At 47.6% G+C, this 115,343-nt stretch carries 106 protein-coding genes and 5 pseudogenes (2 of these 111 only partly in view); 24 read left to right on the top strand and 87 right to left on the bottom strand.

The features are described 5' to 3' along the window. The 3 genes in view from AN963_RS08790 to AN963_RS08780 are tightly spaced (each overlapping or abutting the next) and all read left to right on the top strand, a layout consistent with a single transcriptional unit that may run on beyond the window. Window positions 1-705, top strand: partial view of a spore germination protein gene (locus AN963_RS08790; RefSeq protein WP_083496836.1) — the 3' portion only. It extends 627 nt beyond the left edge of the window; 705 of the gene's 1,332 nt are visible here — the last part of the coding sequence; the start codon falls outside the window, past its left edge; the stop codon is at window positions 703-705. Continuing rightward, on the top strand, window positions 698-1,783 hold the full coding sequence (locus AN963_RS08785; RefSeq protein WP_055744110.1) for a GerAB/ArcD/ProY family transporter: 1,086 nt from the start codon (window positions 698-700) through the stop codon (window positions 1,781-1,783). Before AN963_RS08790 ends, AN963_RS08785 begins: the two co-directional genes overlap by 8 nt. Further along, on the top strand, window positions 1,780-2,862 hold the full coding sequence (locus tag AN963_RS08780) for a Ger(x)C family spore germination protein (protein WP_055744109.1): 1,083 nt from the start codon (window positions 1,780-1,782) through the stop codon (window positions 2,860-2,862). Before AN963_RS08785 ends, AN963_RS08780 begins: the two co-directional genes overlap by 4 nt. 137 nt (window positions 2,863-2,999) lie before the next feature. Here the strand turns inward: AN963_RS08780 and AN963_RS31690 are convergent, their stop codons facing one another. The 3 genes from AN963_RS31690 to AN963_RS08770 form a co-directional block, all read right to left on the bottom strand. After that, window positions 3,000-3,938 (bottom strand): multicopper oxidase family protein, encoded by a 939-nt coding sequence (locus AN963_RS31690; RefSeq protein ID WP_201783721.1) that lies wholly within the window; start codon window positions 3,936-3,938, stop codon window positions 3,000-3,002. A gap of 110 nt (window positions 3,939-4,048) precedes the next feature. Beyond that, window positions 4,049-4,753 (bottom strand): multicopper oxidase domain-containing protein, encoded by a 705-nt coding sequence (locus AN963_RS31685; protein WP_201783720.1) that lies wholly within the window; start codon window positions 4,751-4,753, stop codon window positions 4,049-4,051. 343 nt (window positions 4,754-5,096) lie between these two features. After that, complete coding sequence (locus AN963_RS08770; RefSeq protein ID WP_055744108.1) at window positions 5,097-5,984, bottom strand: alpha/beta fold hydrolase; 888 nt, start codon at window positions 5,982-5,984, stop codon at window positions 5,097-5,099. 66 nt (window positions 5,985-6,050) lie between these two features. Here AN963_RS08770 and AN963_RS31125 point away from each other — a divergent pair, with 66 nt between their 5' ends. Continuing rightward, entirely contained in the window at window positions 6,051-6,203 is a 153-nt protein-coding gene (locus AN963_RS31125; RefSeq protein WP_161827258.1) for a hypothetical protein, read from the top strand. A gap of 682 nt (window positions 6,204-6,885) precedes the next feature. On the opposite strand, the gene AN963_RS08765 is transcribed toward AN963_RS31125, so the two are convergent. The 5 genes from AN963_RS08765 to AN963_RS08750 form a co-directional block, all read right to left on the bottom strand. Further along, a complete protein-coding gene (locus tag AN963_RS08765) occupies window positions 6,886-7,248 on the bottom strand; it encodes a hypothetical protein (RefSeq protein WP_055744107.1) in 363 nt (120 codons plus the stop codon). A 495-nt stretch (window positions 7,249-7,743) separates the two neighbouring features. Then, window positions 7,744-8,046 (bottom strand): hypothetical protein, encoded by a 303-nt coding sequence (locus AN963_RS08760; protein ID WP_152985618.1) that lies wholly within the window; start codon window positions 8,044-8,046, stop codon window positions 7,744-7,746. Between the two features lie 336 nt (window positions 8,047-8,382). Beyond that, on the bottom strand, window positions 8,383-8,634 hold the full coding sequence (locus AN963_RS08755) for a spore coat protein (protein ID WP_055744105.1): 252 nt from the start codon (window positions 8,632-8,634) through the stop codon (window positions 8,383-8,385). A 251-nt stretch (window positions 8,635-8,885) separates the two neighbouring features. Then, window positions 8,886-9,053, bottom strand: coding sequence for a hypothetical protein (locus tag AN963_RS31455; RefSeq protein ID WP_169791911.1), 168 nt, complete (start codon window positions 9,051-9,053; stop codon window positions 8,886-8,888). Next, window positions 9,046-9,237: a hypothetical protein gene (locus AN963_RS08750; protein ID WP_055744104.1), complete on the bottom strand. Its 192-nt coding sequence runs from the start codon at window positions 9,235-9,237 to the stop codon at window positions 9,046-9,048. Before AN963_RS08750 ends, AN963_RS31455 begins: the two co-directional genes overlap by 8 nt. Window positions 9,238-9,526: 289 nt before the next feature. Between AN963_RS08750 and AN963_RS08745 the strand changes: the two genes are divergently transcribed. Then, a complete protein-coding gene (locus AN963_RS08745; protein ID WP_083496835.1) occupies window positions 9,527-10,084 on the top strand; it encodes a C40 family peptidase in 558 nt (185 codons plus the stop codon). A gap of 227 nt (window positions 10,085-10,311) precedes the next feature. On the opposite strand, the gene AN963_RS31680 is transcribed toward AN963_RS08745, so the two are convergent. Beyond that, window positions 10,312-10,470, bottom strand: a complete 159-nt coding sequence (locus AN963_RS31680; protein WP_201783719.1) for a hypothetical protein — start codon at window positions 10,468-10,470, stop codon at window positions 10,312-10,314. 95 nt (window positions 10,471-10,565) lie between these two features. On the opposite strand from AN963_RS31680, the gene yjcZ (AN963_RS32350) reads away from it, so the two are divergent. Continuing rightward, complete coding sequence (gene yjcZ / locus AN963_RS32350) at window positions 10,566-10,646, top strand: sporulation protein YjcZ (RefSeq protein ID WP_083496834.1); 81 nt, start codon at window positions 10,566-10,568, stop codon at window positions 10,644-10,646. Between the two features lie 946 nt (window positions 10,647-11,592). Here the strand turns inward: yjcZ (AN963_RS32350) and AN963_RS30185 are convergent. Continuing rightward, window positions 11,593-11,775, bottom strand: a pseudogene (locus AN963_RS30185) (arsenic resistance protein); the annotation flags it as partial. A gap of 482 nt (window positions 11,776-12,257) precedes the next feature. On the opposite strand from AN963_RS30185, the gene yjcZ (AN963_RS32245) reads away from it, so the two are divergent. Beyond that, window positions 12,258-12,356, top strand: a complete 99-nt coding sequence (gene yjcZ / locus AN963_RS32245) for a sporulation protein YjcZ (protein ID WP_083496833.1) — start codon at window positions 12,258-12,260, stop codon at window positions 12,354-12,356. Between the two features lie 203 nt (window positions 12,357-12,559). On the opposite strand, the gene AN963_RS08740 is transcribed toward yjcZ (AN963_RS32245), so the two are convergent. The 3 genes from AN963_RS08740 to AN963_RS08730 form a co-directional block, all read right to left on the bottom strand. Then, window positions 12,560-12,844 (bottom strand): LicD family protein, encoded by a 285-nt coding sequence (locus AN963_RS08740; RefSeq protein WP_055744103.1) that lies wholly within the window; start codon window positions 12,842-12,844, stop codon window positions 12,560-12,562. Window positions 12,845-13,010: 166 nt separating this feature from the next. Beyond that, entirely contained in the window at window positions 13,011-13,634 is a 624-nt protein-coding gene (gene plsY / locus AN963_RS08735; RefSeq protein ID WP_055744102.1) for a glycerol-3-phosphate 1-O-acyltransferase PlsY, read from the bottom strand. A gap of 647 nt (window positions 13,635-14,281) precedes the next feature. Continuing rightward, complete coding sequence (locus AN963_RS08730) at window positions 14,282-15,742, bottom strand: amidase (protein WP_055744101.1); 1,461 nt, start codon at window positions 15,740-15,742, stop codon at window positions 14,282-14,284. Between the two features lie 189 nt (window positions 15,743-15,931). Between AN963_RS08730 and AN963_RS08725 the strand changes: the two genes are divergently transcribed. From AN963_RS08725 to yjcZ (AN963_RS30175), 4 genes are all read left to right on the top strand, one after another. Continuing rightward, the gene (locus AN963_RS08725; RefSeq protein ID WP_055744100.1) at window positions 15,932-17,035 is read left to right on the top strand and encodes a LuxR C-terminal-related transcriptional regulator; all 1,104 of its coding nucleotides are present in this window, start codon (window positions 15,932-15,934) and stop codon (window positions 17,033-17,035) included. Window positions 17,036-17,604: 569 nt separating this feature from the next. Beyond that, window positions 17,605-18,249, top strand: coding sequence for a L,D-transpeptidase family protein (locus AN963_RS08720; protein WP_236707937.1), 645 nt, complete (start codon window positions 17,605-17,607; stop codon window positions 18,247-18,249). A gap of 244 nt (window positions 18,250-18,493) precedes the next feature. Beyond that, a complete protein-coding gene (locus AN963_RS08715; RefSeq protein WP_055744098.1) occupies window positions 18,494-18,697 on the top strand; it encodes a hypothetical protein in 204 nt (67 codons plus the stop codon). 974 nt (window positions 18,698-19,671) lie between these two features. Continuing rightward, window positions 19,672-19,752, top strand: a complete 81-nt coding sequence (gene yjcZ / locus AN963_RS30175) for a sporulation protein YjcZ (protein ID WP_083496831.1) — start codon at window positions 19,672-19,674, stop codon at window positions 19,750-19,752. A gap of 255 nt (window positions 19,753-20,007) precedes the next feature. On the opposite strand, the gene sigJ is transcribed toward yjcZ (AN963_RS30175), so the two are convergent. The 3 genes from sigJ to AN963_RS08695 form a co-directional block, all read right to left on the bottom strand. After that, window positions 20,008-20,871, bottom strand: a complete 864-nt coding sequence (gene sigJ / locus AN963_RS08705) for an RNA polymerase sigma factor SigJ (protein WP_055744096.1) — start codon at window positions 20,869-20,871, stop codon at window positions 20,008-20,010. Window positions 20,872-20,928: 57 nt separating this feature from the next. Continuing rightward, window positions 20,929-22,116 carry an NAD(P)/FAD-dependent oxidoreductase gene (locus AN963_RS08700; protein WP_055744095.1) on the bottom strand — a complete coding sequence of 396 codons (1,188 nt, stop codon included), beginning with the start codon at window positions 22,114-22,116 and terminating at the stop codon, window positions 20,929-20,931. 574 nt (window positions 22,117-22,690) lie between these two features. Continuing rightward, window positions 22,691-23,560, bottom strand: coding sequence for a LysR family transcriptional regulator (locus tag AN963_RS08695; RefSeq protein WP_055744510.1), 870 nt, complete (start codon window positions 23,558-23,560; stop codon window positions 22,691-22,693). Window positions 23,561-23,726: 166 nt separating this feature from the next. Between AN963_RS08695 and AN963_RS08690 the strand changes: the two genes are divergently transcribed. Then, on the top strand, window positions 23,727-24,698 hold the full coding sequence (locus tag AN963_RS08690) for a DMT family transporter (protein ID WP_055744094.1): 972 nt from the start codon (window positions 23,727-23,729) through the stop codon (window positions 24,696-24,698). 261 nt (window positions 24,699-24,959) lie between these two features. Here AN963_RS08690 and katG read toward each other — a convergent pair whose 3' ends face one another. Together katG and AN963_RS08680 are read right to left on the bottom strand one after the other, a co-directional pair. Next, the gene (gene katG / locus AN963_RS08685; protein ID WP_055744093.1) at window positions 24,960-27,143 is read right to left on the bottom strand and encodes a catalase/peroxidase HPI; all 2,184 of its coding nucleotides are present in this window, start codon (window positions 27,141-27,143) and stop codon (window positions 24,960-24,962) included. 480 nt (window positions 27,144-27,623) lie between these two features. Continuing rightward, the gene (locus tag AN963_RS08680) at window positions 27,624-27,908 is read right to left on the bottom strand and encodes an IS21 family transposase (RefSeq protein ID WP_055744092.1); all 285 of its coding nucleotides are present in this window, start codon (window positions 27,906-27,908) and stop codon (window positions 27,624-27,626) included. A gap of 219 nt (window positions 27,909-28,127) precedes the next feature. Here AN963_RS08680 and AN963_RS30775 point away from each other — a divergent pair, with 219 nt between their 5' ends. Next, entirely contained in the window at window positions 28,128-28,424 is a 297-nt protein-coding gene (locus AN963_RS30775) for a hypothetical protein (protein ID WP_201783718.1), read from the top strand. 181 nt (window positions 28,425-28,605) lie between these two features. On the opposite strand, the pseudogene AN963_RS08670 reads toward AN963_RS30775, so the two are convergent. From AN963_RS08670 to AN963_RS08530, 29 genes and pseudogenes are all read right to left on the bottom strand, one after another. Continuing rightward, a pseudogene (locus tag AN963_RS08670) lies at window positions 28,606-29,909 on the bottom strand (molybdopterin molybdotransferase MoeA). Continuing rightward, window positions 29,869-30,876 carry a GTP 3',8-cyclase MoaA gene (gene moaA / locus AN963_RS08665; RefSeq protein WP_055744090.1) on the bottom strand — a complete coding sequence of 336 codons (1,008 nt, stop codon included), beginning with the start codon at window positions 30,874-30,876 and terminating at the stop codon, window positions 29,869-29,871. The pseudogene AN963_RS08670 and the gene moaA overlap by 41 nt, the downstream one beginning before the upstream one ends. Beyond that, complete coding sequence (fdhD, locus tag AN963_RS08660) at window positions 30,863-31,684, bottom strand: formate dehydrogenase accessory sulfurtransferase FdhD (protein ID WP_201783746.1); 822 nt, start codon at window positions 31,682-31,684, stop codon at window positions 30,863-30,865. The genes moaA and fdhD overlap by 14 nt, the downstream gene beginning before the upstream one ends. 33 nt (window positions 31,685-31,717) lie before the next feature. Further along, window positions 31,718-32,068: a DUF2294 domain-containing protein gene (locus tag AN963_RS08655; RefSeq protein ID WP_055744088.1), complete on the bottom strand. Its 351-nt coding sequence runs from the start codon at window positions 32,066-32,068 to the stop codon at window positions 31,718-31,720. Next, entirely contained in the window at window positions 32,065-32,487 is a 423-nt protein-coding gene (locus tag AN963_RS08650) for a phosphate-starvation-inducible protein PsiE (protein ID WP_055744087.1), read from the bottom strand. Before AN963_RS08650 ends, AN963_RS08655 begins: the two co-directional genes overlap by 4 nt. Before the next feature lie 44 nt (window positions 32,488-32,531). Continuing rightward, a complete protein-coding gene (locus tag AN963_RS08645; RefSeq protein WP_055744086.1) occupies window positions 32,532-33,011 on the bottom strand; it encodes a DUF1641 domain-containing protein in 480 nt (159 codons plus the stop codon). Continuing rightward, window positions 33,011-35,962, bottom strand: a complete 2,952-nt coding sequence (gene fdhF / locus AN963_RS08640; RefSeq protein WP_055744085.1) for a formate dehydrogenase subunit alpha — start codon at window positions 35,960-35,962, stop codon at window positions 33,011-33,013. Before fdhF ends, AN963_RS08645 begins: the two co-directional genes overlap by 1 nt. Before the next feature lie 299 nt (window positions 35,963-36,261). Beyond that, window positions 36,262-37,224, bottom strand: coding sequence for a transketolase family protein (locus tag AN963_RS08635; RefSeq protein WP_055744084.1), 963 nt, complete (start codon window positions 37,222-37,224; stop codon window positions 36,262-36,264). Window positions 37,225-37,226: 2 nt separating this feature from the next. After that, the gene (locus AN963_RS08630; protein ID WP_055744083.1) at window positions 37,227-38,093 is read right to left on the bottom strand and encodes a transketolase; all 867 of its coding nucleotides are present in this window, start codon (window positions 38,091-38,093) and stop codon (window positions 37,227-37,229) included. A 31-nt stretch (window positions 38,094-38,124) separates the two neighbouring features. Further along, window positions 38,125-39,033, bottom strand: a complete 909-nt coding sequence (locus AN963_RS08625; RefSeq protein WP_055744082.1) for a sugar phosphate isomerase/epimerase family protein — start codon at window positions 39,031-39,033, stop codon at window positions 38,125-38,127. 31 nt (window positions 39,034-39,064) lie between these two features. Beyond that, a complete protein-coding gene (locus AN963_RS08620) occupies window positions 39,065-39,805 on the bottom strand; it encodes an SDR family oxidoreductase (RefSeq protein ID WP_055744081.1) in 741 nt (246 codons plus the stop codon). Between the two features lie 32 nt (window positions 39,806-39,837). Continuing rightward, the gene (locus AN963_RS08615; RefSeq protein WP_055744080.1) at window positions 39,838-40,539 is read right to left on the bottom strand and encodes an ABC transporter ATP-binding protein; all 702 of its coding nucleotides are present in this window, start codon (window positions 40,537-40,539) and stop codon (window positions 39,838-39,840) included. Then, window positions 40,523-41,311: an ABC transporter ATP-binding protein gene (locus AN963_RS08610; RefSeq protein ID WP_055744079.1), complete on the bottom strand. Its 789-nt coding sequence runs from the start codon at window positions 41,309-41,311 to the stop codon at window positions 40,523-40,525. The genes AN963_RS08615 and AN963_RS08610 overlap by 17 nt, the downstream gene beginning before the upstream one ends. A 4-nt stretch (window positions 41,312-41,315) precedes the next feature. After that, complete coding sequence (locus AN963_RS08605; protein WP_055744078.1) at window positions 41,316-42,287, bottom strand: branched-chain amino acid ABC transporter permease; 972 nt, start codon at window positions 42,285-42,287, stop codon at window positions 41,316-41,318. After that, window positions 42,288-43,163: a branched-chain amino acid ABC transporter permease gene (locus tag AN963_RS08600; protein WP_055744077.1), complete on the bottom strand. Its 876-nt coding sequence runs from the start codon at window positions 43,161-43,163 to the stop codon at window positions 42,288-42,290. It lies immediately after the preceding gene. A gap of 21 nt (window positions 43,164-43,184) precedes the next feature. Next, window positions 43,185-44,381 carry an ABC transporter substrate-binding protein gene (locus AN963_RS08595; protein ID WP_055744076.1) on the bottom strand — a complete coding sequence of 399 codons (1,197 nt, stop codon included), beginning with the start codon at window positions 44,379-44,381 and terminating at the stop codon, window positions 43,185-43,187. Window positions 44,382-44,508: 127 nt separating this feature from the next. Beyond that, entirely contained in the window at window positions 44,509-46,092 is a 1,584-nt protein-coding gene (locus tag AN963_RS08590; protein ID WP_055744075.1) for a N,N-dimethylformamidase beta subunit family domain-containing protein, read from the bottom strand. A 35-nt stretch (window positions 46,093-46,127) separates the two neighbouring features. Then, complete coding sequence (locus AN963_RS08585; protein WP_055744074.1) at window positions 46,128-47,516, bottom strand: aminotransferase family protein; 1,389 nt, start codon at window positions 47,514-47,516, stop codon at window positions 46,128-46,130. Window positions 47,517-47,881: 365 nt separating this feature from the next. Then, window positions 47,882-48,886: a LacI family DNA-binding transcriptional regulator gene (locus AN963_RS08580; protein WP_055744073.1), complete on the bottom strand. Its 1,005-nt coding sequence runs from the start codon at window positions 48,884-48,886 to the stop codon at window positions 47,882-47,884. Window positions 48,887-49,174: 288 nt separating this feature from the next. Further along, a complete protein-coding gene (locus AN963_RS08575; protein WP_055744072.1) occupies window positions 49,175-49,945 on the bottom strand; it encodes an SDR family NAD(P)-dependent oxidoreductase in 771 nt (256 codons plus the stop codon). Window positions 49,946-50,506: 561 nt separating this feature from the next. Beyond that, a complete protein-coding gene (locus tag AN963_RS08570) occupies window positions 50,507-50,734 on the bottom strand; it encodes a hypothetical protein (protein ID WP_152985616.1) in 228 nt (75 codons plus the stop codon). 179 nt (window positions 50,735-50,913) lie between these two features. Continuing rightward, complete coding sequence (locus tag AN963_RS08565) at window positions 50,914-52,614, bottom strand: long-chain-fatty-acid--CoA ligase (RefSeq protein WP_201783717.1); 1,701 nt, start codon at window positions 52,612-52,614, stop codon at window positions 50,914-50,916. Window positions 52,615-52,670: 56 nt separating this feature from the next. Beyond that, window positions 52,671-54,233, bottom strand: a complete 1,563-nt coding sequence (locus tag AN963_RS08560; RefSeq protein ID WP_055744070.1) for a class I adenylate-forming enzyme family protein — start codon at window positions 54,231-54,233, stop codon at window positions 52,671-52,673. Between the two features lie 3 nt (window positions 54,234-54,236). Beyond that, on the bottom strand, window positions 54,237-55,625 hold the full coding sequence (locus AN963_RS08555; protein WP_055744069.1) for an acyclic terpene utilization AtuA family protein: 1,389 nt from the start codon (window positions 55,623-55,625) through the stop codon (window positions 54,237-54,239). A 40-nt stretch (window positions 55,626-55,665) separates the two neighbouring features. Beyond that, window positions 55,666-56,454, bottom strand: a complete 789-nt coding sequence (locus AN963_RS08550) for an enoyl-CoA hydratase/isomerase family protein (protein ID WP_055744068.1) — start codon at window positions 56,452-56,454, stop codon at window positions 55,666-55,668. Window positions 56,455-56,484: 30 nt separating this feature from the next. After that, on the bottom strand, window positions 56,485-56,862 hold the full coding sequence (locus AN963_RS08545) for an AtuA-related protein (protein ID WP_055744067.1): 378 nt from the start codon (window positions 56,860-56,862) through the stop codon (window positions 56,485-56,487). 35 nt (window positions 56,863-56,897) lie between these two features. Beyond that, a complete protein-coding gene (locus AN963_RS08540; protein WP_055744066.1) occupies window positions 56,898-57,701 on the bottom strand; it encodes an SDR family oxidoreductase in 804 nt (267 codons plus the stop codon). A 16-nt stretch (window positions 57,702-57,717) separates the two neighbouring features. Next, window positions 57,718-59,253, bottom strand: coding sequence for an acyl-CoA carboxylase subunit beta (locus AN963_RS08535; RefSeq protein ID WP_055744065.1), 1,536 nt, complete (start codon window positions 59,251-59,253; stop codon window positions 57,718-57,720). A gap of 21 nt (window positions 59,254-59,274) precedes the next feature. Then, window positions 59,275-59,487 (bottom strand): acetyl-CoA carboxylase biotin carboxyl carrier protein subunit, encoded by a 213-nt coding sequence (locus AN963_RS08530; protein ID WP_055744064.1) that lies wholly within the window; start codon window positions 59,485-59,487, stop codon window positions 59,275-59,277. Between the two features lie 474 nt (window positions 59,488-59,961). On the opposite strand from AN963_RS08530, the gene AN963_RS08525 reads away from it, so the two are divergent. Further along, window positions 59,962-62,103: a sigma-54-dependent Fis family transcriptional regulator gene (locus AN963_RS08525; protein WP_055744063.1), complete on the top strand. Its 2,142-nt coding sequence runs from the start codon at window positions 59,962-59,964 to the stop codon at window positions 62,101-62,103. A 72-nt stretch (window positions 62,104-62,175) separates the two neighbouring features. Here the strand turns inward: AN963_RS08525 and AN963_RS08520 are convergent, their stop codons facing one another. Beyond that, window positions 62,176-63,321 (bottom strand): acyl-CoA dehydrogenase family protein, encoded by a 1,146-nt coding sequence (locus tag AN963_RS08520; protein WP_055744062.1) that lies wholly within the window; start codon window positions 63,319-63,321, stop codon window positions 62,176-62,178. 267 nt (window positions 63,322-63,588) lie between these two features. Next, window positions 63,589-63,750: a hypothetical protein gene (locus tag AN963_RS31120; RefSeq protein WP_161827257.1), complete on the bottom strand. Its 162-nt coding sequence runs from the start codon at window positions 63,748-63,750 to the stop codon at window positions 63,589-63,591. Between the two features lie 634 nt (window positions 63,751-64,384). Between AN963_RS31120 and AN963_RS32340 the strand changes: the two are divergent. Continuing rightward, window positions 64,385-64,923, top strand: a pseudogene (locus AN963_RS32340) (GNAT family N-acetyltransferase). A gap of 250 nt (window positions 64,924-65,173) precedes the next feature. On the opposite strand, the gene AN963_RS32240 reads toward AN963_RS32340, so the two are convergent. The 19 genes from AN963_RS32240 to AN963_RS08415 all read right to left on the bottom strand — a co-directional run bounded on the left by AN963_RS32240 (window position 65,174) and on the right by AN963_RS08415 (window position 85,182). Then, window positions 65,174-65,302, bottom strand: coding sequence for a hypothetical protein (locus tag AN963_RS32240; protein WP_269084382.1), 129 nt, complete (start codon window positions 65,300-65,302; stop codon window positions 65,174-65,176). A 486-nt stretch (window positions 65,303-65,788) separates the two neighbouring features. Further along, window positions 65,789-67,195, bottom strand: coding sequence for an MFS transporter (locus AN963_RS08500; RefSeq protein ID WP_055744060.1), 1,407 nt, complete (start codon window positions 67,193-67,195; stop codon window positions 65,789-65,791). Between the two features lie 136 nt (window positions 67,196-67,331). Continuing rightward, window positions 67,332-67,697, bottom strand: a complete 366-nt coding sequence (locus tag AN963_RS08495; protein ID WP_055744059.1) for a hypothetical protein — start codon at window positions 67,695-67,697, stop codon at window positions 67,332-67,334. 32 nt (window positions 67,698-67,729) lie between these two features. Then, window positions 67,730-68,155 carry a MarR family winged helix-turn-helix transcriptional regulator gene (locus tag AN963_RS08490; protein ID WP_055744058.1) on the bottom strand — a complete coding sequence of 142 codons (426 nt, stop codon included), beginning with the start codon at window positions 68,153-68,155 and terminating at the stop codon, window positions 67,730-67,732. Window positions 68,156-68,734: 579 nt separating this feature from the next. After that, window positions 68,735-69,457 carry an amino acid ABC transporter ATP-binding protein gene (locus tag AN963_RS08485; RefSeq protein WP_055744508.1) on the bottom strand — a complete coding sequence of 241 codons (723 nt, stop codon included), beginning with the start codon at window positions 69,455-69,457 and terminating at the stop codon, window positions 68,735-68,737. 14 nt (window positions 69,458-69,471) lie between these two features. After that, window positions 69,472-70,134 carry an amino acid ABC transporter permease gene (locus AN963_RS08480; protein ID WP_055744057.1) on the bottom strand — a complete coding sequence of 221 codons (663 nt, stop codon included), beginning with the start codon at window positions 70,132-70,134 and terminating at the stop codon, window positions 69,472-69,474. A 61-nt stretch (window positions 70,135-70,195) separates the two neighbouring features. Next, window positions 70,196-71,056 (bottom strand): transporter substrate-binding domain-containing protein, encoded by an 861-nt coding sequence (locus tag AN963_RS08475; protein ID WP_055744056.1) that lies wholly within the window; start codon window positions 71,054-71,056, stop codon window positions 70,196-70,198. A gap of 68 nt (window positions 71,057-71,124) precedes the next feature. Next, window positions 71,125-72,711 carry an N-acyl-D-amino-acid deacylase family protein gene (locus AN963_RS08470; protein WP_055744055.1) on the bottom strand — a complete coding sequence of 529 codons (1,587 nt, stop codon included), beginning with the start codon at window positions 72,709-72,711 and terminating at the stop codon, window positions 71,125-71,127. Window positions 72,712-72,760: 49 nt separating this feature from the next. Continuing rightward, window positions 72,761-74,077 (bottom strand): helix-turn-helix domain-containing protein, encoded by a 1,317-nt coding sequence (locus tag AN963_RS08465; RefSeq protein WP_055744054.1) that lies wholly within the window; start codon window positions 74,075-74,077, stop codon window positions 72,761-72,763. A gap of 290 nt (window positions 74,078-74,367) precedes the next feature. After that, window positions 74,368-75,120, bottom strand: coding sequence for an SDR family NAD(P)-dependent oxidoreductase (locus AN963_RS08460; protein ID WP_055744053.1), 753 nt, complete (start codon window positions 75,118-75,120; stop codon window positions 74,368-74,370). Between the two features lie 31 nt (window positions 75,121-75,151). Beyond that, window positions 75,152-76,801, bottom strand: a complete 1,650-nt coding sequence (locus AN963_RS08455) for a M20/M25/M40 family metallo-hydrolase (protein WP_055744052.1) — start codon at window positions 76,799-76,801, stop codon at window positions 75,152-75,154. 72 nt (window positions 76,802-76,873) lie between these two features. Continuing rightward, window positions 76,874-77,830 (bottom strand): 2-keto-3-deoxygluconate permease, encoded by a 957-nt coding sequence (locus AN963_RS08450; protein WP_055744051.1) that lies wholly within the window; start codon window positions 77,828-77,830, stop codon window positions 76,874-76,876. Continuing rightward, window positions 77,821-79,008, bottom strand: coding sequence for an aminotransferase A (locus AN963_RS08445; RefSeq protein ID WP_055744050.1), 1,188 nt, complete (start codon window positions 79,006-79,008; stop codon window positions 77,821-77,823). Before AN963_RS08445 ends, AN963_RS08450 begins: the two co-directional genes overlap by 10 nt. Before the next feature lie 21 nt (window positions 79,009-79,029). Then, window positions 79,030-79,752, bottom strand: a complete 723-nt coding sequence (locus tag AN963_RS08440; protein WP_055744049.1) for an amino acid ABC transporter ATP-binding protein — start codon at window positions 79,750-79,752, stop codon at window positions 79,030-79,032. Next, a complete protein-coding gene (locus tag AN963_RS08435; protein WP_055744048.1) occupies window positions 79,749-80,477 on the bottom strand; it encodes an amino acid ABC transporter permease in 729 nt (242 codons plus the stop codon). Before AN963_RS08435 ends, AN963_RS08440 begins: the two co-directional genes overlap by 4 nt. 51 nt (window positions 80,478-80,528) lie before the next feature. Next, window positions 80,529-81,338, bottom strand: a complete 810-nt coding sequence (locus tag AN963_RS08430) for an ABC transporter substrate-binding protein (RefSeq protein ID WP_055744047.1) — start codon at window positions 81,336-81,338, stop codon at window positions 80,529-80,531. 22 nt (window positions 81,339-81,360) lie between these two features. After that, on the bottom strand, window positions 81,361-82,932 hold the full coding sequence (gcvPB, locus tag AN963_RS08425; protein WP_055744046.1) for an aminomethyl-transferring glycine dehydrogenase subunit GcvPB: 1,572 nt from the start codon (window positions 82,930-82,932) through the stop codon (window positions 81,361-81,363). A 28-nt stretch (window positions 82,933-82,960) separates the two neighbouring features. After that, entirely contained in the window at window positions 82,961-84,349 is a 1,389-nt protein-coding gene (gcvPA, locus tag AN963_RS08420; protein ID WP_055744045.1) for an aminomethyl-transferring glycine dehydrogenase subunit GcvPA, read from the bottom strand. Window positions 84,350-84,399: 50 nt separating this feature from the next. After that, window positions 84,400-85,182, bottom strand: a complete 783-nt coding sequence (locus AN963_RS08415; protein WP_055744507.1) for an SDR family NAD(P)-dependent oxidoreductase — start codon at window positions 85,180-85,182, stop codon at window positions 84,400-84,402. 299 nt (window positions 85,183-85,481) lie between these two features. Here AN963_RS08415 and AN963_RS08410 point away from each other — a divergent pair, with 299 nt between their 5' ends. Then, on the top strand, window positions 85,482-86,900 hold the full coding sequence (locus AN963_RS08410) for a sigma-54 interaction domain-containing protein (protein ID WP_055744044.1): 1,419 nt from the start codon (window positions 85,482-85,484) through the stop codon (window positions 86,898-86,900). A 413-nt stretch (window positions 86,901-87,313) separates the two neighbouring features. Here AN963_RS08410 and AN963_RS08405 read toward each other — a convergent pair whose 3' ends face one another. The 11 genes and pseudogenes from AN963_RS08405 to AN963_RS31825 form a co-directional block, all read right to left on the bottom strand. Next, complete coding sequence (locus AN963_RS08405) at window positions 87,314-88,183, bottom strand: MurR/RpiR family transcriptional regulator (RefSeq protein ID WP_055744043.1); 870 nt, start codon at window positions 88,181-88,183, stop codon at window positions 87,314-87,316. Window positions 88,184-88,604: 421 nt separating this feature from the next. Beyond that, window positions 88,605-90,770: a CocE/NonD family hydrolase gene (locus tag AN963_RS08395; RefSeq protein WP_055744041.1), complete on the bottom strand. Its 2,166-nt coding sequence runs from the start codon at window positions 90,768-90,770 to the stop codon at window positions 88,605-88,607. A gap of 33 nt (window positions 90,771-90,803) precedes the next feature. Then, on the bottom strand, window positions 90,804-91,805 hold the full coding sequence (locus tag AN963_RS08390) for a dipeptidase (RefSeq protein ID WP_055744040.1): 1,002 nt from the start codon (window positions 91,803-91,805) through the stop codon (window positions 90,804-90,806). Between the two features lie 56 nt (window positions 91,806-91,861). Continuing rightward, window positions 91,862-93,475: an ABC transporter substrate-binding protein gene (locus tag AN963_RS08385; protein ID WP_055744039.1), complete on the bottom strand. Its 1,614-nt coding sequence runs from the start codon at window positions 93,473-93,475 to the stop codon at window positions 91,862-91,864. A 22-nt stretch (window positions 93,476-93,497) separates the two neighbouring features. Further along, window positions 93,498-95,507, bottom strand: a complete 2,010-nt coding sequence (locus AN963_RS08380) for a S9 family peptidase (RefSeq protein ID WP_236707898.1) — start codon at window positions 95,505-95,507, stop codon at window positions 93,498-93,500. A gap of 72 nt (window positions 95,508-95,579) precedes the next feature. After that, complete coding sequence (locus AN963_RS08375) at window positions 95,580-96,539, bottom strand: ABC transporter ATP-binding protein (RefSeq protein WP_055744038.1); 960 nt, start codon at window positions 96,537-96,539, stop codon at window positions 95,580-95,582. Further along, on the bottom strand, window positions 96,536-97,528 hold the full coding sequence (locus AN963_RS08370; protein WP_055744037.1) for an ABC transporter ATP-binding protein: 993 nt from the start codon (window positions 97,526-97,528) through the stop codon (window positions 96,536-96,538). The genes AN963_RS08375 and AN963_RS08370 overlap by 4 nt, the downstream gene beginning before the upstream one ends. Before the next feature lie 29 nt (window positions 97,529-97,557). After that, window positions 97,558-98,418 carry an ABC transporter permease gene (locus AN963_RS08365; RefSeq protein WP_055744505.1) on the bottom strand — a complete coding sequence of 287 codons (861 nt, stop codon included), beginning with the start codon at window positions 98,416-98,418 and terminating at the stop codon, window positions 97,558-97,560. A 37-nt stretch (window positions 98,419-98,455) separates the two neighbouring features. After that, complete coding sequence (gene nikB / locus AN963_RS08360) at window positions 98,456-99,394, bottom strand: nickel ABC transporter permease (protein WP_055744036.1); 939 nt, start codon at window positions 99,392-99,394, stop codon at window positions 98,456-98,458. Further along, complete coding sequence (locus AN963_RS08355) at window positions 99,394-101,055, bottom strand: ABC transporter substrate-binding protein (RefSeq protein ID WP_055744035.1); 1,662 nt, start codon at window positions 101,053-101,055, stop codon at window positions 99,394-99,396. Before AN963_RS08355 ends, nikB begins: the two co-directional genes overlap by 1 nt. Before the next feature lie 582 nt (window positions 101,056-101,637). Next, window positions 101,638-101,818, bottom strand: a pseudogene (locus tag AN963_RS31825) (IS256 family transposase); the annotation flags it as partial. Between the two features lie 152 nt (window positions 101,819-101,970). Between AN963_RS31825 and AN963_RS31820 the strand changes: the two are divergent. From AN963_RS31820 to AN963_RS08325, 7 genes are all read left to right on the top strand, one after another. Then, window positions 101,971-102,111 (top strand): hypothetical protein, encoded by a 141-nt coding sequence (locus tag AN963_RS31820; RefSeq protein ID WP_236707897.1) that lies wholly within the window; start codon window positions 101,971-101,973, stop codon window positions 102,109-102,111. A gap of 176 nt (window positions 102,112-102,287) precedes the next feature. After that, the gene (locus AN963_RS31815) at window positions 102,288-102,704 is read left to right on the top strand and encodes a sigma 54-interacting transcriptional regulator (RefSeq protein ID WP_236707896.1); all 417 of its coding nucleotides are present in this window, start codon (window positions 102,288-102,290) and stop codon (window positions 102,702-102,704) included. 48 nt (window positions 102,705-102,752) lie between these two features. Continuing rightward, window positions 102,753-102,887: a hypothetical protein gene (locus AN963_RS32650; protein WP_456263952.1), complete on the top strand. Its 135-nt coding sequence runs from the start codon at window positions 102,753-102,755 to the stop codon at window positions 102,885-102,887. 275 nt (window positions 102,888-103,162) lie between these two features. Continuing rightward, window positions 103,163-104,239, top strand: a complete 1,077-nt coding sequence (locus tag AN963_RS08340; protein ID WP_055744032.1) for an ABC transporter ATP-binding protein — start codon at window positions 103,163-103,165, stop codon at window positions 104,237-104,239. Between the two features lie 80 nt (window positions 104,240-104,319). Continuing rightward, window positions 104,320-105,150 carry an ABC transporter permease gene (locus tag AN963_RS08335; RefSeq protein WP_236707936.1) on the top strand — a complete coding sequence of 277 codons (831 nt, stop codon included), beginning with the start codon at window positions 104,320-104,322 and terminating at the stop codon, window positions 105,148-105,150. 67 nt (window positions 105,151-105,217) lie between these two features. Beyond that, window positions 105,218-105,931, top strand: a complete 714-nt coding sequence (locus tag AN963_RS08330; RefSeq protein ID WP_152985648.1) for an ABC transporter permease — start codon at window positions 105,218-105,220, stop codon at window positions 105,929-105,931. Between the two features lie 19 nt (window positions 105,932-105,950). Then, window positions 105,951-107,036: a polyamine ABC transporter substrate-binding protein gene (locus AN963_RS08325; RefSeq protein ID WP_055744029.1), complete on the top strand. Its 1,086-nt coding sequence runs from the start codon at window positions 105,951-105,953 to the stop codon at window positions 107,034-107,036. Window positions 107,037-107,143: 107 nt separating this feature from the next. Here the strand turns inward: AN963_RS08325 and AN963_RS30765 are convergent. Beyond that, window positions 107,144-107,266: pseudogene (locus AN963_RS30765) on the bottom strand (hypothetical protein); the annotation flags it as partial. A gap of 395 nt (window positions 107,267-107,661) precedes the next feature. Between AN963_RS30765 and AN963_RS08320 the strand changes: the two are divergent. Continuing rightward, window positions 107,662-108,033 carry a hypothetical protein gene (locus AN963_RS08320; RefSeq protein ID WP_055744028.1) on the top strand — a complete coding sequence of 124 codons (372 nt, stop codon included), beginning with the start codon at window positions 107,662-107,664 and terminating at the stop codon, window positions 108,031-108,033. Between the two features lie 234 nt (window positions 108,034-108,267). On the opposite strand, the gene AN963_RS08315 is transcribed toward AN963_RS08320, so the two are convergent. From AN963_RS08315 to AN963_RS08285, 7 genes are all read right to left on the bottom strand, one after another. Beyond that, a complete protein-coding gene (locus AN963_RS08315) occupies window positions 108,268-108,588 on the bottom strand; it encodes an ABC transporter substrate-binding protein (protein WP_269084389.1) in 321 nt (106 codons plus the stop codon). A 128-nt stretch (window positions 108,589-108,716) separates the two neighbouring features. Then, the gene (locus tag AN963_RS08310; protein ID WP_055744026.1) at window positions 108,717-109,808 is read right to left on the bottom strand and encodes a M24 family metallopeptidase; all 1,092 of its coding nucleotides are present in this window, start codon (window positions 109,806-109,808) and stop codon (window positions 108,717-108,719) included. Window positions 109,809-109,832: 24 nt separating this feature from the next. Continuing rightward, window positions 109,833-110,777 (bottom strand): ABC transporter ATP-binding protein, encoded by a 945-nt coding sequence (locus AN963_RS08305; protein ID WP_055744025.1) that lies wholly within the window; start codon window positions 110,775-110,777, stop codon window positions 109,833-109,835. Then, window positions 110,777-111,793, bottom strand: a complete 1,017-nt coding sequence (locus tag AN963_RS08300) for an ABC transporter ATP-binding protein (protein ID WP_055744024.1) — start codon at window positions 111,791-111,793, stop codon at window positions 110,777-110,779. The genes AN963_RS08305 and AN963_RS08300 overlap by 1 nt, the downstream gene beginning before the upstream one ends. Window positions 111,794-111,804: 11 nt before the next feature. Next, entirely contained in the window at window positions 111,805-112,746 is a 942-nt protein-coding gene (locus AN963_RS08295; RefSeq protein ID WP_055744023.1) for an ABC transporter permease, read from the bottom strand. Next, window positions 112,743-113,681, bottom strand: a complete 939-nt coding sequence (locus AN963_RS08290) for an ABC transporter permease (protein ID WP_055744022.1) — start codon at window positions 113,679-113,681, stop codon at window positions 112,743-112,745. Before AN963_RS08290 ends, AN963_RS08295 begins: the two co-directional genes overlap by 4 nt. A gap of 81 nt (window positions 113,682-113,762) precedes the next feature. Continuing rightward, window positions 113,763-115,343, bottom strand: the 3' portion of a protein-coding gene (locus AN963_RS08285; protein ID WP_236707894.1) for a peptide ABC transporter substrate-binding protein. The gene runs 87 nt beyond the window's last position; only the last 1,581 of its 1,668 coding nucleotides appear in the window; its start codon lies beyond the right edge, outside the window; the stop codon is at window positions 113,763-113,765.

Raw genomic sequence — 115,343 nt, 5'->3', positions numbered from 1 at the left:
TTAATTACCCGGTTCAATACGACCGAGTTACCCGAGAATGTCGCCTCGGCACTTGGGGTGGGCAAAGTGGTTCTGTTTCTTGATCGCTTTCCATTTGCCATTGTTCTACCGACTCTAATCATGGACATGTTCGCAGAGGAGAGCGATCGGAATTTTCCTCTGTTTTTCGTGATAGTCATTCGGTTATTGCGTATCGTCGGCGTATTGGCAAACATGTTGATGCCCGGATTGTATGTCGCCCTTGTTTCGGTAAATCCCGACGTACTTCGAATTGAGCTTGCTTTATCGATTGCAAGCAGCCGTGTGGGCGTCCCTTATCCTGCCTTGATCGAAACACTACTTCTCCTCATCATCCTGGAACTGATACTTGAGGCCAGTATCCGGCTTCCGAAAACCATCGGACCTACGATAACGATGGTTGGCGGCATTATCCTTGGGCAAGCAGTGGTGCAGGCAAAGCTTGTCAGCAACATCCTCATTATTATATTGGCTGCAACTACTATCGCAAGTTTTACGGTGATCGGGTTTCACAATGCTATATCCATCCGTATTTCCAAGTATCTGTTACTGATTCTATCGGCGATATTCGGCGTGCTGGGACTCTTCGTCGGGATAGTGGTAGTCTGCGCATACCTGGCAAGTGTGAGTACTTTTGGAATTCCTTACGTGTATCAGTGGAAAGCAAGGGGCAAAACAGATGGATAAAAGTTTACAAGTGATAACCATGTATCTCCTAACACATATAGGTCTGATATTTTTCATGTATCCGACAGACATCATCGAAAGCGTTCCTGTTGGTCATTGGAGCGCGATATTGCTTGGATTTGCATGTCATGTCATAGTGATCGGCGTATATACGAAAGGATTAAGCTATGCAGCGCCTAAAAACGTAATCGATATGTTTCTGGTAATGGGCAAAGTTTTTACGGTTATTTTGTTGCTTCCCGTTACTGTTTATTTCGTGATGATACTCGTCATTACGGTCCGTGCTTATTCGGAAATTATAACGCTTATTTTCCTAGCTAACATGCAGATGTGGGCGATAATGGCCCTCCTGCTGGCTGTAGCCGTACTTATTTGTGCTCTAGGCATTGAAACGCTTTTCAGAACAGGAGTGCTTGTCGCCGTTCTATTTCTTCCCATCCTTCTATTAATCTTTTGCCTTTCCTTTCAAAATGTAGATTGGTATTATGCTTTTCCTTTGATGGACGAGCAAGCTGCATCTCTTTCGTACATAGTCAGCCGTCCTTACTTGCTCAGCATGTTTGCTTTCACGGGCGGGTTCATGTTCCTGGGTTTTATTCCCCCTTCTATTCCATACAAACGCCACAAGGTGATGTGGGCCAGCGCTGTGCTTCTCCCTTTATTTCTGATATCGACTTACATCCCACTTTTAACGTTCGGACAAAATACTGCATCCAAGTTTCAATTCCCTTTCGTTATGGCAATCGATACGGTAAATGTAACTTGGTTGATGTTTGACCGGATCACTATGTTTTTCATGATTAGTTTGATTTGCTTCGTTTTACTCTTTCTATCAATAGTTATGTGGAAGACCACCCTGCTAATTCGGAGGGGCTTCCCATTTATCCAACCAGTACATGCAAATCTCTTACTGGCTCTAGCCATATTTATTGTTTGTTTGCAAATTCCAGATTGGAAATCTGTTCAGCAGTTGCTTTGGTGGAACACCTATTTGCGCCTATATGTTATGACAGTCATTCCGCTTGTCACGCTTGTTTTGGGAATTCGTCATCATCGAAAAGGAGTAGCTTGTCCATGATTACAAAAGACCATGTCCATTATCTTTTAAAGGTACTCTTGATGGCTGGATACCTGATTGTCTCTAGCGGATGCTCGATCAATAAAGACATCAATCACCGGGCGTTGCCGATTGTAATGGGCCTGGAAAATGGAGATGGTGGTTATAAAATTTATCTTCTGATCCCGAATATGAATCAAAGCCGGACTAATGTCAGGATCGTAACCGGTACTGGAAAAACGATTAACGAAATCTTGGACCGGATCAGCAAAAATATGGAGATACAAGTTGATCTCCTACATTTAAAGGTCATCGTATTCGAGCGAGCGTTAGCGGAAAAAGGTTTGGGGGACAGCATTTCGAGCTTTATGCGAGCCCGTGATATATCTTCAAAGACAATCATGGCCATAAGTGAAGAAAGACTGGGGCCATTGTTCGATAAGTTGAAATCCTCATCCACGCAAAACGGAATGGATGTCTATAATTTTTTTGAGAAAAATGCCGGTTGGTCCCCCGATGTGGCACTAACGCGAATTTGGCAAGTTTTCCGCAGCCTTCACTCTTACACCAATGACGTAGCCATCCCCATGATCAAGCCCGGCCAAACGACGGCCATAGCAAGCACCGGCTCGGCCGTTATAAGGAATGGAAAGATGGTTGGCAAAATTACTTCAGACGAAACTTTGTTGGTCAACACGTTTATTGGATTAGGCACGCAAGGGAAAATCGAAGTAATGGACCATGCTTCCGTGCGAATCCTAGCGGAAAAAATATCCCACAGCAGCTCTGTTGTGGGGAATCAGGTTATTTTGAACAGCAACCTAAAGCTAAAGATTACCATTCTGGAAACCAAGGGTGCTGCGTCTGTAACCATGATCAAACAAGAACTTGAAGCATTACTGACTGGTCGATTTCAGCGATTGTTCCGCAAAACCCAATCTGTTAAAGCCGATATTTTAGGAGTCGGTCAGCTTTTCCGAGCAAAGATTCCCCGCGATCGCCTAGAGCATTGGAGATCAGATTATTACCCAAATATGAAAATGACCATCCAAATCAATACGATTGTTCAGAATGAAGGACTCCTCAAAACGAAGAGCTAGACAGACCAAACATGATCGGGAAACTTCAAATAAAAATACAAAAAGCCGATTATCCCCATGTCAAGGTTTAACCGGCCTTACTGTTATTAAGTTAACTAGTGTAATCCTTAAACGAAAGCAATACCTTTCAAAGATCTTCAAGGCAATATCTTCAATGGTCTCATCATTTCATTATCCTCGTGTTCAAGCATATGACAATGCCATACATATCCCGGCCCAATACTAGGGTCGAATGGAAAGGGACTGCCATCCTGAGATGCAAACCGAGCTCTTATCGTCGTAACTTCTCCAGGATACATTTTTATGGTATCCTTCCAGCCTCTCTCATTTTGGGGAGGCGCAATCGGCTGACCTTGCAAATAGGGTTCAATTGACAGTGTCTTGGGCTTACTATAATAAGGTGGAGTTCCCGGAGGTGTCGTCTGATTGAGTCTCTTCCAGTCTCGCAAATAATCGTCAGATCGGAATTTCTGGCGGCCAACGAGCAGGAACTGAATAAGATGAAGATGGATGGGATGAGTATCAGTGGTGAGGTTCGCCACTTGCCACTCTTCTGTAGAACTCGCCTGAGGTAGCTCAGAAACGGAATTTCGCCAGAATTGGCCATCTAGCGTTAGTCCCAACGAACCAGTGGGTCCCATCAGTTCGAATAAAGTCAACGTTCTCGTTTTTGTTGGCGTTAATTGCGGCATGTGGTTAAGGACAGGCGGCAATTTCTTTTGCGGTATGACGGGTGCATTAATGACAGTAAATTGCATGATTTGACCGACAGTCTGCGGGTCTGGTGTTGTTCCATCGGGGAAAGGTGCTTTAGCATTATTCGTTAATATCACTTTTGTACCAGGAGCCATCTCAGAAAAATCAATAAGAATATCGGCCCGTTCAGCCGGGGCAAGCAAAAGGGAGGATAGTTCTACCGGCTGCGGCAAATACCCACCATCGGTACCAATTTGGATAAATGTCTGCTGATTGGAAAGCTGCAAATGATAAAAGCGTGCATTCGAACCATTCAGCAAACGAAAACGATATTGTTGAGGATTGACATGAAGGTTTGGCCACACCTTTCCATTCACCATAATCGTGTTTCCAAAAAGCTCAGAAACCCAGTAGGGATGGATACTTGGGTTCTTCCCAACACGAGCATAGTAAAGAGAACCATCCTCAAGAAAAGATCGGTCCTGAATGTTTAGTAAAATCTCATTTTCTCCACTGGGAAGATACAGTCATCCAGTTCACGGAGTACATATAACCCTGTCAGTCCCGCGTAATTGTTCAAACGCGTCATGCCCATAGTGTGGTCATGATACCAGAGGGTGGTAGGCTGTTGTACATTCGGGAAGATGTAGGTATCTGTAACGAATGCTATGCCGGTCCTTCCATCTGCAGTCCACCAAGCATCAGGATTACCGTCATAATAAGATGGGTTCTCGCCTCCGTGTAAATGAGGAACAATCGGTACAGGTTGCTGTGCTTGGGGAAAACCTGGTGGAAATGACGGAGCTGGTGGGCGTGGAATTGCCATGGAATTTGGGTTTGCCCAATCGAGTGTAGGATCAACCGGGAGAAAATGGGGACCGGTAATGTTGTTTATCCATTGAACATGTAATGGAATTCCTCTGACAGCTTCAAACGTAGGGCCAGGAGCGCTCCGATAGTAAAAAGCTCTTCCTGTATGCGGGTTCTGTATCATTCCACCATAACCGAACACTTTTGTTGTGCCGAATCCAGGCGGTAAGATTTGCTGCTGAAACTCGCTCACCTCGATTTGATAAGCATGACCGATCACTTCACCAGTCATTGGCTGTCTAAGAATAGTAGGCATATATACCGGTGGGATAACAAGTTGATTAACGTATTTAGGAATCCGTTTCGGATCTAAAGGTTGTACCATACTCTCCCTCCCCTCTCCATGACCAATATGAAAGACGGCTCCAGTTTATTCCACCCTTTTTTTATATTATCGCCCCCCGTTAGTTGAAGCATATCCTTAACTTTAAGCTCCATTATTTACCGTGGTATTAAGCAAGCAATGGAAAGCCAAGTGAATCTAGCCCAACTTAAAATTGTATCCACAAATACAAATTACACAGTGGAGCAGTAAGTACTTAAGGGGCACCCTGCAAATGATGGCCTTTTTTAAACACCTCTTGTTTCCTTTTCGATCAATTCACGAATCTTGGCGAATTACGGATCGATCTTGCTCTGGCCACACAATAAAATGCTCTTACAACACGTCAGTCCCGGCCCGCCTCGTAAAACTTCTGCGCCACCATGTCCGGCCTTGTTCGAGTATCTGTAAAGTGGTCCCCGTCACCGACGATAAGGCGGAACTGGCCGAGCCGGGTGGACATATGCGGATTCCAGCCAAAGCCCTCTCCTTGTGGCAATGCATTGTCTTGGAAAAAGTATACATAACTTTTCGGTGTAGGCAACTCATAAAACTTTTTAAGATCCAGCTTCTCGAAAAGCGGTCTAGCCGGTTCCGGAGTGACGCCTGCATACATCCGTCTGGCTTCCTCCAACGTGGCTGTATTGACGAACAAATCCCGAAACAGTGGAAATGGAAGCATGATTGTATCATCATTCGAGCCTGCTCTGAGTTGCTCGAAACCCTGTCTCGTTTGGGGTGGTAACTCATCGGCAAGAGATTCGCCATCTTTCAGTACGAACGCGTCCCAGAAGACGAGGCGATTGATGCGATCCGGTACTTGTTCTGCAACCTTTTGGATGACAGTACCGCCGAAGCTGTGCCCGACGAGAACGAAGTTTCGCAGGTTCAGTTTCGTAATAAAATCAACGACAGATTTCGTGATCATCGCATGCGTGACATCTTTGTTCGGATCTTTACCGTGACCTGCGTATTCCGGCGTATAGACGGCATGCCCTTGACTGCGCAGCACCGCCGCTACGCCGTCCCAGAAGTGAGCATCTGCCCAAGAGCCATGCACAAGCACGAAGGTAAGTCGTTGCGGTGCGGGTAAACGGTATCTCTCATCCGAGTCTATGGCACCATTGCTCCAAGGCCGCCATCCTTCAGAATAAGGAGAGTTATAATAAGCGAGGGGGATAAACCTATAATTGGGATAGGGGAGTTGATGATTTGTATGGAGATAAGGAAACATGTAAAAGACATCCTCTCAAATCGACATATATGATCAGCTTATGCCCACTGCGTTTGAGAGGTTACCATGCTCGATCCATTGAAAAAAGCCGCACGAGGGAACGTTGAAGGAACTGAAATAACCATCCTGATTCCAATCTGTGAAAATAACAGTTTTGCAGAAAAGGAATTTGTTTTAACACTGACGCCAACCATCAATAGAGTGGCTTACCGTATTTGATCTTCAACTACCCTGCCCGTTCGTATACAGAAACAATGCGAATTGTAGCAGGTGTCGTCCCTCCGCCCTATATAGCAGGTATAATCATGCTGGTTATACTATTTCCTTTTGCAACCAGTATATCTCCCCTGCTCTTATCCATCATCGCAACGGTTACGCTCATTGTCGTCTCGCTTTGGGGCTCCGTCTTCACCGAACGACTTTGCCAAACAAAGTCGCTCCTGGATAACCATAGAACAGAATCGCTTTAGAACAGCAGCGCATCAATCGAGTATGCCCCCAGCGCCGACCTAGCAAACCTTGAGTTTTTGTTTGTCGGAAGCTTCCGATCGTGCTGCTGGTAGCTAATCTTTTAACTAACGTACAAGGCTGGCTGCCTTCTGTCTATTATTGCGCTATCGATACCCGTTAGCTCAATAATGCTATCAGAACAAAGCAATGGAAATCGCAGTCGTGTAACTGGCTAAGTGTTACCTTCAGATATTGGCCGTTATCTGAAGTAACTTGCTCCATCGATTTTACCTCCTTCAAGAAAAGACCCTTAGGAGTTCTCCTAAGGGAATCGTTGCTGGATTTAATTAACTGTGTCTGTGACTGTTACTGTCAGGTCTGAACCTCCATATAACACGTCGCCTTTTATGGTTATGGTTCCTTGTCCTGTACTTCTTATTAAATTACCATTTTATTCAACGAGCAGTTTATCCTCTTGTTCATCCCACATTGCGAATAATGATTGCAACTCAGCCCCTGTGTAGGCCCCAACCACTCTCACATGCCGATGTACCAGCTGCACTCCAACCATAACCGAGACAAACTCGTCTTCTGCTCGCAGTTGGGCTACAGTCTCCCTATCCCCTGTGATAAGGACGAAGCCGTTGAGATCACTGCCATGAGGTTCAAGAGCTACTACCTCAAAGCGGTCGATCTTTCCTTCCTGTTGCAATCGAATACAGTATTGCATTGCATTTTTGAGAGTGGCCTGTGCCGCCTTCTCACGCCCCGCAATGATTTCACCCCAACCAACAATCAGCGAACCTTTTGCCATATTAACCCTACCCCTTTTATGCCATTATTAGTACTAATATCCTAGGCAATAATGACTACAATGTCAATATTCAGTATTATATGATAAAAATCTGCGAGACAACTCGACAGGCGTTTAAAATAAGACTGTGAAAATATAGTTGTAGACTAAGAAAATAAAGTTCTAGACTGCCGCTGTTTTGTTTTCAATTATTCAAATATCGAACCCGTTAGTTTAATTGCCGATTGGATTGCTTTGCTTTACTCGTAGCCTTTACCAGTTATGAGCAAGGTTGCAAAATTGCGTCATTGGGGATTCTCAGGCAATGAGGCGGTATCATCTAACCAAGCCTCCTCTGCCACTAAGAACCTTTCCAATGATGGATTTTCCCATCCAATTAAGTACAACAGTCATTTGGCCAAGGACTCCGCACAGAGAAAATCTTCCTGAATGCCCTTCATAAAGAAACAAGCCGTCAGATTCCAGTCTGACGGTTTTTCTTGTGCGCATAAAGAGTTATTTTTTGGCGAGCTGTCCTGTTTTGACTAGCTTACCGTTTTGCACTTCCACGATGGCGGCTTCCAGCAGTTCGCCTTTGCCGAAGCGGGATGTGTTGTTTTCCGTGATCAGCTTGAACTCGTACCGGTGCACATACACTTTTTTTAGCCCCGGATCGTAGACGGCGTCTCCCGGCTCCGCGGTAGATTCTCCTTTGTACAGCTCGACGGTGTTGACCGGAACCGCTTTTCCGTTTGTTTGGCGGAAAAGAGTCAGGTACGCTTCAAAAGGGATGCCTTCGACCGACTTGTAGAGGTACAAAACGAGAAACTCCTGGTTGCCGGCTCCTGTCAGATTGACATAGCCTTTGGTTAAAATTTCGGTATCCGGGGAGCAGTAGTATGCGCTGCCTTTTGGATCGGATCCGTCACAGGGGAGAGGCAAGGTTTGCTTTGCCTGTTGCGCGATGGAGTCCGGTATCGAGCTTGCTCCATTTTACTGTTGGCAGCCTCTTCTTGTAGTTGCATTTAGCTAGTACAGGTTTGCAAATGGAAATTCCTCTCGGGAAAAGTATTTTTCATTTTTCAAATACCTCCGCAATGACTGCAAATCCCAGGAGCATAGAAAAAGCACCTTTATCAGGTGCTTTATGGCAAATTAACTGAATCTGCTCACATACCATGGGTGGTACCAGCCTAGCTCAATCAAATACATGCTGATTTTTTCGTGCAAATCGATTGCTTCCTCCAATTGCTTTGTCAGCGTAGCTTTTATTTCCGGGGTGCCTGTATCCGTGAGTGCCATGGCATAATTTCGCACACCACTCTTTGCTGCGATGAGCAAGTCCATGGCCACCACTTGATCCGTCATGCCACCTATACCCATCATTTTTTGAAGAATACCTGACATGTGTCTTCAAGTCTGATGGACACTGCGACATCCTCTGCCAATAGCTGTTTCAACGCTTCATCGGTAACCAGCACTTGCATGGTCTTGGATTTGGTCAAGCATACTGTCTTAAAAGCAGCAATCTCATGAACCTCCAGTTGTTCGTTCTGGATTAATTCTGAGAAAGATGATCAAACGTTTCAAATAAAAAGGAATCCCCTTCAGGGAAACCAGCAAAGAGAGATGCTGCTGTTTTCCTTGAAGGCGATTTTTCAGTTACGATGGGAAACGAATAATTCTTCTTCTCCGTTTTCTTTGTTTTTCGTACCCGCCTTGGCAGTTTGGTCCAATGCCTTTCCTTTTTCCGTGATGGAATAACCATGCAGATTGCTTCCATGATAACCCATGTCCGGTTTTTCGTTTGTAGTGCGATCAGTCATTTGCTTCACCCCTGCTTTGTCTAGTTGGTTTGGGATCTTGATGCACATACGGATTGTCGACGTCGTTAGGCTCCTTGTCCAGATTTGTGCGGATTGCGAGTATCGGGCTAGTTGGAGGCTGAGCGATTAGTCTGTCATCCAATTGTTTGAAATCAGGCAGGTCGTTTCCGCGATTGTCATACATGCGCTTCTTCTCCTTTACGAGTTAGTATGCCCACAACCTTCCTGGGATTTTCTTCAAATGGAAGGAGAAAAGAAGGCTTCACCAAGCCTTCTTTTCTCGGCTCAGCGGTAGTTAGGACGCGAAAATGAAGTCCTAGACTGCCGTGTTGTTCCTGTCAGCTCAACGATCGATACTCGTTAGTTTAAAAGACAAAGCTCATTGGATTAACCTTTCTAAATCTTGTTCGGAGTTATTCCAAGAGGAATAGTTAACCCCAAGTGGACACAGACTACACGCAGGAGGGGTTAGGATGAAAAGATCGTGCTATCCAATGATCCTTATCGGCATTTTGTTTTTGACCGGCTGTAGAAATCAAGCTATGCCCAATGTTCCAGCTCCCGAACAGGTGAAATCCTATAGGACTAGTGGCGTAGACACACCTGCGTGGAAAAAAACAGCTGATGCTATCATTGCAGAGGGAATGCAATATCTAGGAACGCCCTATGTGTACGGAACACAGAGGTTTAATGACAAAGCTTTCGATTGTTCATCCTACGTTCAATTTCTTTATGCAAAACATAGCATTAACCTGGGATATAATGCCAGAGAGCAAGCAGTAGAGGGAAAAGAAATACCCTTTATGAATTTACGCAAGGGCGATATTATGTTCTTCTCCGATGAAGATTTCCCCAACGAGGTAGGCTTGAATAAGGTTCGACATGTGGGCATTTATATGGGAGATGGAAAAATCCTACATACCTATGAACCAGGTATTGGGGTAGTCATCAGTAACATCCACAAGGACGAAAAAGAAGGAGAATATTGGTATCAACATTACCTATTTGCACGAAGGGTGATTCCAGGGTAACCATGTAAGCTGTAGGCATCTTAAAAAGCTTGGAAAGTCGGTAATCCTTAACGTAGGAGAACCGACTTTTCTTTTTTCTTCTTTTCTTATTTCTTCTGAACCAAATATCAAGCCACCGTCTGTTATTGTTGCCCGACAAACGGCTACGCCGTCGAGGAGCCAAAAAGGCTTGTGCAGGCTTCTGGGTAAAGTCCTAGACTGCCGCTTTTTTATTGAGTTAACGAACGTTAGTTTAAACGTTTCTTGCCCATTTTGTGCCAATCTAGCGCTTTTCTTTCCAGCTCTTTAACAAATGCATCTTTACCGTCCATAAAAGCTTCAATGTCCGTTAGCAAAAGCAATGTGTAAATTTGTAAAATCCAAACATAAGCATCATAAAAACCCAAATTTTTTCTTCCTGGGATGATGCCTATACATCGTTCATTAGATTGCATAACTTGTTTTGAGGTATTTCCTCAATCTCATTTCAGGGGTGATATCGATGGGATTTTTTGAAGATAATTTTGCTTTAACCTTGGTTCTGTTCGTTCTCTTAACAATCGTTGCTTGTAGCTGTGATTAATTTTTTATTATGAGTTTGCGGCTATTAAGCCGCTTTAATTAATTATTAGAACCCTTAGATCACCTTTTAGCTTACCTTCATCCCGAACTTATCGAATTTGTTCACTAGCCTGCCTGAAGTTTAACAAAGGCTACCGAATTATCGGTAGCCTCCTTTGTATTTGTTCCGTTATTGATACCCGTTAGTTCATAACCGAGTCCTGTTAATACCTCTAGATTAAACTATATTCATCAGAAGCGTCTCCGCTGCAATTGCATAATGCATGTGTCTCTACGATCGTAACAGCTCATGATTGCTTTAAGTACAATTCATTTCTCTCGGGCTTTTATCAGTTGCCAAGCTTCCCTCATTTGCATTCTCTATAGCAGTTAGAGAGAAATGAGGTGTTTGAAATGTCTCGGAAAGTAACTGACATTGTCGTGATGGAGTTTACCCGAAAAATTGTGGATGGTCGACGGGTACGTACTATTGAAGCAGTTCGTATCATCGGCACTGCGTCACCGTGTAGGGTAGTAGTCGGTAGAGGTGTAGGTCCTGTTAGTCGTTGTTTGTTGAGGAACGGATTCCGTATTGTGATCATACATCGGAATGCGATTGTCTTTACACGTAGGACCTAACGTAAGGAACTTACAACGGTATCCCCCTCTGGGGTACCGTTGTGTTTTCATTTTCCGAAATTAGCACTCGAGTAATTTTATAAGCATATATCGTTTAAATAAAGGCGTTCTAACAAGTTCCTGATGATATCATTGAACATATGATAAGATGGGAACAACCACTGTTCCATATACTCTAACCCTAGTTTAGTCCCTTCATAAAGAAGGGACTATTTCATATCGATTAGACTTTTTATACTGAAAACAATCTCCTCTACACAAGCACCTATTATAACAGTGAGCATGAACTGTAATTATGACTGCATCTTATCCTACCTAAGTGAAAACGCCAATGGCCCGATGACTGCAGCAAATGCTGCTCCTGAGTGAATTCCGGAAACCCCTACTGCCACCGCAATGGCTAACTCGAAGTTATTACTCGCTGCTGTAAAAGTAAGCGTCGACGTCATAGAATAGTGGTAGCCTGCCTTCTTGCCGATCAAGAACGAAATTAGAAACATCACGACAATGTAAGGTCCCATGTCACTAGTTGACGCTATCATAGCAGTAACAACATGGTATAACGACATTCTGTATTCTTGTGTTTTGTTGTGCTGTCAAACCCGTTAGTTGAGCATCCACTTTTCTTATAATTTTTATAGCCCCTCCCTAAATTGGGTTCAATTTAGGCTAGAATGCTTAGTTAAATGCCTATGCCATGAGGCACAGCTATACATAACAATGAAGAGATCGGACAGGAGGGAAATCCATTGTCACGTAGGCGCTGTAAATGTGAGTCATCTTGTTCTATGAGGTTTGATGATCCACCGCCGTTTCGTGGTCGAGGAGGATTTGGCCGTCGATTCAGAACCTTTGAGTCCCCTGGATTTAGAAGGTTTCGCGAATCACCATTTTTCTTCGAGGAATCACCTTTCTTCTTCTTTGAATCTCCCTTCTCGAGACGCCGTTTTTTCCGATAAACACACTCTTTAAGTTTCTCTATCTCAGTTAAGGGGTGATCGAAGTGCCTAGTGGTGGTATTTTTGGTGATGACATTTCTTTAATTTTGGTTCTTTTCGTCCTCTTAGTAATTGTTGCTTGTAGTTGTAATTAATTGGTTATGTTTATGGGCAGCTTTTATAAGCCGCCCTTTTTTAACCGAAGTTTATTGTTTGTCTGGATAGATGCAATTATGCTTACTCAGAGCATTGGATTCATTCTTTAGGTTGAACTTCATACCAAGGATTTAAATGAACCATGACTTCCTCAACATCTTCTGACCTTGCCTCAATAAAATAGACAGCTAGAATCCCTCATTTACAACCATATTTTAATATGCTCTTGCCCCAAACGCACACATTCCGTGTCCTTGCGCCGGATCCGGGCATATCCCCAGCGGTAATGGGGGTCGGTTGTATGGTCTTGATAGAAGAATCTGCTTTGATCCAAATCCCGCTTGCAAGCTTCCCTGAATTTTTCATATTCAGGCCTCATCATCGCTACGTCCATGTCGTCGTCCCAAGGAATAAAACCACCATGGCGCACAGCACCAAGCATAGTGCCCATTAAAAGACAATAGCTTATGCCGTTTTTTTTTTGCAAACCCGGTCAATTTCCAAAAGCATTTCCAGAAGAACCTTCTGAAGGCTGCGAAGTTCTTTGTCAGAGAGCATATGGCTTTGTTTGTTTTCGTGTGGCCTCCTGTTTTAAACGGTTAACTAATTCCAAATTTTTATATTTTGACGACCTGCTCAACGCCGCGAGAAAATCAAAAAATAAGTTTATTTTCTGTTCCTGAAAGCAGCTTTTGTATATTTTCCATATGCCTGAAAATAACCATAAACGCCATTAGGCACGCAAATATATAAAAATATAAGGTATTCCCAAAAACAGGAATAAATGAAATAGCCGCAAAAAGCATTGTAGCACATATTGTGCCTAAAGAAACATAACGGGTTAAAGCTACTATTATCACAAAAAAGCCAAGGCATAAAAGAGCCATAACCCAGTCAACCATAAACAGCACAGCCACTGCTGTAAGTGCTCCCTTGCCCCCTTTAAACCCAAAATATACCGGCCAGTTATGCCCTATAACCGCTCCTGCGCCTGCCGCTAAAAGGCTTACGCAATCTTTAGCCTCTCCCGAATAAAAGTAAACGCCAAGGAACAAGCCTATAAAACAGGCAATTATCCCTTTTAATATATCACCCGCAAGAACAAGCACCGCAGCAGATTTCCCAAGTACCCTCAGAGTATTGGTAAGCCCGGCGCTTTTGCTTCCATGGCTTCTTATGTCCTTGCCGTATATTTTCCCTACAATCACCGCTGTATTAAGGCTGCCTAAAAGGTAGCCCAAAGCTAAGGCCGCAAAAAGCTTTAAAATATCAATCATCACTCTTCTCCCTTGGAATTATTCTAATTTTCTTTTATTTCTCCATCAATACAGGGTTCATCCGTCGCCAAACCTGCCTCCTTTACCCACCGGTATATCAATGAACAACTACGGCCAAATATCTTGCCAAGCATGTTATATGAACCTTTACCAAGCGAATAGAATAGTATTACCAATGCTTTTAGTGCTGCTATTTTTTCATTTCTTCTTTCATCGCCAACTATGAAGTAGTTTCCATATAATGTAATATTCTGGCTTCATTATATCATATCTCTAATCCTTAATGACACAAATTTGAGAGCGCCTTTTTAATAAGTCCACAAATTTGTATCATACCAGTGTAACTATGAGCAATAGCTCAGTGATACAAATCTACTACCATAAAAGGTCTAAAACATTTAAAATCGAGTGCATTATACATGTGACACTAAAAGTCGCGTCATTTATGGATCGAATCGAACTTTATTAAGAAAAATCAAAAGGCGAGACTGTTTAGGTCTCACCAATACCTGGTTGCCATTCATGATGTCCACCCGGGCCCTCGACTTCGCTCGATATGCCGGTTCTCTCCCACATAAAAGAGAGAGCGAGACACGAAGGTTCGCTCTCTTCTCTCTTCCCTTTACTCTATCAAACCGCTGACTTTTCTATAAAATGGGCAATCGCTCAGCCGCGACGTGAAAAGCAGGACGCCGTTCCTTCCACGGGCAGGCATGCTCCAGCTGGGAAGCCAACTGCAAAAGCGTCGCCTCATCGGCATAGCGCCCGGCAAATTGCATGCCGATCGGAAGTCCGTCTCTGCTCCAGCCAAGCGGCAATGAAATGGCAGGCTGGCCCGTCGTATTGAACAAATTCGTAAAGGGCGCATAGGTGAAAATCTGCTCTGTCCATTCTTTGGCGCCAAGCCCGCTGGCGTTTGCATTCAGCTCTCCCAAAGGCAGAGGCGGCCTTGCCGTCGTCGGGGACAAAAGAACGTCGTACTCCGTAAAAAAGCTGCCAACCGCTCGGGAAACGATATTCTGAATGGCGAGGGCATCCAGCAGCTCCGTAGCGGTTATGTTCCGTCCGTACCGATAGGTGGACAGATTCGCTGCTTCCACATTAGCTTCTGATGGTGTTTGCCCCGTCGCTTGGGCGATTCCATCGATCCAGGATGTGACGTTGGCTGCCCAGATGCGGAGGGTTGCAAGCATATGCTGTTCACTGTCGATGACCGGCGAAGCTTCGACCAGTTCATGCCCGACCTCCTCGCAAAGCCGGACAGTTGCATGCAAGCTATCCAGACACTCCTGATCTACAGCAACTCCAGAAGGCGGCTTTGATGTCCACGCGATACGCAACCGGCGAGGCGGGTGGGAAATCTCATCGAAAAACGGCCTTTTCGGCGGTTGGGCCCATGCGTAGCAGCCAGTATCCGGTCCCGCTACTGCATCGAGCAGCGCAGCAGCATCACGGACCGTGCGCGTTAAAGCAAATTCAATACCGAGACCATTTAACGGCTCGCTGTAGTCAGGACCCGTCGGCACACGTCCACGAGTTGGCTTCAACCCGACCAGTCCGTTGCAGGAAGCCGGGATGCGGATGGAACCTCCCCCATCATTCGCATGGGCAAACGGGACGACCCCCGCTGCGACAGCAGCTCCCGATCCTCCGCTTGACCCGCCTGAACTGTGCCTCAGATTCCACGGGTTATGGGTCGGTCCGTGCAGAACGGATTCGGTCGTGGCGTTGTATGCGAATTCCGGTGTGGTCGTCGTGCCAACTGTGACTAGACCAGCCTTGCGGAACCGTGCCATCAATTCGGTGTCGTACGGAAAGACGGCCCCTTTTGCCAATCGGCTGCCCATGCTGAATGGTACACCAGCTGCATGCAGTACGATCTCCTTAATGAGGAAGGGAACACCACGGAACGGCCCATCCGGAAGGCCCGCATCGATTTGCTCATCCGATTTTTCGGATAAGACACTAACGATCGCATTCAGCTGTGGATTTACCTTTGCGATTCCTTCCAATGCGGCATTTTTCAGTTCCTTTGGAGTGACTTCCTTTTGCCTGACCAGCTCAGCCAAACCAATTCCATCGTAAACTGAATATTGGGACAAATCCACTAATAAACGCCTCCCTTACTATCATTAGCTTGTTTCTTTCGCTTCATTATGACAAACGAAGAAAGCGCTGCCAATTACCCGAAAGAGTCATTTTTTGCGTACTGCGCATTCTCTTCCTGGCCATGTTGCTAGCCACAAACACATATATTATGATGGTGGAAACTCGAATGAAAGAGGGGGAATTTGGTTGTGGATAAGGGCGCATTCCATCTGGGGAGTTCAAAAGTTTTGGAATTTATCGATTCCATCTTGGTTCCAGCTGAAAGGTTTCCTCAACAGGTTTTACTCTCCCTCTCGCAAATTTTTGGCTATCATCGGTCTATCTTTTGGATCGCAGACAAACACGGCAATTTGTTTCTTCCTAGCACGCTCAATGTCGAGGATCGGCTGATCCAAGACTATATCTCCTATTATTTTCAGCATGATCTGCTGCATCCGCAAAATGCCATTCCTCAAAACCCCTCCCGCACTGCTTTGCGCATCAATGACGTCATGCCCGACCAGGAGTACGAGCAAACCATTTACTACAACCAGTTCATGCGCGCCTACGGAAACTACGATGAGATGGGCATTTACCTCAAAAAGGAAGGCACGCTGGTTGGCAGCATTGGGTTGGCGCGCTGCAAGCAGGAGCAACGCTTCACAGAAAATGACGTGCGTTTGGTAGAAACACTCTCCCGTACGATCGCCCATACGCTTGCCATCCACACGCATGCAGATGAACTGCAAAAAGAACGGATGTTATTCGCTGCCCATTCCCAGTTGTCCTCCATCGGCATCATCATCGTAGAGCCTCCTGCCCACATCCGTTATGTGAATCCGATAGCCAAAGACATTTGTGCGGAATGGTTTTTAGGAAAGACATACACGAATCCTGTACATGCCTTTATCAAACAGCACGTGGAAAATAATGCCTTTGTCAGTCCCTCTTCTTTTTCTGCTCCAGCAGCAATCGCTTTGTTGTCTCCTTCTCAGCAAGAGTTCGCCATCTACGTCCAACCTTCTGTCTCCATCCCTTTTTCCGATCACCGAACGCTTCCCTACGCCATCTACCTGATTCCCAAAGGAACACACTCCGGGATGTCTGCCACCCGAGAGCAGGACCAGCTCCCCCACTTGACGCGAACGGAAAGGAGAATCTACGAACTTGTACAGCAAGGTTATACCAACCAGCTGATTGCCAACGAGCTGCATATCAGCCTGAACACGGTGAAACGACATTTGCAAAATACGTACAGGAAGTTGGGCGTTTCGAACAGGACTGAGCTGTGCTATAAACTGAAAACGAACTGACGGAATGCAAAAGCCACCTTCCTCGGTGGCTTTTCATGCGTTAAGGCACTATCGTGCAATTTTCCATGTAAACTCTTACATACCTTTATTGAATTCACTCTTGTCGAAATTGTTTTTGAATGTATAAGCAATATACGTTACTAAGAACGATGCTTTGTTCATTATCTCTTTCAGGAAAGCAGAATGGACAATACATGTTTTCACCCCATTATTTTTCCCATCAATTTCTCCTACTAATCTCCTTTATTCTGGCCGATAAGCTAGCCGAGGCTGCCGGATAATCTCCAGCAGCCTCGCCTCTGAAGTTTTGCTAAGCTATCGAACCCCGTTAGCTTTAAGTAGACGACTGTAGCTTATTGTTTCCGCAGACGTTTCGATGATTTTAACTCCGGTTGACTCTAAATGTGCATAACTCCAGACGTAGTTATTATTAATGATGTTTAAATATAAGTTGTGTTGGTTGCACATGATAAAGTGTGGATTCAAATCATAATCGGAAAAAGTAGTGATTAATATTGAATCAAAGTATGCATTCTTATATCCTTCGAATCGTTGCCTCAATTTTTCTCATGTTGCTCACGCTCTTCAAATACCAACTTGCCTATGCGGATTCGTCGTTGCCAATTGTTGTTGAACAAGGGGTCTTTTCCATTGATGTTCACCCCTCCAAACACCAATTAATTGTGCGGAAACAAGGTCAACCCATAAAAGTTTATCCGATTGCTGTTGGGAACCCATCTACGCCTACCCCTGTTGGAGAATACAAAGTGATATACAAAGGTAAAAATTGGGGACCAGAATTCGGCCCACGGTGGCTAGGATTAAACGTCCCTTGGGGAATTTACGGCATTCATGGCACGAACAAACCATATTCTATTGGACAACATCTAAGCCACGGTTGTATCCGCATGCGCAACAGTGACGTCATTGAATTATTCGATATGGTTCCACTCGGATCCAAAGTTACGATTTATGGGCATGTATTGGGGCATCCGAGTCATAATCCGAGAGATTTGGCGGAAGGAGATGTCGGTGGAGATGTTCAACTGATTCAATCCCGTTTGAAAAGCGCCGGATACTTCAAAGGTTTATGTGACGGCAAGTATCGCTCAAATACAACTGCTGCTCTTAAAAAATTTCAACGCGACCGTCACATGCCTCAGAACGGTGTCGTCACAATTAAAGTTTACGAAGAACTGGGATTGCTAGAATAATGAACCTATAACTGTGCTGCATCTCTCTGTTTGCAGGAAAGAGCATGGATTTTTGGAAACTGGATACCTCTATTCATGCTCTTCCCGCATTTATCATAAGTAATGTTTTGTTAAGCTAATGATTTTTCAACGGCATTGTTGTAAGATAATCCCAAAATCATCTAGTACAGGACTGATTAAGTGATTACATCTGCTGAAGAATTTATAAGACTGAGAACGAGTGAAAATCCTGAGGAATATCTTCGTGCAGTTTTGGGATGAAGCCCCACTGGATGTTTGGAATGAAATCATTCAAAATTATCCAGACATGTCTTTTTGGGTTGCTCAAAATAAATCGGTACCTGTTGAGATCCTTTACATTCTTGCCAACCATCCCGAAGAGAGAGTTCGAATCATTGTTGCTTTGAAAAACAAGCTCCCAGAAGAATTGGCACCACGTAACCGTTGATATCGTTTTTTAGGCATTTATCATAATAACTAATAAGTTAAATCAGGGTTTTCATTGTCCACTCAACACCAAGAACTTCCTGATGTATCATTATAAGATCACTCGAAAACTGTCTAAACGCCGCCATTTCTTCAGAAAATTTCTCCGTAATTTCTTGCATACTATACATGACACAGTCTTTTGCCAGGTCGTAATCGTCTCCCAATAAATAAAGCGATCTAAAATTATAATAATCCCATAGTTTCGTTTGTACAATCAATTTTTCAGTACAACTGATGCCTTCTTCTAATGTCAAATTACAGCATTGGTTCTTATATTGGATTATCGAAAGTACTAGTTTGTGTCCGTTTCGGATGATGCCATTAAAGAAACCTCAATAATTTCATAAGGGAATGTATCTCTTGATTCAATGACCCTGTCACACCAGTTAATAATATCTTTTTTCCGTAGAACACCACATTCGAGTGAAAGTTGGTATACCCTTGATAGTTGGATCAAGTTATTCACCTTTTATCACTTCCTGCCCAATTTGTTACATACAATTTTAAACCTTATTGTGTGATCGTGGGCATTTATCTCCCTACACATTTTGATAAATCAACCCAACTTTAGTTAGTGCACAGTGGTTTTTCGCTTTTCTATAATAAAAACCGAAATAGATAACAGTATAAGAGGAGGATTTTTAAATGAATTTTATTGAACAGTTATTTTGGGGAACAATTTTTCATCTTCAAATTATTTTTAATGCCTTGGGTTCACTTTTCCACCACTAATCCTTATAATCTTTCCTTTGAACACCGAGCCTGAATGGACTCGGTGTTTTTTTATTCGTATTGAGCAATGTGTAAATTACAGATAAGATTATGCTTAAAGCCCAAAATTTTTATTTTGTACGCTAACACCCTTACAATGTTCGCTTTAATACATATGTTAAGTTTGAGGGTTTTCCTCAATCTCATTAAGGGGTGATCTAGATGTCCTTTTTTGAAGATAACTTTGCTTTAACCTTGGTTCTGTTCGTCCTTTTAACTATTGTTGCTTGCACCTGCGATTAATTTTTCTATGTTCATGGGCGGCTTTATAAGCTGCCCATTTTTTTGTAAGTAGCACCTATTTAACATAATTGAGCTTGTGTTAAATACGTTCCTTTTTAAATTATTTTCGTTAGAGATATGCAAAGGCTGCCCGTAATACTACCGGCAGCCTTTGCTTGTGTTGGTTTCGCTATCGATACCCGTTAGTCCAATGTTGTAATGTTCATCAAAATGAAAGGGGACTTGGAATGCTTTGAAAAATCTGCATTCGACTACCTAAACCCGGTCAAGCTTATCCGGGTTTCGTACGGCATACATTCTGGCAAGCTTTCCGCGTCGGAGTTGTAAAAATATAGCAGCCACGGTTTTGTCCCCAAAACGGATTACGATACCGGTCTCACCGTTCAGAGGGGCAGCCTCGAAGTGAAGTTTTCCATGATTATAGGGCCCTTTGCCATGGAACCCGTCGAGCAGGACTCGGGCCACGTGGTCGCGCGTTTGTACCGGATGCTTGAACGCGATTACTTTTCCGCCTCCGTCGGCGACGAGCATGACGTCTTCGGTCAACAGAGACAGCACATGATCGACGTTCCCTTGCTCGAGGGATGTGAGGAACCGGCTGACCCATTCCAATTCGACCGCTTCGGCCGCGACCGGCTCCTCCTCGGATATTTCCATCTTGCTTCTTGCCCGACTCATCAGCTTGCGGCAATTCGCCTCTTGCTTGCCGAGCAGTTCAGCTATTTCGGGATAATCGAAGCCCAGCGCCTCCCGCAGGACGAAAACCGCCCGCTCTGTCGGCGTCAGCCTCTCCAACACTACGAGCATGGCGTAAGACAGCAGATCGCGGCGGACGACCGTCGTCTCGAGCGTATCCGCCTCGGGCGTCCGAATCGGTTCGGGGAGCCACGGACCGACATACATTTCCCTCTTCTTTCGCGCCGACTTCTGCAGATTGAGGCAGTGATTGGTTACCATTTTGCACAAATACGCCTTCGGTTTCTCCAAACGTTCAGGATGTACGTCGAACGACTTAAAAAACACGTCCTGCACCGCATCTTCCGCGTCTACCGCAGAGCCTGTCAGCTGATAAGCCAGCATGAACAGCAGCGCTCTATATTGATTGTACAGTTCTTCCATTCGCCGTTTCTCCTTTTCCAGGCTGTTAGAAATATTGCAATATTGGTCACTTTGTTTTTATCGTAGCATACTGCCTCCATCCCATGCCAGATTCCTGAATTTCCACGCAGGCTTTCCCGTTATAATCATATTAAGTCCCCATTTGCGCCCCCATACCAATCCGCGATTTTCCCCCAGGCCTATGCAGAAGAAATCCAACGGTACCGATTTATGAACCGGTGCGGGGCGGCCCTCCAGATCGGCCATCACGATTTTTCCCAGTCGATCCGCCTGTATCACACCTTCTCCGCACCTCATCTGATCCGCCTTGCCGGTTCTCGGATCGACGATTCTCGCACAGTCACCAATGCTGTATACGCCCGGCGCCCCTTTGACGCGATAGCATTCATCCACCAACACTTGACCTTCAGGAGTAAGCGGCAAGCCCATGCTGCGAAGGGCCGGATTCGGTATCAGACCAATTGTCCATATACTTAGGCCAACCGCCAGACTTTCGCCATTGCTGAGCGTCACCACTCCTGCTTCCTCCCGCATCGCCTTGCGATTGTGAAGCACTGTCACTCCACATTCGCTGAGCGTCAGTTCCAACATCCGTCCTACTTTCTCCGGCCCTCCGGGGAACAGCCGCTCCTGCGCATTCAGCAAATAGACGGAGGTTTCGAATGGATTCAGCCCCAGCGCCGACGCTTCCTCCCGCATCGCGAGCGCCAGTTCGGCAGAAGTCTCGATGCCGCTGATACCCGCTCCCACAACCGCGAGCGTCAACAAGCGTTTGCGTTCTTCAGGATTCGTCTCGCCTGCAGCCTTACGCAGGTTGGCGCTCCAGCGCTCCCGGATGTCCGCTGCGGCTTGCGGGTCGGTCAAGGCGATGCCACCCTGATCGGGATCCGGTCGCCGAACGATGCTGCCGACTGCCACGACTAAAAGGTCATAATGAATTCGGGCATCATTTCCATGCGCATCGGTATAACGAATCCGTTTTTCCCCACTGTCCACGGACGTAACCGTACCTTGCACGAATTCGACTCCTTCTGATAAATAATGCGTCCAGGGAATCATAATCTCTTCCCCGCTCGTGGCCGGCCGGAACAACAACACTTTGCGCACATGACCGGGCTGCTTGTCGAACAGAACAAACCGAATCCGCCGTCCGTTCGCCATGCCCCGGGTCGTTTCCTTTATTGCTTTGAGCGAATGAAGCCCTGCATGGCCGCCTCCGATGATGATGCATGTCAAGTCGTTCATCTTTCCTCAGCTCCTTTACGTTTTGCACATATAACAACGTAAGGCTCTGATTTGTGACATCGGAAACGAACGAATAACCTTGCATGAGCCCGTTTAATCAGCCGTTCTTTCGTGCCCGTTGTTGAGTAAATCTGCCCGTTAGTTGAATGCCAATCTAATACTTTGTTATCCAGTCTAATACTTTAATCGGTCTAAAACTTTATTATCTCTGCACAGTTAGACAAATTGCTGCACAACTGAAGCAATTCATGAATGAAGTGGAAGCCTCATGCTTTTAAGGAGACTCCGGACTCGCCCTCTAGTGTATAAGTGATGACTCGTTGGTATCCCATTTCCTTCGCGATCCTTCGAACAGCAGCATATTGTTCAATGAAAATAAAGTATTAGACTGATGTCGTTGATTTTACGCAAAATCTTCATAAGAAAAGCACTTACCTTAGAAAAATAAGTATTACACTATTCAATCCTACCGTACAAAAAGCCAGTCAAAACACGATAATAAAGTGTTAGACTGGCTTAGTTTATTGAATTATCGAACCGCTAGCGAAGGGGGCAGGCTTTTCCCTTCAGAAAATTAGTGCTTGCATGTAATGATCTTTTGCTGGCTGATCTCGTCCAGGAACGACTGCATCGTGCTCGTGATCACGGCATCCTGTCTGCGTATGAAAACCGTGGTCACTTCCTGATAAGGTTCCGGTACCCGATGAAGATGAATCGTCCCGCTTTCAGCCAGGCGGCTCACCGATGATTTCGGCAAAATGCTGATTCCGATTCCTGCAGCGACTCCGCCGATGATCGTGTCAAACGTTCCGAACTCCATCACCTTACTCGGAATTAATCCCGCAAGCTTCATCCAGCTCTCCAGCCTCTCTCGATACCCACAGCCTTTTTTATACAAGAGCAATGCTTTTCCCGTCATGTCATTGACTGTGAAGGAGCTGCTTTTGGTGACGAGCACAAGCTCTTCGTGGAAAACCTGCACCTGTTCAATCAGCGGATGGTTGATCGGGCCTGTGACGAACGCTCCGTCCAGATCCACATCCAGAACCTCCTGAAGCAAATGCTCTGTTACTCCTGCCTTAAGAGATAAATCCACATGCGGATACTGACCGCAGTAAGAGGATAAGAGTGCGGGAAGTGCATTGATCGTTTCAACCATCCCGATTGCAAGGACCCCAGAAGGCACGGACGTTTGATGGAAATAACGATACATGTCATCCATTTTCAATAGGATTTCCCGTGAGAATTCCAGCAGTCTCCTCCCTTCTGTATTCAGTGTCATTCCTCGCTTATTTCGATAAAACAACGGCGTCCCCAGCTCTTTTTCCAGCAGCTTGATTCTGGCCGTTACGTTGGATTGAACGTAGCTCAGCTCGGATGCTGCCTTGCTCACACTGCCTAGTGTGGCCACCATTTGGAAAATCTTCAAATCGTTCAGCTCCACCTGTTCCCTCTCCTCATGCTTCCCCCCCATGGGAGGTCTCTTGTCTTTATCCATCACCAAAAGTGATACATAAAGTTATTATCAATCATTATACTATCTTTTTTCCATCCCTTATGATTTGGAAGGAATCAATAATCAGCTTTAAATTGAAAGGGAGAGCTTTTACATGAAAAACAAACAAATCATCATAGGATCAATCTTATGCATGATCGCAAGCGTGTCGTGGGGAGCGATGTTTCCAGTTGCCCACATCGCTCTGCAGCAGGTTGATCCTTTCTACTTCTCGTTTCTTCGCTATTTCTTCGTTACGGTCATTCTGTGTGGCCTGCTTTGGGTAAAGGAGGGCTTGTCTGCCTTTCGCTTTGAGGGGCGCGGGAGGGCTTTGGTGTTCTTTGGAACGATGGCATTTACAGTCTACAACATGGGGGTCTTCCTGGGACAGCATCTCATGGGCGAGGCAGGCATCATCGCCGCATCCATCATGGAAGTTCTCATGCCGATGATCTCCATCCTCCTGTTGTCCGTCACCACCAAAAAACTCCCCCCCTCCTATACGCTAACCAGCATCGCCATCGCCTTGGCTGGCGCATTGCTTGTGATTACGAATGGGAACTTGGCCTTCTTCACCACGGCGAGCGAACAGCTTTTCCCGTTGCTGCTGATTTTTGCCGGTGTGATAGGGTGGGTCATATACTCCATCGGCGGAGGGCATTTTAGCAGTTGGTCAACTCTGCGTTATTCGACGTTGACGTGTTTATTGGGAACTGCGGTTTCTTTCGTGGTGATTGCGATCGCGTCCCTTTTTCAGTGGATTCCCGTCCCGACCTGGGAAAGCGTGGTGTCCATCAAATATGAAATGGCCTTCATGGTCCTTTTGCCTGGACTCGCCGCCCTCTTGAGCTGGAATGCTGGCATCAAAGCGCTGACTCCGTTAAACGGCATTTTATTTATCAACCTGGTCCCGGTCACTACCTTTATCCTGATGTCTTTTCAGGGCTACGAGATCAGTATGTTTGAATTTTACGGTACCTTGCTCGTCATTTTTGCTCTGATCCGAAACAATCATTTTCAGAGAAAACAGCTTGGCTACCGCGTGGCTGCGCGAGAAACAGGCAGGAGGAAAATTCCATCCGTTTGACGCACCTGCTTGTGTAGAAGAGTAGCGACAGTGTTAGTTTAAAATAATGTAGTAGACCGGGAAACCTAACGTAGTACTAACTTTTAGAGGTCACCACTCATCAAGTTTTGATTACTTAGTTTTAGGCTGATCGAAAATAAATAGGCAGCGGCAGCCACGGACTCAAAAATAAAGTCTTAGACTGCAACTGCCTTTATTCAACTATCGAACCTGTTAGTTCAATGAAATCATTCAGGAGTTACCCTCCATAACCTCTCCTCGTTATTTAAGATCGAAACGATCTGCATTCATTACCTTGACCCAGGCAGCAATAAAGTCACGCACAAACTTTTCTCTGTTATCGTCCTGAGCATAAACTTCTGCAATGGCACGCAGAACAGAGTTTGAACCGAACACGAGGTCAACTGTAGTCGCTGTACGCACGACTTCACCTGTCTTGTGATCACGTCCTTCAAATACGTCCCCGTCTACAGGCTTCCACTGTACTCCCATGTCTAGCAAGTTTACAAAGAAGTCGTTCGTGAGTATGCCTACACGATCGGTGAATACGCCGTGTTGTGTTCCACCGTAGTTTGTACCTAGAACACGCATACCGCCAACAAGTACAGTCATTTCTGGTGCCGTAAGGGTCAGCAGCTGTGCCTTGTCGACTAGGAGCTCTGCTGGACTTACGCTATACTGCTTCTTCTGATAGTTGCGGAAACCATCCGCAATAGGCTCGAGAACTGCAAAATTTTCTGCATCCGTTTGCTCTTGTGTTGCATCGCCGCGTCCTGGCGCAAAAGGAACCGTTACATCAAAGCCTTCATCTCGTGCAGCTTTTTCTACTGCGGCACTACCGCCTAATACAATCAAATCAGCCATGCTGACTTTCTTACCAAAATCCTCTTGAATGACTCCCAGGATCGTAAGCACTTTTGTAAGTTGTTTTGGCTCATTCACTTCCCACTCATTCTGTGGAGCAAGACGGATGCGAGCACCATTGGCGCCGCCACGCATATCCGAGCCACGGAAGGTGCTAGCGGAAGCCCAAGCCGTTGTTACCAGCTCGCTGACAGTAAGTCCCGAGTCTAGGATCCGTGTTTTCAGCTCTGCTACATCTGCATCGGTTAATTCATAATCAACAGCGGGTACAGGATCTTGCCAGATAAAATCTTCTGCTGGAGCTTCTGGGCCTAAATATCTTGAACGAGGACCCATGTCACGGTGTGTAAGTTTGAACCATGCACGAGCAAATGCATCTGCAAACTCTTCTGGATTCTCATAGTAACGACGAGAAATCTTTTCGTACGCTGGATCCACACGCAATGCCATATCCGCAGTGGTCATCATTGTCGGAACACGAACGGATGCATCTTCTGCATCTGGTGCAAGATGCTCCTCGGCAGGATTTACAGCAACCCACTGGTGTGCGCCTGCCGGGCTCTTGGTAAGCTCCCATTCATATCCGAATAGTAGTTCAAAGAAACCATTGTCCCATTGTGTCGGATTCGCAGTCCACGCCCCTTCAATACCGCTGGTGATGGCGTCGCGACCTTGACCGGAACCGTGTGTGCTCAGCCACCCTAAGCCCATTGCTTCAACAGGAGCAGCTTCTGGCTCTGGGCCAACAAGAGCAGCATCTCCTGCGCCGTGTGCCTTACCAAACGTATGGCCACCTGCCACAAGTGCAACGGTTTCTTCATCGTTCATTCCCATGCGTTTGAAGGTTTCGCGAATGTCGCGAGCACTTGCTAGCGGATCCGGAATCCCGTTCGGACCTTCTGGGTTCACATAGATAAGGCCCATCTGAACAGCAGCTAGCGGATTCTCGAGCTCACGATCGCCAGTGTAACGATTATCCCCTAGCCATTCCTTTTCAGCACCCCAGTAAATATCTTCTTCTGGATGCCAAACGTCCGCGCGTCCGCCTCCAAAACCGATTGTCTTACCGCCCATGGATTCAATAGCAGCATTACCTGCTAGAATGAGCAAGTCGGCCCAAGAGATCTTGTTGCCATACTTTTGCTTAATCGGCCATAGCAGTCTGCGAGCTTTATCAAGGTTGCCGTTGTCTGGCCAGCTGTTAAGTGGAGCAAAACGCTGTGTGCCTGTTCCAGCACCACCACGGCCGTCGCCTGTACGATATGTACCAGCGGAGTGCCAAGCCATACGGATAAAGAATGGTCCATAATGTCCGTAGTCGGCAGGCCACCAATCTTGGCTGTTTGTCATTAAATCGTAAAGATCCTGCTTAAGAGCCTGGTAGTCTAGCTTTTTGAATTCTTCTGCATAGTCAAAATCTTCGCCCATAGGGTTCGATTTTCTGTCATGCTGATGCAGAATATTCAAGTTCAATTGGTTGGGCCACCAGTGTTTATTCAATGTAGCACTAGGGTTGTGACTAGTAGCGCTGCCGTGCGAAAACGGGCACTTTCCAGTGTTAGCTGTAGCCATAGAGTCCATTTGCACCTCTCCTATAATTTATATTAAGTATTAAATAATAATTCTTCTAATCAATTTATAAAGCAATTCACAACAGAAATCAACAATTATTTGAAGTTTCCTTTTATTTTTAACGCTATTTTGTAAGGATTAAGGACATTACGGGTTGGTATCATATCGATGGGCGGTCAATATTCCGCATCCTGAAGGTCTTTCGGCGTAGCACCGTAACGACTATCGTGCTCTACCACTTTATGCCCTCCTAAGTGGAAAAGAGCTTCGTTACGGGGCGGGGGTTATGAGATGTTAATAACAAAGGGAACGTAGAACACGATGAGATATATCACCCAGCATTTTTGGACTTTTTTCTGATCCTAGCGTATGCAGGGTCGGTGAAGATTATGATCTAGTAAATAGTTCGTTCGCCTATTTTCCGGGCGTCCCGATCTTTCGCAATGAAGATCGAATACTGATATTACGTATTTACCTTACGCTCCCTGATTACCTTTGCTGGCTCGCAGAAAGACTTTCAAAAAAGTAGTGAGCACGCAACTGAGTAAAACATTCTTGTTCTTCTCGGTTCTTCCCTTCGAGAATTTTTTTAACTGCTGTCTTTAGATTGTCATAAGTGATGGTTTGGGGAACGGCTCCAAAAAACTCAAAGTCATCAACATGTCCTTGTAAGAGAGCCTCCATCTTCTGATGAAAGAATGTTTTGACAAAGATCTTCCGACTAAACGTACAACGTAAAGAAAATACTTGAACTGTGATCTGCTTTCTAAGCAATACAATATCCACTTCGCCCCAATCGCTGCCATACGGAGTTATCAATACAAACATACAACATGAGAATCAAGATTCCGAAAGAGAAGGACATAGAATTAAAGTGGTATAGCCATTTTCTTCAGACCGCAAGACATAATAAGACTACCAAAAAGGTAGTCTTATTTGTTACAAGGTACGAGTATCTCAGATCAGATGTCGATTCTCTGGAATCCCTCAGGCATGCATCCAGTTTGGAAATTATATCGAAGCCGTTCTGGATTATTCAAATTCGGTTTTTTCATCGTTTTCGTCAGGGTAATACGATCGAAGCTGTTCGTCAATTTTCTGCTAGAGCCGGAAATCTGCGCAGAAATTGCCAAATCATTCCCGTATATCAATCCGAACAGAGAGGTACGCAAGCTGATTAACAAAGCCACCCTGGACAATATCGCCATCTATCCACCCGCTAAGGAAATGAATAGGGTGGAGAACCTGAAAGATATTGGTGATGCCGTCACGCTGTACGATCGTGCCTAGTCGTAAATGAAAAGCTCGCAGTAGCCAATCACTTTGTCCAAAAGCCATGCTTTTTGTCAGCCAATCGCTTAATTATCAAAGAAAAAGGCGGGGTAGATTGCCCCCGCCTTTTTGCTGTCCTGATTCAATTGTGGAACCATAGTGGGTGCCGTTTACCCGGCCATGTCATCTTGCCGTTTTATTAAATCAATAAAACGGAGACAAGTTCACCTTGGAGCATTCCCTTACTTCCAGGAGGAATCTTGATCAAGCAATCGGAATCTTTAATGGATACAGTAACGCTTGATTGATCAATCCCGGCAGGCTTTACGAATACCTTGCCATCGCTTATATACGACTTTCCGCGAACATACCGTGGAAACGCATTTACCTTTTTAAAATCTTCCCCTAAAAAAGCAGTAAAGTCCCGCATGTATCTATTTTGAATACCCTGCATACCCAAAATAACGGGACGAACGAAGAGCTCAAAACCGACAAAGCATGCTCCCGGATTGCCTGACAACGCAAACAAAAATTGATCATTCCAAACCCCTGCGGTTGTAGGACTTCCTGGTCGCATAGCTACTTTGTTAAACAGCATCTTCCCTTCCCAATTTTGGAAAATATCTACTAGAATGTCGTAGTCGCCTACCGATACTCCGCCTGATGTGATCACAAAATCGGCTGCGGAAAATGCCTCCAGAATAAGGGCTTGCGCTTTGTCCGCTTCGTCTGGAATGGATCCCATAAGTAACGGAATCCCTCCTGCTTCCTGAATAAGTGCTGCCAGCATGTAAGAGTTACTGTTTCGAATTTTCCCTGAGCAAAGTGGCGCTTCTAGAGGTAAAAGCTCGGAACCTGTTGCAAATATAGCGATTGTTGGGCGCTTATATACTTTGACATAGGAAAGACCGAATGTAGCCAACAAAGCGATCTCACCAGCGCGGATTTCTACTCCTTTTTGCAGGACACAATCGCCCTTTGTAATTTGGCCAATCGGGGTCAGATTCTGCCCGGGATGGATCTCTTTTTTTATCGTAATGTAAGTTATGCCCTGTTCTTCAAAGTCATCTGTCATTTCAAGCATGATGACTGCGTCTGCTTTTTGAGGTACCATGGCTCCAGTCATGATTCGGGAAGCCGTTCTTTGCGATAATTCTTTTGTAGGGACAGCGCCACACGGAATATTCTCGATCACTTCAAATGGACAGGAGATTCAGGTGATGCTCCGCGTGTAGAACTGGACATAATGGCAAACCCGTCCATCCCGGAGCGGCGGAAATGAGGCATGTGATCTGAAGCAATCATATCCTCTGCCAATGTACGGCCAAAGGCATTTTCCAAGGAGACTTCTTCCACGCCCAATTGGCTTACATATTGTTCAATTCTGCGTTGTGCTTCAACGACTTGAACCGTATCTCGGCGAAATCGATTCAAGCTTTCTACTTTGTCCATGCCGTCTACACTACCCTCCAATTTGAGACATGCGTCTAACCGTTGGTACATGCGACTGACTCTCATCGACTAAAGCCTTTGCCATTTCGTGATTCTTTGGTTTGATACTCAATGCTCTGAAAAAGAGCTCGCGTACCGCTTCATCATTTCCAATGCACTTACGAACGTTAAACTCATCCGCCCAATATAAGCATGGCTTTATGTTTCCATCAGCTGTCAAACGAAGCCGGTTACAAGTTTCGCAGAAATGATCGCTCACGGGATGAATAAGCCCAAAACTCCCCTTCGCGCCTTCAATGCGAAAAGTCTGTGCGGGCCCGTTTCCACGCACAACATGACTCTCATCCACTTTCCAGCCCAATTGATTACAGCGTTCCAATACGGTGGACAATGGCAGATAGGATTGTTTCCATCTCATGTCGTTGTGGCCGATGGGCATGTACTCAATAAATCGAACTTGTAAATGGCTATCTATCGTCAGACGAAGAAAATCTTCAATTTCGTCATCGTTGATCCCCTTCATGAGTACAACATTCAACTTAATTGGCTGAATCCCTACTTGTTGGCACGCGGCTATGCTTTCCAGAACTCTGTGAACATCACCACCACGGGTAATGAACGAAAAACGATCCGCTTTCAATGTATCCAGACTAATATTGACGCGCTTCAAGCCTGCTGCTTTTAATTTTTCGGCTTTTTTTGCCAAGAAAATGCCATTGGTAGTCAAAGCAATATCCTCGATCCCTGGAATTCCTGATATCGCGGATACCAAATTTTCAATTCCTTTGCGGACCAATGGTTCTCCACCCGTCAGCCTTACTTTTTTGACTCCCATTTCGGCCAAAACCCTCACAACCTCGGTAATTTCGTTAAAAGACAGGATATTTTCATCCGGTTCAAATTCCATCCCATCAGCCGGCATGCAATAAACACACCGCAAGTTGCAGCGATCCGTTACCGAAATACGTAGATAGTCATGGACACGACCAAATGAGTCCACTAATTCACTTGGAACCACTGGACTCCCCCCTTTCTACCTCTGCAATTCGTTCGGGCCATGTGTACACATTAAACGATTGATTTCGAATAAACCCAACCGTGGTAATACCAAGTTCATTTGCCAACCGAAGAGCCAATTCAGTAGGAGCTGACTTAGATAAAACGATGCTGCATCCAATCTTGGCTACCTTCAACAATACCTCGGAAGAGATCCGGCCACTAAAGACCATGATTTTATCTTCAACAGGTAACGAATGCTGCAAGCAATAACCGTATAGTTTATCGAGGGCATTATGTCGCCCTATATCCATTCTTGAGAGGATGATCCCGTTTGTATCGCACAAGGCAGCATTATGAACGCCACCCGTATATTGAAAGAGTTCTGCAGATTGTTGCATCTCTTGCATGAATCGAAAACAGTCGGAGCTCGAGATCGAAACTCCTTTGGCTTCAACCTTCTTCACTGTTCGCGCATCATTATAAAAGTAAAAACTTTGCCGACTTTTCCCACAGCAAGAAGTAACATATCTTTTGGAGTGAAACATCTGGTTGTATTTGTTTGCCTTTTTCGCCTGGACATAGGCGTGCCCAGTCGTTTCGTCGATGAAGAGATCTGTTATGTCAGTATACACGCTGATCACCCCTTCAGACGCCAAAAAACCAATGACGAGTTCTTCGATGTATTCCGGACTGCATACTAAAGTAGCAAACTCATCCTGATTCAACATGATCGTAATCGGTGACTCAGTTACGATTGAATCTTCCACTTCCATCAGAGAGCCATTTTCATAATGCAGGACATGCGATAATACATGCACGGGTTGAATCACGAGTTTTACCCACCTTCCCTCACATACTGATCAAGAAATCGGTCTATCTAAAACATATACGGTCATGGCAATATCCTCTTCAATACTGATATCTGAAAAAATCCTCAAGATCTTCGCTTGGATGATATCCTCGAGTTTTGCTACTACCGCAGGATCGTTATAAATCTTCTTCACTAGCTTCGTGCGAGCATCGTGAACCATTCGTCTGCCTTCTTCGGAAAGAATCATAAATTTTTCTACATTTGTCAGGTTTCCCTTCATCTCACAAATCACCCAAGGGCCACAAAAGCGTGTGAGTATTTCTCTCGGTCCGTTTCCGACGTGTTCTTTTCGTATTTCACGAACCAGCATACTGAATTGATGTTCAAGGTTTATCGTCATTCGATGTTCTCCTTTAGTTCCCCCATTTTGTTCTGCCGAGGAGCCAGCATGATGTAACTAATGACTAGGATCAGAATCACAGCCGATAGAATCAGATTATTCATAGCGTTATCACGATTGACGATGATAAAACGTAAGGTACCGGTAATGCCAATATAAATGAGGTAACGTAGTGGAAAATGGTAATCCTCATTGAAATACTTAACAATCATGGATATAAAAACGAAATACAAGAAAAAGGCTAAGACTTCCTCCAAAATATCATGCACGTTAGTATTTCCAAATAGTGCTGCGGTTACAATGAAATACAATTCACGCACAAGAAAAAAACTTAAGACCAACCCCAGAATGATGAGTGAAATATTTAGCATCAGTTGATAGAAGTGTACGATCGATGCTTCGTTTTTCCATTTTGCCATCCAAACATCTGCCCTCCTCCTCATAAAGATTGCAACCTCTTTCATCAATCCTTTAATCCTTCGCCTACTCCTTTCAGCAGGTTTATGCCAAAACCCATCGCCCGATTGATGTCAGGATCGCGTAGAGCTTTCATCAAATCGAAAATACCCACCTTTTTTCCAGAGCGAAGAGCTTCATCAGCCCTTTGTAGTCCCTTTGTAACACCGCCCATCAGCTTTTTTGTCATTTCAGGATTTAGCTCTGTTAACCCACCTGCGGCAGCCATCGCATTGTTGATCATATTGGTGACAGGAGGACGCACCATTTGTCCCACTACGATTTTGGCTATATCCTCCTTTGCACAGGCAGCGGCGTTGAGTGCCCCAAGAATTCCACTTTCATGGAGTTCTTGGAGCAGCTTGATCGTGGCCTGGATACCCTCTGGATTATTTGCCAGTGCTTGCAAGACAATTTCTACAGTCTGATCTTGCCTTTCTTTTTCGGTAAGAATCGGTTCAACCACTTTCGTAATCGGTCTTGCCATTATTTTTTACCTCCCACAACGTTAATTTCTGCGATAGGTTCATAATCGTCTCTGGCCCATTTGCGTTCTACTTGGACACCCATCTGAGGGTTTCGTTTGGCATAACGGGGATTGTACATGGGCAGTGGAGTCATTCCTTTTTCTTCGAGGAACTCCATGCGCACTTTCGTTTGTTTGTAAGCAGGCGTTTGTGTGCGAACGTCTCCAACACTGCCGGTCAAAAGGTTGATAGCATTTTCATGGCTAACGGAGTGCATAGGTACATACAATTCTTTTCCGCTAACTCGATCTGTCACGAGAACGCGAAGCTTAATGGCTCCGTATGGAGAGACGAGACGGACTAATGAACCGTCTTTCAGACCGCGTTCGTTTGCAAGTTCAGGGGAAACCTCTACAAATACCTCCGGCAGCTTGTATTGGATGCCCTTTGATTTATTTGTCATATTTCCTTCGTGGAAATGCTCCAGTAGTCGTCCATTATTTAAGGTAAGATCAAATTCAGATGGATACTCCATAGGCGGAACATATTCAACGAGCGAAAGTCTTGCTTTTCCGTCTGGGAAGTTGAATTGTTCTTTGTACAGAAGTGGCTCGTCGGCACCATTTTTTTGTACGGGCCAAAGCAAGCTGTTCCATCCCTCTAAACGATCGTATGAGACTCCTCCATAAAGCGGTGCCAAGCTAGCAATTTCGTCCATGATCTCACTAGGGTGTTGATAGTTCCAGTTTGCCCCCATGCGTTGGGCGATCATCTGAATGATGGACCAGTCAGGTCTTGATTCACCCAGTGGTTCCATTACTTGATACAACCGTTGGATACGTCTCTCCGTATTCGCAAAGGTACCCTCTTTTTCCAGGGATGGAGACGCAGGCAAGACGACATCTGCAAATTGAGCCGTTTTCGTCAGGAATACATCCTGTACGACAAAAAATTCAAGCTTGCTGAGCGTATCATGCACGTGGTTAGCGTTGGAATCTACCCAAGCCATGTCTTCCCCCATCAGGTACATCGCTTTCAGTTCACCTTTCTCCACCGCTTCCAGCATCTCGATATTGGTCAAGCCTGGTTTGTTAGAGATCGTTACGCCGTACGCCTTTTCAAATTTGGCTCTAGCCACATCATCTGTAATATGCTGATACCCTGGAAGCCAGTTAGGCAGCGTCCCCATGTCGCAAGCGCCTTGTACGTTGTTGTGCCCACGCAATGGGTAGGCTCCTGCTCCCGGTCGGCCGTAGTTTCCTGTAACGAGCAATAGGTTGGAGATAGCGGCTGATGTATGCGATCCAGCGATGTTCTGGGTCACACCCATTCCCCACAGGATGCAAGTGCCATCTGCCTCGCGGATCATTTTGGCTGTTTGAATCAACTGTTCTTTTGTCAGCCCGGTTACTTCCACAGCGTAATCCAGCGTATATTTTTCAAGCATGTTACGATAATCGTCAAAATCATTTACCCGATTTTGGATAAAGGCTTCGTCATGCCAGCCTTGATCGATGATGTACTTCGCGACTGCCGTCAGCCAGACAAAATCTGTCCCTTGTTTTGGATGAAGGAAAAGATCGGAACGTTCCGCCATTTCGTGCTTACGTAGATCAGATACAATCAGTTTTTGACCGTTTAATTTCTTTGCCCGTTTAACGCGGGTTGCCAATACGGGATGGCCTTCTGTTGGGTTCGCCCCGACGATCATGACCAGTCCGGCACTTGCGATATCTTGAATGGTACCGGAGTCCCCACCGTGTCCTACCGTTGCCAGCAATCCGTCAGTGGCAGGTGATTGGCAATACCTGGAGCAATTGTCGATATTGTTTGATTCAAATACCTGGCGCGCCAGTTTTTGCATGAGGTAGGCATCTTCATTTGTTGTTTTGGATGAGCTTACAAATCCAAGCTCGTTGCCTCCGTATTTTTGCTTGATGGAACCCATTCGCTCGGCAATCAGTGATAATGCCTCTTCCCACGTAGCCGGAACAAATGCGTCTTCCTTTCGAATCAAAGGTGAAGTCAAGCGTTGATCACTGTTAACAAAATCCCAACCGAACTTCCCTTTTACACAAGTAGAGACACTGTTGACCGGAGAGTCTTCCGTTGGCTCCACTTTCAGAATTTGGCGGCCTTTGGTCCAAACCTCAAATGAACAGCCTACCCCGCAGAACGTACATACGGTTTTCGTTTTCTTGGTCCGCGTTTCCCGCATGGCCGCTTCTACTTCAGAAATCGCAAAAATACCGCTGTAACCAGGTTCAACTTCTTTAATCAGATCGATCATCGGATTCAACAGATCTTTTTTAATCCCGGACATAAATCCAGCTTCGCCCAGCATGCTTTTCTCCATCAGCGCATTGCATGGACAGACTGTCACACACTGACCACAAGACACACAAGAGGATTCATTAATCGATTTATTGTCATCCCAGATAACCCTTGGAATCTTTCGCTCCCAATCGATCGTGAGCGTTTCATTTACCTGTAAATCCTGACAAACCTCCGTGCAACGTCCACAGAGAATGCATTGATCAGGATCATAACGATAAAAGGGATGCGACATATCCACTTCTTCGTTTTTTTCTCGGAATGGGCGTGTTTGGTGGTCAATTTCGAGCAGCTCTGCCGTATTGTGGACCCGACAATTTCCGTTGTTGTTGTCGCAGACGGTACAATACAGCATGTGGTTTTCCAGGATCCGGTCCATCGCTTCGTTCTGCGCACCTTTTGCCAGTTCGGAGGAAGTAAGGATGTTCATGCCTTCCTCAATAAGAGTCGAACACGCTCGCATAATTTTCCCGTCAATCTCACACATACAGGTATCACAAGTTTGAATGGGCCCTAAAATAGGTGAATAACAGATGTGAGGATGCTCGATTTCGTGTTGTAGCAGATAATCAAGGATACGGGCTCCTTCTTCCGCTTCATGCTTCACTCCATTTAGTTCAAAGTTAATTTTTTTCATCTTCTCTAAAACCTCCAAGAAAATAATAAAAGCCCACCATAAAACAACCTGGGCATAAACATGCGCAAATTGTATTATGGTGGGCTAATTCCTAAGCATCCAATGATACTTGTTATCCGTCCCAACTTACCTATGAGTGAGATCAGGATGATTGAGCAATTCGTCATTACCAACCATCAATGATCAACTACGGCTACATTATATCACCGGATCTATATGGATCCAACTTTTTTTATGGAAGGGTTGTTCACATGTAGCCTCTTCATTTCGGTAGCACCACCCTTATTAAAAGGCACGAACTATCCCTTTTTCCTCCCTAACACCCGGCGTACCCCATCCACAATATGCCACGGTGTCAACCCATATTTTTGGAGCAAAGCGTCATTGGAACCAGACTCACCGTTCTTGTCACGAACACCGATGCGCTCCAGAGGGACGGGAGCATGCTCACCAAGCACTTCCGCGACTGCTCCACCCAGCCCCCCATAAATCGTATGTTCTTCCACGGTCACGATCGCCTTCGTCTTTTCAGCTGCGGTCACTATCGCAGCAACGTCGATCGGCTTGATCGACGGGATGTGCAGGACACCAGCGGATACTCCTTCCTTTTCCATCATAACCGCCGCCTCGATGGCACGATGGGTTTGCGTCCCGGTTGCAATCAGCGTAACATCCGTTCCTCTGCGCATCTGAATGCCTTTTCCGAGTTCAAATCGATAGCTGGCAGAATCGAAAATGACGGGGAGCGGATCGCGCGCCACTCGGATATAGACAGGCCCGTCATACTCATTGGCAAATGCCATCATGCGATCCAGCTCTACGGCGTCTGCAGGCGCTAGCACAATCATGTTGGCCAGGCTCCGCATGATAGCCATGTCCTCCAAAGACTGATGGCTCTTGCCCGTGCAGCCGTTGAGCAACCCGCTGTACGCCCCAACCATTTTGACGTTAAGCTTCGGTTGTGCGATGGAGACGGTGATCTGATCGAGTGCCCGCTTCACAACAAAGGCAGCAAATGAACAGACCCAAGGCTGAAAACCGACTGTGGCCAATCCGGCAGCAACACCCAGCATGTTTTGCTCCGCGATCCCCATCTGCAAGAACTGCTCGGGATTATTTTCCGCAATCTTGTCCAGCTTTGTCGAGTTCGCCAGATCCCCGTCCAGCGCCACGATCCGTTCATCCTGGCGTGACAGCGCGAGCAGCTTTTCCCCGAATACATCACGCATCGATATTTGTTGTGCCAACTTCACTTCTGCCATAGTTACACCGCTCCTTCCTCTAATTCTGCCATGGCAAGTGCTAGCTCCTGGTCGGTGGGAACCCGCGAATGCCACAGATAGTCCCCTTCCATAAAGCTCACGCCTTTGCCTTTTTTCGTCTCGGCAATGATGATCGTTGGCTTTCCTTTCGTTTGCTTCGCGTCCTGACATGCCTGCACAATCTGCTGCATATCATAGCCATCTATCTGGATGACGTGAAAGCCGAATGCTTGCCATCTCGCCTCTGGTTGAAGAACGGGAATTTGTCTCACTCTTCCGTTGCTGCCAGCCCACCCATACTGTTGAAGCTGGTTGTAATCCATGAAAATTGTCAAGTTATCCAGTGCGTATTTGGAAGCGATGTCCGCCGCTTCCCACACTTGCCCTTCTTGCGACTCCCCATCACCGATCATGCAATACGTGTGGAACGGCGCTTGCTTCAGCTTGGCTCCCAGCGCGATCCCCACTGCGGACGAAATCCCTTGGCCAAGCGATCCCGTAGACATATCCAAGCCGGGAAGGACGGTCATATCAGGATGCGCCTGAAGCCGTGAGTTGATTTCATCGAAGGTGTGCAGTTCGTCCTTGGAAAAGTACCCTCTTTCGGCAAGCGTGCAATAGAGAGCGATGGCGGAATGGCCCTTGGACAGTACAAAGCGATCCCGCCCCTCCCAAGTGGGGTCTTGCGGCCGGATGTTCATCACTTCAAAGTACAGGGCAGTCAATACATCCGTAGCCGACAAAGGTCCCCCGATATGGCCTGCACGCGCGTGATAGACCGTTTTGATTACATTCCTGCGTATTTCTTTTGCGAGCTGTCGCAGCTCGGCTTCTCTTGATTCTAGCAACAATCGCTCCACTGGTTTCATTCACTCCTTTTCGCAACTCTTTCTATTACTCTCACTTCTGCCCTAGCTCCTGAGCGATCCTGCACTGTCGCTCTATCGTTTTCACAAAGGTTAAGCCTCTCTCAGCTGATTGATAGACATCACCGAAGGGAGGATATTCGAGCGAGATCGTCCCTCGATAGCCTGCATGCATGAGTGCTTGCGTAACCTGTGAAAAGTCGATGCATCCTTCCCCCGGAATCCGCCTGTGACGATCAACGTAATGCACATATCCGATGTGTTTCCCGCAATAGGCGATGCTCTGGGCCATATCCGTCTCTTCCTGATCCATATGAAACGTATCGAGGTGGACCTTCACAAAAGGATGATCTAGCCGTTTCACGAAGTCAGTTGTTTCCTTTACCCCGTTCAAATAATTGACTTCCTCTTTATTGATAGCTTCCAGCACCAGCAAGACGTTTCTGCTTTCGGCATGACAAGCCAGCTGTTGCAAACTATCCAGAAGCAGACTCTCGCAACTTTCGTACTGGTGCACGTCAGGAATATTGCCGCGCATGTACCCGATGATGACAACGCACCTCAAATGACTCGCCACGTCGATGATCTCGATCAGTCTTTTGATCGCGTTTTGTCTGCGCTGCTGCTCTTCATCGATTAAGGAAAGCTGATCCATCGTATAGGCCATTCCCGTCGCGAGAGCAGCGATACGGAATTGATGTCTGTCGCAATATTCCTTCAGTATTTCCGCATCAATGTCTTCTGCGGCGCGCACGTGCCATTCCAACGAATCAAAACCGATTTGTACTGCTTGCTCGATGCTGTCGTAAATATCCCCTCGAAAGATCACGGGAGCAGACGGGGAGAGCTCTGCCGTGCCGCCTGTGGCCGCGTACGCAAACAAGCTTTTTCCTGGACGGTTCTCTTTACAAGATCGTTCTCTATGGGCGTGTTCGGTAGTCATTCTGCCAACCTCCACTCTCTTTCAATGATCCTTAACGGCGTTGCGACGTCGGTCTGACCACGATTTCATTGATGGCGACGGAGGAAGGTTGTTCGACTGCGAACCGAATGATTCGGGCGATATCTTCTGCATGCAACGCTTGCTGCTCGCTCGCTTGACGACCTAGCAATTCAATCGCCTCCTGATCAGTGATCCCTTCGGAAATTTCCGTCTCGACTGCTCCTGGTGAGATGAGCGTCGTTCGGATTTGTTGATCGGGGCGAAGCTCCCTGCGCAATCCTTCTGTGATGACCCGAACCGAAAACTTCGTCGCACTGTAGACCACCCGCACCGGTGTTATTTCATGGCCCGCCACTGAAGACAGATTGATGATGTGTCCTTCATTTCGCTCTTCCATATGAGGCAGCACAGCGGCAATCCCGTTTAGGACACCTTTAATATTCACGTCAATCATCTGATCCCACTCTTGTACCCTCCGCTTATGGAGATAAGAGAAGGGACTGATTCCCGCATTGTTGACGAGAATATCGATTTTGCCGAAACGCTCGATCGTCTTTTGCGCCAGCGCCTCCATATCGGATAACGACGTCACATCAGCGACCTGATAGCATGCCTCCCCGCCATCCGCCTCGAGCTCCTGTTGCAGCTGCACCATTCGCTCAGCGCGGCGTGCCGCCAGCATCACTTTCACTCCCGCTTTTGCCAGCTCTTTGGCGGTGGCTGCCCCTATTCCGCTGCTCGCCCCTGTAATAATTGCCACTTTTTGCTCCATACGCCTGCTCCTTTCCTCGCCATCGACTCCCATTAGCCGAGGTACGCTTCTACGACTTTGTTGTCTTGCAAGAGCGCGCGAGAACTGCCAGAGATTTTGATCTCTCCTGTCTCCAGCACGTACGCACGCTCCGAAGCTTCCAGCGCTAAATGTGCATTTTGCTCTACTAATAGAATCGTGATGCCGTTTTTACGAATCTTATCGATGACGTCAAACACCGTGTCTACCATGACCGGGGCCAACCCGAGGGACGGTTCGTCGAGAATCACCAGCTTCGGCTTGGACAAGATCGCCCGGCTCAGCGCCAGCATCTGCTGCTCACCGCCAGACAACGTACCCGCCATCTGCTCGGCACGCGCATGCAAAATTGGAAACAGTGTAAACACTTCCTCATAATCGAGCTTCAGCTGGCGCTTGTCTTTGCGCTGGTATGCCCCGACCATGAGATTTTCCATGACCGACAAGTTTGTGAAGATCCTTCTTCCTTCAGGCACGTGGGCTATCCCGCGGCTCACAATCTTATCCGAGGCCAGTCTCGTCAATTCCTCTCCTTCATACGTGATCGACCCATTCTTTGGCCGCACCAGTCCGGAGATCGCCTTCAGCAGACTTGATTTTCCCGCGCCGTTCGCTCCGATCAACGTGACGACTTCACCTTGCCTGACTTCCAACGAGATACCCTTGAGTGCGTGAACATTTCCGTAGTACACGTGCAGATCAGCTACTTTGAGCATTCTCATACCTTCTTCCCAAGTAAGCCTGAACGACTTGCGGATTGCTCGTCACTTTTTCATAACGTCCCTGGTCCAGCAATTTGCCAAAATGCAGAACGGCTATTTCATCACAGATCCCTTTCACCAATTTCATGTCGTGCTCGATCAAAAAAATGGTGTGACCTTCTGTTTGCAGCTGCCGGATCAGTTCCATCAGTTCAGCGGTTTCCACCGGATTCAAGGCCGCAGCCGGTTCATCCAAAAAAATCAATTCAGCTCCTGTCGCCAATGCGCGCATGATCTCGATTTTGCGCTGCAATCCTTGGGGCAGCTCCGTGGCGATTTCATTACGGAGATGATCCATCTGATATTTTTGCAACAACTGATCGACTCTTCGCTGGGCCTCCTGCTCCTGCTTACGGTATCGGATCAAGCGAAAAAAGGCTTCGGGGAAGCTGTAGGTGACGCTATGATGAGTGGCGAGCAGGATATTTTCAAAGACGGATTGCCCCTGCAGCAGACGGATGTTTTGAAAGGTTCTGGATATGCCGAGCGGCGCGATCTCATGAGCCTGTAATGATGTGATATCGTTGCCTTTATAAAATACCTTGCCGCTGGTCGGTCGATATATCCCTGTCAATAAATTAAACATGGTTGTTTTTCCGGCGCCGTTTGGTCCAATTAACCCGAAGATCTGCCCAGCTTTGATCGAAATAGAGACGTTATCCACCGCCATCACCCCACCGAAACGGATGGTCAGTTCCTGGGTCTCCAATAGTACGGATTGATTCATGGCGTCACACCTCCTCTTGTGCGGGTACCTTCCTGCCCTTGGCTAATGGCAACTCGGACCAGCCTCTGCTTTTGACCACCAGACCGCTGATTCCCTTCGGCGCGAAGATCACGATAATAACGATGAGCAGTCCGTAGATGACCATCTGATACTGCGTGAACTCACGCAGATACTCTGATAGAACGGTGATGAACATGCCCCCGATAACCGAGCCGGCGATACTACCGACACCACCGATCAATAGCATCAGCAAAATGTTGACCGACATCGAAGATTGAAACGTCTCAGGACTTAAAAACAGGATAAAGTGTCCGTAGCATACCCCGGCGAGACCTGCGATCGATGCACTCCAGACGAACGCCCACACCTTGTAATACGTGACGTTGACCCCCATCGACCGCGCTGTGATCTCGTCCGTCTGAATGGCCAACAGCGCGCGCCCCATCTTGGAAGCCTTGATCCTAGCTGACAAGTAGATTACGAGGATCACAAAAGCAACCAGCAAAAAGTAATAGTCCATTTTGGTACTGAAATCCATTCCGAAGATCGGCTCAGGACGAGGAATGCCGCCCAATCCCATCGGGCCCCGGGTCACATCCACCCAGTTGTTGAAGATCAGATGGACAATCTCGCCGAACCCCAAGGACGCAATCGCAAAATAGTGGCCCTTCAATCGAAGAACAGGATAGCCGATCAAAAATCCACATCCAGCAGCCATCAAAATGGCCATCAGCATGGAGACCCAAACCGAAATGCCTGATAAGGAAAAGATCGCAGAACCATAGGCGCCGATTCCGAAAAAAGCCGCATGCCCGAGCGAGACTTGACCCGCAAAACCGGTAATGATGTTAAGACTGAGCACGAGTATGATGTTGATGGCGGCCATCACCATGATGTGGAGCAAGTAGTCGTTGTTCCATACAAATGGGAACACGACGGTTGCGGCAACGAGCAGTAGGAGCGCTTTATTTTTCATTTACACCTTCTCCTGTACGTGCTTGCCGAATAAGCCAGCCGGTTTAAACAGCAACACCAAGATCATGATGACAAATGCAAACACATCCTTGTATTCAGAGGATAGGTAACCAGCTGCATACGTCTCCACCAGCCCGAGGATAAAACCGCCGGCGATGGCCCCTGTCACATTGCCGATGCCGCCCAACAGCACGACGACGAACGCTTTCAAAGTGGCCGACACCCCCATCGTCGGATAGACGCTGAATATGGGTGCCATCAATGTCCCTGCCAATGCTGCAAGAGCCGCCCCTACGGAAAAGGTGATGAACAGAACCGAGTTGGCTTTGATGCCCATCAGCTTCGCCGTCTCCATGTCAAAAGCGCAGGCCCGCATGGCCACCCCGATCTTCGTCTTTTGAATCCCGTAATAAATGATCGCTATCATGACGACTGCGACGATGACTACAAAGAGCCTCTGTCCGTTGATAAAGACGCCCCCAAGATTCAATTGAATGTCTGCAAAAGGAGATTGCATATTCCGCGGATCAGGACCCCAGATCAGCTGTACCACATTTTGCAAAAGAATAGATACGCCAAGAGAACTGACCATGAGGTTGATCCGAGCGGAATGGCGAAGCGGATGGAACGCGAGCCGCTCCATAATGATGCCCAGGATCGCAACGACTGCCATCGAGATTGGTATCACCGCCAAGTACGGCAGATCAAAGCTCTGGACGACCGACACCGACACAAATGCCCCGGCCATGAACAGTTCCCCGTGAGCAAAGTTGGCCATATCCATCATGCCGAGCACCAATGTGAGTCCGAGTGCGATCAGGACATAGGTGCTCCCCATGACGAGACCATTGATCGTTTGCTGCAAAAACTCGGTCATTTCATGTGACTCTCCCTTCGGCTACTTCATGTCTTTGTCGGAACCAATGACCACATACTTGCCGTTTTCCAGCTTTTCAAAAATCAACATCTGGTACGATTGGTTGTTTTCATTAAACGTTACGGGACCGGTCACGCCCTGGAAATCTTTTAGCTGCTTCATTCCTTCGCGAATCTTTTCTCGATCGCCGCTGCCTGCAAGTCGGATCGCCTCTGCGAAAATCTGCATCGAGCCATAGCCGTTGGCTACCTGCATGTCTGGATTTTTTCCATACTTTTGCTTATACGTCTCGACCATCTTTTTCGAATTCGGGAAATAGTTGTAGGCAGCCGGTTCAAACGTGCCGATGCTGATGATGCCTTTCGCCGATTTGCCCGCCAGCTCGATGAATTTGTCGTTGGCTAGCGACGCAAAGCCAAACAGCTGCGTATTCATTCCCAAATCGCGAATTTGCTTGATGATTTGTGCCCCTTCCGTGATGTTGCCCGATATGAGGATTGCGCTCGGATTCATGTTCTTGATTTTAGTCAGCTGCGGATAGAAGTCTTTATCGCCTTGCTTGTAAAATTCAAGGGACAATACGTTGCCTAGCCCCTCGTTCTCCATCGTTTTCTTAAACGCTTCCGCACCTGTCCGCCCAAAATCGGAGTTCTCTGCGACAATCGCGACGTCTTTTAAGTTCAGCTTTCCTGTGACGTATCTGGCCAAAGCCGGTCCTTGTTGTCCGTTGTACAGCGTGTAGCGGAACATGTACGGATGCCCCGGTTCGGTAATGTTATCTGCTCCCGAGGCAGGCGTCATATGCACGACCTTTTCGCGTTCGGTAACATCACGCATCGCGAGCGTGTTAGAAGAGCTGTGTGCACCGATGATCGCTGACACGTGATCTTGGGTAATCAACTTTTGCGTAGCATTTACTGCCTCGGCTGGCGTGCCTTTGTCATCTTCGTATATGACCTCAATTTTCTTCCCGTTGATTCCGCCCTGTGCCGCAATCTCATCCAGAACCAGATCGATCCCTTGTTTGATCGTCGTGCCGTAATACGCTGTTACCCCGGTCAGTGGCAAAACTGCTCCGATTTTGATCACATCCCCGTTTGCCGCTGCGCTGCTTCCATTGGACCCCGCACCAGGTGTAGCGTTCCCGCTGCATGCCGTCAATACCATGCCCATTGATAAAAGGAGACCCGCAACCGTACTCCCCATTTTTTTCTTCATATCGTCTGCCTCCTTAATAGGTTGGTTCCATTATTGTGCAAGGTAAGCGCTTACTCTGTGGATAAAAAGGAAGCTGTCGTTCTTGTTGCTTTTCGACAGCCATTTTTTCAGAAATCATTAACCGATTTTATTGGAGAAACTTTCGCAGCACGTTATGGGTGATTCGCTCGACGAATGGATTGCCGCCTTTGATTCCGTACGCCCATTCCGTTCCGCCGCTGTTGAACACCTCACCCAACCCACTGCAAAACGAAACGATCATGGCATTTCCATGGCGCAGCCGATTGCGATTTTCCGGCGTATCTTCACCAAGCACCTCGCGCGCCGCCAGTGCCAGGTCACTCTCCCCGAGCAACAGATTCGTATACCCACGATCCAATCTCTCACCGAGGCTTGCGGGGGCCATCGCTAGAATTTCCATGTCGATAGGAGATCCATCCTCACCAGTCGGATAAGGCAGACCATCACGGAACGCAAATGCACAGCCGTCATTTTCGTACCCGACGATGCCTTCCTCACTGCCCAAGACATCTCCGTATTCCAGTCCGGTTCCCTCAAACGCCCAATGGTCCGATCGATAAATCGTGTAGCCCCCTGCTCCTCGAGGGACTGTCATGCCTGTTCGCGCATAGCCCCCGCGCGTCATCGAGACGCCTGTCAGACGGTTCTCAGGTCGGTTTATCGTCCGTGATGACCAGAGCGTCGTCGCATATTTTTCCTCCGCCGTTCCGATGACCGGGTCCTGCTGCGGCGCATCATACTTGTAGCAGACCATGGTCTTGCCGTCGTCCTCGAAACGCACCTGCCAAAACACGCTGTTGCCCGAGAACATCGCCAGTCTTCCGCCGCGATCAATCCAACTCTCTAGGACATCCCTTTCCTGCCAGGACCAGTATTCATCGTGCCCAACGCTCAAATAGAGCTGATACGGCTCCAACAATTTCGGATCACGATCCAGATCATACTGGGTCGCGTAATCGACGCTATATTCGTTTTCTTCCAGCCATTTGACGAAGATTTCTTCCCAGCGTCCGGCAAATCCGCTCGCCACCGTCCAGTAATCGACTTGTGCCTCGATCGAAAACGGGCGGTACGGTCTGCCTTGCTGCTCCATCATTCCAGGTTTTTGCCCCGGAGCGAATGCCGTGCGAGGCGCCCCCGGGAACTTGCTTAACAGACCAGGCTCAAACGGACGCAGAATAGACGCGCGATTCGCCTTCTGTGCATGGAAATCAAAGACTGATTTGCTCGAGTACAGGCTGCCGCCCCCCCAGCTGTTATACGCCAGGTACGTGTTGGTGCTCAAGACGAACAGAATCTTGGAGTCGCGCCCCGGATTCGCTGAGCGCAAGACGAAAAAGTGCTCGGATTCTCGCCATCTGCCTTCCACTCCATCTGCACGAACAACGATCTGGTAATAGCCCGAGCGCCAGTCTGCCGGAATATCCATAGTGAAGGATACGGGCCAATCGCAGCCGGTTTCATTTGCCTTCTCCGGGATACCGTGCCACTCTCCCGATGATTCCCGTCTCTCCCATACGACCTCCCGCTTCGCCCCGAGCCTCGCAATTTCTATGGAGTAAGCCGGCTGCTTGGATGAGATGTGGAACGCGACGGTCTCGCCGGGTGCGTAACTGAAACTGTCCGTGTAGCACCAGATTGCCCCTCTTTGCTCGCTGTCTGCCGCAGGATTACTCTTGGATTCACTCACGAGTCTCACCTCTCTGCTTTCCTGTTCCTCAAAGTCTAGTACCCGAGCGAGGTCTCAACCGCATCAATCGCATCGGAGAATATCTCGATCATTTTGGCGATCTCTTCTTTCGTAATGATGAGCGGCGGCGCCATCACGATCGTATTTTTTCCGCCATACGTAATCGGACGCACGATTAAACCGCGGCGATAGCACTCCTCGACGACTTTGGGAGCTACATTCAGCGAAGGGGCAAAGCCCTTGGCGCTTTCCCTGTCCGCCAGTAGATCGTAACCTCCCAGCAAGCCCAATGACCTCCCGTTTGCGACGATCATGTGTTTTTCTTCCAAGTAGGCGAAGCCCTTGGCCAATTCTATTTCCATGTTTCGAGCGTTCGTCATCAGTTGTTCCGTCTCGACGATCTCGATGTTTTTCAAGGCAATGGCACATGCTGTCGGATGACCGCTGTACGTAAACCCGTGAAAAAGGGTGCCCTCCGAACGCTCCGCGAGCTCGTCGCGGATATACTCTCTCATGACCACAGCCCCCAGCTGTATGTACCCGCTCGTGATTCCTTTGGCGACCGTCATCAGATCGGGAACGACATCCCAGTGATCCACGCCGAACCATTTCCCTGTCCTGCCGAACCCGCAAATGATTTCATCCATGATCATCATGATGCCGTACTCGTCACACAGCTGGCGAACCGCCTGCAAGTAACCGTCTGGCGGAATGTTGACTCCTCCCGCTCCTTGAACTGTCTCCAAAATGACGGCAGCGACTGTTTCTGCTCCTTCCCGCTCGATGATGCCGCGAAAGCTCCGGGCGTAATCCGGGTCCGTCGTGTCCCCTCGCTCACAGTTGGTCAGGAACGGTTTAGCGTGAAGAAAATCGGGGGCATTGGCCGTCGATACGTCGTGGAATTGCGTGATCCCCGTCGCGCTGGTCGCCCCGATCGTAATGCCATGAAAGCCGAGGTCCAGTCCGATGATTTTTTTACGCTCTGGCTGGTTTTTCAGCTTCCAGTAGTGCCGGACCAGCTTGAAAGCCGTATCATTCGACTCGGAACCGCCCGAGGTAAAAAAGCTCACGTTGAGATCCCCCGGCGTCAGCGAAGCGATTTTATGCGCCAGACGAATGACTGGCTCATGCGACAGGTTGGCAAAGGATGAGCTGTACGCCAGCTTTTCCATCTGCTCCTTTGCCGCTTCTCCCATTTCCTTGCGCCCGTGTCCGATGTTTACATTCCACAACGACGCCATCCCGTCAATGAAGCGGTTTCCGTACACATCCGTCAAATAGACGCCTTTCCCGTCTTTGATGATCAGCGTCGGACCATTCTTTTGATGCTGCTGGATCGATGACGTCGGATGCAAATAGTGCTGCTTATCCCATCGGATCAATTCATCAATGTCCACACCGTTTTGCGTGACATGCTGCGTCATGTAAAGCCCCCCTATGATTCAGATCAGTGATCACACAAGTCGTTCGTTTCGCAATTAAGGTAACCGCTTACCCTAATGAGTACATTCTATTCCAAGTTTTCTGTCATTTCAACATAAAAATCGAAATATTCTCATGTTACTTTGCTATCAAAATTGTGCTTTATGCTCCTCAATCCCACTATTCTTAGCGAATTCTAAAAGAAGAAACGGAATTCCATCATATCCAAAAAGGTTAAGCGCTTTATTCAGTAGACGAAAAAATACACTTTTGAAACCTCTCATTTTGCACGGATTCTTGCATGAAAATCGCCCTTCATGCAAGTCGGCTACAACTTAGGTTCTCAGGTGTTTGGCATATCCGCTATTTACTCTCCTGTATACGCCAACGTCGTTTCCCTTTCGACCAATTTAGGGAGCAAGATCAGCCGTTGTTTCACATGCTTTTGCCCTTTGATCTCCTGAATCAACAGATCCATCACCCCATACCCCATCTCCCGGATCGGCTGGGCGATTGTCGTCAATGGGGGATCGCTGATTTTGGCCCAGATCGTATCGTCAAAGCCGAGGACAGATAGGTTTTTCGGTACCGTCAAACCTCTTTGCCGTGCTGCTTGGATCACCCCGATGGCCAACGAGTCATTGCAGGCAAAAATGGCGGAAGGTGGAGCTGACGAATCGAGCAGCTTGCCGGCCAGTTCTTTTCCGCTCTCGACAGCTGAATCTTTTACAAATTCCATCTGAGTATCAAATTCTAAATTGGCTTCCTCCAACGCTTGCTTGTAGCCGCGAATCCGCTCTCGGTTGCTCCAAACGTCACGGGCGATGATCGCGATTCGTTTATGGCCGAGCCCAATCAGGTGAGAGGCTCCCTGATACCCGCCGAGGAAATTATCGATCGATACAGTGTCAACCTCAAGCGATGGGATTTCTCTCGCCACTACCGCGATCGGGAAGTTTTGGCGGATGAGTTCCTTCGCGCTTTTGTGATTCTCAAATCCAGACGCGAGAATGATCCCGTCAACGCTTTTTTGCTTCAGCAGCGACGTGTACTTCGCCTCTTTTTCCGGGTCGTAGTCCGTGCTGCAAATGACGATGTTATAGCCTAGGCTGTGCCCGCGATCCTCGATGCTTCTGGCAATCTCCGAGAAAAATGGGTTGGCCAAATCAGGAATGAGCAAACCGATCGTATATGTTGATTTTCCCGTCAGTGCGGACGCCACTACGCTCGGCTGGTACTCCATCTCCTCCATGAGCGCCCATATTTTTTTTCTCGTCTTCTCCGAGATCCGCCCAGTATTGTTGATGACTTTTGAGACGGTTGCTATAGAAACTCCTGCTTTTTTTGCTACATCATAAATAGTCGGTTTCATACAGTTCCCTCGATTTTCTATGGATAGTTCCGTTCATGTCCACAGTCTGGATGATAAGGCGCGCGCCTATTATTAAATTGATTAACCGCTTACCCTGCACCCATTATACGAGTGGAAAATGAATTATTCAATGAACAATGTCTGTGGACGATGCGACTGACAAATGCAAGCAGAAATAGGAATCACGAAAACCATGCGCATACAATCGAACAGTCGCGAACAGTCGCATGGTTCTCTTCTTTTATCATATCTAGGCAGCCTTCTTGGATCATACAAGCGTAAATATTCTTAATTGCCGTAAATGGTCATCCCTCCATCTACGAACAACGTCTGGCCGGTAATGTAATTGGACATGTTGGAGGCGAGAAAAACAGTCGGACCCACGAGATCTTCCAGTTCCCCAATTCTCCTCATCGGTGTCCGCGCGATAATCTCTTCCAGGACGACGGGATCAGCCAACACCTTCTCGGTTAACGGCGTCTTGAAAAAGTACGGGCCAATCGCGTTTACATGGATGCCATACTGCGCCCACTCGACCGCGTGAATCTTGGTCATTTGAATCAAGGCTGCTTTGGTGGCGCCATAGGCAACTCCTGACAATGCAGCCAAGTGTCCGTCGACGGAAGAGATATTGATGATTTTCCCCCTCCCCCGCTCCTTCATCTGGTGTGCGACCACTTGGGACATGATGTACGCTGACTTCAGATTCGTGTCGATGATCTTTTCCCATTCCTCATCGGTCACTTCCAAGGCGTTGCGGCGGATATTCGTCCCGGCGTTGTTGACGAGAATATCGATTTTACCCGCCCGATCTATAATGGAATGCACGGCTTGTTCAATCTCGATTCGTTTTGTCATGTCGACTTGGATCGGGTAAGCGGTTCGACCCAGCTTTTCGATTTCGAAAGCCACGGATTCGAGATCATCCTGCGTTCTCGCAAGCAGGGCCACATCTGCCCCCGCTTCGGCAAGTCCAATGGCCAACGCTCGCCCGATTCCTTTTCCCGCTCCAGTGACGATCGCTACTTGGTTGTCCAGACGGACGGATGGTAAGTACATGTTGGTGCCTCCTTGGGATGGTTCACTTCGTTTGCTTTTTGTCAGATTATTGGAAGAATGGTCATGGAAACGGTTATACCATATTTAGGGATGAGGCGTAAATGGGTTTTTTGAGAGAGTGGTGAAAAGGGAGGTAAACAAGATCTTCTTTTATCTCGGGATAAAGCAGACTGAGGGAAGTAATGTGATTGATCGATAAACTAATGTGACCAATATGTAAGGGTTCGCATTTCAAATACTTAGTGCACAACCAATAATGTTTTCCTAATTGTAATGTTGAATAAAAATAAATCCCGATAATATACATTATCGGGCTGCTAAATAAAACTGTTTTTAAGTAGAGTAATTGGTCAGGCTGGGCCAGATAACAATGATTATGGGTAGCTTTGTATGCTTCTGCTCTCGAGGATGTACACCCCCTCAATTGCATCCTCCCTGATGTTCAATCCCTGTTGCTCCCTATAGTAACCAGACAATGAAACGTACTTCTGGAATGTTTCGCCAGTTTAGTATCTGAATCAAATGAAGAACCCCTAAACCGGTCAAACTTAAAAACCCATGTCATAGACATGGGTTCAATTGATCTGTCTTGGTGAAGGATAGGGTTTTCGCAACGAAGTTGGCTGATGCCAGTGGCGCGCGATGATCCCATTGCGCACTTTTGGAGATGCCGGCACCACCTGATGTTTGGCAAATGTACTGAACATCTGTACACTTCTGCTGCTTCATTCTTTGTACGATTTCGGCTGTTCGATCTGAAGCTTGCCTGAGCAGTTGATGATAATCCACAAAACCTTTATGCTCCAAAAGCTCTCTGTACATCGTTTTCTGAACTTTGTACACAAAGGCGACCTTGTCTTATCTCTTTTGGCATGTCTCTACAATCAGCTCTTGTACTGTGCTGGTAAACCAACGTTTCTTTAGCATCTTCTCTTGCAGCGAACTCCTCACACTCTTCTTATCGTATGCTACTCGGTCACTTTGTCTTCATGTTCAAGCTCTGCAAACGCTTGGGCAAACTCCGCTCTCAACTGATGCTTTTGGATTTTTCCTGTTGATGTCATGGGAAACTCTTTTACCGTTAGCACTCTTTTCGGTACCTTGAATCCGCCCAACCTATCCTTGCACAATTGAATGATTTCTTCCTCGGAAATTTCCCCTCCGTCATTTGAAATGACAAAAGCAGTGAGCGCTTCACTCCAGCGAGCATGAGGCAAGCCGACAACCGCGACATTTTGTACGCGAGGGTGTTGGAAAATCACCTTCTCTACTTCAATAGACGCGACATTCACTCCGCCTGTCTTCACCATATCCTTTTTGCGATCCCCAAACCAGAGGATGTTGTCCTCGTCAAAGTAGCCTTCATCTCCACTATGAAACCAACCGTGCGCAAAAGCTTCGGCCGTTTTCTGTGGATCGTTCAAATATCCTTCCATCGTTTGCGGGCTCCGATAGACAATTTCACCGACTGATCCTATCGGGAGCAGCTCACCTTGTGCATTCATAATCCCTACCTCTACATTTACAGCCGGTGTTCCCACGGCTCCCGGCTTGATTAACTGATGTTCCGGTCGAAACACAGTGGCCACAGGCGCCATTTCTGTCTGTCCGAAAAGCAAGGCAAAATCGCATTTGAACGTTTCATGCGCACGCTGCAGGTCTTCATTTGGCATAGGTGCCATGGCATAAACGCAGAGACGTAGCGTAGACAAGTCGTACTGGGAACGATGCGGATGATCAAGTAAGGCTCGGTACATCATCGGCAGTCCAAAAATTTGCGTTGCAGCTTCTCGTTGAACCAGCGTCATCAGTTCAACTGGTTCAAATTTTTTCATAATAACAGTCGTTCCCCCGGCGATGAAGACTGGTGTTGTAATCGCATTCAATTGTGCTACATGAAACTGTGGAAGCATGGCAACAGAAACATCTTTCTCTGTAAATTTCATATCGAACGCGGTTCCCAATGTATTCATATATACAGCGATATGACTGCTCATCACTCCTTTTGGATGAGACGTCGTGCCGCTAGTATACAAGCATTGCATAAGATCCCTGTCATCAACCTCGCAGCAAACCTCCGTATCCTCTTGATCTCTCCAAACTGCCTCCCAGTCGTGGTAGCGCAGTATTCCTGTCAGATCCGAAGGTGCCGCTCCTCCGATCAGCACGATATCTCTGAGCGCATTCTCATGTCCTGCAGGTATGAGCTTTTCCAGGAAGGCATTCTCGACAACCACAGCTTTAGCCCGAGAATCGCTGATGATATAGGCAACCTCGTGTGGCAAAAGTGACAGGTTGATCGGCACAACGGTAACTCCCGCTTTGGCACAAGCAAAATAAGTAAGCACAAATTCAATCGAGTTGCTTAGTAGAATAGCCAGCCGATCGCCCTTCTCCAGTCCCAATGAAAGCAGTCCACGAGCGACTTTGTTTACCATTTGATTACATTCCCGATAGGTGATTCGGCGATCTCCTTCCACCAGCGCGGTTTTTTGAGGAAATCTAGCGGCGCTTCGTTTCACGATATCGCCTACATTAACACGGTGAATCAAGTTGTAATCATTCGACATACTGACCCCTCTTTTCCATTTGGACTTAGGCTTCACTCCCCCAGCCAGGCACCGCTCTGACCATTCATCACCGGAATCTGCTGCAAATGCAATCGCCAACAATTGTCACCTATCTGGAGAAAGCACCTTCTGTTTAAAAATTCAGATATTTTTCTTCAGTTTGCTTCCTCTTCACTTGTTAGGTCTTCACGATATTGTTGTTTAAGGACACTCTTGTTTATTTTTCCACTCCCCGTTTTTGGGAGCTCCTGAACTATCTCAATTCTCCTCGGCCTTTTGTAACCCGCCAGTCCGCGATGCTGCAAACAGAAGGAATCAATGTCCTGAACCGTGGCTGTGGCATCTCGGATCACTACAATAGCCGTTACCTGCTCAATCCAGCGCGGGTGTGGCGTGCCGATGACTGCTACCTCGGCAACGGCAGGGTGCTCAGCCAAAATGCTTTCCACCTCCTTCGGATAAACATTTTCTCCGCCGGTCACGATCAAATCGTCAAAGCGATCCGTGTAAAACAAGTACCCGTTTTCATCCCAGCGGACGATGTCACCGGTTTTCAGCCATCCATCCACAAAGCGTTCCTGGTTAAGCTCGTCTCTCTTCCAGTATCCCGGAGTAACCACATCGCCTTTCAGATACATTACCCCTGCTTCTTCCTCACCTGGCGCGATCAACCGCTTCCCATCTGCTGAGACGATCTTTGTCTCCACCACCTGTGCCATCGGTTTTCCCATGGATCCAGAAATTCGCCGCTCTTCCAGCTGGTATGTGACTATCAGGCCCGAGAGCTCCGTCTGCCCGTATATTTCAAACAAGCTGACCCCGATTGCCGCTTCAAAATAGTCGCAAAACACGCTTGGCGTCGGAGAACCGCCAAAGAAACAGAAGCGGTAGCCCGCAAAGCTATTTGGGTTTTCCCGACTTGATTTCAAATAGTTGACGACATCGACAAGCATCGTCGAAATGAGTCCCGACCAAGTAGGCTTCCATTCTCGGCTGATCGATACCCAGTCCATAGGCGACCAGCGCGGTATCAGGGTTATCGTTCCTCCCGAAAACAAGGAAGGCAAAGTCGTGCATTGCAGCCCCCCGACATGAAACATCGGAAAGGTACCTAGCAGGTGGTCGCGCGAGGTTAGTTTCCAGGCGTCAATTACCATTTCAATCGAGGCAGAATTGGTGCGGTGAGTCTGCCTTACCCCTTTTGGCTTGCCAGTCGTACCACTCGTGTACATAAGCATGGCATCGTCGTAGTCGCGGCAAGGTGTGATCGATACCTCATTCGTTTCCGAAAGATAAATGTCCGTCAATAATGTATGGGTGCTTCTTTGACTATCCCCTTGCAGTAATAGGCGCAGATCTGGCCGGGATCCGAGAATATCATGTAGACGGAACGAATCTTCTTCTGACAGTACAAGCCAGGAAATTTCCGAATCTGTAAAGACAAAGGAAAGCTCATCCTGGCGAAAGCGATAATTGATTGGTACCGCCACGCCGCCAAGCATCCATGTGGCGTATAGTACTATCAAGTATTCGGGACAATTGGGCAAGTATAAGCCCAGCTTATCCCCTTGTGCAAAACCGTTTGTACTCAAATGAGCAGCGAGTGAACGTGCCTTGCGATCAAGCTGGGCATAAGTAAGCTCGCTGTCACCCATACGCACAGCGATGCGGTCCGAATATTCTCGTACTGACCTTTTAATGTAGGAAGCAAGATTCATTTTTCATTCCCTCGCTTTCGAAACCTGCAAGATTTCTACTTTAACACCCCGTTCTATCAACTCCCGGTCGATGAGACTTGCGAACAGTCCCAACAACTGTCTTGGCTTTTGCATGCCTCCCAATCCCCCGCCGCCAAATGCAGGGCCATTTAGCGCCAACGGAGGAATTAGCCTTCCCAGCTTTGCAGCATCCTCCATCTTTTCCGTGCGGATCGCAATACGTAGGTAAATCTCGCTGTAATGGTCAGAGTCCATCTCCTTTACCAATGGCCCGTGCAAAGAGTTGAAGCCAAGGAAGCTGGCGTGTATCTCCTCTGCGGGAATCCCTTGTTGTTCAATCTGCCGCCGGATTACTTGCTCTGCTTTTCGAGCTTTTTCCAGTGCAAACGGCCAGGTGTAGCCCATCATCCCTTCCCCTGCCCAGCCATTCTCATAACCCATTAATACTTTAAGCGTCTGTGGCGCGGGCTTGCCCTTTACGTTGGAAACACGAACCAAATTGGGTCCGATATCTTCAATCCTAGCCGAGGTAAAATCGACGATAACATCAGGCGTAATATAGTGGGTCGGGTCATGAACTTCATATAAAAATTGTTCTTTCACGGTATCGACGCAAACAAGGCCACCTGTCCCCTCTGCTTTGGTCAACACAAACGTCCCATCTTCATTGACCTCAGCAATGGGATAGCCAATGTTCTCCATTTGCTCGATGTCCCACCATTCGCCACTAAAGTTACCGCCGCTAGCCTGGCCGGAACACTCCAGCAGGTGACCGAGCAGAACGGCAGATGCGATCCGATCCCAATCCGTACTCGACCAGCCAAATTCATAGATCAGCGGAGCGGCAAATTGCGCTGAATCGGTTGTCCTGCCGGTGATAACGATGTCCGCTCCTTGTCTTAAGGCTTCGACAATTGGTTGCGAGCCTAGATAGACGGAGGCAAACAGCAACCGTTCCCGATACGTGTCCAGCGATTCGGAGCCGTCCATGCTATGGAAAGAAACACCCTCCTTTTCGAATTCATCTATTTGTTCAAAGATGTTATCGCCGCTAACTACACCAATTTTCAAATGGTGGAATCCAAGTTGATCGGCTATTTTACGCACTTCCTCCGCAGCGCCGTGCGGATTGATTCCGCCAGCGTTGGTAATCAGCTTGATCCCGCGAGGATAACATTCAGGCAGCAGCGTAGTCATTGTCTTCGTTATATCTTTCGTGTAGCCTTTGGTCGGATCCTTCTTCCGGTCCTTCTCCAAAATGGCCATGGTCAACTCGGCCAAATCATCAAAGCAAATGTATTGCACGTTGCCCTTTTTGGCAACGTCGAGCGCGGGCAGGATTGAATCCCCATAAAACCCCATTCCAGCGCCGATGCGTACAGATTTATTCATGTCCCTCGCTCCCGCTCAGTTAGTTTTGTACATTCCGTGATTAGCGACCAAGCCATTTCGGCTCTCTCTTTTCCAAAAACGCGGAGGCCCCTTCCTTCAAATCGTCGCTTAAAAAGGAAATCACCCGCAGAGTATTGGCATAATCAAGTTTTTTGTTCCACTCCATGTCTCTGGTTTTCACATAACAATCAAGTCCGATTTTCAATGCCAGCGGACTCGCCTGTGCCAGCTCTTTTGCGAAGCGCACCGACTCTGGCACCACGCTGTCTGGTTCTACAACTTGATTGACCAACCCGATACGCAGTGCTTTTTCCGCAGAAAAGACTTCTCCTGTAAAGCTGATTTCCAACGTTTTCTTTGTTCCTATTGCATCCATGACAGCGGGGAGTATTATTAGCGGAAAAAGCCCCAGCTTAATTTCTGTTGTGCCAAATTTTGCTTGTGAAGAGGCGATTGTATAATGGCAAACCGCAACCATCCCCAATCCACCCCCTAGCGCGTGTCCGTTGATGGCTCCAATCAATGGCTTACGAAGAGAAGAAAGTGTTTTGAACAGCTCTGTGGTCGCTTCCCCCTCTTCATGAACCTCACTTGCCCGCTTCTGTTGGTAAGAGGCAAATTCCTTGATATCACCACCGGCACAAAATGTTTTTCCTTCGCCAGTGAGTAAAATCACATGTACATCATCATCTGCAGCTGCTTTGTTTACGTGTTCAATCAGCGACCAGCACATTTCATAGGATAGCGGATTTCTGCGATCCGGCTGATTCAACGAGAGTATCGCTACATGATCTTCCAGCCGGTAGCATATGGTTTGTTCTTTCGACATAAGCTCCCCCTTTGCACAAGTGTTAGCTCCCTACCACGCATGCTCTCCAAAGTTTCTTGGCGGCCTTTTCCGCTCTAAATCTCGCATATACTCTTCCGGAATGTCGATTTCCATCCTGAGCAATGCAGCGCCAAGTGATTTGCCCAAATTGTCAATGCGAATAGATAAGGGACCTCCTCCACCCAAGGCGTCGTGCAGAACAAATTTGAGTGCCAGCACATTGGGTACTTCGAATCGTTCGACCTCCCCTTTACAGATGCCACAGAAATGCTCCTTAACCCTCTCTGCCGTCACTTCTTGCTTGAAGATTTCGTATATATGTTCACTTTTGGCAAACAGCGAGATGTCGGAAAGATTGCCTTTATCTCCTGATCTGGCTTGAGCGATAAGGCTAAGTGTTACCTTCATTTCGGTATACCTCCCTCTGATTACGAACCCGCCTTCTAATAGGGAACAAATGTAAGCCCACGGCCGAGCGAATTTCCGCCATCGATAATAATGAACTCACCAGTGATATACTCAGCGGCAGGACTTGAGAGATAGGTAACGAGCCAGCCCAGCTCTTCCAGTTTTCCAGTACGCCCTAGCGGCACGTCTTGGGTCACCTGCTCAATAAAATGAGCTCCTGCCGCACTCGCCATCTCCTCCTGCATGCCTTCTGTCACAAACAGTCCCGGGCCGATCCCGTTAATTCGTATGTTGTGCTTCGCCCATTCGAGGGCCAATGTTCGCATCATTCCATAGATCCCGTTTCGAGCAGCTACTGAATGGGCAATTCCGGGGGCACCCCGATGGAGGAAGCTGACCAAAATATTCGTGATCGCTCCACCTGTGCCTTGCTTGATAAACTGTTTGGCTACGGCTTGCGTAACGTAAAAGGTACCGTTCAAGTTGTTGTGAATAACAGCATTCCAGCCATTTGGGGATATCTCTTCTGATTTTTTCGGAAATTGGCCTCCAGCATTGTTGACGAGGATATCTATTCTCCCAAATGACTCAACCGTATAATCCACCAGACGTTGCACTTGCTGTGGTTCTCTAATATCTGTGGAGATCGCGCGCGTCTCGATACCGAGCGCGAGGAATTCCTGCATCGTCGCTTCCACAACTTCTTTTCTTCGACCAGTGATGACTAGCTTAGCACCGCTTCTCCCCAGTTCCTGAGCGATTTGTTTCCCAATCCCCGTACCGCCACCCGTAACAATCGCAACCTTCTCGCGCAATAAATGTTCTGAAAAGATCTTCATATACTTCCCTCTCTGATTAGACCGGATGAACCGGACATTTTTTCTCTCCAAAGGTGATGTCTTTGGAGCTATAGTAGTCAAACCGGTCGATTACTTCTGCTCGCAGCTGGTCAAAAGGAATAATCTCATCGATGATCATTTCAGAACTAAGCGCGTAAATATTGATATCTTCTGCGTACTCTTCTCTTTTTTGTTGGATATATGCAGCTCTGTCTTCCTCCGGCAATTCCTGAATCTTGTTGTAGTAGACTGCATTGATCGCCGCTTCCGGGCCCATGATCGCAATAGACGCTGAGGGCAGAGCGATTACGGTTTCCGGATCGTAGGCCGGACCGCACATCGCATATAGACCGGCGCCATAGCATTTGCGGACAATTACCGTAATTTTCGGAACAGTTGCTTCAGAAACTGCAGTCAACATTTTGGCCCCATGCCGGATGATGCCTTTTCGCTCAACTGCCGATCCGACCATATAACCCGGCACGTCCGCCAGAAATAGCAAGGGGATATTAAAAGCGTTGCAAAGGGTGACGAAACGGGCACCTTTGTCAGCCGAATCCACAAACAAGGTTCCCCCTTTTACTTTCGGCTGATTTGCAACAATTCCGACTGCTTTTCCATTCATGCGGGCAAAACCGACGATCAACTCTTGGGCAAACAGCTTTTTTATTTCCAACCAGCTACCCTCGTCGACGATGCGATCAATCAGGTGAACCATGTCAAACGGCCGATTCATATCCTCGGGAATGATTTCCTGCAGAGACGGACCATTCTTAGGTTGGCGGTTTTCTATGTCTGCCGGCTTTTCCTTATAATTTTGCGGCATAAAAGCAAGATACTGCTTTGTCAGTGCAATCGCTTCCTGTTCATCACTTGCCAGCATATCGCCCAAACCACTTGTCGAGCAGTGCATTCTCGCTCCGCCCATCTCCTCCATGGTGACTTTTTCACCGATCACCATTTCCACCATCCGAGTGGAACCTAGATAGGCACTCGCATTCTTATCGACCATAATCACCAGATCAGAAAAAGCGGGAATATAAGCAGCTCCTGCAGGCGACGGTCCAAAGTTAATACAAATTTGCGGAACCATACCAGACATTTTGACCATGTTGAAAAAGATTTTCCCGCCGTGGTTGCGCCCCGGAAAAATTCTAATTTGATCCGTAATCCGCCCACCTGCTGAGTCGATCATATAGATCAACGGGATTTTCAGCTTCATCGCCAGCTCTTGAATGCGCAGCATTTTAGCTACTGTTTTCTCTCCCCAGGACCCAGCCTTCACTGTAGGATCTGCAGCTAGAAACGCGACTTTCCTGCCACTGATCTTCCCCATCCCTGTTACCATCGCATCCGCTGCCAGTTCAGGATTTTCACATTCGGCAAAAATCCATTCCTCCCTGAGCGATCCCTCATCGAACAACAGATCCAGTCGTTCCCGCACAAGCAGTTTGTTTTGGGCGTGAACTTTGGCCCGATACTTCTCGCCACCGCCTTCTTTGATCCTCTGCCGAACAGCCAGCATCTGCGTTTCTTTCTCTTGATTGGTCATTGTTTGCATCCCCCTTTTTGACTATTCGCCGAGTAAAATCAGCACTTCATCTTCCTGGACAAATTCACCTTCGTTTTTACGGACCTCTTGGACGGTCCCACCACTCTGTGCCGTAATCGGAATTTCCATTTTCATCGATTCAAGAATGGCTACCTCTTGCCCGGCCTTTACTCGATCTCCTGGTTGAACCAGTATTTTCCAAACGCTTCCGCCCATCACTGCACGAATTACCATATCGTTTCAACTCCTCTACTCGTCATTATTGTTTTAACGTGCTCTCACTTCGCATCTTTTGAACCATCTGCGTCGAACATGGTACGTTGATAAAGTCTTCATAACGAAGAGCTTGCCGTCTCGCTTATTTTTGCTGCCCGCCTATTGCAAGTTCAGATAATCCGCCAGGCTATCTCGCCACGATTGGCGATCATAATCTTGTGAAATTTCATCAACGACACCACCTGTACCTAAGAGTTACGTTTACTGCATCAGACACCTACTTTAATGAGCAAATTCTGTGCCAACAGCCAAAGCATGAAAGCAAGGGAACAAGTACAGGTTTGCAACATTAAAATTCTATATTTTCTGAAAATATTGTACACTATTTATCCGTTTGTGCTACGATAAATCGAACACTTGTGCATTTTTAATACACCTGGTAGAAAAATGCTCGAAGGGAGGAAGTCACGCTTTTTGTGACGCAATATACTGATGTTACGAATACGTGATTACTGTACCAAAGATATCGTGAAACTTCGTTCTTCCCACAGGATTGCCGATGTTTTGAACGCCTTCCTGCACAGTCGTCTTGATATTGCTTGTATACTGGATGATTCGGATCGATTAATGGGCATTATCAGCAAAAATGCTTTATACCGTGCGCTATTGCATGGTGCCACTCTCGACACACCCATTGAACCCTATATACGGCAGCATGTCGTCACGGCCGATGCGGATGACAATTTGGACCACGTGCGGGATATTATGCTGCAGAATCAGGTAGCTCACGGAGTCATCCTCGACGAAAAGGGGTATGTACTCGGAGTCATGAGCAAATCGGATATTATCCGCGGATTCCTTCATGAAAAAGAGGTATTAATCAATTGGTTAAGCGACTTGATCGAGCACCTTCAAGACGTAGTTGTTTCCATCAATTCCGAGAGTCAGATCGCTACATTTAACCGTGCGGCGGAGAACATATTCGGTCTTACGAAACAGCAAGTTACTGGTCAATCGGTCGACGATTGGTTGCCGCAACTATCAGATGGACTAGAAACAGTGCTGCAACAACAGTGTTCCGTGGACCCTCGTCGAATCAGCATCGGCAATCATACAGTCATCGCATCCTTTATCCCGCTTTCTCATAATAAAAGCGTAAATGGAGCTATGGCTGTACTACAGGATATAACGACTCTAGAAGCAGTCGCCAAAGAATTGGAGTCTACCAAAAATTTGCAGCATACGGTACAACATGCGCTCGCTTTGTCCTATGATGCGATTATCATGACAGATGTAAAAGGATTTATTACCAACATAAACGATGCATTCCTAGAGCTATTCGAGCTGAAAAATGAAGCATTAATCAACCGTCATTGGTTAGAGGTTATTCCTGAATTGGACATGGAAGCGGTTCTCGCAGGCCAGACTATTGAAGGCGGAATTCGAACGATTCGCGAAAAGCCTTGCTTTGTGATTCAGGAACCGATTAATCGCAACGGTATTCACCTCGGTACGATCACAAAAATAATCTTCCGTCAGTTGGATGAGTGGCGGGACGTTTTTCGCCGCTTAGAGCAGTTGGAAAGCGAGATCCATTACTACCGCGAGGAACTGCAGCGAGCCAACCGGCAGTCGAGTGCATTTGACCAAATTATTAGCCAGAACAACAATTTGGAACGGCTCAAAGAACAGGCCTTATTGGCCGCAAAGAGCACTTCTACAATCTTGATCACCGGTGAAAGCGGTACGGGGAAGGAATTATTCGCTGAAGCCATACACCGCGAATCAAAACGGGTCGGAAACTTTATTCAAGTGAATTGTGCAGCAATCCCTGGCGAGCTGTTGGAATCCGAGTTTTTTGGTTATGCGGAGGGAGCTTTTACAGGAGCGCGAAAAGGAGGCAAACTGGGGAAATTCGAAATCGCTGATCATGGTACTCTCTTCCTGGATGAAATCGGGGATATGCCGCTTTCCTTGCAGGCAAAGCTGTTGCGCGTCCTGCAAGAACAAACATTTGAACGAATCGGTGATGTCAAGACACGCAAAGTCGATGTTCGCATTATTGCCGCAACGAACAAAAACTTGAGACAAATGGTGAAAGAAGGAACGTTCCGAGAGGATTTATACTATCGGATTGACGTGGTTAATCTTTCTTTGCCTCCACTGCGCGAGCGCATGGACGATCTGTCTTTGCTAAGTGAATTCTTGGTCAAAAAGCTGAATAAAAAGCTAAACAAAGAAATCATCGGGATCACAACGCAAGCCTTGATGGCCATGCAGGAATACTTGTGGCCTGGAAATGTGCGGGAGTTGGAGAACGTCCTGGAGCGTACGATGAATATGGACGTCAAGCAATGGATCGAACCGCAACATTTGCCGGAACAAATACGCCAAAGAGAGCGATCGGACGCTGCCACCCTCCCTGTCTATATACACGAACGGGAAGATCGTCCAAAAGAGTCAGAGTCTCATTCGTTAGAAGAAATGGAAAAGCATATGATCATGAGCGTGCTGGAGCAAACGCAAAATAACAGGACTGAAGCAGCCCGATTGCTTGGCATCAGCAGGTCCAATTTATACCAAAAAATCCGCAAATACGGTATAAAACAAGAAGTTCGATTTCATATGAAATAAAGGAGAAAACAAAAACGAGCCACTAGAACTTCTAAGGCTCGTTTTTTATTTGTGCGATTGAGATGCTTCCCTTTAAAAAGTTTTTACCCCCAACAGCTCTCGGGCGATAATCAACCGCCTGACCTCAGACGTCCCCGCACCAATCTCGTATAATTTGGCATCTCGCAAATAGCGATTCACAGGATAGTCAAGCATATACCCGTAGCCACCGTGAATTTGTACCGCCTCCAAGGCTACTTTTGTTGCTGTTTCTGCAGTAAAGAGAATAGCAGCAGCAGCCTTCAGCGTGATTTTATTATTTTTCGCTGCTTCGTTTGCTGCATCGTAGGTAAGGAGGCGTGCCGCTTCAAGGGAAGTGTACATATCGGCGATTTTCGCCTGAATTAATTGGAAATTGGAAATCGTTTTTCCGAACTGGCTTCGCTCCTGTGAGTATTTTAAGGCTTCGCGAAATGCACCTTCCCCGATTCCCAAAGCCAAAGCGGAAACGATCACTCTTTCAATATCCAGACCAGACATCATTACTTTGACGCCTCTATTTTCTTCACCTAATACATTCTCTACAGGTACTCTGCAATCATCAAAAATCAACTCTCCTGTAACCGATCCTCGATTCCCCATTTTTTCTAATCTCTTCGATACAGAAAAACCTTGAAAATCCTTTTCGACGATAAAAGCAGTGATGCCATGTGCTCCCTTTTCCTTGTCTGTCTTGGCATAGACGATCAAGACATCGGCGATCGGCCCGTTCGTAATAAACGTCTTGCTGCCATTTAAGATATAGCTGTCTCCTTCACGCCTTGCAGTTGTACTCATTCCGACGGCGTCTGATCCTGAGCCTGGCTCGGTCAATCCAAGCGCGCCGATCAACCGCCCTGCGCACAAGCCAGGCAAGTATTTCGTTCTCTGTTCCTCATTCGCATTGTGATAGAGGTTATGTATACACAAGTTAGAATGAGCTGCATACGAAACCGCGATAGCTGCACTGTATTTGGCAATCTCCTCCGTGACAATCGATTGCTCTACAGGTCCGAGTCCAGTTCCTCCGTATTTTTCTGGTACGGTGATGCCAAGCACGCCGAGTTCACCCAGTTTGTTCCAAAGGCCTTCTGGCCATTCGTCCGCTCGATCCATCTCTTCCGCAATCGGTGCGATTTCTTTTTGAACAAACTGGCTGATCGTCTTTCTCAACATATTTAACTCTTCACTAAATTCCATTCCTAACACCCTCTTGTCTTGGATTTGTATGATCCCGAGCCATCATCATTGGAGTTCGGTTTGCTTCCATAAACATGGATGGATTTCTTTATCTACTGATACTAAGCAAATCGCATACCAAGCCAAAATGCGTATCCATCTGATCCCTTAATGAAGTCACTGTCTTGGAAGTGTCTATTAAGTGCGCTATTGTCGTGAACAGGTGTAAACTTTATAGACAGATGAAAAGCAAAGCACAGTAACACAAAGAGCCATACGAGCCGTACATCAATGAGGAGAACCAATTGTTACTGCCGAGCGAGGTTTTTCTTGCTTTTTGACGGTCGTCTGAATCCGGATAATCGATGGATCAAGCGTGCCCAGATAGTGCCGCTGGCGCTGGTGTCCGTTAGCTTGGTGCAAGGATACGCCTTTCTGGAACAGCGGCAATGGGACACCTTCAATGAAGGCATTACCTTGATCGAATCAGTAGAGACGTACAAGATACGCTTCGGCGCATACCCTAAAAGAAGTGCTAACCGATCAAATCTACCGACTCGGGAGAACCTCACATACTGCAAGGAACGAGGGATTTGGTTAAATGGGTCCGCCCTCCCCCTACAATTCTTGTGATGAATTTGGAACGATGCCTGCAGCTACTTTTTATGGATCCCCGATGCTGCGGCTTGACTTTCGCAGGCAGCCTGTTCAACCGTGACGCCCTGCCATCGAGCTGAAAGTATACGGCACCCTGAACCTTCATAGTTTCAGGGTGCCGCAATAAAATTAGGATAAGCTTAACTATTTACCGTAAGCTATTTAGTCAAATTCGATCTTCGGACTACCGACCATTACTGAAACTAGTTGAACGTCACCCATTTCAAAATCGTATTGTTATAATATGATTAAGCAGATTGATTCGAAGAAAACTGCTTTACATTTTTTATATCAGGAGACATTGTTTATGAAACTATCGGCAATCGATACTTTAAATCGAAAACTTACTGATACGGATAACTGATCATCGAGCGCTTTGGTCAACTTCTTGTTAATGGAGTGAAAAAATGCGGAAAATTCCAATAAGATTTATGCTGAAACAAATCGACTGATTTTACGACATTTTTGCCTAGAAGACGTTAGTACTTTCTATATGTATCGCTCTAATCCGGCTGTTGCTAAGTTTCAATCTTGGGAGAACTACAAATATGAAGATGCTAAAGCATTTGTCAACGCACAGATTTCCCAAACGCCCAATCAACCTGGCACATGGTTTCAGTTCGCAATTACTTTAGCTAATTCGAATGAATTAATTGGAGATTGCGCTCTTCATACACTACTAAATGAACCTCGAATCGTGGAAATGGGTTTACCCTTGCCCAAGAGCATCAAGGATACGGTTATGCAAATGAGGCAACTTGAGCGCTCTTTAAGTACATTTTCACTACACTGAAAAAACACAAAGTGATTGCTTTTTCTGATGTTCGAAATGAAAAGTCCATCCGCGTACTGGAGCGTCTGGGAATGAGACGTGAGGGACATTTATTGCAAAATTACATGTCAAAAGGACAGTGGGTTGATGAATATCAGTATTCTATCCTCCAATCTGAGTGGATTGAACGGTAGTTAACAACTAAGTGCAATTCTTCTACAGAGACCTAACGAGTCTCGTTCGGTTAAGAAGGCACATATTAGATGTGCCTTCTTTTGACGTTTTAGTACTCAAAAACACTGATTTATCGGTTTTAACGCTATTAGGTCTTAATGCTCCGCGCGGATATGGACTGAAACTACTATGCTCTAACGCTTATGATTTTATCGATTTCAATCCATTTCACCACCTCGCACATGCTGCAAATGCTTCCCAGCTCGCCTTTTACTGGCTTTCACCAAGAAACGGTGATTGCATAATCCTCTCTTGCTGAATACGGATTATATAATGAAACGCTTCTAGTTCATCTTGTTCAATCACGGGCATAGTTACGAGCTTTTCGTCTTCTTTCATCTGAAGGTAAAGCTCCCTCTGCTCTGACGATACAAACCTCGTCGAAAAAGGATTTTCTATCTTGCTTGCCATTTACCTTGCCCTTTTCTCTCCCACGCTTCGAGAATGGTCATGGTGTCCTACGTCAACCAACGGAGTAGTTCGCAATCACCCTTAATACTTTCCGCTAAATATCAGACAGCACGACGAATCACCACTGGTTCAACTGCGAGTATGTTGTCGCTAATAAAACCATCAAAACGAAGAGAGTTGAGCTGTGTAGCTGATAAACGTCTCCAGCGTTAGAAAGCTCAACATGATCACGATCGTGCCGAGAAGCTTCGTTCGCGGATCCAGCCCGTGCAAGATGGAGTCCGTCTCCGTGAACTGCCAATATTAAGCTATTCGTCATGAAGCAGACCTATTGCGCTTCCTACTACCACTGTGGTGTCTGTCAGCATTCAACATCCGAACTCCCAATATCTAAGTTCAAATATGTTTTACCCATTATTCCGGACTCGATAAGTCCCTCTCAGAGGTTAATTTCGCCCGTTTTATGCGAAAGGAAATCGCAAAGCTCAGGATGACGAAAAGCAGTTGAAGAGACAAAGCCAAAAGGATCCCCGTCAACAGCCCCCAATTCAGCGTCTGGCTAACGGCAATGAAAGCGCCGCCGATCCCAATGCTTAAACCTGGACTGAATGCGTCTGTAAACTGAAGGCTAGCGGATATCTCTCCTTCTTCACCTGTATTTGCATGCTGCAATGCTATCGCTCCTGTGGTTGGGTGCGCCAAGCCGATGCCAAATCCGGTGAAAATTTGCGAAATCACCGCGAATACGATTCCGCCCTCGGGCATGCCTACAGCCAGCATAACCGCCGCAACCCCGATGATCATAAAACAAATACCAGCCATGACCCGCTTGTTACGGCCCGTCCCATGGTCTTTGCCATCAAGCTTTGACTGGAGCCAAGCTGCCGTTGACCAGCTTAATGCGCCTGAGGCGACAATCAATCCCGCCAGATCTGCGGGCAGTTTTTTCACTTCTGTCAAAGCAAGGACAACATAACTTTCAGTGGCATTATAACAAGCGACAAACAAACCTCTTGAAGCAATGGTCGCAGGCAAACCTCTCCTTACATTAAAAGTGCCCTTAGGCAGCAACTTTCGCAAAGGCTGAATCATGACAAGTATTCCTGCCACTGAAAGCGCCATCCCCTTCCAATCGGTAATAGAACCGAGTCCGGTCAGTAGCAGTCCCGTTCCAATCGCCAGCAACACAGCATATCCTTCTTTACGACTGCCTTTGATGGTTCCTTTCTCTCTTATCGAAAATTTGCGAAAAGCGGGAAAAGTCAATACTACAGCCAAGCCGATGAAAGGAAGCACCAGCCAAAAAACAAATCTCCAGGACAGAAACTCAGCTAAAAGCCCGGCGATATAAGGGCCAATTAACGCAGGAAAAATATACGCGCCTGAAAACATGGCAAGTATTTTCGTTCTCAAATTATCGGGATAACCTAAAGTAATGCTGTAATATACGCACGTAATAATGGCTCCTGCGCCAAACCCCTGAAACACTCTCCCTAGGATCAGCATAACCATGTTCATGGAGGTGCCAGCAATAACGATGCCAATAACGAAAAAAAGAATCGATGCCACAAACGATGTAAAAACGCCGTTTTTGTTGATCCGCTGACCTATAATCATGGTTCCGACGATTTGTGCCAATAGAAAGGCGCTGAATATCCAGCCGTACAAATGAAGACCTTGCAATTTTTGCGCCAGACTCGGAGCAATCGTGGTAATCGCCAGTCCTTCAAACGCAACGGTGGTAACGGCAAGAATGATCCCGATGGTCAGTGCTCTATACTGGGCGTCAAAAATCCCGACATCTTTATTGGATATTTCCAACACGCATTCTCCTTTTTATTGTTGTCATGTCATTAATTGACGCAGCAAGTACTTAATCTGTTGATGTATTTTCAATCAAAAATCGAAAATGGTAGTCTTGATCATAATGGTCGTAGCAACTATATATCCTTATTACTCACATCTTCATTATGAATCTCCATTCCATTAATTCTTTTTTAATATACCTAAATATTTCAATTCCCTTACCTTCACTACACCGAATGCAGTGTGAACCCATCAATTCGAGATGCAAATCAGGAACAATAAGATCTTTAAGTTTGGTTATATTTCTTTTTCTAAACTCTTTAAATTCAAGCAATGTTAGTTCCATCGTTCTTACAGACCTTTCATTTAAATGAGAAAAAAGATCAAAATGAGGGAAATAGTTTACTTCGCCTTCATTACATTGCAACCACCCATCGGATAAACCGGATAGAAAATACTCCACTGTTTGCGGTGTACGCTCCAGGACCTCAACAGCTTCTCTACTATTAAAATTCATATAACCGCTCCTTTACTAAATCATTTATGTTGCTATAAATCCTTTACATTATTATACATTACAGTAAGAATCCTTCTGAATGTTTCAACCTCCTCTTCAGACAAACCCTTGATCGTGTTCTTGTACGCATCGAGGGATGGAGAAAGGATTTCATCTTTAATGTCACGACCTTTAGGAGTTAAATATACGCGTAAAGACCTTCGATCCGTTTCGTGGATCACACGATAAATAAACCCCTTTTTCTCCAGTTTGAAAAGCATTCGTGCAACGTTTGTCTGATCCTTGTGCAGTCTTTCAGCAAGCTCTTTTTGGGTAATCCCTTCTTTTTCCCACAGGATGACCAGTATTTCCCACTGATCTACTGTAATATCAAACGGGTTAACCACTTTTTGATAGTAGTTATTCAACTTAAGCGCCGCCCGCTGCACATTAACACCGATATATTTTTCTAATTTCACGATAGTCATCCTTCTTAATAGACATGATTATAGTTGCTGCGACCATTATAATACCCAATCTTTCCCAATGTCAACGCCCCAGTTTCTCAAAAACACCGAAGCCATATTGGTATTATCCCTCTCACAGTAGACAACGTAAAAGACATCAGTAAAATGAGGTTCTCCCGTAAATTTTCCATTGATCTTAGCTCCTTTCTTTAATTAATCCGTTTTTGTAACGTTCATTAAAATGATGAGTAGGGCGGTTGCTCTTTCCGATCGACAAGGAATGCTAAATGGCGATTGTAATATATTCCTTCGCTCTATGTACCGCTTCCTGTAAGCCACGACCCAGGGCGCGAGGTTGAATTGATCCCCATCGAACAATATATCCAGCGCGTTTCCCCCGGCATGACCGCCTTTCACAAGAACATTTTCACAGCCCATTTTATGTATTTTGAGGCATAGGGTGACAATACGAAAAAAAGAACGCTCCGGTGTGGAACGTCTTTACACTTAACAAAAGCAATGTGTAATATCTACCCCTACTACTGCATCTTAGCAAAGGGTGGAGTCAGCACACGATGCTGCAATAACTACTTATAAAATTTGGCTTAAGAAACGCCGCGTCCGCTCATGTTGCGGGTTTTCAAACAACTGCTTTGGCGCCCCTTCCTCAATGATTTGGCCGTCGTGCATTACGATGACACGATCCGCTACTTCACGGGCAAAACCCATCTCATGAGTCACAACGATCATCGTCATGCCCTCTTTGGCCAGTTCTTTCATTACTCCCAGTACTTCGCCGACAAGCTCGGGATCGAGAGCCGAGGTAGGCTCGTCAAACAGCATAAGGCTTGGCCGCATCGCCAATGCCCGGGCAATCGCCACCCTCTGTTTTTGTCCGCCGGAGAGCTGGTGGGGAAAGACATTTGCCTTATCGCTCAGCCCAACCTTGCTGAGCAGCTCGTTCGCATAGGCTAGGGCCTGTTCGCGTTTGATTTTCTTCACGTGGACAGGTGCTTCGATGATGTTTTCAATCACACTCATATGCGGAAACAGATTGAAATGTTGAAACACCATGCCGACGTTTTCACGAATATGGTTTAAATTGTCCTTCTGCGGATCGACCTGCTTACCATCGATATAGATCGCGCCGCTGTTAATCATCTCTAGAAAATTCAAACAGCGTAACAGCGTGCTTTTCCCTGAACCGCTCGCTCCAATCAGAACGACGACCTCGCTTTTCTCAACGGTGAGATTACATTCTTTCAGTACATGCAGATTGCCGAACGATTTGTTTAGCTGCTTGCCTTCAACCATCGTCTGTTTCATGTTCATCCCCCTGCCTTTTCGACATCCATACGTTTTTCCAGTTTGTTTAACACAAAGGTAAAGAACAGCACAAGAACGAGATAATATAACCCGGCGATTGCGTACGATTCAAACTGCAGGAACGTGCGAGCGGCTGTCGATTGTGAAGCCAGGTATAGCTCCTGAAAGCCAAGCAAACCGACCAGTGAAGAATCCTTCAGCCCTATAATAAACTGGTTGCCGAGCGGTGGAATCGCCCGCTTAAACGCCTGCGGCAAAATAATCCGCCGCATCGCCAACGAGTACGGCATTCCCAGCGAGCGAGCGGCTTCCATTTGACCTCGGTCAATCGATTGTATCGTTCCTCGGAAAATCTCGGCGATATACGCTCCGTTATGAATAGCAAGAGCCAATGCGCCTGCCCAAAAATCGGTCAACAAAATGAGTTTTGCAATCCCGAAATAGAGCACCATAATCTGCAGAATAAGAGGCGTACCGCGGATAACGGTAATGTAGGTTTTTGCGATTCCACTCAGTACTTTCGAGTCAGATATCCGCAAGAAAGCAAAAATTAACCCGATACAGATAGCAATCACGAGGGAAACAGCAGTAAGCTGAACAGTGAGACCTGCTGCCTTTAAGAAACCAAACCACGTTTCACCCAGTAGATGAAGGAAATCTTCCATTCTGCACGCTCCTTAAAAAAACATGCGCAACGCGGATGCTGCGCATGTTTTTTATCAATGATTAGTTCGACGTAGACAGCATGTCTTTGTTAAACCACTTCTTGCTGATTTCCAGATATGTCCCATCACTTTTCATCTCATCCAGAGCCTTATTTATCGCATCCAACAGCGCTTGATTTCCTTTTTGAACAGGAATTCCGCACTTGTCGACGAACAGTGGTTCACCGATTGCAAGCGCCGGCAGTTTGCCCTTTTGAATGGCATCCATTCCTACGCCAAGATCAGTAATGACAACGTCGATACGCCCTTCATTTTTCAGTTCCTGCAGTGCAAACAGGTCGGTCTCATATTCTTTTACCTTGCCTTCCGGTCCAACCAATTCCAGTGCAAAATCCTTGTAAGTAGAAGCAGTGACGACTCCTACCGTTTTTCCTTTCAAATCATCCTTGCTTTTGATCCCGGAGGAGTTCTTCTCGTTGACAAACATGACGGCTTGCTGCAGAAGATACGGCTCAGAAAAATCAACTTGTTTTTGCCGCTCTTCCGTAATCGACATGCCGCCGATAATCGCATCGTACTTGTTCGCTTTCAGTCCTTGTAAAATCGAGCCCCACGGTGTCTGGACGGCGACGCCCTCCAATCCCAACCGCTTGCTGATCTCCATCGCCACATCGACATCAAAGCCGATCAGTTTGTTATCCCCATCCGTATAGTTGTACGGCTTGGCCATGCCGCTTAAGGCAAACAGAAACTTTCCTTCCTGTATGGTTTTCAGCTTGGAAGCGTTGACTCCATTGGCTTCAGCCGGTTTGCTTGCTTGTGTTTCACCGGTGGAGCTTCCCCCCTGATTGCCGCCGCAGCCCACAAGCAGCAATGAAAATGAAAGCATAAGACTAAATAACAGACCCAGACCTTTACGCATCCTCATTTCCCCCTCATCATTTTCTCTCGTACTTTTCGCATTTCTTCTTTATGTTCCATTGGCTCTGTCTACTCCCTTCCTCTGCGAATGACGCTTCCTGCGGTTACGCCGGTGTACACGCCGTGTTCGACGGCAATCTGCCCATTGACCAGCACATACTCGATTCCGAGCGGTTCTTGCAATGGATCTTCATATGTTGCCTGATCAATTACTGTGTTTGGATCAAAGACGACGATATCTGCCCAGTTGCCTTCGCGCAAAAATCCTCGATCCTTTAGCCGCAGCAATTGTGCCGGCGCCCCAGTCATTTTACGGACAGCTTCCCAGATCGGGAACACTTGTTTGTCGCGTGAATAGTGACCTAGTACGCGGGGAAATGATCCATACAGGCGGGGATGCGGTTTGCCTCCGAAGACCCCGTCAGAACCTACCATGTGCAGAGGGTGCTTCATCACCTGGAGAATGTCCTCTTCCACTCCCCAGTGAATAATCATGGTTACCGCCGAGTTCTCGTCAATCAGGAGGTCAAGCGCCGCGTCGGATGGGTCGACACCTTTCAGCTCTCCAATTTCCTTGACGCTCTTTCCTTCAAGTTCACGGTTCTTCTCAGAGGCGACAGAAGCGATGACGATATTGCCCCAGCCGTTATTGCGAACGGTATTATCGTACTCGCCGTTGGTCAGCATTTCGTGCTTGACCCGTTCGCGAATGGCCGGATCCTTCAACCGATCAAGCATCTCCGCTGTTCCACCATCATGCATCCAGGGTGGTAAGATCGCCTGAAACACGGTAGACGCCGCCGTATAAGGATACTGGTCAAAGGTAATTTCGATTCCCTCGGCCCGACCTGCCTCAAGCTTGGCCAATGCCGGTGCGAGCTTGTCGCGGTTGATGCTGCCGCACACTTTGAAATGCGATACATGCAACCTTACCCCCGATAGGCGCGCGGCATCAATCACTTCGTCCAACGCTTCCAGCGAGAGATTGCTCTCGTTGCGAATGTGGACAACAAAACAGCCGTCGTACTTGGTAGCAGCTTTGCAAATCGCCACCAATTCTTCCTTATTGGTAAACACGCAGGGCGGATACTGGATGCCGGATGAAACTCCGAATGCACCATGTCGCATTCCTTCTTCAACCAGCTCAGCCATTTTCCTAATTTCTGCGGGTGTAGCTTCACGCGCTTCAAAACCCATCGCCAGCGTTCTGACTCCTCCGTGCGGAACCAGATAGGTAGCATTGCCGGCAAGATTCGCGCTTTCCAAAAAAGCGAGGTACTCGTCGACTGTATTCCACGGCCAATCGGGAAAATCGCCGTTCAAGCCCTTTAGCTGTTGCTGCCAAAGCGGTTTGGTTACTTCAGACACAGGTGCCACGGAGATTCCATCTTGGCCAAACAGCTCTGTGGTCACTCCCTGCTGCACCTTAATCTTGTGAACGTCCGGTTTTGTACACCATAAATCGGAGTGAACATGTGGATCGATAAAGCCCGGAGCCACGATGAGGCCGCTCGCATCGATTTCCACTTTTCCATTTTCATCATCCAAATTGGAAATTTTGGATATTTTCCCTCCGCGAATCCCGATGTCTAATCGCGTCCATGGGTTCCCTGTCCCGTCACAAACCATCCCATTGCGAATCAGAATGTCAAACATGTTGGCCTCCTTCTTGGACTACCTCAGTGAACTCTTTTTCATAATTCTATTACGTAAAGAGGCTTGCGTTTAACTGGTACAACTGGCGAGGTCTGCCTCTTGAGACCGGCTGCTCTTCGCCGACGACATTCGCAAGATCGGATTGCTCCAGCCTGCTGAGAATCCGTCTGGCACTTCGGATCGTTATGCCAAAGCCAGTCGCCAGTTCGGCTGCGGTCACTTTTGAACTGCCGTGGCCTTGGCAGTATGAGATCAACCTGTTAACCGTACCCACGCTCAAGCCGGTTTTGCGGGCGAACTGTAACCGCTGTGGATCATCGCTGCGGACCGAGTACCCGATTACACGTTCATTGCCCAGCAAACCTAGTACGTTGCCATCTTGCATAACAATGTAGCAACTTCTACCACCGCTTACTCTAGCCTTTTGCAAGGCTTCTCTCGCTTTGATTTCCGCCTCGTTGGCCGTCCTGCCCAAACCAATCCCGATGCTGGCTGTGAGGTTCAGTTGGTTGACGATCTGATCGAGCAGCGGATAGTGGCTAAAATTAAGGGTCGTACGTTCAATGACTCCGCGTGTGGTGACAAATGTGATTTCATCTCGATCCGACCAATTCATTAGAGCTTGGGTTTCCTCGCAGTAGTCAATTAAGATCTGTTGCACGGCCAATTTCTTACGCTGCAGCTCATATTCGGAAGTGCCTGATTTTTGAGCAAAGCTGTCTACGCTAATAATCACAATCGCTAACTGTGTATCACTAAGATGTCTGCTTTTGCCTTCCAGCTCAGCCCGCTGTAGGCACTCTTGAATTGCAGTTTTGGTCGGAATAATACGGTAGCAGGGGACACCCAATTGTACTAGCTGCTTATAGACGGAATTCATGCAGGTAAGCACAGCATCTACCTGCTGATTCATCCATAGTTGGTAGTGAAACTGCATCATATCATCCGTTTTTTGACCAAGCTGGAACTCCTTCACGTACATCTTTTCAATTCTGATATCCAGTTCTTCCAGTCTTTCTTCAATATCTTCCTTGCGTAAAATGTCTATGCTGAACCGCAGGCGATCGTCTTTGTACCGATCTTCCCGCAAAAGCTGAAAAAAGACACGGTACAAACTCGTTCCATTATGCGGAAGATAGATCATCGGTTTCCCTTCCTCTACCTCTTCTCTAGCAAGTTGATAAGGAATCGGGCCGGCGAATAACAAGACGTCCACTTCGCTCTTGCACTGACCAACCAGACGTATTGTTTCCTCGACGTCTTTGTAGCCAAACGGAAGCAGGGTTATGGTCGGGAATGATATCGCAACATCTTTGACCTCCTCTACCAAATCGTATGGACCAATGAACGCAACTTTAATTTCCATCTTTTCCTACCACTTTCTTTAATCCTAATGATATTTTTGATCATCATGCGGCTGCATTATTTTAAATTATCAAAATCTTCACTCTCATCTTACCTAGATGAGTGAATATCGGTCAACATCCGTAAGTGGACCTTATTTCAGCAAAAAATCATCATATCCTGGATTCACAATCGTGCCAGCCTTCAACTGAGCGTAAAGCGAAATATTGCTGTTTTTGACATTGCTGCTGCCAACTACAAAAAAAAACCTCCCTTCCAACGCAAGGGAAGAAAAGGGAGGATTGCACCTTCTCAAGCCAGCTCTCCACCATCAATCGGAATGTGCTGACCAGTAATATACGCGGCCTCTGCGGACGCTAAAAACGCATACAAACCTGCTACTTCTTCCGGGTGGGCATGTCTTTTTAAAGGGATTTTTTCGTTAACCTGTTCCAACATTTCCGGGGTATATTCAGCAAGCTGCATCGGTGTGAGAACGTATCCGGGACAAACGGTATTGACCCGAATGGTCGGTGCGAGCTCCAGTGCCATTGTTCGAGCCAAGAGATTGACCCCTGCTTTGGAGGCATTGTAGTCCGCATAATACGGATGTCCAACCAGTCCATTCGTGGAAGCTGTCATCAAAATCACACCGTGGCCTTGGGAAAGCATCCGTTTCGCAGCCTGCTGGGCGGTGTAAAAGATGCCATCGAGATTTATCCCGAGCACTTTTTTCCACTGCTCCGGGGTGATATCAATAAATTTCGCTCTTACGCTGATTCCAGCATTGGCAATCAGAACATCTACTCCGTTCATCAACGAATCAATTTTTTCAAAGGCAGCCCCAACTTCATCCGGGTTACTCACATCCGCTACTACTCCATGCTTAATTGCCGAATATTTCTCCAGCGTGCTATGCAGCCGATCTTCATGATTATCGATGATGGTTACGACAGACCCTTCTTGCGCAAATCGGATAGCCGTGGCGAGACCGATCCCGCTTGCTCCACCTGTAATCACCACACGTTTATTGTGAAGGCTGTCCGCGTATCTTCCAGTCACCATGTTACGATCCTCTCCCTTCCCTGTTCGTTATTCAGCCCAACAATCTGCGAATCACTTCATTTGTTATAGTGGGGACGATCTCTGTGGAGTATTGCAATTCCATACGCTCGTATTTCTTATGGGCGTCATACCCGTAGGGCCCGATGTTGATAGCTGGCACATTGATGTCCCGAATGTCTTGATAGTCAACGTAGTGCTTGGTACCCCATCCGGGATTATTTTCAGCAACCGCAAGAATCCCCTCCTCATCGTCACTTAACGCCACGCAGCTCATATCACAAATATATGGAAAGAAATTTCTCGTCACAATGGGGTGCTGATAGTGTGGTTGTACCTGTTCCACCGCTTGCTCCAGCGCATTCAACAAATTTTGTTCACGTTCATTTTTGCCTGTCAGCTCAATGCGCGGGGAATAGAGCGATGAATAAAACAGGATGATCGCTGGGCTCTTATCCTTCATCCAGTTCCATTCCTCTTCCACGACTCGCGCTGCAAACATCCGTGTATCAAGACTTTTATCCAAGAGCAGCTTGTCTTTGAACTCCTTCATATGCTGCACATATGCTTCTCCGTTCTCTTCCACAAGCATTTTCTTCATATCCTCATAGATAATCACCCTTGTTTTCCACGGCAAATCCCGGGAAGGCTCGCCGATGCGCTCACAGTATTTTCGATAACGCTCTTGCAAGGTGCGGAGCGCATTCGTAAAGGCGATTTCTGCTTGCTCCTTCAGCATGACAAGCACGTCCTTGGGTGACCACGATTGGATAAAGAAATTATAGTAGACGTAAGAAGCCAGAGCAGTCTGTACCGTATAGGACGGCTTTAAATCCGTTTGCTTTAACGAAACCGGAGGCGCTGGGATCTCTCCTAATGATTCATCACACAAATCAGGATTATAGCTAATTTGTCTCGTTAGCTCTGCTGCTAAAAAGTTAGGGTCTAAACCTTCAAAGCTGGAGCCAACATGGGTTTCTGCCCCTGTAATGAAAAAGGAAGGCAGCAGTTTTCCGATTGTTCCTTTGTAAATATAACGATTCTCGTCACCTTCGAAGCGAGGAGCCACAAAGTCAGAATTAATGAGAGCTATATAATCAAAATGATGCTCCTCTCTCCATCTTTTCAAATCCTTAAGCGCAGACAAGACACCTTGTGAGCTGACTTCCTCGTCGCACTCTGCCAATAACACGAGATTGCCCGCAAGCTCTTCGGGGTGCAGAGAGTAGTATTTTAGTAGATAAATATGGCTGGCAACGCCGCTTTTCATATCTAAAACACCGCGTCCAAAGTGCCACTCACCTGAGTGCAGCTGTTCCTTTACTAGCTCTGGCAACAGTTCGTCTTGCAGAGCCTCCATCAGTTCACCAGGAAAACAGGCCTTGTCTTTTAAATGGCTGTAATCTTCAATGCCAACCGTATCAATATGTCCCATTAAGATAACGGTTTTGTCACTTTGCTCCTTCGTGCCTTTGACGAAGGCCAAGACGTTGTACCGTTCATACTCATCATTCACCGTGCGCGGCATAATGAGATGAGAAGGATTTTGTTGAAAATAAGGAAAGGAAGCGAGTAAATCATGCAAGCTCTTTGCGATGTCAATTTCACCTGTGGTATTGACAACGCTTTCAACCTTTACTAAATCATCGGTTAATCTTAGTACTTCTTCCCGGCAAAATAACATTTCATAGCACGCTCCTTTATGAAAAGTGTAATCATTCCTAACATTCTAACTTTAACATCTGCAAAAGAGCGGTTATTTACTGACCGTCTCATTCAGTTGGACATTGACACGCTTAGCCCACCATGCCGTTATAAACGGAACCAAGATAGCTGTAACGATGGCGCTGGCTGCAACCATTACCGTGGCGGAACCAGCAACGGAAGCATAAGCGGGATTGGCTGCAGCAACTATCGTTGGAACACCAGCAGCACTGCCCGCTGTGGTTGCAGCCGCTATTCCCGCGACTCCGTTACCCCCTGCTAATTTATCCGCGAAAAATAACGCCGTTCCTGTAATCAGAATGACAGCTACACCCAAGAAAAGCCCAACCAATCCTGCGTCCATCACTTTCCTGAAGTCAAGTCCCGCCCCCAATCCAAAAGCGAAAAACGGAACGAAAGCGGGAACTGCTTTACCAAACAAATCACGAAAGTCTTTATCCAGGTTCCCGAGAATCATCCCTATGGCAAGCGGTAAAACGGCTCCGATCAGAGTCTGCCAAGGAAAAGCGGACAGCCCTACTATCCCGAGAGTCACCATCGTCAAGAATGGTCCCGCTTCTACAGTCATGACTGGATAAGCTGCAATGTCCTCTTTTTTTCCATACTGATCCATCAAAGCTAAATACAATCCCCCGTTTGTATCGTTCATGGCAGCGACAATAGCCAGCACGGACAAGCCTCCGAGGACGGTTCCTTCCCCAATCATCTGGGAAGCAATGAGCGCGACAACGATGGAAGCCCCTACTTTCGAAAAAAGGAGGGACCCTCCTCTTTTCAAGATCTTTGGCGTTGTCCTGACATCAATGGTTGTTCCCACACAGACAAAGAATACGGCCAAAATAGGCAAAACTCCTTTAAAGAGGGCTCCTGTATAAGAACCAAAGAATTCGCCAGCGGTCGGGATAAACGTATTGATTGTGGCCCCTAACAAAAGAGGAAGCAGCATCATCCCGCCTGGTACTTTTTCCATTGCCTTTTTTATTTGCATCCACCTTTTCCCCCTTTCTCCATATTTAGCGTTTGTACAAATTGTTCAATCCGATTGCACCCCTCTGCCAATGTTTCCATGGAATAAGCATAAGCAATTCTAATATAACCTTCGCCGAATTCCGAAAATACATCTCCTGGAACTACAGCAACTCGTCTCTTTTCCAATAATTGTGTGACAAAGTCAAACGACTTCATGTTCCATTGTTTGATTGACGGAAACATGTAGAAAGCGCCATCCGGTTTGTCCACTTCAAATCCCATAGAAACCAACCGGTCATATACATAGTCCCTTCTTGCTTGGTATTCCTTCTTCATCTCAATCGGATCCTCGATGCCACGAGTAAATGCCTCGACAGCAGCATACTGACTAATCGAACTGGCGCAGGTAGCATTGTAAAGATGGACTTTTACCATTTCGGCAGTCAGGTAAGCGGGAGCAAATGTCACGCCTATTCTCCAACCAGTCATAGAATGTGACTTGGAAAGACCGTTGATTACGATCGTTTTGTCTCTCATTTCAGGAAAGGAAGCAATTGAAGTATGTTTTTTACCGTAAGTCAGCTCACTGTATATTTCATCCGTAATGATAAAAATTTCTTTATCTTTCAGCAGATCAGCAATTTCAGTCAAGGTTTTTTCGTCTAAAATACTCCCGACAGGATTGGACGGATAAGGAAGAACGAGACAACGCGTTTTTTCCGTCAGGTTATTTTGGATCATTTCAGCGTTTAGCTTAAAACCATTCGCTGACGTATCCACATATACCGGGACGGCGCCACAAAGTTGAATAAGCGGTCCATATCCGGGATAAACAGGTGCAGGCAGGATTACTTCGCATCCTTCTTCAAGTATCGTTCGAAAGGCAATATCAATCGCTTCACTCGCCCCGGTTGTGATGATAACTTCGTCGTCGGGATGGTAGGAAAGCTGGTATTTTTGATAAAGATAGTCGCTGGCGGCTTTTCTCAGCTCAAACAATCCCGCGTTATGCGTATAGAATGTTTTGTCTTCGTCTATCGCTCTCTTCCCCGCTATTTTGATGTGCTCGGGAGTCGTAAAATCGGGCTGCCCAAGCGTGAGGTTAATGACATCAGGGTACTTGGCGACCATATTGGCGATTTTCCTGATACCAGACACTTGCATTTGTCTTACCGCTTGATTGATTAGATGTTCCACCAGATTACCCCCATCTTTCGTCTACAAGACTTGTTGAAGAAAGCGGCGTGTCCGCTCATGTTGCGGTTGGGTAAAGAAGATCGTCGGGTGACCTTCCTCGATCATGTGCCCATCTGCCAACATGATCACGCGGTCTGCCACTTCCCGCGCGAAGCCCATCTCATGCGTCACCACAATCATCGTCATGCCCTCTTTTACTAGATCCTTCATCGTCTGCAGTACCTCGCCAACCAGCTCCGGATCGAGCGCCGAGGTAGGCTCGTCAAACAGCATGACGTCCGGATCCATCGCTAGCGCTCTGGCAATCGCCACCCGTTGTTTTTGCCCTCCTGATAACTGATCGGGATAATGATCCGCTTTATCGGTCAAACCGACTTTCTTCAATAGCTTCATCGCTTTCTGTGTTGCTTCTTGCTTGCTTTTTTTCTTCACGTGCACAGGCGCCTCAATTACGTTCTCCAGGACTGTCATATGGGGAAACAGATTAAAATGCTGAAAAACCATTCCCATATGCTCCCGTACCTTGTTCAAGTCCGTTTTCTTTGAATCAATCACCTGTCCGTTTATCTCAATCTCTCCACCACTATTCATTTCCAAAAAGTTCAGACATCTCAGCAGCGTGCTTTTCCCTGATCCGCTCGCGCCAATCAGCACCACCACCTCCGACTTCTTGATTTCTAAGGAAATGTTGTTCAAGACTTGCACATCGCCAAACGATTTCACGAGATTTCGCACTTTGATCATACCGTGGTCCCCTCTCGCAATTTCTCCTCTCTCCTTTTCACTTTGCCCGACTTCGCTTCCTTCTGCTTCCCGACATCCAATCTCTTCTCCAGCTTGTTGACGATAACCGTGAAGATAAACACGAGCGCTAAGTAATACATGCCGACAACAAAATAGGTCTCGAACGGCATATAGTTCTCCGCTTGCACAGAGAGGGCGTTGTTAAACAGCTCTGTTACAGCGATGTAGGCAACAAGCGACGAATCCTTCAACCCGATAATGAATTGGTTGCCAAGCGGGGGAATCGCTCGTTTGAATGCCTGTGGGAGTATAATGCGCCGCATGGCAAGCGCATAGGGCATTCCCAACGAACGGGCTGCTTCCATCTGTCCGCGGTCAGTCGATTGAATGGCTCCTCGGAAAATTTCAGCGATATAGGCCCCGGAGTGAATCCCCAAGGCAAGCGCACCTGCGGTAAAGTCGCTTAAGACCAATACACTTGAAATTCCGTAGTACAAAAACATGAGCTGCACAATCAAGGGGAGTCCACGTACCAAGAAGATGTAGAAGTCAGCAATCTTCTCCAGAATGAAGATGCCCGATACCTTGAAAAAGGCGAAGATCAGTCCGATGACCGAAGCGATCAGCAAAGAGACAATGGTTAATGTGACTGTTATCCAGGTCGCTTCTAAAAAGGCAAATCCATGTGTTTGGAAAATGGAGTAGATGCTCTGAAAAAATGTCATGCCGTTCAACACCTCCCAAAAGGTGCGCCGTTTCCAGCGCACCACTTTTGCCTATTTCAACAGATTCGTGCCAAACCATTTCACACTGATTTTCTCATAGGTCCCATCTTCGACCATCGCTTTAATCGCTTCGTTGATCTTTTTGAGGAGAACGGGATTATCCTTATTTACAGCGATCGCGATGTTCTCTTTTTCCAATACGTCTCCTACAGACTTGATTTGTAAGCCCTGCTCTTTGATGGCGGAAACCCCGACAATTTTATCGGTGATAACAGCGTCAACACGTCCAGGAACAAGGTCTTGCAAAGCGTAAACGTCACTGGGGTACCCTTTGATTTTGGAGGTGTATTTCTTAGCGATTTCCTTGTACGTACTTGCTTGAACGACGCCAATAGTCCGATCCTTCAAATCATCCTTGGTTTTCATCGTATCGTTCGTTTGAGCTACAAAGATTTGTCCGCCAGAAATATAGTATGGATCGGTAAAGTCTACCTGCTTGGCGCGCTCTTCCGTAGCAGTCATGCTCCCGATAATGGCGTCGTACTTCTTCCCTTTCAAACCTTGTAAAATCGTTTCCCACGGGTTCGTTACAGGATTGGGCTCTAATCCAATTCTTTTGGCAATCTCATTTCCAATCTCGACGTCAAAACCCGTGAGGTTGCCGCCGGAGTCTTTGTAGTTAAGTGGCTTTAACAGCCCGCTCATCGCAAAGGTAAGCTTTCCGTCTGTTACCAATTCCATTTTCTCTCCCGCAGGCTGTGCTGCTGGCGTAGAAGATTGCGTAGCATTTGAACCGCAACCGCTTAGCATGGTTAGCACTAGAGAGCCGACAAGCAATGTCATTGGCAGTTTCTTTTTCATGAATAGCCCCCCACATTTCGTATTATTTATGCGAGTATTCTTTTTCTGCCTTCTTGAGGTACGATCTCCAGGTGATAGCCCATTGCTTCGGATCATCCAATACAGATTCCTCGATCCTGTGCACAACGCTCGCATGCGGAGCCGTTTTCACGATCTCGGGCTGTTCATACGCTTCCTTGGAGATTTGCGCCAGCGCATTGATATATTCATCCAATTCCGCTTTGGAATATGACTCTGTGGGCTCAAGCGTAAACGGCTGGGGAACGACATACGGATGGTGACTGGTCCAGTAGTGCAGGCCGAAATCGCACATTCTGCGCTGCACGTCTTCTGTCGTTATCCCCGTTTCTTTCGTCAGCTGCTCCCAGCTGTAACGGACCTGCTCCAATCGTCTGCCTTTGATATAGGGGGCACTCGCTCCACGAATTTGCGTGATTTTATGGTACAAGTAGTTGTTATTTAAGACAGCTACCTTGGCCACCTCTTCCAAACCTGCTGCTCCCAAGCTGCGAATCCACGCATACGCACGCAATACCGCTGGTGGAACTCCGTAGAAGCTTCTCACTTTTCCGATGCTGTGTGCCAAATCCCGTTTGAAATGGTAGCGCTCTCCATCGAAATCGACGATTGGGCCTGGCAAGAATGGTTCCAGCTCTTTTGATACCCCAAGTGCGCCTGTGGCAGGCCCTCCGCACGCATGAGGAATCGAGAATGTCTTGTGCAGATTAAAGAAGCACATGTCAAAACCAGCATCTCTCGCACGGGTAATGCCGAGCAGTCCATTCGCGTTCGCCTGGTCGTAATAGCAGATTCCTCCCGCCTCATGCACCACTTGGGTAAACTCTTTGATCCGCGGATTGTAAATGCCTGTATCTTCCGGATTGGCGACGACAAATCCGGCTGTTCGTTCAGACACGACTTGCTTCAGTTCATCAAGATCGGGATAGCCATCTTTGTCAGGATAGAGCGTAATGATTTTAAAGCCTTTGACTGCCGCTGTCGCTGCCTGAGAAGGATGAGAGAAAATGGTGGTGATGATCTCATCACGCTGCTGGCCTTCTCCCCTCGATTCATGGTAAGCCCGCACAATCGATGCCATCGCAAACAATGCCTGCGTGCCGCTTCCAGGTTGGAATGAGAAGCTATCCATCCCTGAAATCTCACGCATAGCCAAGTCTAAACGGTACGTCATTTCCAGCATCCCTTGTGTAGTTGACTCGTCCTGCAACGGATGCAATTCTGCCATTTTGGGAGAACGCGCAAACTTTTCATTCACTTTTGGCGAGTACTTCATCGTGCATGTTCCCTGCCCCATTTCCACGTTGAGATCAGCACCAAGCGTCTCTTGAGAAATCCTGAGGTAGTGGCGAAGGACCCTCATCTGGCCAATTTCAGGCAGGTTCGGCAACTGCTTGCGCTCCATGCCCGCAGGGATTTTTGATAGGCCATCTCCTACAACGGCTTCGATCTCTTCCTCTACTTCGGGAACCTCTACCCCTCTTTCACCTGGCTGATGCAGTTCAAAAATAACCGGTTCATCCCACTTGGCTTGGTGGAATTTTCTCACTTTATGGTCTCTCACAATTCGTTTCATCCTGCCATCGTTCCTTTCTCTATGGTTTCTAGACAATCTCCCGGATCGCTTGGACGACTGTATCGATATCCTCTTTGCTGTGTACTTCAGTCACGCAGTAAAGAGCGCTTTGTCCCAATTCAGGGAAAGCCTGTGACATATCTACCCCTCCAAAAATTCCTTTTGCAAGCAGCGCTTGATTGATCTCTTTCACTGACTTGCCCGTCTGACTAAAATCAACGAGAAATTCTTTATAAAAAGCAGAAGCAAACTTGCACGTAACGCCAGGAATGGAAGAAAGCTGATTGGCCGCATATTGCGAACGCTGCATGATTCCCTGTCCAAGTTCCTTCATCCCATGTGGTCCCATCAGGGCTAGATACACGCCCGCGGTAATTCCCCACAGTGCTGTTTGCGTACCTACAGACTCCTTGCCTTTTTCACGCTGGGCAAATGAAGTGCGTTCATACGCCACATCCCCAAAACCGTATTCGCCTTCCACCTCCGTCGGAGCAATGCCAAACAAGCGAGACGGATATTCCATGACAAAGGTGGGATCGTCATGAGTAGCGATAAAGCCAGACTGCCCTCCGCCGTAATGCATGTGAACGCCTAATGGCTGCAAGTCACCGCATACGATATCTGCCCCATAATGACTAGGAGGAGCCAATACTCCTAATGAATTCGGATCAACGCCGACCACACAAATCGCTCCAGCTTGGTGGGCGAGATCGGCGATTTTCTGTCCGTTTGCCTCAATCGGCCCCAAGAAGGTCGGATTTTCAAAATAAACAGCAGCCGTATTTTGACTGAGCTTGCTCTTTAAATCGTCCAGATCCAGCATGCCTGTGCTCTCTTTGTAATTTACCAACATGACTTTTAGATCAGGGGATGCATAGTTTTTTATGATTAACAGTTTATCTGGAGAGATATTTTTGGGGAGAAGCAGTTCATTTCGCTTCGTGATGCGAGATGCCATGCGCAAAGCAGTTGATACAGCCTGTGCCCAGTCGAAGGTGGGTACATTGACAACATCCATATCAACCAGTTCAGCGACCAAGCTCTGGTATTCAAACAGCGCTTGGAAGCGACCGTGATCCTCGTAAGGTTCGCCAGCATAAGCAGTCAGGAACTCCGAGCGCGAGTTGATTTCATCTACAACAGAAGGAATGAAGTGCTGCCAGCAGCCTGCTCCCAAAAAGCTGATATTCTCTTTGCAGGTTGTGTTTTTATCCATTACTTTTTCCATGTGGCGCTGCAGCTCATATTCCGTCAACGCAGGCGGAATGTCCATCGCTTCCCTTAGACGTAAATGCTCCGGGATATCCACATACAAATCTTCCATACTTACTACACCAATCTCTCGCAGCATTTCCTGTTGGACTTGTGGTACAGAGTTGGGAATATAGGGATGAGCGACTTGACGGTTCTTTTTCATTGTTTTAGGTTCCTCCATTTCCATATTTGTGCGTGGCGATCTCTTCTTGCTTACGCTAAACCTCCGCCATCCACTACCAGTACCGATCCAGTCACCCATGCCGACAGATCACTCGCCAGGAACAGAACGGCATTGGCAATATCGCGGGGAGATCCCAATCGCTCCAGTGGCCGTCCAGCTGCTGATGCTCGTAAAAAGGAGCTTTCCTCTTGCTGTAATTGACGAGCTTCATCCCGCAGCAAGGGAGTGTCGGTATCACCTGGAGAGACACAGTTGACACGAATATTTTCCTTTCCATGGTCAATCGCCATGGCACGTGTCAGATTGACAACACCTGCTTTTGCCGCACAGTAGGCTGCCGCCTTGTCTCCGCCTTTCAATCCCCAGCCAGATCCCGTGTTGATAATGCTTCCCCCTCCTCCTCTCGCCATGACAGGAATGACGTATTTGGAGAGGAGATAAGCTCCTTTCAGGGAAACGTCCATCACCAAATCCCAATCCTGTTCCTCCAACTCCACAACCGTTTGGCGACGAATGACCCCCGCATTGTTAAACAAAATATCAATGCGTCCAAATGTTTCAGCAATCTGGGCTACAACACGCTCACAATCACTCTGAGAGCTGACATTGCACCTGTAGAATCTCGCCTTTCCTCCTGCCGCTTCGATATTGGCGGCTGCTTTCTCGCCGAGTGTCTCATTGATATCGAGCAGCATGATATGTACCCCGAATTCAGCTAACCGTTCTGCTGTCGCGAGACCGATCCCTGAAGCAGCCCCCGTTACTACCGCTACTTTTCTTTGTAACCGAAACACATCATTGTCTGTTTGCATGGTGATGATTTCCTCCTTCATAGTTGTAGCTATCCTGCATGCCTTCACTGTGAAAGCAACTATTGTGCCAATATTCTTATTTTGGCCTGCAACGCGGTTTTTCTCATTACACACATTTGTTCAGTTGATAAAACCAGATCTAGTTTTGTCATAACTGTCATTTTTATTGTCAAAAGACGTGACAAGCAAATTGTCATACCTGTCAAATTCATTTACAATTGCCAAAGAACGAATATTTCGCCTATTCCTTACCTTGCGTGCAAGCTGTAGCATACACTTCTTTAGAAAGAGGGTTATACATGCATTCACTTGAGGTATTCAAGCCATCCATTGAAAAAATCATCACCAGCATCTCTCATATTTTTGATGTTGACGCAGCAGTGATTGACCAAGATGGAAAGCTAGTCGTCAGCACTCATCGGTACTTAAAGCATAAAGGTCAAAGTGTGCACGTGCCTTCCATTGAAGAAGTGCTCACAAATGGGCGATATCTCGTGGACAAACCGGGTTATATGGATACTTGTTCAGGCTGCCGTTTTAATACTCACTGCCCGGCGAAAATGGAGGTACTAAACTGTATCAACCTGGAAGACCACCCCATTGGTGTCGTGGCGCTCACCTCCTTTACAAAAGAAGGGCAAAATCGACTCTCAAAACGATTGGATAAGTATCAACAAATTCTTCAAGAAGTGACCGAAATCATTGTCACGATTGTCAAACAGGAGAGACAAATAACCCGACCTGTTGCCATCCCTGTTCGGCTCCCCTCTTATAACTCGTTGAAAGGAACGAGTCAGGTCATCGTCGAGCTCAAACACAAGATCGATAAAATCAAAGACAGCTCTTCCACCGTACTGATTACAGGTGAAACCGGGACAGGAAAAGGACATCTAGCCAAAGCCATTCACGAAACAAGCAATCGGGCCACTTTTCCTTTTGTCGCTGTAAATTGTGCCAGCATACCTGAAAACCTGTTTGAAAGTGAACTGTTTGGGTATGAAGATGGGGCCTTTACCGGTGCGAAAAAAGGGGGCAAGCCTGGCAAATTTGAATTAGCAGAAGGAGGGACGCTCTTTCTCGATGAGATTGGGGATATGCCTATGCAGATGCAGCCGAAGCTGCTGCAAGTATTACAGGAATCAACTATTGAAAGAATAGGCGCAACAAGATCAATACCGACCAATGTGCGGATCATCGCTGCAACCAACCACAATCTTGAAGAGTTGGTCGCACAGAAAAAATTTAGGGCTGATCTCTACTATCGTTTGCATGTTATACCGTTAACCGTTCCCCCTTTGCGAGAGCGAGAAAGTGACATCGAAGAGCTGGCCTTTGCTTTTTTACAAAAAGGAAGAATGAAAGCAGGCAGAGACATCTTCGGTTTTTCATCGGAAACGATCGCCGTACTGCAAACGTACACATGGCCGGGAAACGTCCGTGAGCTTGAAAATGTAGTGGAATACGCACTGCATATGGAGACAAAAGATGAGATTACTGTGCTCAGCCTTCCGGATCGACTGTTGAAGCACAAAGTCAATCATGAACAAGCGATGAAAACAACACTGACGGATGTTCAAGCGGAAACGATTCGAGCTGCTTTGAACAAGCATGGGTACGATGGTAAGGGCAAAACAGAGGCAGCAAAAGAACTTGGTATAGGCATTCGGACTTTGTATAGAAAACTGAATTTACACGGTATTAAAGAACCTAAACCGTAATAGAAAAAACCTCTCTTCTCATTGAAGTGGAGAGCCTCGCAATAATGCGGGTACATCCATACTGTTCTCACTTTCACAGAGCAGTATGGATTTCGGGAGGTTTTTGCAAGCTTGAAACATAGTGATAAATTAGTGCATCCGTATGCACCTGTTTTCGTGTTTCAAATCTTGTCCTTCAACGTCCGGTTCAACCAAAAGAAAAGAACCAGAGTCTATCTGGTTCTTTTTAGCTACCTATACTTGCCATCCTTATTGGCTTACTCCTGTTTGTCGATGATCATAACAAGCTCTTTTCCTCTTTCGTTGATGGAACAAAAGAAACAGCGGTCTCCATAAAATACCTTGCAAATGCCGCCTCACTATGTTAATCGGCAGTAGCTTTCCGCTAGATTTTTTCGTACCAAATAGAAGACCTATTCAATAAAAACGTCCTGACTGCTATAAACCTGTTCCATACGCTCTTGGCGCGCTTGCATAACATCTCGATTCCTCGCCATAATACCAAGGCTCAGTATATGCAAAATACTATGTACCGCAGCCATGGAGTTGTTTCCGGTATTGATGTCTACATTTAATTCAGAAATCAACGCGATGTCACTGATGCGACCGACTGGCGACAGTAGGCGATCCGTGACGGCAATCAGCTTGCTGCCCAGCATTTTGGCTGCTTCGGCAATTTTGTAGGACTCTTTGGAATATCGCGGAAAGGAAATGACGATAACTGCGGAATTTTCATTCATGCTAAATAGCTTCTCATATGAATTCCCACCTGCAGGGCATAAATGCACGTTCTCCCGCGCCATTCCCAGCACAAATGACAGCCAGTTTGCCGCTGCATGTGAGCCACGGTGCCCGATGATGAGAATGTTGTCTGCCTTCGTCAATATGTCGACGGCACTCCACATTTCTGCCTCGTTTAATAGAGTGAGATTGTGCTGCATAATCGCAATCTCATTTTCCAGCGTCTGTCTGAACAGATTTTCTTCTCCTGCCGTCGTGATTGGATTCGGCCTGCGATTTGGCTGCTGAGCAGATGAAGTTCCTTGCACGATTTGCTGCTGGATTTTCCCCTGCATTTCAGTAAAGCCACTAAAACCAAGTGCATAAGACAAGCGAATCACAGTCGTTTCGCTCACTTCTGCTTCTCGGGCAATCTGTACGACCGTGTTGAAAGCCGCTTGATCCAAATGCTGCACAAGATGTGCGGCTACTTTCCTCTGCGCAGCGGATAGGCCATTATATTTTTCTTTTACTAGATTCTCAAATGTCATTTGCTCCTGCATAAAGTGCCCCTCCGATACTTAATTTCCGCTATCTGCTTAGTTGTTTTGTCTGCTATATATTTCAGTATCCTATCCTCTATCTTATTACTATAGGCTATTCCCTCCAAGTACACATTCACGTAAATGGTTACTTTGACAAAAAAGTTTACACTCGCACCATAAGAAATGCCATATGCGACAACTGAATGAGATAAGAACACCTCTATCGATTCCTTCTCAGGGATGAGCGACCGCGTCTTAGCGGAAAGTTTATCGAAGTGATGCCAGAAGCGGACGCTGAGGCACTTCTTCATGCGCTTCAGAATTCAAAAGCGTTCACGCTTATAAATTCTGATACGTTGAAAAAAGAAACGAAATCAGCTGCACACTGATCCCGTTTCTCCCTGTTCATTACCACATTTCCCACAGATATGACCTTACTCTAGCCGTTTTGTCTAGTCTGCAAAACGGGAAGCTTTACATGGCTTGGATACTCTGCGTCATGAAATACCTGTTGCGTAGCGACGATAAAAGCAATGTCAGTTGCTGGATCATTGCCAGTATTGTGGTTGGGAAACGCTAAATTTTTAGCTCCTGATGTGACAGATACACGGACACAGTGTCCCTTTTTGAATGTATTGGCAATTTTGCTCATTTTGATTTCGTAACACTCTATTTTTCCTGGTTCCAGCAATTCCGGTTGGTGTGTGGAATGGCGGTAACGGGCACGGATCAGCCCATCCGAAAGCCGGATGGAGTTGCCCTCCTCATCCACATCCGTTAGTCGCACCAGCCAATCGGTATCCCGAGCCGAGCTGGAAGCATAGAGCACTGCGTATATGTCTCCGGCGATAACAAGCTCCTCTTCAAGCGGTGGCGTAGTGTATACCAAGACATCTTCTCGCAGCTCTACCTCATAGTAGTTCTCAGGTACACTGCACTCATTTTCCGACATATCGATGAGAAAAGGGGCGGCATCCTGCGGATCAAACTGATAGCTGTCGGGTTTTTGATTCGCAAACGCTTCTTGCGCAGAAAGCACTCCGTCCCCGCGGCTTGTTTGCGCCTGTCCACCACTCAGCAAGTAATACGGCGTATATACAACCTCCTGCGGCGGCCAGTTTTCACTGGTCTTCCACTCGTCTTCCCCCACCATGTAATACTGGACGCGCGGCCCTTGTTCCACTGCGTTATCCATCCCTTTGAGAAAGCGGTCAAACCAGCGCTGCTGCAGGATATCCAGATCATAGCGGATCGCATTGTTGCCAAATTGCACATTGTGAATGGATCGAGTCGTATTGGCTTGGTGGTACCAAGGACCCAAGATCAGCTTTAGGTTTTCTCGTTCGTGCTTTTCACACATCTCCCATGCTTCTGTGGTTCCAGCCCCGTTATCGTCGTACCAGCCTGAGATTAGTAACGCAGGTACGTTTACTTTATCCCCGTATAAGCTCCAATCCGCTCTCGCCCAGAAATCGTCGTTGTCAGAATGACTCATCCATTCATTCCAGAATTGGACTTCCTTGCCCAACGCTTTTGTAGGAATATCTATCAACGGTCGAATGGCCAACACTTCATCCCAATCATCCCGAACGGCTGCTTCAAAGTCTTTCTTACGGTCTGCCATGGCAAATGCCCAAGCCAATGTACCGGAGAGGATCGTCCCGCCTTTTCGAGGCAAATCGACGAAAGGAGTACCGGCAGTCACATAGCTGACAAGCGCTTGCAGATGCGGATTTCCTGATGCGGCCGCTGCCCATTGGACAAATCCGCCATACGACCCACCGATCATGCCCACTTTTCCATCTGACCACGATTGAGCTGCAATCCAGTTTAACGTGTCATCGCCATCTTCTATCTCATTGGCGCACGGCAGCCATTCACCCTCTGAATCTTCACGTCCACGCGTATCCTGTGAAACCAGGGCATAGCCCCTTCTTACAAAGCGCAGCCATTGCGAACCCCCGAAATGTTCAGTGACTCTGCCATACGGTGTGCGGACAAGGATCGTCGGTACCCGATTTCCTTCTGGCATTCCACTCGGCAGCCACACTTCAGTAGCGAGCTTGATGCCATCGCGCATGGTTACATCGTGTCTCCCCAACCGGGTGACGCCATATTCTGCCTTGGAGAGCAGCGAATGGTTCCATTCAGACAGCGGAGTAAGTTCTTCAAAGCCTGGTTTAACCAGAACGGTGCTTTCACCTCTGCCACTGAACAAAAAAGCAATAATTTGCTGATCCAAAACTATCAGATCGATCGGCAGCTTCTCATCTCGAAGTGCCCATACCCACGCCGTTTTTATCTCGCCTTGGATGTGTGCTGACACTTGAAAATACCGCTGATAATGTCCACCCCAGCTCGTCACCACATCATCGGCTGCATCCCAATCCGTTGTGTTCCACTCGCCCAACCGCTCAGCGATCGACTGCAGTGGTAAGCTGTACCCTTGGTTTTCAGATGAAATCTCTGTGAGCTCCGTCCAGCCGTCCTTTTCCAATGTCCTCCTGCGTTGAAGCCATCCATTGTCCGTATCGTACAAATCGGCGAGATGAATGCCGGATTCATAAAGCTTGTACGTTTCACCCTTCGGAATGATCGGTTCCATAAGCTTAAGCCTCCTGTCTCTTTCTCGAACGTTTTATCGCCATACCTCTCGATACAAATGGAGGAAATTATGCCCCATGATCAGCTCGATTGCCCTGTCTGTATAGCCTCTTTTTTCGAGGACATGGATGATCTGGGGAACACTGGAATGCCGCTTCACAATATCGAATGGCTTGCGTGGCATCGATGCAATACTATCCGGCGAAACATATTTCATGAATTCATCGGTAATGTCCAGCCCCAGCCCCACATGCTCCACGCCTGCGAGCTTCACGATATGGTCAATATGATCGACCAGATGTTCTACGTCCGCTTCTTCGTCTGTTTCGGAAACAAAGAAACTGACCGCATTCATGCCAACGACGCCGCCTGTGCCTGCGATCGCTTTAATTTGCTCGTCTGTGAGATTCCGCATGGAGGATGCCAATGCCCGACAGTTCGAATGAGAAGCGATAACCGGCTTTTTGACAAACGACATCACATCCCAAAAACCTTCATCGTTGATATGACTGACATCGATGATGATCCCCATCTCTTCTGCTGCTTCGATCAATTGAACACCAAAATCTGTAATTCCGCCCGGTCTACCTTCCCGCACGGAGCTGAAATGACTCCCATCTCCCACGAAATTTCGACGACTCCACGTCAGCCCCAGAAACCGTACGCCCAGCTCATAAAAAATACGCAGCATGCTCAAGTCGTTATAAAGTGGTTCGGCACCCTCTAAGGACAGTACGAAGCCTTGCTTGCCCGTGCTTTGCGCCGTGAGCAAATCATCGACGCTTTTGCACACCATGATTTTGTCAGGTGATTCGGCTGCCTCTGCATGCAACGAGCTGATTTGCTGCAGAGCTTTTCGCAAACCCATTTCCGGCAAAAAACTACTGTCAACAAAGATCGCGCAAATGACCGCCCCAATCCCGCCTGCTTGAAAGTCAGGTAGATAATGGGTTTCAATTACCTTTTTTTTGCCTTGTTCCCGTTGAATGGCGACATCCATCAAAAGATCAAAATGACCATCGATAATAAGTGACATCTGCGTTACTCTCCTCTCCAACTAACCGCTACTTCATGTGTGATTCATCGATTCCCTTACAGTTCTACCCAGCTATCCTGAAAGACGGGGTAGCCCAGTGGATGAAGCCTTACCTCATGGACCCTGTTATTGATAACGGTAAACTTTTTTTCCGTAAAAATCGGAACCCAATACGCCTGCTCTACCATCCGTTTTTGCAGATCCACGTAAATTTGCTTTCGCTCGTCTGTGTTCACGGTAACACGGCCTTTTTCGAGTAGCTTGTCGATCTGCTCGTCAGCTATATCGGAGAAGTTGGAGCCTCCCTGGCGTTGACTGGAATGTAAATACTGGAACAAGACGTCCGGATCGGTAGCACCATACCCCATGACGGTCATGTCATAATCACCGGACAAAGCCGTCTGGATCATCGCTGCCGGTTCCAGCGTATCAATAACCACCTCGATACCGACATCCTTCAGCATGCCTTGAACCAACTGTGCGCTCTGAGAAAAACGTTCCATGCTCAACAAATGTACGCGCAGCGGTGTGCCATTACGCTCTCGCAAGCCTTGAGGATTCAGCTTCCAGCCAGTCTCCTCTAACAGCTTGCCAGCTTCCTCGGGCTGATAGGAATAAGCGTAATCTTTTATTGAAGGATCATAGCCAAACATCGCTTCGCCCAACGGTCCAAAGGCTTGTACGCCTTCCCCCTGCAGGGAGGCTTGCACAATCGCTTCTTTGTTTACAGCCATATTAAGTGCCTTGCGTACGCCAATATCCTGGAAGATTTCTTTTTGCAAATTCAATCCGATAAATAAGCCAAGACCGCTTTTCAACTGCTCATGTACCGTGAATTTTTCGTTGGATCGATATTTTTTGGCATCCTTTGCTTGCACATTGGTGGCCACATCGAGAGAACCGCTATCCAATGCCGCGAGCATCGTCTGGCTGTTTTTAATGAAGCGAATCTCAAGCTTGTCTGGTTTAACCGGACCCTGATTCTGTGCAGACGCGTCCGCCCAATGAAAATCAGGATTGCGTACCATCGAGATCGATTCCCCTGGTTTCCAGCTTTCGAATTTCCAGGCCCCTACACCAACGGGACTTCGCCCGTATTGCTTTCCCGCCTTTTCGATTGCCTGCAAAGACAACGGCTGCGCCCAACCGGGGCTGGCGAGATCGGAAAGGAGCGGAGCAGACGGTTGTTTCATATGAAGCACGAGCGTTTGATCATCTGGTACCGTGATCGATTCAATCGAGGACAGGGATGATCCCGTACTTTGTTGGGCAAATTCTTTCGACTGAGCTCGTTCGAATGTCTCTTTAAAGCTATTGGAGGTCAACGGTGTTCCGTCATGAAAGCGGACATCCGAACGCAAAGTAAACGTCCAAGTCTTTCCATCCTCTGAGACGGTGTATGATGTTGCAAGAGACGGGTTGATTTGCATGGTTTTCTCATCTTCGAAAAGCAAGGCACCACCCAGATAGCCTCCTATAAATTCAGTCACAAGCATAGAGCTGGCCTGAACATCCAGCGTATCCGGTTCTTCTGTCATCGCAAGGGTAATCGTTCCTCCCGCTGTCGGGACTGATGCGGACTGCTCTGGTTGGGGTTTGGTACTGACAGATTGACTGCATCCTGCTGTCAAACAGAGAAGCGAGACAAGCAATACTCGGAAAAGACGCATGAAAACCCCCCTCTTTCGCTGATCAGACTTGTGGTAACCGTGCGGAAACGAATTCAACCATAGCCTGGACCCGTGCTATACGCAAAGCAGGTTTACCGATTTGCAACAATCCGTGGCTGGCATCAGGCATACGCAGGAATTCAACCTCACGATCCAATCGCTTGAGATAAATATAAAATTGTTCCGCTTGCTCGATTGGGCAACGCAGGTCTTGTTCTGAATGCAGCAGTAACAGCGGCGTTCTCACTTTGTCGACATACGCTAACGGAGAGTGTTTCCAGAGCGTCTCCATATCCGTTTTACCAGCGAACTCTTGCTCGATAAAAACAGGACTAATATCGCTTGTGCCATACATTGAAATCCAGTTGGAAATGCATCCTTCCGATATGGCAGCAAAAAATTGATCTGTTTTGGTCAGTAGCCAGTTCACCATGAAGCCGCCATAGCTGATGCCATTGATCGCAACTCGGCTTCCATCCAGGAAGTCAAAGCGCCGTACAGCTTCTGTCAAACCATTCAAGAGATCCTGATGATCCTTGCCACCATAATCGCCATGTACCGCCTCGGAAAATTCACGACCAAATCCTGAACTGCCTCGCGGATTGATGTACAACACGGCATAGCCTTGGGCGGCAAATACCTGCATCTGATGAAAATAGGCGTAGCAAAACATGGAATGTGGACCACCGTGAATGTCTAGCAGGATCGGGTATTTTTCCCCTGGAGTAAATGATGCTGGCTTCAACAGAAAGCCCTGGATCTGCCAATCATCTATGGAACTGAAGGTGAACTCTTCCGGCTCTGCTACAATCAGCTCGCTCATCAACTGCTCATTACAATCATCTAGTCGCACTTCTTCTCCATTGCTATTCACAAACGCAATGCACCCCGGCTGGTTTGGACTCGAATATGCGATCGTCAAGCCGTCATTACCATTGTATGAGAAATGAAAGATCGTCCGGTTACCTTTGACCACAACCTCGAAAGATGCACCTTCCTGTTCTTTGGAAAAACGGACAACCTCGTTCTTGCCTTCCCGCGTGCTCAATGCATAGATCCATTCACCGTCACGTGACCATTGCGGTCGCATGGGATAGCGGAGAAAGTACATATCGGTAAAAGTAAGATCCCCCATTGAAAACGGGTACTCCCCCGACAGAAGACGCGCTTGGCCGCCAGTTGCGTCCATCACATATAATTGCTTGTGCTCTTTATTTGCCAAGAAAGCGATCCATTTGCCATCCGGCGAGTACACCGGAACCTTGGCATCCGCCTCGGGGTAGAGCGTTTCGAGCTCCCCTCCAGCTGTCGGCACTCGCAAAATTTGCCCGCCGTAGATCGGTGCTTCTCCCCTATTGGCAACAAACGCGATGTAGGATCCATCTGGAGAGATTACGGGTTCACTGGCATCAAACTGTCCATTCGTCAGCAGTTTCCAATCGCCAGTAGCCAGATGTATCGCGACCAATTGCCTTCTCAGTCCCTTATCAAAACCTACGCCATCCAGTTTGTAGTAGGATTGATCATATCGCTTGGGTCCGGCAGCCCACGCTTTGTTCACTTGTGCGATCTGCTCATCCAGCTCTTGTTGCGTTTTGTCGTCAGCTAACGTTTCGACAATTGATTTTTCCGCATGAACCGGTACTAATCCATATAGATAGTCCCCATCTGGCGACCAGAACAGCGAGCTGATCCCGTGACGGAATCTCGTAAGCTTTTTTTCCTCCCCACTGTCAAGCGTCAAAAGCCATGCCTGAATCCCGTTTTCACGATTGGACAAATAGGCAATTGCTTTGCTGTCAGGTGACCAAGCAGGTCCCAGATTGCTGGTTCCAGAGGTGGTCAGGATACGCTTTTCTTGGCCGCTACTATCAGCCAGATGTACATGCGTTTCGTAATCATTCTCTTTTGTGCGAACCACTGTTTTCTCATAGACAACCTTCTTGCCATCTGGTGAAATTGTTGGATTGCTCGGCCATTGGAACTTGACAATGTCTTCTGGTGTAACCAGCCTTTGCTTTACATTCATCATTTCCTGCCTCCCATTTGATCAGTTTCCCATGCTTTATGTGGATAGCTTGTTGTCCTTTGTAAAACTTCGTATTCACTCATAGAGATGGCACGCAACCAACCTGCCATCTACCTCTCGATGCATAGGGACCTCTGTTTTGCAGATCTCCATGCAAGCTTGACAGCGAGGATGGAACTTGCAGCCGGTTGGGGGATTGGATGCCGATGGCAAATCACCTTTCAAGATAATTCGTTCCTTGTTGTCGTCGGGATCTGTTTGTGGTACGGCTGACAGAAGCGCTTGTGAATAGGGGTGCAGCGCCTTTTCAAACAACGCTTCCTTTGTCGCAAGCTCGACGATCTCACCCAGATACATGACGGCTACTCTATCTGCGATATGCTCAACAACACTTAAATCATGCGAGATGAACACGTAGGTAAGAGAGAATTGCTCCTGCAAATCTTGAAGCAGGTTAAGAATCTGGGCTTGTATCGAAACATCTAAGGCTGAAACCGGTTCATCGGCAATGATCAGCTTGGGGCGGAGCATCAACGCCCGTGCAATCCCGATACGTTGCCGTTGACCGCCGGAAAACTCATGCGGATAGCGGAGCAGGTAGCGCTTGCTCAAGCCCACGATTTCAATCGTCTCCTCGATCAAGCGTTCCCGCTCTTGGTGAGGTACACGATGGGCAACCAATGGCTCTGTCAGGATTTGTTTGATCGTTAGTTTCGGATTCAACGTATCGAAAGGGTTTTGGAAAACCATCTGCATGTTGCGTCTTACGGCTTTCATTTCCTTTTTTCCAAATTGGTGCAATGGTTCTCCCTGAAAAATGATCTCCCCGCCCGACGGTTCCACCAATCGCAGGATGCAGCGTCCTAGTGTTGATTTCCCACAGCCGGATTCCCCTACGATCCCAAGCGTTTCGCCTTCATAGATGCTCAAATTAATTCCATTTACTGCATGGACATAGCTAGCTTCTTTGAACAAGCCTTTTTTTATCGGAAAGCGTTTTTGCAGATTTTTCACTTCCAACAGTGCCGGATTCATTGCATCACCGCCGATCGTTCTGCCTTTTCCTCGTACAACCAGCAGCGACATGAGGCTTGCTGATCCAGCCCAATGAGCTCAGGACGCTGCGTCAAACAGATCGGCATGACTTTGTCACAACGCGGAGCAAATCGACAGCCCGGTGGATAATCGTCAGGCGAAGGAACGCTCCCTGCGATGCTGTTCAGTCGTTTTGCGCCCTTTGACTTATGCGGAGTGGAGTTGATCAGCCCGATGGTATAAGGATGTTTTGGGCTGCGTAGAAGGGTACGAGCATCGGCCTCTTCGATCACCTGACCTGCATACATCACCATTACCCTGTCACAGGTTTCGGCCACGACACCCAGATCATGCGTGATCATAATCATGGCCATCCCGAGCTCCTTGCGAATTTTCGTGATCAGATCCAGGATTTGCGCTTGAATCGTCACATCCAGCGCTGTTGTCGGCTCATCTGCGATCAGCAGGGTTGGGTTGCAGGCAATCGCCATTGCGATCATCACCCGCTGTCTCATCCCTCCGGAGAGTCGATGAGGATACTCAGCAAAAATTTCGGTCGCGCGGGGGATTCCCACAAGTGTGAGCAGTTCAATCACTTTTTGGCGCGCTTGCTGTTTGCTGTGACCTTCATGCTTTTCCAGCACTTCACTCATCTGCTTGCCAATGGTGAGAACCGGATTTAAGGAGGTCATCGGCTCTTGAAAAATCATCGCCATTTCTTTCCCACGAATTCGTTGCATTTCTTTTTGGGAGAGCGCGAGCAAGTCTCGTCCGTTCAGTCGAACACTTCCTTGCTGAATTCTGCCATTTTGCCCCAAAAGCTGCATGATGGAGAGTGATGCAACACTCTTTCCGCACCCTGACTCTCCAACAATTCCGAGGGACTCCCCTTTTTTCACGTGAAGACTAAGCTCATCGACAACAGTTAGAGCCGTGCCTTTTTTTGTAAACTGTGTGGTCAACCTTGTGACGTCCAGCACATTTGTCAACAGAAGCTCCCTCCTTTCATTCCCCTTACCTACTTGCCTTGTGATTTGGGATCAAAAATATCACGCAAGGCATCACCCAAAATATTGACCGTGAACACGATGATCGTAATGGCCAAACCAGGAAAAGTAGCCAGCCACCATGCGTCCGACAGGTAATCCTTACCTTCGTTCAGCATAGTTCCCCACTCAGGAGTTGGCGGCTGCGCACCCAAACCAATAAAGCCCAATGCGGAAGTCTCCAGAATGGCTCCGCCGACGAATAGTGTGGTATAGACAATTAAAACATTGAAAATATTCGGAATAACTTGATGAGTAATGATCCACCAGTTGGAGCTGCCAATCGACCGGCTTGCTTCAACGTACCCAGACGATTTGATCGTCAATGCTGCACTCCTGATGAGAATTGCGAATGCCGGAATCGAGGAGATCCCGATGGCAATCATCGCATTCGTCTGACTCGGCCCGAGCACGGCAACGATCGCAAGTGCCAGAATGATACCTGGCAGAGCGAGCAGCACCTCCATGATTCTCATCAAAACGTTGTCAACAATACCGCCCACATAGGCGCTGACCACACCAATCAAGGTCCCCAGCACAAATGTGATGCCGACAGCCATGACCGCAACCATTAAAGTAACACGTGTACCGTACAGCATCCGTGAAAGCACATCCCTGCCAATCGCATCCGTGCCCAACCAGTGATCCTTTGAAGGTCCCATCAAAAAGGCATCGTAATAGGTTTTCGTCGGATCGTGTGGCGCGATCCATGGTCCGATAATTCCCAAAATCACAATTGCGAATAGAATCATCATACTGAATCGGGCTGCACGATTTTGCCAAATCTTTCTAATTAATTGAAACCGAGGGGCTTGCCATTCTTGTTTCTGCAAGGCTTGATGCTGAACAATTCGGTCGAGGCCACTCACCTTACATGCCCCCTTTCGATGTACTGTAGTCGATGCGTGGATCCAAGACGGCATACAGCAGATCGACACAGATATTGACGATTACATAAATCGCACCCATGAACAGGATGATTCCTTGGATCATGGGAAAGTCTCTCGAGCTGATCGCTTCAATCGCCAATGTACCAATGCCTGGCCAGTTAAAAACTTGCTCCACGATTACCGCTCCACCGAGCAAAGCAGCCATCTGCAAGCCTACGACAGCTACTACGGGAATCATGACATTGCGGAAGGCGTGACGGAATAACACAATACCTTCGCCCATTCCTTTCGCTCGGGCCGTGCGGATGTAGTCGTTGGACAAAACCTCAACCATGCCGGAGCGAGTCAATCGGCTGATCGTAGTAGAGAGCAGCACACCGAGTGTAACTGCCGGCATGATCAAATCCTTGAAGCCTGTCCCGCCGGCAACTGGAAACCAGCCGAGATTGACTGCAAACACCATGATAACCAGCAGGCCCAGCCAAAAGCTTGGCAGGGACATACCGAGAGTTGCCAAACTCATAATGGCATAATCGACATAGGTATCTTTGTACTTGGCAGCGAGAATACCCATGATCACCCCTGCGACGATCGCGACGACGATCCCGGATAATGCCATCTTCAATGTGGCTGGAAAACGCTGGGCTATTTCCATGCTTACAGGTCGACTCGTTTTCAGGGAAGTACCCAGGTCTCCCTTTAATACGCCCGTGGCATAGTTCACATATTGAACGACCAGGGGCTTGTTCAGCCCCATATGTTCGCGCAATTGCTCGACTCGCTCTTTCGTTGCCTTCTCCCCAAGCATGATACGTACCGGATCTCCTGGAATGAGATGAATCAGGGCGAAAGAGAAAAGAGATACTCCGACCAAGACGATCAACCCGGACATCAGTCGTTTTAACAGATATTGCCTCATTATTTGCTCACCCAGCTATCGTTTAGTTGCAAACGATCGATATTATAGCCCACGCCTTTCACTCGCTTGTTCACGACCGTAAATTGCTTGTCCACATAAATAGGCACGATATACGCTTGTTCGACCATCCGCTTTTGCGCTTCTGCATAAATCTTCTTGCGTTCCTCTGGATCAATCGTGTTTCGTCCTTTGACAACGAGTTGATCAATGGATTCATCCTTAATCGATGCATAATTGAAGCCACCGATTTGTTTGGAGTGGAAGAACAGATACAGAATGTCAGGATCAAAGTAAGAGTAGCCCCCAACTGCCAGATCAAATTCACCTTTCAGTTCCGCTTCCATCATCGCGCCAAGCTCCATCGTATTAATTTTCACCTGAATGCCGAGCTCTCCTAACATCGCCTGAACGAGCTGAGATTCTTTGGACTTGCTTTCTACGGAAAGCATGGTAAATTGCATCGCTTTTCCGTCTTTCTCTCTTACACCAGATGCGTTCGTGACATATCCTGCCGCATCCAGCAGCTTTTTCGCTTCTTCCACATTGTACTTGTAACCATAGGATTCAACCTCTTTGTCATATCCCATAATGGTTGGCGGCAGTGGGCCATAAGCAGGAACGCCTTCGCCTTGCAGAGCCGATTGGATAATCGCCTCTTTGTTAATTGCCATGTTGAGTGCCTTTCTCACCTGGAGATCCTGCAAAATTTCACTTTTCTGGTTCAAGTTCAAATACATGCCCATACCTGACTTCATTTGTTCCAATACTTCAAATTTTTCGTTCGCTTTATACTTCTTCGCATCTTTAGCGGGTACGAGCGTCGCCACATCGATGGAGCCGCTATCAAGTGCAGCCATCATGGTTTGCCGGTTTTTGATGAACTTGGCAACCAGCTTCTCTGGGTGCACAGGACCTTTGTTGGTATAAAAGGCTTCCGGCCATTTGAAAGAATCATTGCGCGTGAAGGTGATCGATTCACCGGGCTGCCAACTTTCAAACTTCCACGGACCGAGCCCAACCGGAATGCGGCCGTAATCTGCGCCCCCCTTTTCAATTGCCTGCATCGATAAAGGCTGCAGCCAGCCATTGACCGTCAAGTTGAGCATGAGGGGTGCAAATGGCTCCTTTAATTCCAAAATCAGCGTTTTATCATCTGGCGCTTTTACCTCATTAATCGCGTCAATTAAAGCAATCGTGCTTTTCGCATCTGTCTTCGGATCGAGGATGCGGTCAAGCGTCGCCTTATAGGCACCTGCCGTAAACGGCGTACCGTCCTGGAACGTGATTCCTGAACGAATCGTAAAGGTCCAGGTTTTCCCATCCTCAGAAATCTTGTAGCTTTCTGCCAGATACGGTTTCACTTCATGAGAAGTTGGGTCCATATACACGAGGGAACCACCCATGAATTGGGCAATTTCATCAACAACACTCGCCCCTGTCGATTTGTGTACGTCAAGCGTATCTGGTTCCCGGTCAAACGCGATCGTAATGGTTCCACCAGCTACGGGTGCTCCACTCTCTTGTTTCTCATCAGCAGCTGCATCCCCTTTACCTTGTTGCGGATCACTACTACCACCGCTGCTACAAGCACTCAGCATCAGCAACGTGGCAAATGCGAATGCCCCTGCTTTCAAAAATCTCTTTCTCTGAATCTTTTTCAACCAAAAACCCTCCTTCTTTGATCCCGAAACATGGTAGCCATTGCTTACATTCTCGGGCTTGCGTAGCTCTCTCATCGTTGGTGAAAGCCCTGCCCATACTGATTAGAGCCCCCTTATCGAGGTAGAAGAACTAAATACTTTTTTTATTTTTAAAAAGAATCATTCACTTCTTTTCTTTTATACCACAATCCTTTTTCCAAATAAATACTCTTTATAGAATTTTCTGAACGCTAAAACAAACGAAAAAATTAGCGCCATGCATCTATCAATCTCGGGTGTTTTGATCAAAGGACATGAAAAAAACGGATGCTTTTTGCAGCCGGATATGGATTTACATACCTTTTGGATTAGCCCGATTGAGCTGCTCACCTGCCGAGCAATCAGAACGTAAAGCCTCGTACATCCGTTAACGATTGAAAGGGCTCCATCCCTCTGTTGCATTCGAAAAAGATGTTTCAATTAAGGGTGCTTTACTCACTACAAGCATAAGATTTATTACAGCCGAACAAATCAATCAAGCTCTTCATACGCCATACCATCATTTATCAGCTTTGTTAACTGCATCTTTCAATGCATCAGTGGTTATAAGCGTGTAGAAACCTCAAAGAAAACAGATAGCTGCAAGAGAATCCGGTCCTTGTTATAGTCTCGTCCCGTCCACTTTCGTAGGACATCCAGTTACGAGATATAACATCTTCAGAAGCGCATCATCCGTGGGAAAAATGGCTTTTCCCTTTGTAACTTTCCGAAGCTGTCGAAGATAAAAATATCCTTGTTCCGCGTCCTATCATCCCCTGCTCCCCATGAAATCTTAAGATAACGATGCGTTTTAATGAATATTCTCAAAAATTGGGAGGACTTACCTTCCTTCCGACCGAATTGCTACAGGTAATCACATGCTTGGAGGGAAAGAGCATGAGCCTGACAATTATTGCCGGCACTGGGTATTACGAGAAGCGCATCAACAGCATGGAAGAAGGCGGTCAAATTGATGCGGGATACTTGTATGGCAGAGTGATCACCACCAATCAGCCCTATTTCATCGAGGATGCGTGAAACAATCCCAAGTATGACCCCTCTGTACCTCAGGGGGGCACGGAAGAGCTGGGAGAGCTGGGTACTCCTATCCATTACAAGGGAAAGGTATTTTTCCGAAATTCATGGGAAAAGTCGCCCCCTTGCCCTTGTGATCAATCAGGCTGAACAGGTAGCCCGCGGCACCTCCAACATCAATGCTGGCAGCCGCCATCCACTCTGCTAGTTCCCAAAGCAACGGACCGTTCATCATCGTAAACTGCGGAGACATTCCAGAGTGTGATTTACCCTTTCATCTCCAGGTTAAGCTGTTGCATGTCCTCCAAACGAAGCAGGTTGAGCGAGTCTTATCCAACAAGCTGCTGCCGGTCAATATTCGTGTCATTTCGGCTACCAACAAAAACCTGGAGGAAATGGTCCGAAACAATGAATTTAGAGAGGATTTATACTTCCGGATGAGCGTGATCCCCTTACATATGCCACCGCTTCGTGATCGTTCGGAAGACATCCTGCTTCTAATGGATTACTTTCTGGCAAAATACCACCAACTGCTTAACCACCCGATCCTGGATTTCACCCCGAAAGTAAAAGTAATGTTCTGCCACTACCAGTAGCCAGGGAACGTACGAAAGCTCGAAAATGCCTTCGAATACGCGGTCAATATGGAAACCACTCCCTACATCGGGCTGGAGAGCATCCCTGTCCGCATTCGACAGCACCATAGCGTCAACGCCATTGCCATTCCCGGCGAAAGCGAACTCCCCCCGAAAGAACGACTCCGCCCACACGAACGGTAACTCCTTTCCGCGATGCTTTAGCAGCACGGGCAATCGCTCGAAGCGAAACGAGTGGTAGCTGAGAAGTTAGAGATTGGGCTTGCTACTCTATATCGCAAATTGGAGTGGCACCAACTTCTCAGTGATGAGAATATTTTCTAATTTTCAAGAAACCAGCGTTCTAAACTTCTTACTTTTTGCTTTTTTGTACATCATTCGAATGCAATCATCCGCCAATTGCCTTGGCATTATTCTTGCTATTCTGAATCTTTAGATATGTATAAAGGAGTGTTCCTATGCTTGGTCCCATGGTAAAACTAGAGCATCTCGTCAAACAATTTGGTCCTCAAACAGTTGTCCATGATCTTTCTCTCGACATCCAGAAAGGAGAATTCCTCACTTTATTAGGACCCAGCGGATGCGGGAAAACAACCACGCTGCGAATGATCGCGGGTTTTGAACATCCAAGCTCCGGCCAAATCATGCTGGACGGCGAGTACGTTCACGAATTGCCTCCCTATGAACGCGACGTCAATACGGTATTTCAGAGCTACGCGCTGTTTCCCCATTTGAATGCGTACGAAAATGTCGCGTTTGGACTGCGTGTGAAAAAGGTCTCCAAAAGCCAAATTGATACGCGTGTCAGAAAAGCGCTGAATCTGGTCCAGCTGGAAGATTTCGTCAACCGCAAGCCCGATCAGCTCAGCGGCGGTCAGCGACAACGGATTGCCATCGCACGAGCGCTGATCAACAATCCCAAGGTGCTATTGCTTGACGAACCGCTGGGAGCTCTGGATCAGAAACTGCGTAAACAGATGCAGGTCGAGCTGAAGCACCTGCAAAAGCAATTGGGTATTACGTTTATATTCGTCACACACGATCAGGAAGAAGCCCTTACCATGTCTGACCGGATTGCTGTCATGAATCGGGGTGTACTGGAGCAGGTGGATACTCCCACCGTGATATATGAGCGGCCCGCGACGCGATTCGTTGCTGAATTCATCGGGGAAACCAACCTATTGACCGGTACGGTGAGCGCCCGGGATCACCAACATATGCTGATCGAGTGTGAAGGCTTTCAAATAGCGGCCACGGCACTCCCTATTCACAAAAATGAGAAAGTGACAGTGGCAATCCGGCCTGAAAAATCTGTTCTTTCCCTAGAGCCCTCTGCCGATGAACGGATTGTCCAAATCTGTGGCAGGTTGACGGAGAGGATCTACTGCGGCGGATCAACAAGGACGGTCGTTACTCTGACAAACGGCAAGCAATTCGTTGCTCTGGAGAAGACCGATCAGCTCCTGCCTGCGGGTGCGGGTGATGAGCTCTATGTCCATTGGAAATCGGAACACGGGGTGGTGGTAACCCAATGAAAGCTCCGGTGATCGGCTCCACAGCCTCCACCCATCCAGCCTCTGCGCCGAAAACGAGCCGTCCCAAAGACTACGGCAAGATGTGGACAATCGGCCCCGTCCTAGTTTGGATGGTCGCACTATTCCTTTTACCTCTGGTTCTGGTGTTGGCCGTCAGCTTTTTCTCACGCAGCTCGTTTGGGGGAATCGACCTCCCGTTGACTCTCGATAACTACATCCGCTTCTTTGACCCGCTTTACTTCAAGATCCTCTGGGTCTCCTGCGTCCTGGCTTTTTTCACAACCGCCAGTTGCCTCGTGTTCGGCTATCCGTTTGCTTACATCATCGCCCGTTCCCCGGCCAAATACCGGAACATCCTTATGCTATTGATCATCGTCCCTTTTTGGACCAATTCATTGATCCGTACATACGCCTGGATCGTGCTATTGCGAACCGAAGGGGTCATTAACACCCTGCTCTTGAAGTTGGGGCTGATCGACCAACCACTCTCTCTTCTGTACAATGAAACGGCCGTGCTGATCGGCCTTATATACACGATGCTGCCGTTCATGGTGCTTCCTCTATACGCTTCCATTGAAAAGCTTGACCGCACCCTGCTAGAGGCAGCCAGAGATTTGGGAGCCAAACCCTGGCAGACATTCTGCAGGGTTACTCTTCCCCTGACAGCCCCCGGCATTTTGGCTGGGTCCCTGCTTGTTTTCATTCCGTCCCTGGGTCTTTTTTTCATCCCCGACCTGATGGGGGGCAGCAAAACCGTTTTGATAGGGAACCTGATCAAAAATCAGTTTCTCACTGCGCGGGATTGGCCCTTCGGCGCAGCAAGCTCCATCATCCTGATGATACTGACGCTGCTGTTCATTGTAGGCTACATCCTGGTATCCAAAGACAAACAAGGGAAGGAGCTGTTGTAACGTGCGCCTTTCTTTTGGCAACAAACTTTCTATCCTGTATGCATCCCTGATTTATCTCTTTTTGTACATGCCGATCGCTATCCTGATTCTCTATTCCTTTAACCAATCCAAGCTGAATGCCGTTTGGACCGGATTTACGCTTGACTGGTATTTGAAGCTGATGCAAAACAGTGACGTGCTGGATGCAATGAGAACGTCCCTGCTCGTAGCTTTGATCAGCACGATCGCCGCCACCATGATCGGCACCCTGGCAGCCGTCGGAATGTACCGGTACCATTTCCGGGGTAAAACGGCACTGGATGCCATGCTGTACCTGCCAATCGTCATTCCCGAAATCGTAATGGGCATCTCCCTGCTCGCCCTGTTTGCTCAGCTGCAGGTACCACTTGGCTATTTCACGCTTATCGCTGCCCACATTACCTTCTCTGTTCCCTTCGTTGTGGTCGTAGTCCGGGCACGAATGGCCGGGTTTGACAGGAGCATCGAGGAAGCTGCGATGGATCTTGGCGCAACTCCATGGCAAACGTTTGTTAAAGTGACCGTTCCCGTAATTGCGCCGGGGATCTTAGCCAGTAGCCTCTTGGCGTTCACCCTTTCAATCGACGATGTAATCATCAGCTTTTTTGTCGCAGGCCCATCCAGCACCACTTTACCGCTCAAGATATTCTCAATGGTCAAATTCGGGGTCACCCCCGAAATCAACGCGCTGTCCACCTTGATGCTGATTGTCACGCTGTTTTTGGTCATCATCGCGGAGCGCATCCGGATGAGAAAAAATTAGAGAAACAAGGGGGATCATTATGACGAAACACTGGAAACATTCAATTGCGGCCTCGATCGCTGCGGTGGCACTGGCGGTGACGGCAGGATGTGGCTCATCCTCTCCTACCACGCAGGAAAACGGCTCTGGCAACGGGCTGGACAAGGAGCTGAACGTCTTCAACTGGTCGGAGTATCTGCCTGAAGAGGTGATAAAAAAATTCGAAGACAAATACAGCGTGAAGGTTAACTACAGCACCTTCTCCTCCAATGAGGAAATGCTCGCCAAGGTATCGGCAGGCGGGGGTATCTACGATCTGACAGTGGCAAGCGACTACTTCATTCAGCCCATGGCGAAGCAGGGCATCATCGAGCCTTTGGATCTGAACAACATTCCCAACTTGAAGAATCTCTCCGAAGAATTCGTCAACAAAGATCACGACCCCGGGAACAAATTTAGCGTTCCATACATGGGCAACACCGTCTCCCTTGCCTATAATCCAGATAACATCAAAACAGAGATCAAAAGCTTCGAAGATCTCTGGAAGCCGGAATTCAAGAGCCAGATTGTCATGGTGGACGATCAGCGGTTTATTCTCGGGATGGTGTTGAAGACTCTCGGATATTCAGGGAATGATACGGATCCTGCTCACCTCGAGGAAGCACAGCAAAAAATGCTGAAATTGATGCCAAATATCAAAGCCTTTGACAGTGACAGCCCGAAAACGATGATGATCAACGGCGAGGTGAACATCGCATTTGTCTGGGGCGCGGAAATCGCTCTTGCCCAACACGAAAAACCGAAGATCAAGACTGTCCTTCCCAAGGAGGGGCTGATGCTCACTTTTGACAACTTTGTCATCCCAGCAGGTGCCAAGCACAAAAAGACAGCGGAAGCGTTCGTCAACTTTCTGCTAGAGCCGGAAATCAGCGCGGAAATCGCAAAATCATTCCCGTATATCAATCCGAACAGAGAGGCACGCAAGCTGATTGACAAAGCTATACTGGACAATATCGCCATCTATCCACCCGCTGAGGAAATGAAAAGGGTAGAGAGCCTAAAAGATATAGGCGATGCCGTCAAGCTGTACGATCGTACCTGGTCGGAAGTAAAAAGCTCGCAGTAGCCAACCACTCTGTCCGAAAACCATGTTTTTGTCAGCCAATCGATTCATTCTATCAAAGAAAAAGGCGGGGAAAATTGCCCCCGCCTTTTTGCTGCGCTGATTCAATTTCAGAACCAGCCGCTTGGTTTCACGTTCAGCTTGATGTTGATCTGCTTGACCTCGGTGTACGCTTCATAGACGTACGTCCCCAGCTCACCTCCGATTCCGCTCATTTTGTACCCGCCCCATGGCACTCTGGTGGATCAAAATGTGAGAGTACCCGTATCTGGTTAGGTAGCGATGAATGGTAAGCAGCTAACAATCAGTTTCAAAAACCCTTAAATCGCTCATAACCGCTGAAAACTAGTGAACTTCCTTATATCCCCTCTCATCTTCTTGTAGTACAATAAGGGAACGTATGTTTTGTAATAGAGATATTAGATGCTAGGAGAGGTTAACTATTTTCCTGTATAATTGGAGTTCTACAACCATTGCTCTGGTATTACTTGCAGTGGTCTTGATTGTTTACGCCGTGATCGCACTATTTAAGAAAGCACGTAGGGCTGTAAGACGGTTACATTTTGCCAGCCTCTTCAGTGGAAAGGCACTATTGATCGGAACGTTACTGTTTGGAGGCAATAATGAGATGGAGGCACTTTTGCAATATACACCGTACTCCTTCCAGCAAGCCTTACTTTCGTCTGATTTTGAACTTGACTACAAGGATAACTGTATTCTTTTTGCTAAAGACGAATCTTTATCCGGCTCCATTCAACTCAAGGATCAAAATGTGAGGGTATTCGTATCTGCTCAAATTAGCGCCCCTAAAAATTTGCGGACCTTTTATCAGGTTGTCACTTCATTGAGTCCAACTACACAAGAAGTTTTGCAAATCAAAGAGCTAGTGAATAAAAAAGTAAATCGAAAACTCAGCTTCACTCATGGGTACGTGGAGCTGAAGGGTAGCACAGTTGAACTTATGTTGGAACGACCTGTAGTAGAAATAACTACTTCCTGATAAAGCAAGAAACTTTATCCACAGCCACTATTTTGTCTTAAAGGACACTCGTAGCAATGGGATGATGCATCTTGATTCAGATAGGTTAATGAAATACATAGCAAACTATAAGTAAATCATATCTCCTCCAGGCTCCTTTGACCTGATAAAGGACTACATATGAGAAAGCCCAGTGCTAGCAAATACGCTGGGCTTTTTCCTATTTTAGTTTGTATGAGACACCCTGTTTTTTCCTCATTGAAACCAATTGTCATGTTCAGAGGATTTCGGATTGTTGCGGTAATTTTTCACTTCTTTGACAGGTACTTCTGTTGCTACATAAATGGCACCACTCTCAAGTGCTGACATCCTGAGTTGGCTGTCAGAAATCTTTTTTATGACAAGTTTGTCGGCTCTTGGAGGACCTTGATTTTCATAATATGGCTCTCTCCACTGAAAAGCTTCATTTCTAACATAGGTGACACCTTCGCCCGTTTTCCAGCTCTCAAACTTCCACGGCCCTAGTCCCACAGAATTCCTCCGCCAGGCACGCGTGCTGGAGAGCGATTTATACACATGGAAACCCGAAAACAGAAAAAGCAGCGCTCCGCCAAAAAGAGTGCTGCTTTCCAAACTGGTTCCCGGCGCCCTCCTGTTGCTTCTTGCCGTTGGGCTGACCTTTTACTATTACCTATTTGACATTACTACACTCCGATGATCGTCAGCTTTTTCGGATAGGACGTCAGCACCTCTACGCCCTCTCGTGTAACAAACACGTTATCCTCGATGCGTACCCCGCCGAGCTGAGGGATATAAATCCCCGGTTCAATGGTAAATACCATTCCTTCACGGACGATATCGTGGTTGTTGCCATGGATGGACGGGTATTCGTGTAATTCCAGACCTAGGCCGTGCCCGACGCGATTTAGAAAGTATTTCCCGTATCCCTTTTGTGCAATGATCTCACGTGCTGCATGATCAATAGTGGCGAAAGCAACACCTGGCTGTACGGCAGAAATCGCCGCCAGATTGGCTTGCAGAACGGTATCGTACATATCGACAAGCTTTTCATGTATCTCACCAACGCCAAAAGTGCGCGAGATATCCGAGTGATATCCATCTACCAATACCCCCGAGTCAAACAGCAGCAGTTCCCCATTCTGGATTTTGCGCGTGCCGGGAATCCCATGAGGCTGCGACGATTTCTCCCCCGACAGCACGATGCTGTCAAAAGCCGACCCCTCTGCCCCCAGCCTTTTCATCTGGTATTCCATTTCCGCTACAATTTCGATTTCCGTAACGCCGGGTTTTACATGGCCCAATGCAGCGGCCAACACTTCTTCGATCAGGTAAATGGCCCGCTTCATGCTCCCGATTTCTTCCGGGCTCTTGATCATTCGCATTTCACGGAGCGGTTCCCCTGCATCGATTGATTCCTCGGCTCCCGTGGCCGCCATCACGGCGCGATACCGTGCAACATGCAGATGCTCCTCTTCCACGCCCAGCCGTGAAATGGATACAGGAAGCTTCTCTTTTAGCAGGTCGTACGGATTCTCCGTATCGGCGCATGCGAAAATCGTCGTCACGCGGGAAGCTTTTTGCGCCTTTTCTTCATCCAGAAGCGGAACGATTAAAAACGGTTCCTCTCCCTTTGGCAAAACCAGTCCCATGAACCGTTTGTGCGGCTCATTAAAGAATCCCGTGAGGTAGTAGATGTGCTGTGGCAAAGTAATCAGCATCGCGTCAACACATTTACGCTCCATAAACGAATACAGTTCTTTCAAACGGTCATTCATGAATGCTCACCAAACCTTCCTTATTTAATAGAGATGACAAGCTACCCACCGTCCAGGGGCGTCTTCCCTCCATAACGGTTCCGTAGCCGAACACTCCTGCATCGCATGCGGACAGCGCGTGCGAAACCGGCAGCCGCTTGGCAGATTTGCCGGGCTCGGCGGGTCTCCCTGCAGGACGATCCGCTCGCGTCGCGCGGTCGGATCAGGCACGGGTGCGGACGAAAGCAAAGCCTGCGTGTACGGATGGAGCGGCTCTCTATACAGCTCGAAGCTCTCCGCAAGCTCAACCAGCTTGCCTAGATACATCACGCCAATCCGGGTGGAGATATGCTTCACCATCGAGAGATCGTGGGCGATAAACAGGTAGGTAAGCCCCCGATCCGCCTGCAAATCCTCTAACAGATTCACCACCTGTGCCTGTATCGAGACATCCAGGGCTGAGATCGGTTCATCAGCGATGATAAACCGCGGATCGACTGCAAGAGCGCGGGCTATCCCGATGCGTTGACGCTGCCCGCCGGAAAATTCATGGGGGAAGCGCTTGGCATGCTCTGGCCTCAGTCCCACCTGCTCAAGCAGTTCAACAACGCGACCTGTCCGGTCGGATCTGCTCAAATCATGGATTTCCAGCCCTTCAGCGATGATGTCGCCCACCTTCATCCGGGGATTCAGACTGGCATGCGGGTCTTGGAAAATCATTTGCACATCCCGATTGAACTGCTTCGCTTCCTTGCGCGACAGCTGGTGCACGTTTTTCCCCTGAAACAGCGCCTCCCCTTCCGTGCTCTCGTAAATCCGGATTAACGTCCGACCGAGGGTAGATTTACCGCAGCCGCTCTCACCCACCAGCCCCAGCGTCTCTCCTTTCCGAATGGAAAAAGAAACCCCGTCCACCGCTTTCAGCGTAGATCCAGTTCCCAGTGTAAAATGTTTCTTCAGTCCGTTTACTTCTACCAAATGCTCCGCCATCATGCCTGCCTCCCGCTTGCAATGAGTTCGTCAATTCTTGGTGCGCGGGCATCATGCAGCCAGCATGCCGCCTGATGGCCACCTGAAAACTGCGATGCATCCGGCATCTCGTGCGCGCAGATTTCCATCGCATAGTCGCAACGCTCTGCAAATGGGCACCCTTGCGGCGGGTGAAACAGATCAGGAGGCGTGCCATCAATTGGAATCAGCCGTTCCTTTGATTCACCATTCATCCGTGGCATGGAGCGCATCAATCCCCATGTATAAGGATGCTTCGGCTGGGCAAAGATCAATTCTACCGGTCCTGATTCCACGACGACGCCCGCATACATCACCACGGCCCGGTGAGCGATTTCCGCAACCACACCGAGATCATGCGTGATCATAATGATGGACAGATTGGTTTTGATCTGCAGCTCTTTTAGCAAATCGAGGATTTGTGCCTGCACCGTCACGTCCAACGCGGTAGTTGGCTCATCGGCGATGACCAGCTTCGGATTGCAGGCCAGCGCGATGGCGATGACCACCCGCTGCCGCATCCCGCCGGAAAATTCGTGCGGGTATTGTTCCACCCGTTTCTCGGCGTCTGGAATCCCTACCTGCCGCAGCAGCTCCACTGCTTTCGCCCGCGCCTCCTCTCGTGGCACGCCATGGTGGTATACCAACCCTTCAGTTAGCTGCGTACCGATTTTCATTGTCGGATTGAGCGCTGTCATTGGGTCCTGAAAAATCATCCCGATCTCCGAGCCCCTCAGCTTCAATAGCTCCGCCTTGGACATGCGGGTGATTTCTTTTCCATTGAATGTGACGCTCCCATCTACAATGCGGCCTGGCGGACAGGGAATCAGCCCCATGATCGCCTGCGCCGTCACGCTCTTGCCACAGCCGCTCTCGCCCACGACCGCCACCGTTTCCCCTGCTTCCACGTGAAAGGTTACGCCTCGCACCGCTTGCACTTCGCCGCCATAGGTCTTGAAATGAACTTTCAGATTGCGTACGTCGAGTAAATGTTCCATGTCATCTCCCCCTAGTCGCGCAGGCGCGGGTCTAGCGCATCCTGCAAGCCATCGCCAAACACGTTAAACGCAAACATCACGAGCGAGATCATCATGCCAGGGAAAAACAGCCGCCACCAGTCTCCCGTCAGAATGACGCCCAGAGCGTCGTTGGTCATCGTTCCCCAGCTTGCGATCGGTGCCTGTACGCCCAATCCCAAGAAGCTGAGGAACGACTCGGCGAAGATTGCCGCTGGTATGGTAAAGGTTAAATTTACGATAATAATGCCGATGGTATTGGGTATCAGATGGCGCCACAGGATACGTGCAAACGAAGCACCCAATACCTGCGCGGCCAGAATGTATTCGTTCGTCCGCAGCTGGAGGATCTGTCCGCGAACCAATCGGGCCATGCCGATCCAACCCGTCACGGTCAGAGCCGTAATAATCGTCGTGATCCCCGGCTCCATGACCACCATAAGCAGGATCACCACCAGCAGATACGGCAGCCCGTGTAGCACCTCAATGACACGCATGATTACGTTATCGATGCGCTCCCCCTTTTTCCCACGCCCTGCCATGTAGCCGGCAATCCCGCCGACGGAAACGCCTATCACCAAATCAATCAGTGCTGCCACCACCCCGATGGTTAACGAAATCCGCGCACCGTACCAGGTACGTGCAAACATATCGCGCCCGAGGTCGTCCGTCCCGAACCAATGCTCCGCTGACAAGGGCATATTGCCATCCAGCAGACTCTGGTCAGCAAAGCTGTAAGGAGTCAGTGACGGGCCGATGACCGCCATCACAAAGATTACCAGAATGAGTACAAGCCCGACCATCGCCAGCTTGTTTTTGGCCAGCTTTCGCATCACTTCCTGAAAGTATGAGAGACTGGGCCGTTCGGCCGCCGCCTGTTTTCCCGTTTTTACCAGGGGTCGGAACAGATCGTCCGATTTCGTTTGTGCGTTCATCCCGAGCCCTCCTTGTTGTTCAGCTTGATGCGCGGATCAATCAGTGTATAGGCGATATCAATGAGTAAAATCGTAAGAATCAGCACGGTGCTATAGAAAATGGTCGTGCCCAGAATGACCGGATAATCCCGGTTAAAAATGCCGTCTACAAAATATTTACCGATGCCCGGGATGGCAAAAATCTTTTCCACAACGAACGAACCGGTTATTAATGCAGCCATCAGCGGGCCGAGAAACGTGACCACAGGCATGATTGCATTGCGTATACCGTGCCGGATGACGATCAGTCGGGTGGGCAGCCCCTTTGCCTCTGCGGTGCGAATGTAGTTCTGATTCAAGACATCAATCATACTGGTGCGCATGTAGCGCGTAATGACGGCCAGCGGACCGAACGCCAGCGCAATCGAGGGCAGCACCGTGTGCATCCAGGTGCCCCACGTCGCGACCGGAAAAATCGGCCACTTCATCGCAAAATAGTTGATCAACAGCGGCGACATCAGGAAGCTGGGAACGGATATCCCGATAATCGCCAGCACCATCATCAGGTAATCCAGGCCTCGACTGCGGTTAAGCGCGGCCACGATACCAAAGAAAATTCCCAGCACAAGCGAAATCACCAGGGCCTGCGTCCCCAGAACAGCCGAAGCAGAAACGCCATCGGCGATCATATCATTAACACTGCGTGTGTCCGACTTGATCGACATGCCCAAATCAAGGGTTACGAGATTTTTCAGATAAAGTACGTATTGTACAGGTAGCGGCTCATCCAGATGGTACTTGGCCCGCAGGTTTGCAAGCACCTGCTTGGGCAGCTTCCCCGACTCAGCAGCGAACGGGTCACCAGGTATCATGTGCATCAGGGCAAACGTCAGCGTCACGATGATCCAGAGCGTCAGGAGTACCATCAGAATGCGTTTCAGCAAATAACGGGACACGGCGTTCCCTCCTTTTCACAGATTGATCGGGATTGGAAAAGGGAAGGAAAGGGCTGGTTTCGCCCTTTCCGTAGTGCAACCTTATTTTGGTGCGATTTCCACCGTTTTGTAATCCATCAAAGACGCCGGATGGCGCAGGATGCCCTTTACGTTTGGCTGTTCCACGAACACCTTTGTGCTGTAGTAAAGCGGCAGCACCGGCATGTCGTCAAAGAACATTTTCTCCGCATCGTGCATCAGAGCGAAACGGGTCTTCTCATCCGGCTCTATACTGGCCTTCTGGATCAGCTCGTCAAACGCCTTGTTGCTGTAGTTGATGCGGTTGCCCGGATGACCGGTCTGGAAGATCTCAATAAAGTTGAGCGGATCAGCATAATCCGCATAGAACGTAGAGAGGGAAACCTGATGCTCGCTTGCGCGCTGCTCAGCCAGGAACACCTTCCACTCCCTGCTATCCAGCTTCACTTCCACGCCAAGGTTTTTCTTGAACATTTCTTGCAATACCTGTGCGATGGTTTTGTTCAGATCGTTTGTATCATAGGTGAGGGTCACTTCCGGCAGCGTGCTCCAGCCCTCTTCTTTCATGCCTTGTGCTAGAAGTGCCTTCGCTTGCTCCAGATCGTTATCCTTGAAGAAGTCTCCACCGACTTGGCGGAAATCCTTGCCATCCGGTTCCGGGAATCCAATTGGTACGATGCCCATCGCTGGCACCTGCTTGCCCTGCGTCACCCTGTCGATGATCAGTTGGCGGTTAACAGCCAACGCAAACGCTTTACGCACGTTTTTGTTGGTGAACGGCGGCATCGCCGTGTTCAAGCGGTAAAAGCTGGTAGCCGCTTCCGGCGCGATTTTGGCTTCGCCCGAACCAAGCAGCTTTCCTTTTACATCTTTTGGAACGGACTCGATGTTATCCAGATCACCTGCCTGGAACATCTGGAACTGCGTGTTTTCGTCGTTGATCATCACCCAGTTGATGCCCGCCAGCTTCACTTTATCCTTATCCCAGTAATTCTCGTTTTTCACGGCTTTGACCGATTGGTCGTGCGTCCACTCCGTCAGCGTAAACGGACCGTTGGAGACGATCGTCGCTGCTTCCGCAGACCAGTTCGAGTTGGCTTCCACGTTCTTTTTGTTGACCGGATAAAAGACCGGGGTTGCCACCAGACTGAGGAAGTAACCTGTAGGCGCTTTCAATCTCACTTCCAGCGTCTTGTCATCCAGTGCTTTTACCTTCACATCTTCTGCCGTGCCTTCACCCTTGTTGAACTTCTCCGCACCCTCGATGACGAACGCCAGGAATGCTGCCGGAAAGCCATTTTTCGGGTCAACCATTCGCTTCCAGGCAACTTCGAAGTCATGAGCGGTTACCGGATCGCCGTTTGACCATTTGCTGTCGCGAAGCTTGAAAGTGTATTTCTTTCCGCCCTCGCTAATCTCCCATTTCTCAGCCATCGCCGGTTGCGTCATATGGTTTTCATCCAACCGCACCAGACCTTCCAGTACGTTGTAAAGAACTTCGAACGCGACGGGATCGTATGCTTTAGGCGGATCGAGAGAAACGGGTTCCGTTTTCAGGTTCGCCCGCAAAAAAGCTTTGGCATTTGCATCTGCTTTTGGAGCCTCCTGCGTCGCTTGCTGCGGCTGCGCGGTGTCGGCCGGCTT

The organism is Brevibacillus choshinensis, from assembly GCF_001420695.1.
GTDB lineage: Bacteria > Bacillota > Bacilli > Brevibacillales > Brevibacillaceae > Brevibacillus > Brevibacillus choshinensis.
Note: the sequence above shows the minus strand (reverse complement) of the source record. Positions and strands in the feature narration are given on the sequence as shown.

Excerpts from the sequence above, each read along its gene's own strand:
- AN963_RS08300 (WP_055744024.1), bottom strand. The coding sequence starts at position 111,793 with ATGGAACATTTACTCGACGTACGCAATCTGAAAGTTCATTTCAAGACC.
- AN963_RS31820 (WP_236707897.1), top strand. The coding sequence starts at position 101,971 with ATGAGCCTGACAATTATTGCCGGCACTGGGTATTACGAGAAGCGCATC.
- AN963_RS08335 (WP_236707936.1), top strand. The coding sequence starts at position 104,320 with ATGTGGACAATCGGCCCCGTCCTAGTTTGGATGGTCGCACTATTCCTT.
- AN963_RS08540 (WP_055744066.1), bottom strand. The coding sequence starts at position 57,701 with ATGAAGATCTTTTCAGAACATTTATTGCGCGAGAAGGTTGCGATTGTT.
- AN963_RS08295 (WP_055744023.1), bottom strand. The coding sequence starts at position 112,746 with ATGAACGCACAAACGAAATCGGACGATCTGTTCCGACCCCTGGTAAAA.
- AN963_RS08605 (WP_055744078.1), bottom strand. The coding sequence starts at position 42,287 with ATGAAAAATAAAGCGCTCCTACTGCTCGTTGCCGCAACCGTCGTGTTC.
- AN963_RS31690 (WP_201783721.1), bottom strand. The coding sequence starts at position 3,938 with ATGGTGAATGGAAAGGTGTGGCCAAACCTTCATGTCAATCCTCAACAA.
- AN963_RS08770 (WP_055744108.1), bottom strand. The coding sequence starts at position 5,984 with ATGTTTCCTTATCTCCATACAAATCATCAACTCCCCTATCCCAATTAT.
- AN963_RS30775 (WP_201783718.1), top strand. The coding sequence starts at position 28,128 with ATGCATCCAGTTTGGAAATTATATCGAAGCCGTTCTGGATTATTCAAA.
- AN963_RS08600 (WP_055744077.1), bottom strand. The coding sequence starts at position 43,163 with ATGACCGAGTTTTTGCAGCAAACGATCAATGGTCTCGTCATGGGGAGC.
- AN963_RS08750 (WP_055744104.1), bottom strand. The coding sequence starts at position 9,237 with ATGTATGACAATCGCGGAAACGACCTGCCTGATTTCAAACAATTGGAT.
- AN963_RS08530 (WP_055744064.1), bottom strand. The coding sequence starts at position 59,487 with ATGGTAATTCGTGCAGTGATGGGCGGAAGCGTTTGGAAAATACTGGTT.
- AN963_RS08380 (WP_236707898.1), bottom strand. The coding sequence starts at position 95,507 with ATGATGAATGTAAAGCAAAGGCTGGTTACACCAGAAGACATTGTCAAG.
- AN963_RS08520 (WP_055744062.1), bottom strand. The coding sequence starts at position 63,321 with ATGGAATTTAGTGAAGAGTTAAATATGTTGAGAAAGACGATCAGCCAG.
- AN963_RS08435 (WP_055744048.1), bottom strand. The coding sequence starts at position 80,477 with ATGACATTTTTTCAGAGCATCTACTCCATTTTCCAAACACATGGATTT.
- AN963_RS08465 (WP_055744054.1), bottom strand. The coding sequence starts at position 74,077 with ATGGAAATTAAAGTTGCGTTCATTGGTCCATACGATTTGGTAGAGGAG.
- AN963_RS08690 (WP_055744094.1), top strand. The coding sequence starts at position 23,727 with ATGAAAAACAAACAAATCATCATAGGATCAATCTTATGCATGATCGCA.
- yjcZ (WP_083496831.1), top strand. The coding sequence starts at position 19,672 with ATGTCCTTTTTTGAAGATAACTTTGCTTTAACCTTGGTTCTGTTCGTC.
- AN963_RS08630 (WP_055744083.1), bottom strand. The coding sequence starts at position 38,093 with ATGAAACCAGTGGAGCGATTGTTGCTAGAATCAAGAGAAGCCGAGCTG.
- AN963_RS08765 (WP_055744107.1), bottom strand. The coding sequence starts at position 7,248 with ATGGCAAAAGGTTCGCTGATTGTTGGTTGGGGTGAAATCATTGCGGGG.
- AN963_RS08555 (WP_055744069.1), bottom strand. The coding sequence starts at position 55,625 with ATGAATAAATCTGTACGCATCGGCGCTGGAATGGGGTTTTATGGGGAT.
- AN963_RS08455 (WP_055744052.1), bottom strand. The coding sequence starts at position 76,801 with ATGTTATTTTGCCGGGAAGAAGTACTAAGATTAACCGATGATTTAGTA.
- AN963_RS08460 (WP_055744053.1), bottom strand. The coding sequence starts at position 75,120 with ATGGTGACTGGAAGATACGCGGACAGCCTTCACAATAAACGTGTGGTG.
- AN963_RS08395 (WP_055744041.1), bottom strand. The coding sequence starts at position 90,770 with ATGGAACCGATCATTCCGAAGGGTGAAACGTACAAGCTTTATGAATCC.
- AN963_RS08310 (WP_055744026.1), bottom strand. The coding sequence starts at position 109,808 with ATGAATGACCGTTTGAAAGAACTGTATTCGTTTATGGAGCGTAAATGT.
- sigJ (WP_055744096.1), bottom strand. The coding sequence starts at position 20,871 with ATGGAAGAACTGTACAATCAATATAGAGCGCTGCTGTTCATGCTGGCT.
- AN963_RS08745 (WP_083496835.1), top strand. The coding sequence starts at position 9,527 with ATGAAAAGATCGTGCTATCCAATGATCCTTATCGGCATTTTGTTTTTG.
- AN963_RS08755 (WP_055744105.1), bottom strand. The coding sequence starts at position 8,634 with ATGTCAGGTATTCTTCAAAAAATGATGGGTATAGGTGGCATGACGGAT.
- AN963_RS08780 (WP_055744109.1), top strand. The coding sequence starts at position 1,780 with ATGATTACAAAAGACCATGTCCATTATCTTTTAAAGGTACTCTTGATG.
- AN963_RS08545 (WP_055744067.1), bottom strand. The coding sequence starts at position 56,862 with ATGAAGGTAACACTTAGCCTTATCGCTCAAGCCAGATCAGGAGATAAA.
- AN963_RS08405 (WP_055744043.1), bottom strand. The coding sequence starts at position 88,183 with ATGCAGGAGCAAATGACATTTGAGAATCTAGTAAAAGAAAAATATAAT.
- AN963_RS08305 (WP_055744025.1), bottom strand. The coding sequence starts at position 110,777 with ATGGCGGAGCATTTGGTAGAAGTAAACGGACTGAAGAAACATTTTACA.
- AN963_RS08330 (WP_152985648.1), top strand. The coding sequence starts at position 105,218 with ATGCCGATCGCTATCCTGATTCTCTATTCCTTTAACCAATCCAAGCTG.
- AN963_RS08645 (WP_055744086.1), bottom strand. The coding sequence starts at position 33,011 with ATGGCAAGACCGATTACGAAAGTGGTTGAACCGATTCTTACCGAAAAA.
- AN963_RS08415 (WP_055744507.1), bottom strand. The coding sequence starts at position 85,182 with ATGCAAACAGACAATGATGTGTTTCGGTTACAAAGAAAAGTAGCGGTA.
- AN963_RS08625 (WP_055744082.1), bottom strand. The coding sequence starts at position 39,033 with ATGACTACCGAACACGCCCATAGAGAACGATCTTGTAAAGAGAACCGT.
- AN963_RS08340 (WP_055744032.1), top strand. The coding sequence starts at position 103,163 with ATGCTTGGTCCCATGGTAAAACTAGAGCATCTCGTCAAACAATTTGGT.
- AN963_RS08480 (WP_055744057.1), bottom strand. The coding sequence starts at position 70,134 with ATGGAAGATTTCCTTCATCTACTGGGTGAAACGTGGTTTGGTTTCTTA.
- AN963_RS32240 (WP_269084382.1), bottom strand. The coding sequence starts at position 65,302 with ATGAAAGAAGACGAAAAGCTCGTAACTATGCCCGTGATTGAACAAGAT.
- katG (WP_055744093.1), bottom strand. The coding sequence starts at position 27,143 with ATGGACTCTATGGCTACAGCTAACACTGGAAAGTGCCCGTTTTCGCAC.
- AN963_RS08535 (WP_055744065.1), bottom strand. The coding sequence starts at position 59,253 with ATGACCAATCAAGAGAAAGAAACGCAGATGCTGGCTGTTCGGCAGAGG.
- AN963_RS08550 (WP_055744068.1), bottom strand. The coding sequence starts at position 56,454 with ATGTCGAAAGAACAAACCATATGCTACCGGCTGGAAGATCATGTAGCG.
- AN963_RS31125 (WP_161827258.1), top strand. The coding sequence starts at position 6,051 with ATGCTCGATCCATTGAAAAAAGCCGCACGAGGGAACGTTGAAGGAACT.
- AN963_RS08635 (WP_055744084.1), bottom strand. The coding sequence starts at position 37,224 with ATGGCAGAAGTGAAGTTGGCACAACAAATATCGATGCGTGATGTATTC.
- AN963_RS08525 (WP_055744063.1), top strand. The coding sequence starts at position 59,962 with ATGTTACGAATACGTGATTACTGTACCAAAGATATCGTGAAACTTCGT.
- AN963_RS32650 (WP_456263952.1), top strand. The coding sequence starts at position 102,753 with ATGGAAACCACTCCCTACATCGGGCTGGAGAGCATCCCTGTCCGCATT.
- AN963_RS08390 (WP_055744040.1), bottom strand. The coding sequence starts at position 91,805 with ATGTCACTTATTATCGATGGTCATTTTGATCTTTTGATGGATGTCGCC.
- AN963_RS08650 (WP_055744087.1), bottom strand. The coding sequence starts at position 32,487 with ATGGCAAAATGGAAAAACGAAGCATCGATCGTACACTTCTATCAACTG.
- AN963_RS08375 (WP_055744038.1), bottom strand. The coding sequence starts at position 96,539 with ATGAATCCGGCACTGTTGGAAGTGAAAAATCTGCAAAAACGCTTTCCG.
- AN963_RS08655 (WP_055744088.1), bottom strand. The coding sequence starts at position 32,068 with ATGACGATAAACCTTGAACATCAATTCAGTATGCTGGTTCGTGAAATA.
- AN963_RS08615 (WP_055744080.1), bottom strand. The coding sequence starts at position 40,539 with ATGCTCAAAGTAGCTGATCTGCACGTGTACTACGGAAATGTTCACGCA.
- AN963_RS08620 (WP_055744081.1), bottom strand. The coding sequence starts at position 39,805 with ATGGAGCAAAAAGTGGCAATTATTACAGGGGCGAGCAGCGGAATAGGG.
- AN963_RS08580 (WP_055744073.1), bottom strand. The coding sequence starts at position 48,886 with ATGAAACCGACTATTTATGATGTAGCAAAAAAAGCAGGAGTTTCTATA.
- AN963_RS08475 (WP_055744056.1), bottom strand. The coding sequence starts at position 71,056 with ATGCGTAAAGGTCTGGGTCTGTTATTTAGTCTTATGCTTTCATTTTCA.
- AN963_RS08610 (WP_055744079.1), bottom strand. The coding sequence starts at position 41,311 with ATGAATCAATCCGTACTATTGGAGACCCAGGAACTGACCATCCGTTTC.
- AN963_RS31815 (WP_236707896.1), top strand. The coding sequence starts at position 102,288 with ATGCTGGCAGCCGCCATCCACTCTGCTAGTTCCCAAAGCAACGGACCG.
- AN963_RS08440 (WP_055744049.1), bottom strand. The coding sequence starts at position 79,752 with ATGATCAAAGTGCGAAATCTCGTGAAATCGTTTGGCGATGTGCAAGTC.
- plsY (WP_055744102.1), bottom strand. The coding sequence starts at position 13,634 with ATGATTGATATTTTAAAGCTTTTTGCGGCCTTAGCTTTGGGCTACCTT.
- AN963_RS08320 (WP_055744028.1), top strand. The coding sequence starts at position 107,662 with ATGGAGGCACTTTTGCAATATACACCGTACTCCTTCCAGCAAGCCTTA.
- AN963_RS08325 (WP_055744029.1), top strand. The coding sequence starts at position 105,951 with ATGACGAAACACTGGAAACATTCAATTGCGGCCTCGATCGCTGCGGTG.
- AN963_RS08450 (WP_055744051.1), bottom strand. The coding sequence starts at position 77,830 with ATGCAAATAAAAAAGGCAATGGAAAAAGTACCAGGCGGGATGATGCTG.
- AN963_RS08700 (WP_055744095.1), bottom strand. The coding sequence starts at position 22,116 with ATGAACGACTTGACATGCATCATCATCGGAGGCGGCCATGCAGGGCTT.
- AN963_RS08785 (WP_055744110.1), top strand. The coding sequence starts at position 698 with ATGGATAAAAGTTTACAAGTGATAACCATGTATCTCCTAACACATATA.
- AN963_RS31685 (WP_201783720.1), bottom strand. The coding sequence starts at position 4,753 with ATGGTACAACCTTTAGATCCGAAACGGATTCCTAAATACGTTAATCAA.
- yjcZ (WP_083496834.1), top strand. The coding sequence starts at position 10,566 with ATGGGATTTTTTGAAGATAATTTTGCTTTAACCTTGGTTCTGTTCGTT.
- AN963_RS31455 (WP_169791911.1), bottom strand. The coding sequence starts at position 9,053 with ATGACTGATCGCACTACAAACGAAAAACCGGACATGGGTTATCATGGA.
- AN963_RS08595 (WP_055744076.1), bottom strand. The coding sequence starts at position 44,381 with ATGAAGAAAAAAATGGGGAGTACGGTTGCGGGTCTCCTTTTATCAATG.
- AN963_RS08585 (WP_055744074.1), bottom strand. The coding sequence starts at position 47,516 with ATGACGCAGCATGTCACGCAAAACGGTGTGGACATTGATGAATTGATC.
- AN963_RS08560 (WP_055744070.1), bottom strand. The coding sequence starts at position 54,233 with ATGAATCTTGCTTCCTACATTAAAAGGTCAGTACGAGAATATTCGGAC.
- nikB (WP_055744036.1), bottom strand. The coding sequence starts at position 99,394 with ATGAGGCAATATCTGTTAAAACGACTGATGTCCGGGTTGATCGTCTTG.
- AN963_RS08470 (WP_055744055.1), bottom strand. The coding sequence starts at position 72,711 with ATGTTTGACATTCTGATTCGCAATGGGATGGTTTGTGACGGGACAGGG.
- gcvPB (WP_055744046.1), bottom strand. The coding sequence starts at position 82,932 with ATGAAACGAATTGTGAGAGACCATAAAGTGAGAAAATTCCACCAAGCC.
- AN963_RS08485 (WP_055744508.1), bottom strand. The coding sequence starts at position 69,457 with ATGGTTGAAGGCAAGCAGCTAAACAAATCGTTCGGCAATCTGCATGTA.
- AN963_RS08430 (WP_055744047.1), bottom strand. The coding sequence starts at position 81,338 with ATGAAAAAGAAACTGCCAATGACATTGCTTGTCGGCTCTCTAGTGCTA.
- AN963_RS08720 (WP_236707937.1), top strand. The coding sequence starts at position 17,605 with ATGTTGCTCACGCTCTTCAAATACCAACTTGCCTATGCGGATTCGTCG.
- AN963_RS08385 (WP_055744039.1), bottom strand. The coding sequence starts at position 93,475 with ATGCGTCTTTTCCGAGTATTGCTTGTCTCGCTTCTCTGTTTGACAGCA.
- AN963_RS08495 (WP_055744059.1), bottom strand. The coding sequence starts at position 67,697 with ATGAATTTTAATAGTAGAGAAGCTGTTGAGGTCCTGGAGCGTACACCG.
- fdhF (WP_055744085.1), bottom strand. The coding sequence starts at position 35,962 with ATGAAAAAAATTAACTTTGAACTAAATGGAGTGAAGCATGAAGCGGAA.
- gcvPA (WP_055744045.1), bottom strand. The coding sequence starts at position 84,349 with ATGAAAAAGAACCGTCAAGTCGCTCATCCCTATATTCCCAACTCTGTA.
- AN963_RS08410 (WP_055744044.1), top strand. The coding sequence starts at position 85,482 with ATGCATTCACTTGAGGTATTCAAGCCATCCATTGAAAAAATCATCACC.
- AN963_RS08575 (WP_055744072.1), bottom strand. The coding sequence starts at position 49,945 with ATGTACTTACCATCCGTCCGTCTGGACAACCAAGTAGCGATCGTCACT.